A 113,364-nucleotide genomic window follows, 5' to 3' on the forward strand; every position below is an offset into this window, starting at 1 on the left:
CTGTCCGGCCCCGCCATCCTGGCGCTGGCGCGCACCCTCGTCGGAATGGGGGACTGAAGCCGTGTCCTTCCGCCCAACTGCCAGCCACGCGCTGCTCGCCGCCCTGCTTCTGCCCCTGGCCGCCTGCCGTTCGGACCCTTCCGGCTATGTGCGGCCGGACCCGGATTCGCTGGCACGCATGGCAGAGGCCGAAGCCGATCCGAAGCCGGATGACCGTGGAACCTACCTGGCCCTGATCGAGAAGATGCAGTCCCAGAAAGCCTGGTTCGCCTCGCTCGCGCACATCGACGCCTTCCGGCAAAGGTTCGGCAATTTCCCCGGACTGCAGTTGATGCAGGCCAGGGCGCTGCACGAGACCGGACAGCTGGACGCAGCCGAGCCCCTGTACCGCGGCCTGCTCAACGGCCCCCTGTCGGCGGCGGCGTGGCACGGCCTGGGCCTGATCGCCGCCCTGCACCAGGATCCGGACACGGCGATGGCCGACCTCTCCCGGGCCGTGCAACGCGATCCTCTCAACGCCACCTATCTCGGCGACCTGGGGTTTGCCTGCCTGCGCGCCGGAGACCTGGAACGGGCGCGCATGCCGCTGGCCAAGGCCGCCGAACTGGATCCGGCGGACGCACGCACGATCGCCAACCTCGCGTTGTGGACCCTGCTCAACGGCGAGCCCGGCAAGGCCGACGCCATCATGCACCGGGCCAACCTGCCGCAGGCCACGCGCGACAGCGTGTTCCGCATGTCGGCTGAGCTGCGTTCATCCTGGCCAAGGGCCCCTACGGGGCCGCTCCGGCCCGATAGCACGCAGAACCCCGCCGCAGATGGCAGGTCCGCCGCCGCCAGGGCAGCCCCATCGCATCCTCCCGTGGCGAGCGCGAAGGTTCAGCCCCCCGGGAACCTGTTGCAGCGCTTTTCCGAATCCCCGGATAACTCTTCAGAAAAGGCCGCCCGATGAAGACTTCTTGCCCGATCCCCCGCCTGGCCCTGGTGCTGTTGGCAGCCGTGCTTGCGGCCCCCGGCGCATATGCCCAGCAACGTCCCCTGACCGGGAACATGATGGGCAACGCGCTCGCGCCCCGGTCCGCCCCCGCTTCCGCGCAGCCGCCCTCTCCCGTGCAGGCGTTCCCCCTCGATGCGGAGGACGCGGCTTCCACAGCCCGCGTGTCCCCGCCGGAGACACTCCCACCGCCAGCCCGTGCCACCGGGGATGCGCGCATCGGGACGAGCACGCGCGAACTGTTCCAGCTACAGGCTTCCGGTACCCAGGCCGGCAAGCGCCTTCCCGTTCTCGGCGACGAGGCCAGCGCCAGCTACGCGCGCTACCTGAAGAGTTTCGAATATCCCATTCCGGAATTCTTCGAAACCAAGGTCAAGGGAAGCCGGAGCAACTGAGACCCCAGCAGATGAGACAGCCCCGGACTCCCTATGCATTCCAGCAGCGCCGCCACGCCGGCAAGCCGGGGTTGCGCGCCCAGCGCGGCAGCATGGCCGTCACCATCATGCTGGTCATGCTGGGGCTGGTAGCGATCCTGGGCCTGATCGAGGTGGGCTATCTCTACTGGGCCAAGCGCGACGCGCAAAAGGTGGCGGACCTGGCCGCGCTTGCGGGTGCCCAGCGGCTGGACCTGTGCGAAGCCTCCGACAACGCGGCGGCGCGAGGCAATGCCCTGCAGGACAACAGGTTCACCGGACAACTCGAGATCGCCTGCGGCAACTGGGACCCGGCCAATGCAGGCGAGCGGCATTTCGTCGCGGCAGGGAACCCCGTCAACGCGGTGCGCGTGGTCGCCCGGCGCACCGCGATCCCGTTCCTCGGCCAGGCGTTCGACGGGGCCCTGGCCGTCTCGGGCGAGGCCGTGGCGTCGCAAGGCCTGCCAACGGCCTCCTTCAGCATCGGCTCGCGCCTGCTGGGCATCAACGGCGAAGCGCCGCTTCAGTTGCTGCTCGAGACCGTCGGTCTGGATCTGAGCGACACGCAGGTGCTGGGCGTCCAGGGACTGGCCAAGGCCACCATCACCCCGAGCGGCTTGCTCGACTTCCTCGGCATTCCCATCGGGACCGACATCACGGTGGGGGGGCTGAAGGCACTGCTCGAGGGCAGGACCATCACCGTCACCGAGCTGCTGCAGCTTTACGACGTGGCCCTTGCCGACCAGGGCGGGCTGGTGGGATTGAACCTCGCCTTCCTGCCGGATTACGTCAGGAACGCAAAAATCGGAACCGGCGAGCCGCTAGGCGAGGTGTCCGTCAATCTTCTGGACATCCTGAACCTCGATCTTCCGGGCACCGAGAAGGACGCGGGACTGGACCTGGACGCCCAGATAAGCGCCCTGGACCTGCTGACGGCCGCCATCAGCGTTGCCGGCCAAGGTCATGCCGTTCTCGTCGACAATCTCGCGATCACGCCCGGCGTGGTGGTCAAGGCGAGCATCACCGAGCCCGCCTCGGTCGGCTTCGGTCCGGTCGGCGCCAAGGCCTACAACGCCCAGATCCGCCTGTCCGTGGACATCGACTCGGATGCGATCCCGGGACTGGGCGATTTGCTGAAGCTGACCAAGACCCGCCTCCACCTCCCGCTCTACGTGGACACCGTCAGCGCCGAAGCCACGCTCACCGACATCGACTGCGATGCCGCTCCCAAGACCGCGACCTTCAGTGTCGATTCGAAGATCGCCGGCATCTGCCTCGGCAAGGTCACGTCGCCCTGGCAATCCACCCAGCAGGACATCGCCGGCCTGTGCGAGGACGACCAGGTGCTGAGCCTGTTCGGTGGCCCCGGCCTGACCACCAGCCTGAAATTGCCCGCCCTGGAATACGTGCAGGCGACGCCCCCGATCGCCGAAGGCGAGACCTACACCACCCGTCCCAATCCCGTGCTCCTCGGGACGACGGTCTCGGCACTGACCAATGGCATATTCAAGATATTGGACGATCTCGTCAGCGGACTCCTTTCGCCCAATGCCCAGGGAGGAACCGAGCAGGCCAAGGCATTCGCCAAGCAATATCTCGATGCGACCGCCCTGCCGGGCGGGCTTTACGACATGAACAAGGCCATCGACGCGCTCAAGAACGGATATGGCGACCTGCCTGCGCTGGAAAAATCTGATTGGGACACCGATATCCCGAGTTGCGACTTCGTCCTTACCGGAATATGCATCGGCACCAAGAAGGGAAGCGTCTGGACCGGCATAAAGATCGATATTTGCGGGACCGGCCTGCTCGGCGGACTGGTCACCTGCGTGCTGGGCAACGCGGTCGAAGGCGTGGCGGGAAACATCAACGGGAAAGTGCTCGACGCATTCGGTAAATACCTGGCCACATACCCGGGTACCCTGGCTTCCAACCAGCCCTACAACCCCAGTGCGCCCGCCTGCACCAACCTGCTCTGCTATGTGCTCAAGCCGATTATCGATCTCGCGCTCAAGCCGCTGCTGGACTGGGTCGGCGAAGGATTGCTGACACCCATCCTGTCGAAGGTCCTCGGGTTGAACCTCGGCGAGAGCGATGTCTACGTCGAATCGATCCAATGCCACGCGGCACGCCTGGTCTATTGACCAGCCAAGCCACGGCAATCGCCGCAAGGCACATGCTAGACTTTCAAAGAGCAACGCCCATGACTTCCCTCTCCCCCAAGAATCGCAAGACCATGCGTATCGTGCAGAAAAGCCGCTCCGGCATACTTCGCTCATCGACACTTCTTGCGGTTTGCACGCTGGGCGTCATGTCGTATCTGCCGGAATACGCGAATGCGGCTCGCCGCGGCGTCGTGGCCCAGGACCAGGAGAATCAGGCCCCGGCACCCGCTTCCGCCGCCGTCGACAACAACGTCGACGAATTGCGCCGGCTGATGGGCAACAACCAGCTGACCGAGCTCCGTACCACCTACAACGGGACTTACGGCGCCAGCCTGCTCTTCAATCCCGACACGCTGACCTACTACGTGGCGCTGTTCCAGGAAAACGAATTCTGGCGTGTCATCAAGACGGACACGATCGATAACGCCGAAACGGTCTACAAGACCTTCGTCGATCAGACCCGTGATCTGGCACAGGTCTATATCGATACCGTCCGGCTGCAAGCGGGCAAGCGCTACACCGACAAGCTGGTCGCGATGAACGAACAACGCCTGCGCAGCCTCCAGCAGGAAGTCGAGCAGCAACGCCAGCAGTCGATGCAGGTCAGCACCAAGATCCAGCAGACCAGGCAGGAGGCCGCGTCGTTGAGCAGCGACCTGCGTGCCACCAATGGCCAGCTCGACGCCCTGACGGAACGCATCAAGGCGCTGAAGGCCATCCAGGACAACCCCGAACTTTCATTGCCGTCCCCGCAGGCGGCGGTTCCCCAGAGCGACACCGCCTCCGGGGAGGCGACGGGCACTCCCACCGCCGCCCATCCGTAAGGGCTGGGCGCATTCGACCCCGGCTTGTGGCGCCATCGCAGGACCGGCGGGTAGAGCAGCGAAGCGGGGTGGCTTGGCAGTTCGCAGGTTGCCAGGCGCTGGATATGGAACGCACCGCGACACATGCCGGAGGTCGCGCCGGATATGGCTTGCCCTGGTGAGATGCTTCGAGCTCTGGAGAGACGCCTCGGGGCCGGCCTTGTCGTCGTCCAACAGCCCAATGAGGCCTATTGGAGCTTGAAGCCGGGGAGGTTTCCTCGTATTACCGACGCGTTGCCGCGCTCGCCGCCGCGCAACACCAAGGTAGTGCGACCCGGTGGATCGACCGTTCGATGCTGTCCCGTGCAGGAGTGGTTGCCCTAGAACCTATATCTCGCCCGTCCTCTCCTAGCGCGGTACGCCGCGCTGGCCTGCTTCGAGCCCGCCACGATCGAGATCCTCGAGCAGCGCCGCCACGCCTTCGCCGAACGCCGCGACTGGCTGCTGCCGGCCCTGCGCGGGCTCGGCTTCGACATCCCGGTGCAGCCGCAGGGCGCGTTCTACCTGTACGCCGACATCGGTCGCTTCAGCGAGGACGCACAGGCCTTCTGCGCGCACTTCCTCGAGACCGAGCACGTCGCCTTCACCCCGGGCATCGACTTCGGCGACTACCGCAGCCGGCGCCACGTGCGCTTCGCCTACGCCAACAGCCTGGAACGCCTGCAGGAAGCGGTGCGCCGCATCGAGCGTGGGTTGAATACGCTGCCACGCTGAACCGACAGCGCTTCAACTGACGCCCCCTCCAGAAAGGTCGAAGAACGGGTGAGCGCGCCCATGCCGACCACGGCGCTTCGTCCAGGCCGGGCAACCCGCTGTGGACAGGCTGCCTGCCCTTGCGCCGGTACCTGCGCGAACCGCCAGTAAGGCGGCACCGGCGGCGATGTATTCGACGCCACCGCGCGGGCGGGCCTTGCTGTCGTCCGGCGCCGGCGGCCTCCGGCTGGGCGATGCGGCATCGCCGGTCGAAGCCCGATGCACGCAACCGCCATTCGGCCTGCCCTGCCGGGCAGGCGCTCGTGGCCACCGCCAACATCCTCCTCAATGACACGACGCCAGTGAGCTCTCCGTCCCTGCCTCCTCGTTGCGGCTCGCGCATGCCGGCATCGAGTGCAGCACCGCGGCAACAGGCGGTGCAACACCGGCCTGCAGCCGCGGCGGACGCGCTTGGAAGTTGCCTCAATTCTTCAGCCGCTCCCACAGGAAGCTGTAGGCCAGCGCCGCCATGTGCGCGGCCTGCGCGTTGTCGGCCGCGCCGCCGTGGCCGCCCTCGATGTTCTCGTAGTAGGTCACGTCCTTGCCGGCGTCGATCATCTTCGCCGCCATCTTGCGCGCGTGGCCCGGGTGCACGCGGTCGTCGCGGGTGGAGGTGAGGAAGATCACCGGCGGGTAGGTCTTGGCCGGATCGAACAGGTGGTACGGCGAGAAGGTCTGGATGAACGTCCAGTCGTCGGTATCCGGATCGCCGTACTCGGCCATCCACGAGGCGCCGGCCAGCAGGTGGCTGTAGCGCTTCATGTCCAGCAGCGGCACCTGCACCACCACCGCGCCGAACAGCTCCGGGTACTGGGTCAGCATGTTGCCGGCCATCAGCCCGCCGTTGCTGCCGCCCTGCACGCCCAGGTGCCTGGGCGAGGTGATCTTGCGCGCGAACAGGTCCCTGGCGACCGCCGCCATGTCCTGGTAGGCCTTGTTGCGGTTGGCCTTGAGCGCGGCCTGGTGCCAGCGCGGGCCGTACTCGCCGCCACCGCGGATGTTGGCCACCACGTACACGCCGCCCCTGTCCAGCCACGCCCGGCCCAGGGCGCCGGAGTAGCCCGGGGTCATCGAGATCTCGAAGCCGCCGTAGGCGTACAGCAGGGTCGGGTTGGCGCCGTCGAGCTTCAGGTCGCGGGCGTGGACGATGAAGTACGGCACGCGGGCGCCGTCGGCGCTGGTGACGAAGTGCTGCTCGATCACGTCCCTGGACGCATCGAAGAACGCCGGCATGGTCTTCAGCGTCTCGGGGGCCTGGCCGATCTGCGCCAGCGCCAGCGTGGTCGGGGTGAGATAGTCGGTGACGGTCATCCACACCGCATCGGACTCGTCGCTGTCCACCGCGCCGACCTGCACCGTGCCGAACGCCGGCGCGCCGACGAAGGCACTCTTCGTCCAGCCACCCCGGGACGCTCCTGCGCATGCTGCGCTCGCGTCACTCGCACATCCAGGTGCGTCGCCCGGGGTGAGCACGCTCAGGCGGTTCTTGACGTCCTCGAGCACGTTGAGCACCAGGTGGTGCCGGGTCCAGGTGAAGCTGGCCAGCGAGGAGGTGTCGGTCGGCTCGAACAGCACCTCGAACTCGCGCTTGCCGGCCATGAAATCGTCGAACTTCGCCGCCAGCAGCGCGCCGGCCGGGTAGGTGCGGCCACCGACGTCCCACGGCTCGCGCAGCTCCAGCGTCAGCCATTCGCGCTTGACGCCCTTGTTGGCCGAGTTCGGCGCATCGACCTTGAGCAGCGAGCCATCGGCCTTCCGCAGGTACAGCTCGTCGTTGTAGAAGGCCAGCGTGCGGCTGACGAAGTCGCGCTCGAAACCGGGGGTGTCGTCGTGCATCGCGGCGATGTACATGTCCGCGGGCCGGCCCTCGTACACCACCTCGGCCGCGCTCATCGGCGTGCCGCGCTTCCACCGCTTGACGATGCGCGGATAGCCGGAGCTGGTCAGCGAGCCGGGGCCGAAGTCGGTGTAGACGTAGACCGTGTCCTGGTCGATCCAGCCCAGCGCGCCCTTGGCCTCGGGCCGGAAGAAGCCGCCCTCGACCCAGCGGCGGCTGCCGATGTCGAACTCGCGGGTGACGTCGGCGTCGGCGCCGCCGCGCGAGAGCGCGATCAGGCAGCGCTCGTACTTCGGCCGCAGGCAATCGGCACCGTGCCAGACCCAGTTCTCGCCCTCGGCCTTGTTCAGCGCGTCCAGGTCGAGCACGGTCTCCCAGCGCGGCTGCGGCTTGCGGTACTCCTCCAGCGTGGTGCGCCGCCACAGGCCGCGCTCGTGCTGCTTGTCCTTCCAGAAGTTGTAGTAATACTCGCCGATCTTCTGCACGCCGGGAATCTTGGCGTCCGAGTCGAGCACCTCGCGGATGCCGGCCTCCATCGCGTGGAAATCTGGGCTGGCCGCGAGCCGCGCCTCGGTGCGGGCGTTCTGCTCCTTGACCCAGGCCAGCGGCCTGGCCCCGGTGACGTCTTCGAGCCAGAGGTAGGGATCGTGGGGCATGGCAGGCTCCTGGGCGAGGGCGGCACCGGCGGCGAGCAGGCCGGCCACGAGGCAGGCCGGGGCACGTCTTGGCATGAAGGGGACTCCGCAAGGGAAACGGCGGCCACGCTAGCACGCCCGCCGCGACGCCCTCCTCTGCCGAAGGTCAGGCCGTGCGCGCCGCGGGCACCCCTGCTGCGCGCGGGCGGAAACGCCGCGCCTGCGCGGCCGGACGCCGCCCGCGGCGCAGGCGCGGCGCATTCCCCTCCCGTGGCTGCCACGCCGGCAGGCGGAAGCGGTGCAGCGCCCACCAGGCGGCCAGCGGCATGCCCACCAGCCACAGCGGCCACCAGCCCAGCCACGGATTGCAGCCCCGCGCGGCCGGCACCAGCGCCACCAGCGCCAGGCCCAGGAGCGCCGCCCCGCGGGTCAGGCGCAGCAGGCGCGGATCGGGCAGGACGACGGGTGCGGACACGGCAGGACGGCGCGACGACGGGAACGACATGGCGGTAGCTCCTGAAAGGGATCGTGGGGCACACTCTGGCGGTCGCCCATCTCAGTGGCTGCGACGTGTTGACGTGTCCTTCCCGATCCGCCCGCTAGCGTGCCTCCCTCGCAACCAAGCCAGCTCCCGATGCGCCTGCTCGCCACCGCTTTCGTCCTGCTCTGCCTGTCCGCCCCGCCCGCCGTGGCCATCGCCCGGGATACCGCCGGCGAGGCCACCGGCCCCGCCATCGACCTGCCCCGCTACATGGGCACCTGGTACGTGATCGCGCGCATCCCCAACCCGGTCGAGCGCGGCGACGTGGCCGCCCGCAACGAGTACAGCCTCCAGGACCACGACAAGGTCGCGGTGCGCTACGTGGCCCGCCAGGGCTTCAAGGAGCCCGAGCGCGAGGTCAACGTCCGCGCCCGGGTGCTGGAGGACAGCGGCAATCGCCTGTGGCGGATGTGGTTCTACCGGGTCGTGCCCACGCGCTACCGCATCGTGGAGGTGGCGCCCGATTATTCCTGGGCGCTGGTGGACTACCCCGGCCGCGACCTGGCCTGGATCTTCGCCCGCAGCCCCGACATGGACCGCGGCCTGTACCGCGACCTGGTCGCGCGGCTGCGCGACCGGGGCATCAACACCGACAAGCTGCGGCGCGTGCCGCAGACGCCCGAACAGGCCGACCGGCTCGGCTTCGACGTGCCCGGCAAGCCCTGAGCGCAACCGCCGCCGGGCGATCCGGGCTCACTTCCCGGCCGGCTTCTCGTAGTTGGTCAGCGCCAGGTTGAGCAGCGAGCGCGCCATCTCGCGCAGGGCCACCGGCTCGACGATCTCCGCGTCCGAGCCGTAGTGGAGCACGTCCATGACCAGCTCGCGCGGCACGCTGTAGGGCACCTTCAACTCGTAGCGCCCGTCGGCCAGGAAACGGCCCTGCTGCTTGGAATGCCAGTGCTCGTCGGCCACCCAGCGGGCGGCCTTGGGGCTGAACACGATGGTGGCCCAGCCCTTGGGCGGGCCGGAGAAGATGCCGTAGCTGGCCGCCAGCTGCGCGTCCAGCTCCGTCTCGGGCAGGTCGCGCGCCGCGGTTTCCAGCAGCCGCGCGCCGCTGATGCGGTCCACGGCGAAACTGCGCAGGCCTTCGCGATCGTGGTCCCAGGCGTCCAGGTACCAGTTGTCGCGGTAGTGGGTGATGCGCTGCGGCGACACCGTGCGGCGGGTGGCCTCGTCGGTGGAACGGGCGCGGTACTCGAAGGCCAGCTGGCGGCGCTCGAGCACCGCCGAGGCCACGATGCGGAAACTGGCCTCGTCCAGGCGCCGGCCGCGGTGCGGGATCACCCGCACCCGCTCCACCGGCCAGCGCGAGGCGCCGGCCTGGGCCGCCAGCAGGCCCTCGATGCGCTGCTGCAGGGGCGCGAGCATGCTGGAAAGTACGCCGCCGCCGGTGCGTTCGAGCAGCTGCTGGGAGGCCAGCAGCGCGTGCAGCTCCTCGGAGCTGAGCCACAGCCCGGGCAGCTCGAAGCGGTCGCTCTCCCCGGACACGTAGCGGAACCCCGCCTCGCCATCGCCCTCGATCGGCGCCATCAGCCCGTCGCGCAGGAAGGCCAGGTCGCGGTAGACCGTGGCACGGGAGCAGCCGAGCTCGTCCTGCAGCCGCTTGACCGTGACCGGGTAGCGGGCGGACTTGAGGATGCGGTGCAGCGCGTTGATGCGTTCGTAGCGATCCATGGCACCGATTATGGCCCGGATGCGACCGTCCGGCGCCGTCCCGGCTCGCCCGGCGACCGGCGGCGGTGGCAGAATCGGCCGCGGGGGATCGCCGGCTGCATGGGGAGTGTGCGTTTGAACCAGTTTCCCGCTGTCCGCGGCAGGGCCAAGGCCTGCCGCCCGTCCCCGTCTGCGCCCAGGAAAAACCGCCCATGACCGCCGCCGAAGCCCGCGCCTGGGGACCGGCACTGCTGCGCGTGGCCGGTGCCATCGGCCTGGGCCTGCTGGTCTGGATGGCGCTGGGCACCGGCCTGCTCGTCGGCCGCGGCGTCATTTCGGCCCAGCTGCGGCCGATGCAGGCCGGCGGCCTGCTGCTGGCCGTGCTGCTGGCCCTGTGCTACTGGCCGGCAACCGGCCGCCACGCCTCGTCCTGGCGCCGGCCCGCCCGCTTCGCCCTGGCGGCGGCGGCGGCGCTGGCCGCTCTGCTGGTGGCCGTCCTGTACGGCTGGGCCGATCCGGGCAACATCGGCGCCGGCTCGATGCTCGCCAGCGCGGCCGGACTGCTGGCGATCCTCGCCTGCGCGGCGGCCGGCGATCCTCGCCAGCCATCGACCGGCAACCGGCTGGTCGCGCAGCTGGCGTTGACGCTCTACGTCGGTGCGGCCTGGTGTTTCGCCGTGCTCGCCTTCCACGCCGCTGCCACCGTCGGCCAGGGCCTGCTGCCCTCGCTCCTGCTGGCGCTGGTGGCGACGGTGGCGGTGCTCGTGCCCTGGCTGGAACAGGGCCGCGCCGCGCTCTGGCCCTGGCGCCCGCAGCGATGGCGCTGGGCGGTGCTGGCCCTGCTGGTGCTGGCGATGCTGCTGTCGTGGCTGGCCGGGCGGGGTTGGCCGCGGCTGTTCACCCTGGCCGCCGCGCTGGCGGCGAGCGCCGGCTTCGCCCTGTACGTCCGGCTGGACGAACGCGGCCACTGAGTGCCGCCGCCGGGGCGCGCTGGGCTATGATGAAAAGGTTTCCACTCCCCTAGCGAGATCGCCCGTCCATGCTCTCACGCGCATGCCTGACCACCCTTTCCCTGCTGTGCTCGCTGCCCGCGCTGGCGCAGACGGCCCCCGCTCCCGGCACCACCCCGGCCAATCCCGCCGACGTGGTCACGCCTTCGCCATGGTCCGGCAGCGGCGGCGAGCTGGGCTTTGCCTCGGCCCACGGCAACAGCTCCACCGAGAGCTTCAACGCCAAGCTGCGCGGCCGCTACACCGACGGCGACTGGATCCACAGCCTGGACTTCACCGGCCTGCGCTCCAGAGCGACCTACACCCGCACGCTCGATGACGGCGGCGTCCAGCATTACCAGCAGACCACCGCCAACCGCTACAGCGGCACCGCCGGCAGCGCCCTGCAGCTGGGCGAGCATCGCCAGCTGACCGCGACCCTGCGCTACGACCGCGACGATTTCGCCAGCTACGACCGCGTCGGCACCTTCGGCCTGGGCTACGGCACGCGCCTGATCGACCGGCCCAAGTTCTCCTTCGACGCGCAGATCGGCCCCGGCGTGCGGCGCGCCCACGATGCGGTGAAGGACGAGGAGGAGACCGGCCTGATCGGTCGCGGCCTGTTCGACATGCATTACTCGATCACCGCCAACACCGACCTGGTCAACACGCTGCTGGTCGAATCGGGCAGCTACAACACCTTCGCCCAGAACGACCTCGGCGTGTCGGTGTCGATGAACAACCACTTCGCGCTCAAGGCAGCCTGGCAGATGCGCCACAACAGCCAGGTCAGCGACGATTCGAAGAAGACCGACACGCTGACCACGGTCAACCTCGTGTACACCTTCAAGTAGTCGCGCAGGCAAGTAATCGCGCAAGCCCGCCTCGCCCCGGTCCGCCGGGGCGAGGCGTTTTCAGCCCGCCAGCAGCCGCGCCGCGCCCTGCGCCAGCAGCGCCTGCGCGGCACGCTGGCCCAGCGCCCGTGGATCGGCCGCCGGTCCTTCCACGCGCACCCGCAGCAGCCGGCCGCTGGCGACCTCGCCGACCAGGCCCTGCAGCACTAGCGCGTGCCCGTCCTGCTCGGCGAAGGCGGCCACCGGCACGTGGCAGCTGCCGTCCAGGGCGCGGTTCATCGCACGCTCGGCCGCCACGCGCCGGCGCGTGGGCGCATCGTCCAGCACCGCCAGCAGGCGTGCGGTGTCGGCATCGCCGGCGCGCGATTCCACCGCGATCGCCGCCTGCGCCGGCGCCGGCAGCCACTGCGGCGGCGCCAGCCGCGCGGTGATGCGCGCATCCAGGCCCAGCCGCTGCAGGCCGGCGCAGGCCAGCACGATGGCCTCGTACTGGCCTGCGTCCAGCTTGGCCAGGCGCGTGTTGACGTTGCCGCGCAGGTCCAGCAGCTGCAGGTCCGGGCGCAGTGCGCGCAACTGCGCCTGGCGGCGCAACGAGGAGGTGCCCACGCGCGCGCCCGGCGGCAGGGCCTGCAGCGATGCATGGTGGTTGGACACGAAGGCGTCGGCCGGATCGGCCCGCGCCAGGATCGCCGGCAGGGCGAAGCCCGCCTCCAGCTCCATCGGCACGTCCTTGAGCGAGTGCACGGCGCAATCGGCCTCGCCGCGCTGCATGGCCAGCTCCAGCTCCTTCAGGAACAGGCCCTTGCCGCCGATCGCCGCCAGCGAGCGGTCCAGCACCTCGTCGCCGCGGGTGCTCATCGGCACCAGCTCCACGGTCAGGCCGGGCCAGGCGCGGCGCAGCAGGTCGGCGACGTGCTCGCTCTGCCACAGGGCGAGCGGGCTCTTGCGGGTGGCGATGCGCAGGCTGTTCATGCGGCCATTATCGCCCGCGCGCGATCAGCCCTGGCGCAGCTGCTGGCGCAGCTGGCTCAGGCAGCGGCGCGAGACCTCCAGCTCGCTGCCGTCGTCGAGCACCGCATGCACCTGGCCGTCGCCGGCGCGGCGCAGTTCGCGCAGCCGCGTGCGCGCCACCAGGCAATTGCGGTGGATGCGCAGCAGGCGCGCACCGAACTCGTCCTCCAACGCCCGCAGCGACTCCTCGATCACGTCCTCGCCGTGGGCATGGTGCACGGTGACGTACTTCTCCCCGGCCTGCAGGTAGCGGATGTCATCGACCGGGATCAGCCGCGTGCGCCCCCCCAGGCGCGCGCACAGCTGGCGCCGGGCCTGGCCGCCGTCCCCGGCGACCGCCGGGGTCGCCACGCGGCCGGCCAGGAACGTGCGCGCGCGCTCCAGCGCCGCCCCCAGCCGCTCGGCCCGGACCGGCTTCATCAGGTAGTCGATGACCGAGGCCTCGAACGCGGACAGGGCGTGGTCGTCGTAGGCGGTGCAGAACACCACGGCCGGCCGCGGCGCCCGGGCGGCGAGGCGGCGCGCCGCCTCCAGCCCGTCCAGGCCGGGCATGGCGATGTCCAGCAGCACCACGTCCGGCGCCAGGCGCGCGGCCGATTCCAGAGCGGCCTCGCCGCTGCCGGCCTCGCCGACCACCTCCGCGTCGGCATGAGCCGCCAGCAGGTGGCGCAGGCGCACGCGCGCCAGCGGTTCGTCGTCGACGATCAGCACCTTCACCCGGCGTTCTCCCCGTCCACCCCGCCCGCCTGCGGCAGCGGCAGGCGGATCCCGCAGGCATAGTAGCCATCGCGCCAGCCGCCGGTCATGCGCGCGCGCGGTCCGAAGCGGAACGCCAGGCGGTGGGCGATGCTGCGCTGGGCATGGCCGGCGCCTTCCTGACCGGGACGCAGCGGCCCGGGCGCGCCCGGATCCGGCGCCGGGTTGACGATGTCGATCTCCAGCACGTCCCCGGCCACGCCCAGCGACAGACGCACGCAACCGCCCTCGGCCAGCCGGGAGATGCCGTGCAGCACCGCGTTCTCCACCAGCGGCTGCAGTACCAGGCGCGGCATCGACAACGCCCAGGGCAGCGGTTCGCGGCGCTGCCACTGCACCTGCAGGCGCGTGCCCAGGCGCAGCGATTCGATGGACAGGTAGCGCTCGGCCAGTTCGCATTCCTCGCGCAGGCTGGAATCGCCGCCGGCACCGAGCGCGGCGCGGAACAGGTCGGACAGGTCCAGCACGGCGCGCTCGGCCAGGGCCGGCTCGCCGGGCAGCAGGCCGGCGATCAGGTTCATGCTGTTGAACAGGAAGTGCGGGCGGATGCGCGCCTGCAGCGCATCGGCCTCGGCGCGGGCATTGGCCTGGGTCTGCGCGCTCCAGCGGTCACTGACGTAGAAGTAGCGCAGCGCCAGCGCCGTCATCAGCGCGGTGGTCGCCGCGCTGCCCAGGCTGAAGGACCAGAACCCGGCCAGCGGGCCGCCGGCCCGGGCCGCCGTGAACAGGGCATGCACCACCGCGGCACCGGTCCAGGCGACGGCGCCGGCCAGGGCGATCGCGGCCGCCGCGCCCAATCGCTGCGGCAGGCGCGAGAGCGGCTCGCGCAGCAGGCACAGCAGGGCGGTGACCACCAGCGCCAGCCACAGCGCCAGGCCGCTGGCCGAGAGCAGCCGCGCCGGCGTCCACGACGCGCCGCCGGCCGGCACCAGCACCACCACGACGACGACCAGCTCGGCCAGCCCCGCCATCGCCGCCACGCGCGGCCAGCGGCACAGATCGGGCAGCCACGGCCCCGGCAGATGCAGGTCGGCCATCGGCTCAGCCGGCGGCGAAGCGCCGTTCCAGCCAGTCGCCCAGGTCCGCCACTTCCTGCGCGCAGACCTGGTGGGCCATCGGGTAGGTGTGCCAGTCGACCGGGAAACCCAGCGCGCGCAACGCGGCCAGGCTGCGCTCGGCATGGGCCAGCGGCACCACCGGGTCGCCCAGGCCATGGGCCATGAACACCGGCTGCGCCTGTGCGCCGGGCGCCAGCCGCGCGGCGGCCTGGTCGATGCCCGGCAGGTAGGTGGACAGGGCCACCAGCCCGGCCAGCGGCGTGGGTCGCGCCAGGCCGCAGGCCAGGGCCACCGCCCCGCCCTGGGAGAAGCCGGCCAGGATCACCCGCCGTGCCGGCACCCCGCGCCCGGCCTCGTGCGCGATCAGCGCCTCGACCTCGGCCACCGAGGCCTGCACGCCGGCCAGGTCGGCGCGCGTGCCCAGGTCGGCCGCGGCGATGTCGTACCAGGCGCGCATCGGCACGCCGTTGTTGATCGTGACCGGGCGTACCGGCGCGTGCGGGAAGACGAAGCGCAGCGCCGGCCAGTGCGGGCGCACCAGTTCCGGCAGCAGCGGCACGAAATCGTGCCCGTCCGCGCCCAGGCCATGCAGCCACAGCACCGTCCATTGCGGATCGGCGCCGGTCAGGCGTTCGACTCCCTCCAGCATCGCAGGCTCCCCACTCGGCAGGCCCGCATTATGCCTGCCGCCGCGGCTCAGGCCAGCGGCAGCGGCTCGGCCAGCGCGGCGCGGCGCAGTGCGGTGGCCCGCGCCAGCACGCGCGGCGGATGGGTCTCCTCCGGGATGCTCAGCAAGCGGTGGCGCTGCAGCCACCGCCCCGGCCCGCGCGAGGAGGTGAAGGCGACCACCGGGATCGCCAGCACCATGCCGATCAGCACCGGCGACATCCACGCCGCCAGCGGCGGGGAGATGGTCCAGGCCACGACCGCGGCGGCCAGCCCGAACAGGGTGATGCCGCCGTAGCCACGCGCCAGCGCCCTCCACGACACGCCGCCGTCGTCGCGCTGCTGCGCGTCCCAGCCCGAATCCTTGCCCGCTAGTACCTCGGCCACGCCGCGCGACTGGCGGAACATCACCACCGGCGCCATCAGCGCGGCCAGCAGCGTTTCCAGGAGCATGCTGGCGAAGGCGCGCACCGCCCCGCCGCAGCCACGGCGCTCGCGGTCGTCGAGCAGCATGGCCAGGTATCCGAGCAGCTTGGGGGCGAGCAGGATCGCCATGCTCACCGCGAACAGCCAGGTGACGCGGGTCTCGTGCTGGTATTGCCAGTAGCGCGCCGGGGAGAACGGCAGGCTGGCCAGCAGGTCCGGCGCATCGTGCTGCAGCGGGATGGCGATGCCGATCAGCAGCATCATCGCCCACATCGGCGAGGTGAAGTAATTGCCGATGCCCACCAGCATGTGCACGCGGCTGACCCAGTGCAGCCCGTGGCTGGCCAGCACCCGGGCGTGCTGCAGGTTGCCCTGGCACCAGCGGCGGTCGCGGATCAGCAGGTCGGTCAGCGTCGGCGGGCCTTCCTCGTAGCTGCCGGGCAGGTACGGCACCATGTGGATGGCCCAGCCGCCGCGGCGCATCAGCGCCGCCTCGACGAAATCGTGGCTGAGCACATGGCCGCCGAACGGCTTGCGCCCCGGCAGCTCGGGCAGGCCGGCCTGCTCGGCGAAGGCACGGGTGCGGATCACCGCGTTGTGTCCCCAGTAATTGCTTTCCGAGCCCTGCCACCAGGCCACGCCGACGCCGATCACCGGGCCGTACACGCGCCCGCCGAACTGCTGCATGCGCGCGAACAGGGTGTTGCCGCCCACCACCTCGGGCAGGGTCTGGATCAGGCCCACGTCCGGGTGGTGCTCCATGCCCGACACCAGGCGCACGATGGCATCGCCGGTCATCAGGCTGTCGGCGTCCAGGATCAGCATCTGCTCGTAGGCCCCGCCGAAGCGGCGTACCCAGTCGGCGATGTTGCCGGCCTTGCGCCCGGTGTTGTCGGCGCGGCGCCGGTAGAAGATGCGCCCGGCCCCGCCGGTGCGCTCGACCAGCTGCGCGTAGACCGCCTCCTCGGCGCGCCCGATGGCCTCGCGGGTGGTGTCGCTGAGCACGAAGAAATCGAACCAAGGCAGCTGGCCGGTGGCTTCCACCGATTCGTAGATGGCCTGCAGCCCGGCCATCATCCGCCGCGGGTCCTCGTTGTAGGTGGGCATCAGCAGCGCGGTGCGCGTACGCACCACCGGCAGCGGCGCGCGCGGATCGATGCCGAGCTTGATGCCGGCCCCGAACAGCAGGCTCAGGAACCCGGCCAGCGAGCTGAGGAAGGAGAACACGATCCAGGCGAACAACGCCACGAACAGGGCCAGCAGGCAGGCTTCCAGCACGCTGGTGCCGCCCGGCTCCAGCACGCCCCACATGTACCAGGTGGCCACCAGCGTGGCGGCGGCCGTGCCGCCGAACAGGTAGAGCCGCCGCAACCATATGCCGCGCGGCTCGGTGGACTGGCGCCGGACCTGCAACCGGCCCTGGCGCAACGACTGCACCGGCATGGCCATCGGCGATTCGGCGGGCAGCACTGCGTGGCCGGCATCCGGCCCGGCCGGTGCCGCCCGCACCTCGGCGACGGGACTCATGCGCCGCCGGCTCCCGCCCGCGCGCGCGCCAAGGATGGCCCGCTCCCCTGTCGAACGCGGCTCGTCCCCGCCCGTGGACCCGTACAGCCTTGCACCATGGACATCTCTCGTCACAAAGCGTCCGAACGACGCACAAAGCGCAGTCTAGGGCCTAAGCCCGGCTGCCCCGTAAAAGCGGTGTTAGGCGGCGGTCATGGGCCCACCAGGATTCGAACCTGGAACCAAAGGATTATGAGTGTCGAATTAAATCAGTAAGTTACTGATTTACAGACGAAGTATAGCGGCGGATTCAACTCTCGATCGCAACACCCAAGGTTGTGAAGAGGCCCAGGCGACCTGACCTGAGCAGCTTCACCGCCAAGTGGAGTTGCCCATGGCCAATGGCCGCCTGAACCAGCACGAAGGATATCGCATCCACGCCTTGCATGAAGCCGGCTGTTCCCTTCGCGGGATCGCGTTTGCCCTGGATCGTGCGCCCAGCACGATCAGCCGCGAGTTGCGGCGCAACAGCCCTGGTCGGTGTTACGACCCTGCCCAGGCACAGCGGATCAGTGACCATCGCCGTTCACAGGCCAGCCGTCGCAAACGCATCGGCCCGGAGCACATCGCGCGGATCGAAGCGTGCCTTCGCGAAGACTGGAGCCCGGAGCAGGTGGCAGGCGCCACCGGACTGGCGAGCCACGAGTGGATCTATCAGCACATCTACGCAGAACAGCGGCGCGGGGGCACCCTGTTCAAGACCTTGCGCCGCCGTCGGCGCCAGCGCCGCAGGCGCGGGATGCGCGATGGCCGGGGCCAGCTTCGGCACCGCCGCAGTTGGCGTGAACGCCCTGCAGTGGTCGAACAGCGCTCCCGCCTGGGCGACTGGGAGATCGACTCGATGCACGCCTCGAGCGGCAAGACGGTTGTGGTGACCATGACCGAACGACGCTCCCGGCTCCACCTGCTGGCCAAGTCGGCCGATCGCACGGCCGAGAACGTGATGCGCGCCATCGTCGGCAGGTTGGGCCGCGTACGCGATGGCGTGCATACGCTGACCGCCGACAACGGCAAGGAGTTCGCCGAACACCAGACCATCGCTGCCTCCCTGCAGGCAGATGTCTACTTCGCCGATCCGTACTCGGCCTGGCAGCGTGGCAGCAACGAGAACGCCAACGGACTGACCCGACAGTACCTTCCACGAGGCATGGACTTCGCGACCATCACCGATGAACAATTGCGCTGGGTCGAGCAACGGCTCAACACGCGACCACGCAAGACACTAGGATTCAAGACGCCCCTCGACGTCTTCGTCAAGGAATTCAGCAATTGTGTTGCGAATCAAAGTTGAATTCGCCGGCGAAATCCAAAGAAGAAGAAAGTACTTATCGATCAGTAGTTTGGCGAAGTTTTCCTCAGACACCAAAAACTGACAGGTGTACCGCTGGTGTACCGAAATTCGAAGGTGTTCTGAGCACCTGATTAGCACGATCTTTCAGCGCAGTCGCAAGTGGTGAGAGCGTTACGCAGCATGTTGGGGTCATCGCTCTCGGGAGATCAGAAGATGGCCATGAACCGTGTGCAGTTCCAGCCGGGCCTGTCGTTGCCGGCGTTCCTCAAGCGCTATGGCAGCGAGCGCCAGTGCGAGCAGGCGCTGGAGGCCTCGCGCTGGCCGCATGGCTTCGTCTGTCCTCGTTGCGCCGGTACGGCGCACAGCCGGTTCCAGCGTCACGGTGCCACGTACTGGCAGTGCACGGCCTGCCACCGCCAGACCAGCCTGCGCTCGGGTACGGTGATGGACAACAGCAAGCTGCCGCTGCGGACCTGGCTGCTGGGCATGTACCTGCTGGGCCAGAGCAAGACCAACCTGTCGGCGCTGGAGCTGATGCGGCACCTGGGCGTGAGCTACCCGGCGGCGTGGCGGATCAAGCACAAGCTGATGCAGGCGATGGCCGAGCGCGAGGCGGGCCGCAAGCTGGGCGGGATCGTGCAACTGGACGATGCCTACCTGGGCGGGGAACGCAATGGCGGCAAGGCCGGCCGCGGGTCGGAGAACAAGCGCCCTTTCGTGATCGCCGTGGAGACCACTGACGACGGTCGTCCACGGCACGCAGTGATCGACCTGGTGCCGGGTTTCACCAAGGCGGCCCTGTCGGACTGGATCGGGCAGCGCTTGCATCCGGGATCGGATGTCTACAGCGACGGACTGGGCGCGTTTCGGGCACTGGAAGCCGAGCATGCGCACACCGTCATCGAAGGCCATGGCCGCGGCCGCTGCGAGGAAGAGAACGCCCGTTGGGTCAATGTCGTGCTGTCCAACCTCAAGCGCTCGCTGGACGGGGCGTATCACGCCTTCAAGTTCGCCAAGTACGCCCAGCGCTACCTGGCCGAGACGATGTGGCGGTTCAACCGGCGCTTCGATCTGACCCGGCTGGTGCCGAGTCTTTTGGCCACGGCGGCTACTGCAAAGCCTTGGCCGGAGAGAACGTTGCGCGATGTGCCGCTGTTCTCGACTGAAAGTGCGTGCTAATCAGGTGCCCGAATCAGCATGGCCGCTGGCGAGGTTCTGGCCGCGATAATCCAGCGTCCAGCCGCCATCGAGCAGGATCCAGTAGCCGGCGAGTTCGCTCGCCAGCGTGTCTGACACCATAAGCGTGCCGGGCTGCACTTCCCACTCGCGCGAATGCTGGATCACCCAGCGCAGCTGGTCTGTGTCCAGTTCGGTGAAGAACGGGGTGTGGTGCAACAGGTGCAGGTAGGTGGTCGACGCTTTCATCGGGGGTTTGGGCGCACGTTGTTTCAAGGCTACGGCGGCGCAGGCGGCCAGCGTCAGAGCCAAAACCGCATAGAGAAGGATCCGCACGGTCATCAGATGCGGCTGGCTGTTCACGCCCGGGCCGACTTAATTAGGTGTGTCGGGATCAAGTGCGACAGCAGGCCAGCGGCCGCGCCGATGGAGTTGGCGGTGAACAGGTGCACGAAGTTTTCCAGCGACGGCTCCAGATGAGCTGCGAACCATGCCACCAGGCCGAGGAAATAGCCCAACAAGTTGTTGAGGATCGGCAGCCCACGCAAGCTCACCACCACGATCGCCACGCCGAACACGACCATCGGCAGAGCAGTGTCCATGCCCATCATCGGCGCCAGACCGGCAATCACCGATGAAGCGATCACGCCAATGGTCAGGCCAAGGCCCACGCACACCAGGTTCTCGACGGTGCCAAGGATGTTCAGCCCGCGTGTGGAAAAGGCAATCCAGCCGATGAACATCGCCCAGATGGGCAGGGACAGCGCCAGGCTGGCCGCAGCGGCCAAGGCAGCAGCCAGCGCCGCAATCAGGGTGGTCAGGGAAAAGCCCGGGCGCGAGGAATTGGATGAGGACATGAGATCAGTTCCAGTGTCGGGTTGAAGGTATGTCGTGAACAGGCCGTTGATCGCCAGCGACTGGCGATCAACGCGTCCGAGGCAGGATCAGGAGGCCTGCACGGGCTTGAGCAGCTCGGACAGGCCCACGCGGTGCAGCATTTCCGCGCGCAGGAGGTCGAGCACCGCGAAGCCGACGTCAGCGCCGTCCTGCGAGGGGTCGTAATGAATACGGAATGGCCACTGGCCGAAGGGCATCGCCACCGCTTTGGCGATCATCTCGGCCACCGGCGCAAGGTCGGCGTCCTCGGGCACGATCTTGGCGAAGGCTTGCTGCACCTGCTCGCCAAAACCGGCATAAGGGCCCGCCTCGTATTCGGCCAAGCGCGACACGTCGGCAGGACGACCGGAATGGGCGAAGTGATTGGTGCCCTTGGTGAAAGCACCGGGCACCACGATGGTGGTCTCGATGCCCCAGCGCGCCAGCTCCCGCGCGTACGACACCGCCAGCGAGTCCATGCCGGCCTTGGCCGCGAAATACGGCGACAGGTAGGGCGGCGTGCCGCCGGCCGAACTGGAGCTGGAGATCCACACCAGCAGGCCTTCGCGGCGGGCACGCATGTGCGGCAGCGCGGCGCGGTTGACGCGCTGGGTGCCGAGCACGTTGACGTCGTATTGCTGGGCGAGCTGTTCGGGCGTGAAGGCTTCGGCCGGGCCGAACATCATGTGGCCGGCGTTGTGCACCAGCACGTCGATACGGCCGCTCTCGGCCATGATCTTCGCCACGGCCGCGTTGGCCGAATCGTCGGACTGCACGTCCAGTTCGATCGGGCGCAGGTCGCTGTCGGCGATGGCCGACAGTTCGGCGGCGTTGCTCGCATTGCGCCCGGCGAGGTCACGCATCGAGGCATAGACGATGTGGCCGGCGCGGCCCAGGGCTTCGGCGGTCAGGCGGCCAAAGCCGCTGGACGCGCCGGTGACAAGAATGACTTTCTGGTTCATGGCGGTATCTCGTAAAAGGCGGCTCGCCCGCAGGCGGGCCCGGATGCCGGGGCGCGGGCGCAGCGGCTCACGCCGTCATCGGTGGGCAATCGGGGATAACCTGGCCGCTCAGCCCACACCGCCATTGGCGCGCAGCACCTGGCCGTTGACCCAGGCGCCGTCGTTGCCGGCCAGGAAGGCCACCACCCCGGCGATGTCCTCCGGCTGGCCCAGGCGCTCCAGCGGCGGCATCTTGGCGAAGGTCTGGATCTGCTCGTCGGTCTTGCCGTTGAGGAACAGTTCGGTCGCCACCGGACCGGGGGCCACGGCGTTGACGGTGATGCGGCGGCCGCGCAGTTCCTTGGCGAACACGCGGGTGAAGGCTTCCACCGCCGCCTTGGTGCCGTTGTAGACCGCGTAGCCGGGCAGGTTCAGCGCCAGCGTGGTGCTGGAGAGGTTGATGATGCGGCCGCCGTCGTTGAGGCGCGCGCCGCCCTCGCGCAGGGTGTTGAACACGCCCTGGGTGTTGATGGCGAAGTGCTGGGAGAACAGCTCATCACTGGCCTGCATCAGCGGCATGGCCTTGAGCACGCCGGCGTTGTTGACCAGCACGTCCACCTTGCCCAGCGCCTGCTCGACCGTATCAAACAGGCTGCGCACCTGGTCGGCCTTCGAAACATCGGCCTTGACCTCGATGGCCTGGCCGCCCTGCTGCCGGATCTCGGCGACCAGCGCGTCGGCTTCGGCACTGTTGGAGGCGTAATTGATGGCGACCGCATATCCGTCGTGCGTCAGGCGGCGGGCGATGGCCGCGCCGATGCCGCGCGAGGCGCCGGTGACGAGCGCGATCTTGGAGGGGCTGTTCATGAGGGAACTCCGTGCCTGTGGAAAGTGCGGCAAGTGTGCTCGGCCATTACCGGAGGATAATCAGGCTGGTATTGCGATCACCATTCCATCTGCTTTAACAATTGACCGCCATGGATCGTTTCCAGGAAATGCAAGGTGTTCGGGCACATGGGCGCGACGCCGGCCTGGATTTCCGCGCCTGGACGGATATGGTCGGACGTCGGCTGTCCTCAAGGATCTTGGTCACCAACGCCGAGCTCTGCACCAGCACGGCCCTGGCCGGGCTGGGCATCTTGCAGGTACCGCGCTACCGCATCACGCAGAAACTCGAACAAGGGCGGGATCTACCCCGGAGACCGCCGGCGGCGGCAGGCCGCGTATGCGTCGCTGGCCAGCGAACCAAGCCATCCGCGCCTGGCCGAAGACATCGAGATCCGCCCCCATGCGTCAGCGCCACCACGCGTGCCGAGAAATCGGTCATGCCGGTGTGGTCAATGTCGGCAGCCAGCGCTGGCTGTCCAGCAGCAATTGGCACAGCAGCTTGACCGGACGGCCGCTGGCGCCTTTCTGGATGGCGGTCCCGGCCACGTCCAGGTGCGCCCACGGCGTGGTCTCGATGAACTTTTCCAGGAAGGCAGCAGCGGTGATAGCACCTCCGGCGCGGCCGCCGCCGAGATTGTTGATGTCGGCAACCTTGGAATCGAGTTCCTCGGCATAGTCCTTGCCCAGCGGCATGCGCCAGACCGTGTCGCCGCTGGCCTGGCCGGCCTGCTGGAGCGCGCCGCTCAAACCGTCATGATTGCTGAACAAACCACTGTGGACCGCGCCCAACGCCACCACGCAGGCACCGGTGAGGGTGGCAATGTCGACGATGGCGGCGGGCCTGAAGCGTTGCTGCACATAAGTGAGCGCATCGGCCAGGATCAGCCTGCCCTCCGCATCGGTATTGAGGATTTCCACCGTGGTACCCGACAGCGTTCGGATCACGTCACTGGGCTTGAAGGCGTGGCCATCGGGCATGTTCTCGCACGCGGCGACCACCCCGATCAGGTTGATCGGCAGCCGCATCCGCGCCGCGGCCAGCATTGCACCGAACACGCTCGCGCCACCACACATGTCGCATTTCATCTCGTCCATGGACTGCGCCGGCTTGATCGAGATACCGCCGGCATCGAAGGTGACGCCCTTGCCAACCAGCGCCAGTGGCGCGCTGTCATCGCCCGCGCCCCAATGCTGGAACACGATCAGGCAGGGTGGCTCGGGCGAGCCCTGGCCGACGGCGAGCAGTGCGTGCATGCCGATCTGGCGCAGTTGCGTCTGGTCCAGCACCTCGACGGCAAGGCCTTCGCGCTCTCCCAGTGCCATGGCCTGTTGACCCAGATAGGCAGGGGTGCAGACATTGGCCGGCTGATTGCCCAGGTCGCGGCACAGACCGATGCCATCGGCAATGGCAATGGCCCGTTGCAATTGCCCGGTCGCATCCTCCGGCGTGGCTTGGGCGAAAGAAAATTCCACGGCCGGCGGCTGCGGTGCTTCTGCCGGCGAGCGCTGCTGGCGCGGGACGACGTATTGCGCTTCTTGCAGCGCCAATACCGCGGCCTCCAGAGCACTAGGGTCAGGATCGAGCACCCAGCGGGCGCGTTTGGCGCGGGTCTTGGCCAATTGTGCAGCAGCCACGGCGTAGGCCTTGCGCAATGTGGCCGGCGTCAAAGCCGCCTGCGTGCCCAACCCGATCAGCAGCAGGCGATGGGCGCGCAAGCCGGCCGGCGCGTGCAGCAACAGGCTCTGCCCTGGCTCACAGCGCAGTTCGCCTTCGGCCTGCAAACGCGTCAGCAGGCCACCGCTGGCTTGATCAAGCGTGGAAAACGCCAGTGTTCGCGCATCATGCAGCCCAACCAGCAGGCAATCGGTTTCAATGAGCGGCAGTGCATCGGCATTGCCATCGGAGATCAGGGCATATTGCATCGGGGGTTCCTGTGGAGTGAATGAGCGATAGGTGGGGGCCAGGGCTGGCTCAGGCCGAGGGCGGTACCGCCGGTTCGGCAAGCCAGGCCTGGACCTCGATTTCCACATCGACATCCATGGCCAGTGCGCTGGTCACGATCGAGCGCACCGGGAACCCGTTTGGGAAATACGTCGCGTAGGCCTCGTTGAAGCCGGGAAAGTGCTCCATGGAGGAGAGCCACACCGTGGTCTTGACGACCTGATCGAGGCTGGCACCGCAGTCGGCCAGCGTCTGGGCGATGCGATCCATCGCGGCACGGGTCTGGGTTTGGATGTCGCCGCGCACCACCTGGCCGTGCGCGTCCATGGGGATCTGCCCGGACAGCAGCAGCTGGTGGCCGGCGCGCACGGCACGCGACAGCGGCAATGGCATCGGGCTCGGGTAGCGTTGAATCTGGTTCATGCAGGGGCCTGCGCAGGAAGTGAGGGAGTGAAACGGTCCGGTGACATCGACGCGGCGCGGACGCTGGCGCGGGCGAGGTGTTCGGGGATGCGCTGGGTCAACAGCAGGCTGGCGGCCAGGCGGGCGGCGGCATCGGCGCTCTGGATGCCGTAGCCGCCCTGCCCGGCCAGCCAGAACAGGCCGGCAACCTGTGGGTCCGGGCCGATGACCATCTCGCCATCGCGGGCGAACGAGCGCAGCCCGGCCCAACAATGGCGCGGGCGATGGATCGACAAGGTGGTGGCCCGCTCGATGTGGTCGATCGCGATGGCAATGTCCAGATCTTCGGGCATCACGTCGTGCGCACGCGTTGGCTCGGCGTTGGCCGGCGAGCCCAGCAGCAGGCCGGCGTCAGGCTTGAAGTAGAAGCTTTCGTCGATGCCCACCACCATCGGCCAGCCGCTGCAATCGATGCCGGGCGGTGTGTCGAAGGTGAAGGCACTGCGCCGTCGCGGCTGGATGTCCAGGGCGCGCGCGCCGAACAGCTCGGCCACTGGATCGGCCCAGGCGCCTGCAGCGTTGATCGCATACCGTGCCAGGAGCTGCTCACCATTGGACAGCGCGATGCACCAATGGTCAGCCTGGCGCCGGGCGGCGACCACCTGCGCCTCGCACCTGAGCCGGCCGCCGAGCGCACGCATGCCGCGCAGATACCCCTGGTGCAGGGCGGCCACGTCGAACTCGCGGGCATCGGGTTCTTCCAGCCCGCCGATCACGCCACCCGGATCAAGGCAGGGAACCCTTGCCAGCACCTGGTCCGCGCCCAGACGGCGTAGCCCGCGGCCGTCCGCCGCGGCCGCCTCGAGCAATGCGTCCTGTCCTTGCAAGGCGACATACAGGCAGCCGCGCGCCAGCAAGATGGGATGTTCGGAGAAGCCCGCTGGTGGGGTTTCGTAGAAGGCGCGGCTGGCGCGGGTCAAGGCACGGATTTGGGCGCTGCCGTAGCTTTCCATGAACATGGCCGCCGAGCGTCCGGTACTGTGGTAACCCGGCTGGATTTCGCGCTCAAGCACGACCACGGTGCCATGCCGGGCCAGGTAATAGCCCAACGAAGCGCCGGCCATGCCGGCACCGATGATGGCGAAATCGTACACCTCCACATTCATGGACATTCCAGCGACGAAGGAGAAGAAGCAGCGCCGGCGCGTTTGCCGCCGGTCGGTGCAAACGCGCCAGGCAGTACGTGGCGATGGCGAGCGCATAACAGGAATGCTGGCGGCGCGCATGCCGCCGTGCACAGCCCAACCAGAGCAAGCGCCAGATCGATCCGTCCCGCGCTTCCCAACTGGCCGGCCAGCGTACTGACCGCTAGCGGCGCCAGTCCGTAGCACAGCAAGGCGCCGAGCATCGACAACAGTCCGACACAGCTGCCGCGCAGTTCGTTGGGCAGGCCGACAGCGATCAGCGTCGAGGCGATCACCCCGACCATTGCGCCGCTGAGCAGCAGCAAGGCGAGCAGCGCGGCAAAGCCCGGTGCAGCATCGGCCAGCGGAAACAACGCGGCCGGTACCGATGCCAGGGCCGCCAGCGCCGCGCTCATGCACAGCCCGCGCACACCTGCACGGCGGTGCGCGACCTCGGCCAGCTTGCCGCCGAGGAATGCGCCGGCAAGCCCTGACACCAGGAACAGCATGCCCATCCAGCCAGCGAACTCCTGCGGATGCAGGTGGAAACGGCGGACGAGCACCGGCACGGCCCAGATCATCGCCGCGCTGTCGGCCATCGACACGCTGATCTGGCCCACGAACAAGGGCAGCACAAACGCGCGCCAACGCCACAGCAGCGCCAACGCCTCGGGCAATGGCGGCGGCTTTGCCGCGACACGTTCGCTGCGCACCGGTTCGCGCAGCCACCGCAAGGCCAACAGCGGCAACAGCAGGACCAAGGCGAAGACCAGATGGGCCAACCGCCATGGCGCCGGCGCCAATCCGCCCAGCTGTGCGGCCCAGCTCAGGAGATGTCCACCAAACCAGAAGGCCAGTGCGCCACCGGCAACCTGCGCGATGGTCAGCAGCATCATCGCCCGGCCCCGCTGCGCGGCCATGGTCAGATCGGCCGCCAGGGACAGTGCCACCGGGGCAGCCCCGACCACCCCGGCAGCCACCAGCATGCGTGCCAGGAACAGGGTCCAGAAGTTTGGCGCCAGCGCCGACAGCACCGTGCCCGCAAGCCAGCATGCCGCCAGCACCTTCAACAGTTGCAGGCGATTGCCCTTGTCTACCATCCGGCCCAGCGGAAGCGACAACAACAGCACTGGCAAGGCAAAGGACATGCCTTGCAGCAGCGAGATCTGGTTGTCCCCCAAATCCAGATCACGCTTGATCAGTTCCTGCATCGGGCTCAACAGCACCCTGGCGCCGTAGCCAGAGAGCGTCGCCAGCATGATCAGCAGGATCGGTGTCGGAAGCGCCTTGCTCGCCCGGGATTGTCCACTCATCGCGCGACCGTGAGTGCCACTTCGGGATCCAGCGGCCAGATCGGGCGTTTCAGACGCCGATAAGGCAGCGCCGCCAGGTCGGCATTGAGGCTGCCGGGCGTATCGCAGTACAGGATCTGCGCAGCGATCGGCTGGAAATATGCCTGGAAATGCTGGGTGGACTTGACCACCACCAGGCGCTTACTGGCAAGGTCGATGCCCAAATGGGTAAAGCACTCCGGAGAGAAGGTCTGTTGGCGGATGCTGTTGAGGACGATGTCCACGCCGTTGCCGGTGCGCACGGCCACGGTGTTGCCCAGCGGCTCGTTGCAGCCACCGTCCAGCCCTCGCTGCTTGCCTGCGGTGCCGATTGCCAGGACTTCCACGTCCAGATCCAGTGGCCGTCCGGACATCGGCCCGACCTTGCCGCCAATGCGCAACGGCAGCTGCGCGCCGACCCCGGCATCGGCGGCGATGTCCACCGCCAGCGGATCCCACAGCATGCCGATGGCCACCTCGCCAATGCCGGCATCGAGTATCGCTTGGAGCATGAACGTGCTGTCGCAGGCCGCACCGCCGCCCGGATTGTCCGAACAGTCGGCCACCACCACCGGGCCGTCCAGGTGCTGCATTGCCCGCACCTGCGCCAGGGTTTGTTCGATCGATGGTCGCGACTGTGCGGCACTGGTACCAATGCGCAGGAATTGTTCCGCCAATTGGCTCAGGGTCTGCTCGGCGGCCGCTTCACTGCCGCGACTGCAGATGGCCAGCGCTGCCGCGCGGCTGGCAGGAGTGTCCGACCAGGCGAAGCCATGCAGGAGCGACAGCGCGTGCACGCCATTGTGATGTTCCAAGCGCGACAGGCTGTCGACCAAGCCCCGCATCGGTGCTTGTTGGGTACCGAACACGCCGAGTATCGGGATCGAGTGCATGCACATGGTCAGGTCAAGTTCGCCGAGCGCCACGCCCTTGAGCAGCGCGTACAACTCCGGCACGCGCTGGGGATAATCGGTGTGGGGATACTCCTTGCAGGCCATCAGCAAGGCGCCGCTATCGAGCATCGCCTGGCCGATGTTGGTGTGCAGATCCAGCAGCGCTCCGACCGGCGTGGTCGGACCGACGATCTCGCGCACCCGGGTCAGCAGGTCGCCTTCGCAATCGTCGCACCCCTGGGCCACCATCGAGCCGTGCAGCACCAGGAACACCATGTCCACCGGGGCCGCCGCGCGCAGTCCGTCGAGCAGCCGGTCACGCAGCGCTTCGTACAACGGCCAGGGCAAAGGGCCGGCCGGCTGCGCCCAGGCCGCGGGCCCTTCGATCAACGTATCGCCCTGCGCCGACACCAGCCGCAGTACCTCGCCGTAACCGGGAAAGACATGGGCGCGCTCGCGTCCCTTGGCCTGCCCTGGCTGGTACAGCACACCGTCCTCGAAGCTACGTCGGCTGGTGGGAAGCGGCGAGAACGTGTTGGTCTCGTGGGCCAACAGCGCGGTATAAACCCGCATGCCGGCACCCTGCAGCGGCTTCACGCATCCACCTTGCGAAAGGACAGCGCCATGTTGCGCGCTGTGGTCAAAAAGAAGGTGTCCGCCTCGGAAACCATGCGCAGGCTGACTCCGGCCAGCGGCAGCAGGCTGTGCTGGGGCTGCAGTTCCCACAGGTGCGGCCCGAGGTTCTGCATCGTGTAGTACATCGGGTGCCGCCCGAACGGCGCATCGACACGCAGCTGCGGCGTGCCGTCCCGGGTTTCGAAACGCGCCACGGCACCGGACGCGGCATTGAGGAAACGTTCCGACGTGGGAGGAAGCGCGGAAGGCGTCGGCTGCAGCCGCGTCATGGCATGGTCGCGGCCGTACTCATGCAGCACCAGTTGCGGCGATTCGGGGGCGCCACCGACGATGCGGAAGGCGGTCGCGACCTGCGGCATGCCGCTTCTGAGCCATCCCTCGGCGCGCTGCAGCGGCAGCGGCATGCCCTCGACCACGGCGGCCTGTTGCTCGCCCAGCGGAAAGAACCTGACCACGGTGTCGAGGTCAGGACAATGGTAGTGGCCTTCGAATACCGCACCGGTCTGGGTGCCCGCCCGCGGCGCCAGCCCATCCACGCACAGGTCGATGATCTGATCGGCCAGCCCGACCACGTTGGCCTTGACCCCGTTCGAGATCACCACGATGTCCAGCGCCAGCTCGGGCACCTTGAGCATCTGGCATGAACCGCCGACCACGCCACCAGCATGATGCACCACCTCGATGCCGCGGTAGTCGTTGCGCATCAGTCCCAGCCCGTAGCCGGTGGAGACGCCGTTGTCCAAGTGCAACGGCGTGCTTAGCGCAGCCCAGCTGGCGGCCGTGCCTACCGTTGGATGCTGCATGTGCGCCAGCCAGCGCAACATGTCATCGACCGTCGATACGATGGCGCCCTCGCCGGCCACGCTCGGGCCGATGCTGCCGCGCACCCAGGTGCCATCGGCGCGCAGCATGTGCTGGGCGGCGCTGTTGGGGACGAAGTCATCGTCGCGCCGGCGCAACAAGGTGTCGAACATGCCCACTGGCTGAAAGATGCGTTGGGTCAGCACATCTTCCAGCGGCTGCCGGGTGATGCGCTCGATGGCCAATGACAACAGCAGATAGGCCCCGTTGTTGTAGGACCAGCGTTGTCCGGGCTGGAAATTGACATCATCCTGCCGAGCGAACAGTGCCAACTGCTCGGCGGTACTCAACGGGGTGTCGATGCCGGCCAGGTGTACGACCAGATCCATGCTGCAACGCAACCCGCTGATGTGTCCCATCAGTTGGCGCATGCTGATCCGGTCGGCCACCGCCGACAGTTCCGGCAGATGTTTGCGCACTGGATCGTCCAGACTGGCCAGACCTTGCTCGACCAGCAGCAGGTAGGCCAGCGAAGTGAAATGCTTGGTGGTGGAGCCGATGCGCATGCGGATCCCCGGCCCCAGTGCCACCGGAAGCTCCATGTTGGCCAGGCCGAAACCGGCCCGGTACAACGGCACGCCCTGGTGCGCGATCCCCACAGCCACACCGGGCTCGTGGCTGCTGTCATAGGGCTTGAACAGTGCTTCGATCGCTTCACGATCGAAGCTGAAGGTCTTTGCGCGAGTCATCGGGCGTTCCTATGTTGGAGATGAGCGTCAGAACTGCCAGCTGGCATTGAGCCCGATCGTGCGTGGCTGCAGCAGCGTGACCTGCGCCGGCCCCCCGGCGCTGGACAACAGCGTGCTGGCCGACAACTGTCCGCCTTGGTCGAACACGTTGCGGATGTACAACTGCAACGACAGCGATGAGAAATCCAGCGAGGCACGCAGGTCGGTGGTGAAGTAATGCGGGAGCCGGTATTGGGGAATGCTCAGATCATCGTCGAAGCTGGCGTAGCGACGCCCGGTGTAGTGCAAGGTCGTGCCGATGCTCGCGTACTGCTCACCGACGTTGAACCGGTAGTCGGTGGCGTAGTTGGCAGAGAATCTGGGCACGTTGGGCAGGGCCTCGCCATCGTGGCCACCGATGCCCGGCGCATCACCATTGAGCCGGGCCTGGCTGTAGACCACCGCAGCGGACATCTGCCAATCGCGCGTCGGCCTGAAGGTCAGGCTGTGTTCGCTGCCGCGGATGCGGGCCTTGCCGGCGTTGGCAATGCCACTGATGCCGTCGAATACGGCCGCGACCTGCATGTCTTTCCAGTCGATCTGGTAGAGGTTGCTGGCGAACGACCAACGGTGGTTGGCACTCTCGCCCTTCAGCCCGATTTCGTAGTTGACCAGTTTGTCCGGATCGAATTGGGCACGGTCAGCGGCTTGACCGACCAAGGTCACATTGGTGCCGCCCGGCCGGTAGCCGGAGGCGATGCGGCCATAGGCCGTCAGCGGTGCATTGATGCGATAGGTGGCGTCGAGCAGGAAGGTGAAGGCGTCATCATCCGAGCGGGCCAGCGGTGCTGACGCCGCCAGGCTGCCGCTGGCGTTCTGGATGATCTGCTGCCGGTTCCTGGCATAGCGCACACCTGCCCCCAGATCCAGGCGATCACTGGCATGGAAGCTAAGGTTGCCGTAGAGCGCATACTCGCGGTAGAGGCTTGGCAGCGCCACGCTCAACAGATCCAACCCCGAAGGATTGCCGTCCAGCAACCAGGTCAGCAGCGCCTGTTGGTTGTTACTGTCTTCCTTGGTGTAGAACAGGCCCGTGTTCCAGTCGATGCGTTGCTTGCCCGAGGAGGACAGGCGCAGCTCCTGGGTGGTTTTGTCCGTACTCCAGCGATTGCTGGCAGCCGCGGCGCCGAACACCGAACTGCCCAGCATCGGCACGTACAAGGCCGAGTAGTCGGTGGTCATCGTGCTGGTCACCTGCTGGTAGCTGGTGATCGAGGTCAGGGTCGCCGGCCCGAAGTCGTAGCTGAGCGTAGCGCTGTACAAGCGGAACTGCTGGGCAAAAGGTTCTTCCACCCGCCGGGATTGCGCTAACGGGCCCTCGATCGAGTGTCCGGTGATCAGATCCTTGTCCACGGCGGCAGTGCCATCGCGGCCGATATTCTGGGCAAAGGCGGTCAACCGGGCGGAGAAGGCATCGCTCGGGGTGTAAAGCAAATCCAGGCGCCCGCCATTGGTCCGCGAGCTGTTCACGTCATGCTCGCCACGGGCCACATTGTCGACAAAGCCAGCTGCGCGATCATGAAAGCCGCTCACTCGGGCGGCCAGCACATCGCTGATGGGCAGGTTGAGCGAAAAACTGCCGGTGTAGCCGGTCCCGCCATCGTGGGTAGTGGACACGCCGGCACGTACCGTCCCGCCAAAATAGCCGGTTTCCGGTTTGGGGGTCACGTACTTGAGCAGCCCCCCCATCGAACTGGAGCCGTAATAAGTCCCCTGTGGACCGCGCAACACTTCGATGCGATCCAGGTCGAAGAGCCCAACATCCAGCCCCAGCGAAGCGCCGCCGGCAAAGGCCGTGCTGGAGCCATAGGGGACGTCATCGACGTAAATGCCCACGGTGGGAGAAACATTAGCCCCGCTGGTGACCCCACGCAGGCTGATCTGGTTGTAGCCGGCGCCGGCACTGGTATAGCTCAGTCCGGGAATCGCGTTGGCGATGTCGCGGAACTGCGCGGCTCCGGTCTTGGCCATGTCCTCAGCGGCCACCACCGAGATCGCCATCGGCACGTCCTTGGCGTTTTGCTCGCGCTTTTGCGCGGTCACGGTCACGGCATCCAGATCCTGGGCGGTACTGCCCCCGGAGGCGGCCTGGGCGGAAGCGGATTGCGCGCAGGCCTGTTCGGCCATACAGACCGCAATGGCCAGAAGCGTCATCCTCATGCGGACGTTTGCACCATACATTCGGGAATTCCTCGTCAATCGGGCGGGCGTGGGGGTCCGGGCACTGACAGGCGTCCGGAGCCGGATCGAAGAAGCCACTTCAGTCGCTGGCTGACGCCAGAGGCGTCCTGAACATCGCGCGAGGTTCGTCGACATTTAAGGTCTATTAAACTGACATGTCAATAGACATATCAACTGCTTTGCCGCCGCAACCGAAGGAATCTCATGTCCTTTAATTTCAATGGGTTGAGCCATCGCCAATCGGAATCTGGCCAGTTGGCGCACGACATGGCGAGCACGACGGAAAAAAAGTAGGCAGATCCGGGCATTGCAGCCAGGATCGACTCCACTGAGGCGCGCTTGCAGGGGGATTCGCGCAGGAGTCAGCGCAAGCGCACGAATTCGAGCTGACGGGTGCGCCCGGTGGTGAGCCGGAATCGGCGCTGACTGGCGTCCAGTTCCAGATAACCACCCAGAATCGGGATGGCCATATCGATGGGCGTGATCCGCCAGATGAGCGGCGCGACGTTGTGCATATCGTAGAGCACGCCATTGCCGCCCAGATCGCTGTGTACCAACAACTGCGGCAGGCCGTCATCGACAAGGAAGCGGGCGCGGCTCCCAGTGGCCGCCGAGCCGAACACCCGGTCTGCGGCAGGCAGCGGCGAAGGCGCCGGTTCCAACCGTTGCAGCCGGTAGTGGTGGCCGAAGGCCTGCAGCTCGAGCTGGCGCGCGTCCTCGTCGTCGACGCGCAAGGACATGCGGAAGATCGAAAACAGCGGTTCCAGCACACCAGGCCGCGAGCGCCGCAATGGGAAGCGGATGCCGTCATGGACGACCATCTGTTGCCCGTTCGATTGGCACAGCTCGATGAAGCGGCCACTGGCCGGATCGTGGTAATGACCTTCGATCAGATCGCCCATGCATTCGCGCGGCACCGGGTCGAGGCCCAGCACGCAGGCATCGATTACCCGGTTGGCCAATTGCATCGGGTCGACATCGCCGGCATTGGTCATCACGATCACGTCCAGCCCCACGGCCGGTGCCTTGAGCATCTGGCAGGCGCCACCGAGCACACCGCCAGAGTGGTAAAGCATATCCAAGCCACGATAGCGGCCACTGGCCAGCCCCAAGCCATAGCTAGTGGTGCTGCCATTGTTCAGCAACTGCGGGCGCTTGAGTTCGGCCCAGGTCGCGGCCGACCCGATGACCGGATTGTCCATGTGCGCCATCCAGCGCAGCATGTCATCGACCGTGGAGACGATCCCGCCCTCACCGGCCAGGGTTGGCCCGATCACACCGCGGACGAAGGTCCCGTCAGCCGTCCTGAAATGCAGCGCGGCACTATTGGGGACAAAGTCATGATCCAGCCGGCGCAACAAGGTGTCATGCATGCCGGCCGGACGAAAGATGCGCTGTGCCAGGACTTCTTCCAGGGGCTGATGGGTGAGGCGCTCGATCACCAGCGAGAGCAAGGCATAGCCGCCATTGCTGTAGCACCAGTCCTGGCCGGGTTGAAAATTGACCCCGTCCTGCTGGGCCATCAACCGCAGTTGCTCGTCAGCAGGTACCACCCGGCCCAGGCCGCACACCTGGACAATCAGATCCAGCCCGCAGCGCAGGCCGCTGATGTGCCCCATCAACTGGCGCAAGGTGACGGTCCCGGCGATGCGCGCCATTTCCGGCAAGTGCTTGCTCAAGCGATCGTCCGGCGACAGGCGTCCCTCTTCGGCCAGCAGCATCAGCGCCAGACTGGTGAAATGCTTGCTGGCCGAACCGATGCGCATGCGCATGTTCGGCGACAAGGCCACCGGCAGTTCCAGGTTGGCAAGCCCGAAGCCCTTGCGGTATACCGGAACTCCATGCAAGGCCACGCCCACCGCCACGCCCGGACCGCTACTGGTGTCGAAGGGTGCAAAGACCGCATCAATGGCGGCATCATCAAGGATGGCGGACTGAGTAGTGTTCATGGCTGGTGGCTCGGGCGACATCGACTCATACCAGGCCGATGTTCATCAGGCGTGGGCTTTGCATGGCGGCCTGCATCACGTCGGTCAGATTGCGCTCGATCAGCTCCCGAACCAATTGCTCGGCGCGCTCGGGCGCCGGTTCCAGCAGCGCCGCGATCAGTTCCTCGTGCCCGCCCCATTGTCGCGAGCGTTCGTCGAAGCGGAAGCCAAGGTAGAGGATGCGGGTGGCTTCGTTGTGCAATTGCTCGATCCAGTGCGCCAGCCGCGGATTGCCGGCGGCCCGGGCAATGGCCAAGTAAAACTTCTGGGTGGCCTCGAGGAAGGCGATCTCGCTCTTTTCGTCGCCGGCGACATAACCAGCCCGACACGGTGCATCGAGTTGACGCAGCGTCTTTTCATCGATACGCCCGGCGGCCAAACGCGCGGCCAATGGCTCCAGTTGCGTGCGCAGGGTGAAGACATCACGGATGTCCTTCAGCGACAGCGTGGCCACGATGTGGCCGCGCCGGCTTTCCGCACGCACCAAGCCGTCCTGCGACAGGCGCGTGAGCGCGGTACGGACCGATGCCTTGGTGAGCTGGTAGGTGGTCTGCAGGAAGGATTCGGAGATGGCTTGGCCGGGCGCCAACCTGCAGAGCACGATTTCGCGCTTGATCAGCGCATAGGCCTCGCTGCCAAGCGAGGCCGGTGGCTCATTGGACACTTCGTTGTACCAAAGCATACGCGTGAGGTCCTTCAGGTCACGCCGCATTATGTTGACATTAGACAACGCGAGCAATGACATATCAGAAACATCCCGGTACTGCTCTATCCCAAAAGATTGGCCCGTTATCCGGGGGCAGCTGTGGACAGATGCGGCATGGGTACCCGGCATCCGTGGCAGACAATCAGGCTATTATTGAACCTACTATTCCATTTGCTTCAACAATCGACCGCCATGGATCGATTCCAGGAAATGCAGGTGTTCGTGCGCATCGCCGAGCGCCACAGCTTCTCGCTGGCCGCCGACGATCTGGAGATCCCGCGCGCCACCGTCACCAACCTGATCAAGCGGCTGGAACGGCGGCTGGGCGCGCGGCTGCTGGAACGCACCACCCGTCAGGTGCACCTGACTCATGACGGCGAAGCCTACTACCACCGCTGCGTGCGCCTGCTGGCCGACCTGGAAGAAGCCGACAACGCCTTCCGCGACGCCCGCCCCAAGGGCCTGCTGCGCGCCAACCTGCAAGGCACGCTGGCCAAGCACTTCATCGTCCCGGCGCTCGGCCAGTTCATGGACGAATACCCGAACATCACCCTGCACATCGAGGAAGACGATCGACTGGTGGACTTGGTGCGCGAAGGCGTGGACTGCGTGCTGCGTGCTGGGACGTTGGCTGATTCGTCGCTGATCGCCCGGCAAGTGGCCCTGCTGGAACAGGTCACGGTGGCCAGCCCGGCCTATCTGGCCCGGCACGGCACGCCACGCACGCTGGACGACCTGGCGCAGGGCCATCTGGCCGTCGCCTACATCGCCCGGCCACATGGCCGCGACGCCGGTCTGGAGTTTCGTGTCGATACGAACCTCGTCGAGCGCCAGCTGCCAGCCAGGATCTCGGTCACCGGCGCCGACCTCTACACCGGCGCGGCACTGGCTGGCTTGGGCATCGTGCAAGTGCCGCGCTACCGCATCGCACAGGAACTAGAACAAGGACTGCTGACCATCCTGTTACCCGATCATTCACCGCCGCCCATGCCGGTGTCGGTGCTGTACCCACACCACCGCCAGTTGTCCCCGCGGGTGCGGGTGTTCACGCAGTGGGTCGCCACGCGGCTGGCAACCAAGGAAACGGAGACCGCACGATGAACGAGGAACTGGCTGAATTGCGCGCCTTCGTGGCCGTGGCGCGCGCGGGCGGTTTCCGCGAAGCGGCGCGCGTGTTGCACGCCAGCACGTCCGGCCTGAGCGATGCGGTGCGCCGCCTGGAGGCACGATTGGGCGTGCGCCTGCTGCACCGGACCACGCGCAGCGTCCGCCCGACCGAACAGGGCCAACACTTGCTGGAACGCGCCGGCCCGGCCTTTGCCGAACTGGAGCAAGCCCTGCAGGCGGCCAGCAGCGCCCAGACCGGCGAACAACCGAACGGCAGCTTGCGGCTGAACGTGCCAGTCAACCTCGCGCGCCTGTACCTGCCCACCTTGTTGCCGCGTTTCATGCAGCGCTATCCGGGCATCGCGGTGGAAGTGATGGCCGACAGCCGTCCGGTGGACATCCTCGCTGCCGGCTGCGACGCCGGCATTCGCTACGAGGAACGACTGGCGCAGGACATGATCGCCGTACCCATCGGCCCGCGCCGGCAGCGCTTTGCCACCGCCGCCGCGCCGGCGTACCTGGATCGGCATGGACGTCCGCAGCATCCCCGCGATCTGCTGTCCCTGCGCGGCCTGCGCTGCCGTTTTGCGAATGGCAGTCTGGATACCTGGAGCTTCCAGCGCGGCGCAGACACTTGCGAGATCGAGCCGCCACCGGCCTTGATCTACAGTGCCGGCACTGCTGTCGATCTGGGCGTGGCCGCAGCTCTGGCCGGCGAAGGCGTCATCCATCTGTTCGAGGAATGGCTGCGCCCGCAGCTTGATCGCGGCACGCTGGAACCAGTGCTGGCGCCCTGGTGGCAATGGTTTCCAGGACCGTATCTCTATTATTCGGGGCGCCAGTTGCTGCCCGCGCCGCTGCGTGCGTTCATCGATTTCGTGAAAGCCGAAGTCGCCGACAGCTGACCCTTTCAGACTGTCCGCTGCAACGGACAGCCCGTCCGTCCATTGCCGGATTATCAGGCGTGCGGACGGACAGTAGCCTTGCGCTTGCTCCCTCTCACTGCAAGCAAAGGACATCCCATGTCTGCCATACACAAGATTGCCCTGGTCACCGGCGGCAGCCGCGGCCTGGGCCGCAATACCGCCGAACACCTGGCCCGGCGCGGCTTCGACGTCGTCATCACGTATCGCAGCAACCAGGAAGAAGCCGCGCGCGTGGTCGCACAGGTCGAAGCGGCGGGGCGACGCGCGGTCGCCCTGCCACTGGACACCGGCGACAGCGCGGCGTTTCCCAGCTTCGTCGCGTCCTTCCGCACCGTGCTGGCCGATTTTGGTGCCCAAGGCTTCGACGTGCTGGTCAACAATGCCGGCATCTCGCACCACGCCAACATCGCCGAAACGGCCGAAGCGGATCTGGATGCGCTCTACCGCGTCCACTTCAAGGGCGTGTTCCTGCTGACCCAGCACCTGCTGCCGCTGATCCAGGATGGCGGCCACATCGTCAACATTTCCTCTGGCCTAACCCGCATCATTTTCCCCGGCAGCGCCGCCTACGGCGCCATGAAGGGCGCGGTGGAAATCTTCACCAAGTACCTGGCCAAGGAGCTGGGGCCGCGCCGCATCCGCGCCAACGTGGTCGCCCCCGGCGCCGTCCAGACCGACTTCAGCGGCGGCATGGTCCGCGACAACCCGCAGGTCCACAAAGTGGTGTCGGACATGACCGCGCTGGGCCGCCCCGGCCTGCCCGAGGACATCGGCCCGATGATCGCGTCCCTGGTGTCGGAAGAGAATCGCTGGGTCAATGCACAGCGGATCGAGGTGTCCGGCGGCATGTCGATCTGAGGGCATGCCACACCACGCTCATGGCCGGCCGTCGCCGGGGTCTGACGACCACCGGGTGGCCGGCAGCACGTTGAGCAGCCGGTGCACCAACGCAACCCAGGCCAGCATCAGCGCCACCGCGACCAACACCGACACCGCCCGGTAAACGGCGTTGCCGGCCAGGTCCTGGCCAGGGGTGAGCTGGCCGAACAGGATCGCCACGCTGGTGACGGCGGCAAAGCCATGCGCTGGCCCGGCGCGTTCGCGCACGTGCTCGGCCGCGTACCACAGCAGCCCGACCAGCAAGGCACACGCGGCCAACGGCCACTGCTCGATCTGATTGAGCAACGCCAGTTGCGCCAACAAGGCGCAGGCCACGCCGGCTGCCGTCCCCATCATGCGCCGACGCCCGGCATGCCAGATCGCGTCGCGGCTCAACGCCAGCAGCACCAGCACCGTGGCGATCTGCGCACCATAGGAATCCTCCAGATCCAGCAGCTGGAACGCCACGAACGACGCTGTGGCCCCGGCCGCGCCGAGCAACACGACGTGCCGGCGCTGACGCGGCGGATGCGCCGGCGGCGCGGGCAAAACGCGCGCTTGCACATCCGGAAACACGGCATAGACGATCGCTGCGATCGGCACACACAGCGCCGTCGCCCTGCCCTGCGCCCAGAACAGGTCTTCCCAGGACACGTCCGGATAGCTGCCCAGGTGCAGCACACCACTGCCGATGACCAGCGCCATCGCCCCCATCAGGAACATCCGCGGCGCGGTCATGATCCGGAAGCAGGCGGCGGCATAGCCGAATACGCACACTGTCATCGCCACCGGCGACGCGGCCAACAGGCCGAGCATGGCGCCGGCCGCCGCCAGCGCCAGCGCGCCCGCGGCCAGGAACTGCAGCGCCACATGCCGGTTGAACACCGGCACCAGCCCCATCAGCACCAACGGATACACCGCGTAATAGGCGGCCGAGGGCCAGTCCAGCAGCGTCGCCAGCGACCAGCCGGCCAGGCTGCCGGCGACCATTCGGCAGCTCTGCCGCCAGCCGTTGCCGTCCAGCGCGTGGACCGGCTCAATAGACATAGGCCACCCAACTGGCTAGCCGGATCTGCACCCTTGCCAGCAGCGCAGCCAGGCCACCGGTAGGCACCAACTGCACCGTGGCGCGTGCTCCGCTGGGCAGGTGCGGTGCTTGATCCAGGCGCACGTTGACCCGCATGCGCTCGGCGCGACGGATCCAGCGGTCGGTCTCCACGGTTTCCACCAGCGCGCCGTCGGCGTCGAGCTGGCCCTGGGCAATGCCGGCATCGATCGATGCCACACGGCCGACGTACACCTGCCCCGGGCGGCCGTCGAAGACGACCAGCGCACGGTCACCCACGTGCACGCCGGCCAGGGTCTTCTCGCGGAAATCGGCGGCGACCACCGGGTTGCGCCCGACCAGTGCCAGCACCGACTGCCCGGCCTGCGCGTAGTCGCCCGGCCGCAGTTGCAGATTGGCGACCACGCCGTCCTGCGGCGCCCGCACCTGGGTACGGTCGAGGTCGCGCCGGGCGATGTCCAGGCTGTTGCCTGCGGTGCGCAGCGCCAGGTTGGCCTCGCCCGGCGCCCCGCGCTGCACCCGCGCGGCCTGCAGTTGGGCGCGTGCCGAGCGCAGCGCGGCCATGGCCGCATCACGCTCGGCCAGCGCCGTCTGCGCCTGACCGAGCGCAACGTAGCGCTGCCGCGCCAACGCCTGCAGGCGTTCGGCCTGGCGCGCGGCGTCATCGGCGGCGCTTTGCGCACTGGCCACCGCCGCCTGCGCCTGGGCCACCGCGGCATCGCGCTCGCCGTTGTCCTGGATGGCCTGCTGCACCGCCAGCTCGGCGGCGGCAACCGCCTGGCGGTAAGCCAGCGGATCAATCCGGAACAGCGGCTGGCCCGCACTGACCGGCTGGTTGTTGGCCACGCTGACCGCCAAGACACGGCCGGACACCTCCGGCGCAATCCGAGTGACACCGGACAGCGCGCGAGCCTCGGGCGTGATCGGCATGAACCGATCGGCCAGCGCGATGTAGCCCAGCAGCAACGCCCCGATCGCCAGCGCCATCCAGACGCTGCGGCGGAAACGTTGCTCCGGAGTCGGGCCAGCCGCAACCGGCGCGGGAGATGAAACCTGGGCCATGCTTCGCACGATGATTTTGCGGGCGCATAGTCAAACAGGGGGACGCTTGGGTGGAAATGCGATCCTGGAGAGTTATGCTTCCGAAAAACGGAAGATTTGCATGAATGATTCCATCAGCGATCTGCGCCTGCTGGTTGAACTGGTCTCCGCCGGATCGCTGACCCGCGCCGCGCAAGTGCTGGACAGCTCCCTGCCGGCAGTCAGCCGCCGGCTGGCGGCGATGGAGGCCCGGCTGGGTGTGCGCCTGATTGAGCGCCATGCGCGACGCTTCCAGTTGACCGAGGAAGGCGGCCGCCTGCACGAGCGCGCGCTGCGCATCCTGGCCGAGGTCGATGAGGCCGAAGCCGAGGCCAGCACCCGCGGCAGCGTGCGCGGCCGGCTGCGCGTCGGCACCCTGCAGGGGCTTGGGCGCCATCACATTGCCGCGTTGGTCGCCGAGTTCGCCGCCCGCCATCCACAGATGGAAGTGGAACTGCGGCTGTCGGACAAGCCGGACCTGATCGAGGACGACATCGACCTCGCCTTGCAAATCGACCCGCCGCAAAGTCCTCGTCTGGTGAGCCGGCGCTTGATGCGCAGCCGCCGGGCCATCATTGCGTCGCCAGACTACCTTCGCCATGCGTCACCGCTGCGGCGGCCGGACGAGCTGCAGCAGCATCGCTGCATCTGCCTGGTACGCGGGCATCGGGTGTTGGATCGCTGGACCTTCGTCGAGGACGGCCGCCCCCGCGAGATTCAGGTCCCGCATCACCTGCTCTGCGACAGCGGCGAAATCACCCGCGCCTGGGCGCTGGCCGGACACGGGGTCGCGCTGAAATTGCTGTGGGACATCGAGGAGGACTTGGCCTCCGGCCGCCTGCAGGAATGCCTGAGCGATACCGTCAGCGAGCCCATCGACCTGTTCGCGGTCTATCCGCAACAGCGCTACCTGCCGGCACGGCTGCGCACCTTCCTGGATTTCATCGGCGAACGCATGGGTGGCCAAACCGACTGACGCAAGGGATCAGACCTGTCTGCACCTCGCCGGCATCGACAGCACCTCCTGCAGGAAAAGCCGGATGGTTTCACTCTCGGCCGCCACGGCACCAGGCATGAACCCCATGCCATCGTCCGGTTCAGCGCTCCGCCGTCTCATTCACCCAACTGCGCCTTGAGATGGTCGATGAGCGCGCGCAACGACGGGGCCATCTGGCGGCTACGCGGGAAGTACAGGAACCACCCCGGAAACGGTTGGCACCAGTCGTCCAGCACCTGCACCAGCCGTCCCGCTTCGATATGCGGTGCCACGATGGCTTCGGTCATGCAGGCAAGGCCGGCGCCCGCCAATGCCGCCGCCAGCAGGGTGTCGGTGTCGTTGCTCACCAGCGGGCCGCTGGGCACCAGCGCATGCTCGACCCCGTCCCGCTCGAACTCCCATGCCAGCAGTGTCCCGCCCGTGGGCAGGCGGTAGTTGAGGCAGCGATGGGCCTCCAGATCAGTGGGCACCATGGGGATGGGATGGTCGGCGAAATAATCGGGCGAGCCGACGACCACGCCACGCAACTCGGGTGAGACGCGCACGGCGACCATGTCGCGCTGGACCCGTTCGCCCAGCCGAATACCGGCATCGAACCCGGCCGCCACGATGTCGACCAGGTGGTCATCGACCAGGATCTCCAGCCGCACGTCCGGATACGCCTGGGCGAAGCTGCCAAGCATCGGCGTGAGCACCATGTGGGCGGCAGTTCTGGGGGCACTCAAGCGCAAGGTTCCGGCCGGGCGGTCCGCGGCGGACACGGCTTCTTCGACGGCGCCTGCAATTTCGGCAAAGGCGGGCTCGATCCGGTGCAGCAGCCGCCTGCCGGATTCGGTCAGGGCCACGCTTCGGGTCGTGCGGTGCAGCAGCTTGACGCCCAGGCGCCGTTCCAGCACGCGCAGCGTATGGCTGATCGCCGACGGCGAGACGCCCAGCCGAATCGCCGCACGCCGAAAGTTCAGCTCCTGAGCGATCACGATGAACGTCGATAGCTCTGCGTACTCCGTGCTGCTCATTGTTCAACCAAGCTCATCATCCAATGCAAATTGTTGGCGATTATCAAGTTGTACAGATCAATCCACAATGATGCGCATCGTTTGTCGAGAAAGGTTTTCACAATGTCCAGCGAATCGAACTTCATACCCAACCCGGCGCGCTTTTTCGGCCGTGTGGCTTTGGTCACCGGTGCCGGCAGCGGCATCGGCCGCGCGGCGGCGCTCCGCTTTACCCAGGAGGGCGCTTCGGTCGTCCTGGTCGGTCGTCGGGAACAGCCACTGTCGTCGGTCGCGCAGGACATCGAGAAGGCCGGCGGGCAGGCTTGCGTGGTGCCGACCGATATCTCGGACGAGGCGGCGGTGGACGCGCTGATCAGGCGCGTGCTTGAACGATTCGGCCGGCTGGATTTTGCGTTCAACAATGCCGGTGTGCTGGGTGCGCTCAAGCCGATCGTCGAACTGAGCTGCGAGGACTTCGACACGACCATGGCCACCAATCTGCGCGGCGTCTGGTTGCTGCTGCGCGCGGAAATTCGGGCGATGCTCGACGGCGGCCGGCCAGGTGCCATCGTCAACACATCCTCCTTCGTGGCCGAAGCCGCCTCCGCCGGCACCTCGGTCTACGCCGCCAGCAAGGCCGCGCTCAACGCGATGATTCGCGCACTGGCGCTGGAAGTGGGGCCGGCTGGCATTCGCATCAACAACGTCGCGCCGGGCCTGATCCGCACGCCCATGAATGCCGACCTCGACGATAAATTGGTGGCCGCCTTCAGCGCGCACGCCGCCCTCAAGCGCGCCGGCGTTCCGGCCGACGTCGGCGATGTCGCGGTCTGGCTGTGCTCGGACGATGCGCGCTTCGTGACCGGACAGACCCTGCTGGTCGATGGCGGGGTGGCGATCCCGGGTCTGCGCTGACGCTCGGACGCAAACTGCTACGTCGATGGGGAGCATTCGGGCCGAGCTGGGGGAATTTTTTACGGGCCGAGTCTGGTGTCTACCTGACTACTGATCTTGCCCGAGGACCTGCGCCAGCCGGTCGATGAACAGCCGCACTCGCGCCGCCAAGTGCCGGCGGTGCGGATAGACCAGCTGGATTGGAATCTCGCCGCCGCCGACGCCGGGCAGCACCTGCACCAGCCGCCCCGCGCGCACGTCATGCTCGACCAGGAAGTCCGGCAGGAAGGCGATCCCCATGCCCGCCAGGGCCGCCTGGTGCAGCGCCTCACCGCTGTCGAAGCGCAGCCGGGCCGGGCCGTCGATGACGAACGCGCGGTCGCCGGCGGCATCGTGCGGCCGCAGCTGCCAGGCCGTCGATTCCGGCCGCAAGCCATAGATCAAGCGCTGGCAATGCGCCAGGTCCTTCACGTTTTGCGGCATGCCATGCGCCTGCAAGTGAGCCGGCGCCGCATACAGGCCGGGGCGTGTCCAGGTGAGCGGCCGCGCCACCAGTTGCGCATAGACCGGCAGCGCGCCCAGGCGGATGCCCAGGTCGAAGCCTTCCTCGACCAGGTCGACCAGACGATCGGAGAAATTGACCTCCACCGCCAGTTGCGGCCACTCATCCAGCACCTGCTTGAGAAAGGGCAGGATCACGATGCGGCCATAGGCTTCCGAGACCGTCAGGCGCAGCGTGCCCCGCGGCACCAGACGATCCTGCCGCACGCTGGCCTCGGCTTCGCCCAAGTCCTGGAGGATGCGCAGGCAGCGTTCGTGGAAGACCTGGCCATCGGCGGTCAGCGACAGGCTGCGGGTGGTGCGGTGCAACAGCCGCACGCCCAGGTGCGACTCCAGCCGCGCCACGGCCTTGCTTGCCGCCGACCGGGTCATCCCCAGCGCCTTGGCACCGGCGGCGAAACTGCCTGCCTCGACCACCAGGACGAAGGCCTGGATGGCCCCCAGATCGAAGCCTGCCGAGGGCAGGCGCGAGGACGTGCGCATGGGGACTCCCAATGGTGAATCAAAAGAACCAATAATGATTTTATGATCTTGACTGAATCTTTTTCATCACCAAAAGGACTCCCCCATGCTTCCTCCCCTCGCACAACAGGCCTTCGATGGCTGGCTGGCCGCGGCCGCGCCAGTCGTGGACAAGCTCGAAGGCCGCAGCGACCTGGACTGGCCGGCCACGCGCGCCGCCTACGACGATGGCCTGGCCCGCCTGTTTCCCGCGCCGCAAGGCGTCTCCTTCTCGACCGTGACGCTCGGCGGGGTGGCTTGCCTGCACGTCGTGCCCGAGCACGTGGCGGCCGGGCGCACGCTGTTCTACATCCACGGCGGCGGCTATGTGCATGGCGGCGTCAATGGCTACCGCGGCCTGGCCGGGCGCTACGCCCAGGCCCTGCAGGCCGAGGTGTACCTGCCCGACTATCGCCAGGCCCCCGACCATCCCTTCCCGGCCCCCATCGACGACACCTTCGGCGCCTATCGCGCCTTGCTCGACAGCGGCATCGACCCGCGTGCGCTGGTGATCTCCGGCGACTCGGCCGGCGGCGCGATGATCGTGACAGTGATGCGCAAGGCCCGCGACGCCGGACTGCCGCTGCCCGCGGCCGGCGTGGCGATTTCGCCCTGGGCCAACCTGACCCACAGCGGCGCATCGGCCACCGTGCGCGACGGGCTGGATCCCCTGTGCAGCACGGCCTTCCTGAGCACGCTGGCACGCACCTTCCTCGCCGGCGAACTGCCGACGCATCCGGACGCCTCGCCGGTCTTCGCACCGGTGCATGGCCTACCGCCGGTGCTGGTGCAGATCGGCGAGAACGAGGTGATGCTCAGCGACGCCATCCGCCTGGCGGCCCACCTGGGCGAGAGCCGCGTGCGCACCTCGCTGGAGGTCTGGCCCGGCATGTTCCATGTCTGGCACCAGTTCGCCGGCCTGCTGCCGGAAGCGGACCAGGCCTTGCGCAATGCGGTGCGTTTCCTGGACGACGCACTGCGGGTGCAAGCGCGGTAACAACTGCGTGCCGCGGTAGCCTAGTGGCCGATCACCGCCGCCGCTGGCCCGCAGCCAGAAAGACCTGCTCGCGGAACCATGCGCTAGCGGCATCGTCGCGGGTCCGGGGATGCCAATACGCGCTGATCGTGACCTCGGGCAGCTTCAACGGCGGGACGAACAGATCCAGGGCGGCGTCGAAGCGCTGCAACAAGCGCCTGGGCAAGGTGCACAGCAGATTGGTGTTGGCCACCAGCGCCGGTGCCAGCGCATAGCTCTCGGTGGACATGACGACCTGGCGGCGACGGCCAAGCTGCTCCAGCGCCGCGTCCACCAAGCCAGCGAACGGATCTCCGCTGGAAGACACCACCAGGTGCGCCGCCGCGCAGAAGGCCGGCAAGCCCAGTTTCCCGGTGCCGCGCGGATGCCCTTTGCGTTGGGCGGTGAGGAAATCATCGCTGAACAATCGCCGCCCGACCCAGCCTTGTTCGGCGCTCTCGCCCAGGCCAACGAACACATCGACCTCGCCTTGCTCCATTTGTCCGTGCAAGCGCGCCCGATCGGGAAGCACGAAACGGATGCGCACCTGCGGGGCCAGTGCGCGCACGCGGTTGAGCAAATCCGCCCCCAGCATCAATGCCGGATTTTCGTGCAGTGCCACCACGAACGTGCGCTGGCTGCTGCGCGGGTCGAAGCTCGTAGGCGTCAGCAGCGCCGCCAGGCCATCGAGCACCTCGCGCAATGCCGGCTGCAGTGCCAGCGCCCGCGGCGTGGGCAGCACCCCGCGTCCATGGGGCGCAGCCACGAACAAGCGCTCGCCAAACACCTTGCGCAGCCGCGCCAGCCGGGCCGACATCGCCGGCTGGCTCAGGCCCAGACGCTGCGCGGCATGGGTGATGTTGCGCTCGGCCAGCAGGGCCTGCAGGGTCAGCAGCAGGTCCATGTCCAGCCCGGGCGGCAAGGCGGGCAAATGCGCCATCGCGGCTATTTTTCCTGGCGATTGGTGTAGGTGACGGGGACCCAATCGTAACCGCCACCGGCGGGGCGCACATGGCCGATGCCGGGGAACGGCAGGTGCGGCGCGGCGATCAGCGTGCGATCGCGGGCGAAGGCGGCAAATTGCGTCTTGCGCACCTCGGCCGCGCGAGCCTGATCTTCGTCGAAGGCGATGGTCACGCCCGGCTCGGGGAACTGCACCGCCGCCGCGTGCGCAAGGTCGCCGACGAAGGTGATGCTCTCGCCGGCGCTATCCAGCCGGTAGAAGGCCGCCCCCGGCGTGTGCCCGGGATGGACGGTGGCGGTAATGCCCGGCAACACCTGCTCGGTGCCGGTGAAGGTCTTGAGCTTGCCGGCCTCCATGTAGGGTTTGAGGGTCAGCTGGGCGATGTCAAAGTAGTGCTGGTCGTAGCCGGTCTTCTTCTGGTTGCTTTCGTCGAAGAAGAAATCCACGTCCGGCTTGCCAACGTAGACCTCGGCATTGGGGAGTACGCGCTGGCCGTCCTTGACCAGGCCACCGGAGTGGTCGGAATGGGCGTGGGTGAGCAGTACGTCGGTCACGTCCTGCGGATGCAGCCCTTGCGCGGCCAAGCTGTCGAGCAAGCGACCTCCCTTGCCCGGCCCGAACAACTGGCCGACGCCGGTATCGACCAGCACCCAGTGCCCGGGCAGCTCGATCAGAAAGGCGTTGATCGAGACCTCGATCGGGCTGTGCTCGAAGTTGCGCGCCAGCAGGCGGTCGATGTCCTGCGGCGTCGCTCCTCGCAGCAGGGAACGCACGTCCACCGGCACCGTGCCGTCGGTCAGCGCCGTCACCTGCACGTTACCCACGCGCATACGGTAGCCGCCGGCTTGCTGCGGCATCACGTGGCCAGGAACGTCTGCCTGGGGCTGGACTGGGGACTGGGCCTGCGCCGAGGGAAGTTGGAACAGCACGGCGGCCAGCAGCGCCGCGGCAATGGGGGTCTTGTGCAAGGACATGGTGTGTGGACTCTTGGAAAGGGAAAACGCCATGCTAGGCAGCGCCCTGCCATCCAACCAGACAGCCACGATCGATAAGAGCTATCCACGCCATGGATAGCTTGGGTCATGCACGCGCCGGGCGCGATGGGCCCGGCTTGCGACGAAATGCGGGAATCAGGCGCCCTTCTGCCGCGAACGGAACGCGGCGACCTTCATGCGGTTGCCGCACAGTACCAGCCGCCGCTGCTGGCCGTCTGGGGCCGCAACGACCCCTTCTTCCTGCCCGCCGGGGCTAAGGCCTGGAAGCGCGACATCCCCCATGCCGACGTGCGCTTCTACGACACCTGCCATCTGGCGTTGGAAACCCACGGCGCCGAGATTGGCGCAGTCATCCGGGCGTTTTTGGATCGGAACGTGGGCGCAGCGTAAGCACACGCCGCCCTCACGCCAACCCCGCCTCGGCCATCCAAAGTTCGGCATCGGCACCGGCGGCGATGCGCAGCGGCGCGGCCGGGTCGGTGGCCGCGCGCCACACAGCCTGGGCGACATCGGCCGCGTGGGTGACCGGGCCCTGGTCCTCCAGCACGCTCTGCACGAAGCCCTGCAGCAACGGCGCGTAGTCCGGGTCGTCCATGCCGCGCAGATGCGGCATGGCATTGTCGCCAAAGCGGGTTTGCGGGGCGCGCCCCGGCAGCACCAGGTGCGCGCGCACGCCGAAAGGCTGCATCTCCAGCGCCAGCGAAGCGGTCAAGGCGTTCACCGCCGCCTTGCTGGCGCTGTACACCCCGACCAGAGGCAAGGTCTTGACCGTTACCGTGGAGCTGACGTTGACGATGACGCCAGCGCGGCTGCGACGCATCTGCGGGGCGACGGCACGCACCATGGCCAGCGTGCCGAGCACGTTGGTCTGGAACAGCGCCTGCGCCGTCTCCGGCGCGGTCAGTTCCACCGGCGCCACCGCGCCAAAGCCGGCGTTGTTGACCAGCACGTCGATAGGCCCGGCCGCCTCGACGGCGCGATCGACGCTGGCCGCATCGGTCACGTCCAGCGCCAGCACGCGCAGGCGCGGCGAGGCCGGCAGCAGATCTTCCCGGGGCACGCGCATCGTCGCGATCACCTCCCAGCCGGCATCGAGGAAGCGTTTTGCGGTTTCCAGGCCGAAGCCTGACGAGCAACCGGTAATCAAGACTGTGGACATCGTTTTCTCCGTTCAAGCAGCAATGGCGCCATGCTAGGTCCACAGTTCAAGACTAACTACAATTGAACGTCGATATTTCATTTGAATCAGTCCAGATGTCAGCCATCGATCCCCTGGCCGAGATCGTCACCCTGCTGCAACCCGCCGCCCGCTTCTCCAAACAGGTGACGTGCACCGCACCCTGGCGCATCCAACGCGATGGCACCGGCGAGCCGTTCTACTGCGCCATCCTCGAAGGCGCCTGCCGCATTGCCTTCGGCACCGAGCCACCGTTGGAGCTGCGGGCCGGCGATTTCGTGCTCGCCCCGGCGATGCGCGCACTGCGGATCGAAAGCGTCGATGCTCCGGCCGAGCTGCCCGAGACCGTGCCGGAACAACTCGGCGCCGGTCATTTCCATGTCGGCCCGCGCGGCGGCTCGGCCGAGCTGCGCATGCGCATCGGCCATTGCCGTTTCGGCGCCCCGGATTCGGCCCTGCTGGTCTCGCTGCTGCCCGATCGGGTCATCGTCCGCGACCAGCCCCGGCTGGCCACGCTGATGCAGCTGATCGACGAGGAAGCGCGCGCGCAGCGGGCCGCGCACGAACTGGTGCTGGAACGGTTGCTGGAGGTGCTGCTGATCGAGGCCATGCGCTCGGCATCGGCCACCACCACGGCCCCAGGTCTGGCCCGCGGCCTGGCCGACGAACGCCTGGCCGCGGCGTTGCGCGCGATGCATGCACACCCGGATCGGGCCTGGACCATGGCGATGCTGGCGCAGGAGGCGGCGCTGTCACGCTCGGCCTTCTTCGCGCGGTTCAGCCGCAGCGTCGGCCTGCCGCCAATGGAATACCTGCTGACCTGGCGCATGGCGCTGGCCAAGCAACTGCTGCGCCAGCCGGATCTCGGCCTCGAACAGGTGGCGCAACGCGTGGGCTATGGCTCGGCCAGCGCCTTCAGCGTGGCCTTTGCACGGCAGGTGGGGATGCCGCCTGCGCGCTATGCGCGCGCCGAGGCGGCAAGCCGGGCCGGGGCTGGCGCGCCTGCCCATGCGATGTAAGCCCTCGCATCGTGCTGGCGTGCCCGCGTGAGGCTCGCCCCAGAGTGGACGACCCGGTCAGGGATCACGCCTTCAACCGCTGCGCCAGGTAGTGCGCGACGTCGACCGTTTCAATCCCCTGCTGGGCATTGAACGTGTTGGCCTTGTCCCACCACATGCCGTCTCCGAGGGCGAAGGCCGCCCGGTAGCGGGTCATGACATCGCCAGGGGCCTGCGCCAGATCGGCGCGCAACTTGTCCAGCGTCCATAGCGTTTTCTCGAACCTCTGCCCGGTGACGCGCTCGACCACGGCCGCCAACTCGCCGTAGGAAAGCGTGTCGCCGGCCACGTACACCACCGCGTTGGCGATGCGTGGCTCGGCCAGCAGGATCTCGGTGGTGAGGCGGCCGATGTCCTCCGGCGTGGTCACCGTGACCCTGGTGTCCCACGTGCCCAGGCCATGCAGGGTTCTGGCCTGCAGGCTCACCACCTCGAACGCCGGCTCGAACAGGAAGCTGGTGAACATGCCGGTGGAGACGATCACCCACTCGGTGGACTGCTGGGCGCGCAGCAGTTGGCGCACCTGGTATTGCTCGTCGAACACCGGCTGCCCGCTGCCCTGCCCGACCACGTCATAGTCGACCCCGAACTGCCACGGGAAGTAGCGCTCGACCCGGGCATCCAATGCGGCGCGAGTGATCTTCAACTGGGTCCCGGGGCCGGCCACGAAGCCGGTGCAATTGATCACCGTGCGATAGCGCTCGAACAGGGCTTGCAACGCAGCGACATCGCCGGCCAGGTCGAAGCCGATCACCTCCACGCCCAGGGCCTTGAGAACCGCGAGCGTTTCGCTATCGCCGGGCCGGGTGCTGGAGACGGTCTGCGGCGAAACGACGACCGTGACCGATTGGCCGCGCGCGGCGGCGCGCGGGGCGAGCGCCCGCAGCACCGCCAGGCCCAGTTGACCAGCCCCCAGGACCAGCAGGTCGCGACGATCGGATGGCTTTCCAGACATGACCATAATTTTCTTCCTTCAAATAATGAGATAGATTTCGCGCTGGCCCTCCGGGATGAGCCACAACAGCTTCATGCCCATCCATCACCATAAAAATGACTTTTAACTTGTCAGCGCTGCCGCATCGTAGCTGCCAGAAAGCGGACGAAAAAGCGCACAGCACACCTTTCATAATTTGAATAAATCCAATAGTTCGGCACATTGAGCCTGATGCGGCAGGTGCCACCGGCACTTCCGCCTCCGCGCATTCCTTCCTCCTCTGGAGAGGCCCGCCATGGACAGACTGCAAGCGATGGAAACCTTCGTCCGCGTGATCGAGGCCGGCAGTTTCAAGCAGGCCGCCGACACCCTGGACGTGCTCCCTTCGACCGTCACCCGCAACATCAAGGAGCTGGAATCGCACCTGGGCACGCGGTTGCTCAACCGCACCACGCGCGCGGTCAGCGCCACCGATGCGGGCCTGCGCTTCTACGACCGCTGCAAGGCGATCCTGCGCGAACTGCAGGAGGCCGAGGCCCAGGCCGCGCAGCGGACTGGCGCCTTGCGCGGCACGATCAAGATCGGCACCACATCGTCGCTGGCCCGGCATTGCCTCATCTCAGCGTTGCCTGCGTTCACGCGCCGCCATCCCCATATCGAGCTGGAGTTGCACCTGTCCGATACATCGGTGGATGTGATCCAGCAAGGCCTGGACTGCGTCATCCGTACCGGCGCGCTGCGCAGCTCTCGGTTGGTGGCACGGCGCATCGGCCGTTTCCACTGGGTCGTCTGCGCGGCGCCGGACTACCTTGCGCAGCATGGAATGCCCACCAGCGTGCAGGCCTTGCAACAACACGTCGCGGTGGGCTACCTCGGCGGCCACGCCGGACGCCTGGCCCATTGGCAACTCCAGCACCGCACGCTGACCGCTGCCGTCGCCATGCAAGAGAGCGTGCGTGTCGACGACACCGACGCCTACGTGGAAGCCGGCATCGCCGGGCTGGGGCTGATCCGCGTGGCCAGCTATATGGTGCGCGAGCACTTGGCCGCGGGTCGGCTTGTTCGCGTGCTGGAGGCGGTGCACACCGAGCCGGAGCCGATTTCCCTGCTGTACCCACACAGCCGACACCTTGCCCCGGCGGTGCGGGCCTTCGTCGACTGGAGCAGCGAGGTGGTGGCCCAGGCGTCGAGCCAGTGGTGATATCTATCGCTGATCAATGAACGACTGCCGCGCCGGGCCCAGATTCTGTGCTCTTGCACCTTCTCGATCTGGCACGATGAAGGCGCCCAGCATGGGGAGACTACGCCTGCCCCAGTTCTCCGGCGGTTCTGGCCAGAATCTCGGCTAGGGAACACGGCGTGCGCCCGCTCAAACGCGCGATGTCACCGCTAACGATGTCGTAAGCGCCGCGCGCCTGCCGCGCCTTCATCGATACCACGGCATCGGCAACCCCCTCAGGCAGACCCGTTTTGAGCAGCCCGGCTCGCAGCACCTCGGCAGGCATCACGTTCAAGGCGAAGGGGCGCTGGATGTGCTGCGCGACCAGGCTGCAGACCGCCTCACCGCGCAGGGCTTCAGGGCCGGTCAGTTGATACATGGCGCCCTCGTGGCCCTCGCTGATCAATGCGGCGGCCGCGGCTGTGGCCACGTCACCGCGCGACACGAAGCTGACGCGGCTGTCCGCAAGCGCGGCAAGCCCGCCTGCCGGCAACGCCATCCGCAACTCATCGATCAGGGTCTCGGAAAAATAGCTTATGCGCAGCATCGTCCACGCCGGGATCGTGCTCTTGATCAGCGCCTGCTCGCTGTGCCAGTACGCCGCGCCCACGGCGGGCTCCTCCTCACGCTGCGTTCCCGTTGCCGACAACAGGAAGACGTGACCGACCTGGGCCCGTGCAGCGGCATCGATGGCGGCCAGCATCTGGCGCGCGCGAATCCCCGGGCGCAGATCAGGCCCGGGAATCAACAGCAGGCGATCCAGGCCCTGATAGGCCGCCACCAATGTCTCGGGTTGGTCGTAGTCGCCCAGGCGAGCTGCGAAGCTTGGATCGGTCTTGGGCGTGCGCGAAATCGCCACCAGATCTTCGGCTGCGACCGTTTCCAGCAGCGCCTGGACTACGGCGCTGCCGAGCTGACCACTGGCACCACTTACACCTATTTTCATCATCACATTCCATGGTTATTTATGGTTCCTTAGGATATATTTGTACCTGTTGGGCAACAAGAACGCACGAATTCATGCCTCAGGAACACCCAGGCTCCTGTCGTCCCGAGGAATAGCCATGGAAAATCTGGAAGCCGAATGCCGCGGCCTGGCCGAGGTGATTGCCCGCATTGGCGACAAGTGGACGGTCATGGTCTGTGGCCATCTCTCAGAAGGCACCCACCGTTTCAATGCCTTGAAGCACCGCATCCCCGGCATCTCGCACCGGATGCTGACCATCACCCTGCGCGGGCTCGAACGCGATGGACTGGTGGCGCGCAAAGCCTATGCCACCGTCCCGCCGAAGGTTGAGTATTGCCTGACCCCATTGGGACGAAGCCTGACAGGCCCGCTGGCTGCCCTGGCAAGTTGGGCGCGCGAAAACCGGCCCGCCCTTGAACAAGCCCGCGCCGCATTTGATCGTCGTGCCGTGCAGGAATGAGCTGGCGCTGTGGCCTGACGAAGCGCGCCGTCAAGCAGCGGCGCATGCGCGGCATCATTCCATCAGGTCGCGCCACTTGGTCATGCGCTCGCCCAGGTCGAGCGTGTCGCCATCAACGCTGAAGCGGCCATCGCCCTGATGGTGGATCAGCCGGGTTTCCTTGCGCGCGGCGTCGATCCAGATGCGCTGCACCTCCAGCACCCACAGGTTGTAGCGGCGTGCCCAACCGTCATCGACGACGCGGCACTCCAGGTTCGCCCAGCATTCGCGCACCAGCGGTGCATCCACCGTGTGCGCGGGTGCGGGCGTCAGGCCGAAATGCGCGAACTTGTCCAGCGCATCGCCCGAGCAGTTGCCGATGTCCACCACCGTCTCGGCCAGATCCACCGTCGGCACGGCCAGCACGCATTCGCCCGTGTCCGACAGCGCCTGGTGGCTGTGATCCCACGGCCCGATGATGGCGCCGACCAAGGGCGGGTCGTGCTGCATCATCATGTGGAACCCCATCGTCATCAGGTTGGCGCTGCCATCGGCCCCGCGCGTGGACACCAGCACGATAGGGCCGGATTCGAGGACGCGATAGGCCTTTTCCGGCGGCAATTCATTGAGCATGGCGTGATCTCCAGATGCACTTGAGAGGCACGCGGCATCGAGCCGCATGCCCGCACTCGTGCGAAATTACTCGACGAAATCCGTGGCATCCGATGCGCCGCGCCACGCATCCAGGTCCTTGCGCACCGCCTGCATCTTCTGCTCGGCCAGCGTGTTGGCGATCTTGCCCGCGAACAGATGCACGGGCGGCTCGGCCACGGCGGCGGCTTGCAGGATCAGCGTGGCCACCTTCTCCGGGTCGCCGGCCTGCTTGCCGTCCAGGCCGTTGAGGTGCAGGTCCAGCGAGGCCTGCGCCTCGGTGTAGTCGGAGATCGAACGCTTGGCCACCACCAGCGTGTCCTTGGACAGGAAGCCGGTGCGCACCGGGCCGGGATAGACAACGGTGGCCTTGATGTTCAGCTCGGCCAGTTCGGCGGCCAGCGTCTCGGTCAGGCCGGCGATGGCAAACTTGGAGGCCACATAGCTGCCCCAGCCCGCATAGCCGCCCTGGAAGCCGACGATGGAGGCCACGTTGAACACATGCCCGCTGCGCTGTGCGCGCAGCTGCGGCAGCGCGTGGCGCAGCACGTGCAGCGGCGCGAAGACGTTGACCTCGAAGTTGCGGTGCAGCTCGGCGTCGCTCAAGGCCTCGACGGTGCCCTGCTGGCCGTAGCCGGCGTTGTTGACCACGCGGTCGATGCGGCCGAAGGCGGCGACGGTCTTGCCGATGGCGGCCTGGACGCTGGCTTCATCGACCAGATCCACCTCCAGCGGCAGCAACCGTTCGTGCTGGTCGCCGAAGGCCTGCTGCAGGCTGGCCAGCGTGCGCGAGGTGGCGGCCACCGCATCGCCCTGGGCCAGTGCCTGCCGCGCCAGCGACAGGCCGATGCCGCGCGCGGCGCCGGTGATGAACCAGACTTTGGAAGAAGAGGATAGTGCTTGCATGGATGAAAACTCCTGTGAGGTTGAAAAGTGGGATGAATTACTGGATGGCCACGCTCATGCCGCCGTCGGCCATGACCACCGCGCCGACCACATAGCTGGCCTGGTCCGAAGCCAGGAAGGCGGCGACTTGCGCGATTTCCTCGGGACGCGCGGCGCGGCCGATGGGGGCCTTGCGGCCGTGTTCGGCCAGATAGGCCTGGCCGTCGGGCTGGATGGCGTTGGTGATGTTGGTGACGGCATCGCCCGAGCCGACCGCGTTGACGCGGATGCCGTGGCCGATGGCTTCCAGCGCCAGCGTGCGGGTCAATTGCGCCAGCGCGCCCTTGGACGCGGCATAGGCGGCGATGCCGGGAAAGCTCTGGTAGCAGGCGTAGGAGCCGATGTTGACGATGGCACCGGCGCCGGCGGCCATCATCGGGCCCATGGCGGCACGGGAGAACAGGAAGGCGCCAGTGGCATTCACCGACAGCACCTGGTTCCATTCGTCCAGACGCATTTCGGCGACCGGACGGTTGATGATGATGCCAGCGTTGTTGACCAGGATGTCGAGCCGGCCGAACTGTTCGATGGCTGTTTGCACGGCCAGTTCAGCGCTGGATTCCTGCGCCACGTCGGCCACCACGGGCACCACGCCCTCGCGCGCCAGGGCCTGGACGTTGTCACCACGGCCGACCGCGACGATGCGCGCGCCCTGGCGATGCAGCAGTTCGACGATCGCCAAGCCAATGCCGCTGGCGGCGCCAGTGACGATGGCCACGCGGCCGGCAAAAGGCTGGGCCTGGGAGGTGGTGTTTGCTTGCGGCATGAAAACTCCTTGTGAATGAATCAATGTCAGGATCAATACGGACTGGCCGTGGGGCGCACGATGAGTTCGCTCACGTCCACGCCGTCGGGCTGGGCGATGGCATAGGCGATCGCCTGCGCGACGGCCTGCGGCGGCAAGGCGATGCGGCGGAATTCGCGCATGGCCGCACGAGCGGTGTCATCGGTGATGTGGTCGGCCAGTTCGGACTCGACCACGCCGGGGCTGACGACGGTCACCCGGATGGCATCGGTCTCCTGGCGCAGCCCATCGGAGATGGCGCGCACCGCGAACTTGCTGGCGCAATAGACGGCAGCAGTCGGCGAGACCGCATGGGCCCCGATGGAGGCGATGTTGATGATGTGCCCATGGCCCTGCGTCTGCATGATCGGCAGAACGGCGGCAATGCCGTGCAGCACACCACGCACGTTGACGTCCAGCGTGCGATTCCACTCCTCGACCTTCAGCGCCGCCAGTGGCGATAGCGGCATGACGCCGGCGTTGTTGATCAGTACGTCGACGCGGCCATGCGCGGCCTGCGCGCGGGCAACGATGGCGTGCAGGTCTTCCAGGCGCGTGACATCCAGTGCCATCACTTCGACCTGGCCACCCTCAGCGCGCAGTTCGTCTTGCAAGGCAGTGAGCCGGTCCAGGCGCCGCGCACCGAGGTAGACGTGGTGGCCTTGCCGTGCCAAATGGCAGGCCGTGGCCGCGCCGATGCCGCTGCTGGCGCCGGTCAGCACGATGACCTTGGCAGCTTGGGGTGGGTTGGAAGGCATGATTTCTCCGTGTTCGGCCCGGCGGACAGAGGTGCCGCCGAGGGTCTGTTGAACAGGGTGAAATCGTAGAAAGCACGGCCTTTCCGGCCTAGGCCGAAGCCTCTTGCATTATTGCCTGATCCTATTTTTCATCGACATCAATCCAGTCGAATCTGGCAAAATCATCGCCATTTCATCATTCAAGTGCATCAAGCGCATGCCACGCGACAACACCCTCCAACCCCGCCAGGCCGAGATGGCCGCGCTGATCCGCCAGCTCGCCCCGCACGAAGGCCACACCCGCTCGCTGCTCGACGGGGTGCGCCTGATGCGCGCCGACCGGCCGCTGGGGCGCACGCCGGTGCTGTACGAGCCGAGCATCGTCATCGTCTGCCAAGGCCACAAGCGCGGCTATCTGGCCGACCGGGTCTATCACTACGACCCGCAGCACTATCTGGTGCTGTCGGTGCCGCTGCCGTTTTCGACCGAGACCGAGGCCAGCGCGGAGGAGCCCTTGCTGGCCGTGTCCGTGCGGCTGGACAAGACCGCCGTGGCCGACCTGATTGTGGAGGTCGACCAGCAGGCCGGCCGCACCTCGCCCGCGCCGACCGGCATCGTCTCCACCCCGCTGGACGAGGCCCTGGCCGACACCACCCTGCGCTTGCTGCGGGCCCTACGCTCGCCGTTGGAGGCACGGGTGCTGGGTCCGGGTATCGTGCGCGAGCTGTGCTTTCGCGTGCTGATCGGCGAGCAAGGCGGCGCGATCCGCGCGGCGCTGGCCAGCCAAGGTAACTTCGAGCGCATCGCCCGGGTACTGCGGCGCATTCACCACGACTACGCCCAGCCGCTGGACGTGGCGACCTTGGCCGACGAGGCGGGCTTGAGCGTGCCGGCCTTCCACGCGCAGTTCAAGGCGGTGGCCGCGACCTCGCCGATCCAGTACATCAAGTCGGTGCGGCTGCACCAAGCACGGCTGATGATGATCCGCGACCGCGTCACCGCCGCTGGCGCCGCTGCGCGGGTGGGCTACGAAAGCGCCTCGCAGTTCAACCGCGAATTCAAGCGCCTGTTCGGCCGCAGCCCCGGCGAAGAAGCGCGCGAAATGCGCTCGGCCTTCGCGCTGATGGAGCCGGCCCAGCTTGCGCAGGCTGCAGCAATGCATTGAGGCGCGCTGCCCCCCTGTGGCCACTGCGAACAAACAAGGTGGCTTCACTTTATTGCCACGGATGCATGAGGCCAATGAACTCTCCCGAACGCACACTGACGATCGACGGTGCCCGCATCGATGGCATCGCGGATTTTTACGCTGAAATCAATCGCGTCTTCATGGCACAGGAAGACTGGCAACTGGGCGCCAGTCTCGACGCCTTGGACGACATGCTCCACGGCGGCTATGGCGCAGCGCAAGGCAGCGCGCCGGTGAAGCTGCGCTGGCTGAATGCCGAGCACAGTCGCGCAAGACTCGATATCGCCGCCACACGTGCCCAGTGCCCACTACCTCGATAAATTGGCCCGCCCTGACACCTTCAACCACTCGCACTGGCAGGGTGTACTGGAGGCCTTGGAGGCTGGCCACGGCCCGAGCTACTTCGAGCAAATCTGTCAGGTCATCGCCGCCCATCCCCGCTTCACACTGGAACTGGCTTGAGCAGCCGTTGCCAAGCCAATCGTCGGCAATCGCTCTGGCGTCGCAAGGCTGGGTGTCACGCGGTTGGTCGTGCCGATTGTGATGCCGCTTGCGCCAAGCACGCCTCCAGCAAGCCTGTGGCGTAGGCGGTGTCCGGCGGAGTGGGCGTGAACAGAATGCGATAGATCACCGGCGCGACCACCTGATCGAGCACGCGCTGCGCGTCAGGTGGTGATGCCCCCTGCTCCACGCCTCGGGCGATGATGCTCTCCAGGGCGCTGAGGATGCATTGCGTGCACTGCCCCGCCCGCTCGGTATTGGCCAGCGCCAGCGCTTCGCGCAGCAAATCGCGGCCCGGCCCGGAGCCCATTTCATCGACGAATTGCTCAAGCCACAGCGTCAGATCGCGGCGCCAGTTGCCACTGTCGGGCGGCAATGTCTCGGCCTGGAACTGGCGAACTGCGACATCGGCCAGCAATGGCACCACGCCGCCCCAACGGCGGTAGATGGTCGAAGGCGTCACCTTCGCGCGGGCGGCAATCATGGGCACGGTGATGGCCGCCGTGGGCATCTCTTTCTTGAGTGCTTCCACCGCCTCCAGCACGCCCGACTGAATGCGTGCGGCACGCCCACCGGGGCGACTTCCACCCGATGCTGGCATCGCAACCGTCTGATTCTTCGAGGAAAACTCTGCATTGTTCATGGTGTGGCCCAAGCGCGATCACGGCGGCGCAATGCCACCACTAAAGCAAAGATTGCGCTTTAATGATAGATTGGCACCTTAAAAGCAAAATTTTAGCTTTATTAGAGATCCCCACACCATGACTGCTCTCCCGCACACGCCGCCGCCTCGGCGCAGCACCACCGCCGCTCTGGCCCTGCACGGCCTGACCATCATCCTGTTCTTTGCCGCATCGAGCATGGCGACCCCGCTGTTCCCGCTGTATCAAGCCAGTTGGGGAGTCTCGGCCTTCCTCATCAGCGTGATTTTTGCGGCCTACGTTGTCGCATTGTTGTTGTCCCTGCTGTTTCTGGGGGCGTTGTCCAACCATTTCGGGCGGCGTCCGGTGATCGTCGCGGCGCTGGTGATCCAGGCCATCGCCATGGTCATGTTCTTGCTGGCGGACAGCGGGCATTGGCTGCTGGCCGCGCGCATCGTGCAAGGGGTTGCCACGGGCATCGCCACCACCGCCGTGGCCGCAGCCCTGCTCGACGTGGACCCAAAACCGGGGTCGATGATCAATAGCCTCGCGCCCATGGTGGGCATGGCCGTTGGCGCGCTGGGGGCCGGCGTATTGGTGCAATTCGCGCCGCTGCCCTTGCGCCTGGTGTACGCGCTGGCCTTGGCCATCAGCCTGGTCCAGCTCTGGCGGACGCTGCGTTCGGCAGAAACTTTCCCGGATCGACACACCCGCGGCTGGTCTCTGCGCCCGCGCGTCGAGATTCCGCATCACCTGCGCTCGACCTTCGTTCGCATTCTGCCGTTGAACGTGGCGGTCTGGGGCCTGGGGGCCTTGTTTCTCTCCTTGCTGCCCGGCCTGCTGCATGCCATGGCTTCGGCCCAGTCCATGGCCTGGTTGAGTGGCGCGGCGGTTGGCGTCATGACGCTGGCCGGAGGCGCGGCGGTTCTGTGGTTTCGCAACAGTGCGCCAGAGCGCGCGCGTCGTTGGGCGGGTGTGACGATCATGGTGGGCACCGCCTGCATTTTGGTGGGCACCGCACTGCACAGCCCGGGCCTGATCCTGCTGGGATCGCTGCCCACCGGCATCGGGTTTGGCGCCGGATTCCTAGGCGTGCTGCGCAGCCTGGTCACCCAAGCGCGGGCCGAGGAACGCGCCGGGCTGGTCTCGGCCTTCTACATTGCCAGCTATTTGCCCAACGCAGTGTTGGCCATGGCCGCAGGCTATGCGGCGCAACACCTGGGTTTCCTGCCCGCCGCGCAAGGCTTTGGCGCCTTCATCATGCTGATGGCCGCTTGGTCGCTCACCATCAAAATCGGTGGCAACACTGAGCGCGTGCCGACACAGCCTGCACCGTGAAGCAGAAAGGGCGCACATGGCGCCCTTTCCTGTTTACGCTCAATATGGACTGCGTTGATCAGCGCTGGAGGCTTTGCTTCAGTTCCTCACTGGCCTGATGCAGCGCCGCGCGTACCGCCGGCACGTCGGCCAGGGCGTTGAGCAGGCCGTAGTCATGGATCATGCCGTTGTAGCGCACCGACACCACCGGCACACCGGCCTGGTCGAGATGGCGGGCGTAGGCTTCGCCTTCATCGCGCAGCACGTCGTTCTCGGCCGTCTGCACCAACGCGGGCGGCAGGCCTTGCAACTGCGCCGGGGTCGCCAGCAGTGGCGAGGCGTCGATCTCGGCGCGTTGCTTCGGGTCAACGGTGTAGGCGTCCCAGAACCACTTCATCATGCCCTTGGTCAGGAAGTAGCCGTTGGCGAACTGCTCATACGAGGCATCTTCGAAGTTGGCATTGGTCACCGGCCAGAACAGGATTTGCGAGCGCAGCTGCGGGCCGTTTTCGCGCTTGGCCTTCAGCGCCACCACGGCAGCGGCATTGCCGCCGACGCTGTTGCCGACCACGGCCAGCGGATGGGCGTCCAGGCCCAGCTCCTTGCGGTGCGCATCGGCCCATTGGGTGGCGGCGTAGTTCTGGTTGATCGCGGTCGGATAGTGCGCTTCCGGCGAGGGCGCGTAGTTGACGAAGATCGCCTCCTGCCCCGAATCGACCACCAGGTCGCGCACGAAGCGCTCATGGGTGGGGAAGTCGCCCAGAATCCAGCCGCCGCCGTGGAAAAACATGAAGCCCGGCAGCGGCCCCTTCGCGCCCTTCGGGCGCACGATGGTCAGCTTGATCGACTCGCCGTTTGCGGTGATGACTTTTTCACTGACCTCGGCAGGCGGCAGTTTGGCGCCTTGCTGCGCGCCGACCAGCACCTGGCGGGCATCGGCGGGCGACAAGGTTTCCAGCGGCTGGCCACCGCTTTTGGCCAGCGCATCGAGAAAGCCCTGCACATGGCTTTCGACCAGCGGCCCGCCGGCATTGGCGGCCATCGCCGTGGAAGCAGAAATCGCCAGCGACAAGGCGGTGGCCAGACGGAGTTTGGAGATATTCATGGATCAAATCCTGGTGAAGTTGTTTCGAAGGACGTGGTGTGCGCGTTACTCGACGACCGTCAGGCTGACGTCGATGTTGTTGCGCGTGGCGTTGGAATACGGGCAGACGATGTGCGCCTGCTCCACCAGCGCCTGCACCTGTGCGCTAGGCAGACCCGGCACGCGGATGCGCAGAGCGACTTCGATGCCGAAGCCGGTCGGGATCGGGCCGATGCCCACGCTGGCTTCCACCACGGTGTCAGCGGGCAGCACGCGCTTTTCCTTGGCGGCGACGAACTTCAGCGCGCCGAGAAAGCAGGCCGAATAGCCAGCGGCAAACAACTGTTCGGGATTGGTGCCTTCACCGCCAGCCCCACCCAGCTCGCGCGGGGTGGCGAGCTTGACGTCGAGGACGCTGTCCGAGGTGGTGGCGCGGCCGTCGCGGCCACCGGTGGCGGCGGCGTGGGCGGTGTAGAGGATTTTTTCGATGGACATAAAGCACTCCTGATGCGTGAAAGAGACGGTGCCACGTGGCAGGTGTCACTTTGCCCGGATCGGTCGTACGCTATGTTTCTTATCGTCCACAAAATTTGATTTAACGTACCGACATGGCTGATCGACTGGAAGCGCTGTTCGACCGGTTCAGCGCCACCGCCGAGGTTTTTCACACCGGCGCGCTGTGCGGCATCAACGACCTCACCGCCGAGAACACCGGCCAGTTGCACCTGGTGCGGCAAGGCGAGGTGGCGGTGTGGAACAACGGCACCTTTGACGTACAGGTGAGCGAGCCGAGCCTGCTGCTATATCCGCGCCCGCTGCCGCACCGCTTCGTCACCGAGGCCACGCGCGGGGCGGATCTGGCCTGCGCCAATCTGCGCTTCGAGGGCGGCGACCAGCATCCGGTGGCCGCGGCGCTGCCGGGCTTCGTGTGCCTGCCACTGCGCCAGATCGAAGGTGCCAAGGCCACGCTGGCGCTGCTGTTCGACGAGGCATTTTCTGAGCGCTGCGGACGCAAAGCCCTGCTCAACCGTTTGTTCGAGATCGTGTTGATCCAGGTGCTGCGCCACCTGATGGAGCACAACCACGTCAAGGTTGGCGTGCTCGCGGGCCTATCGCATCCGCGCCTGCGCCATGCACTGGTGGCGCTGCACGATCACCCGCAAACCCCGTGGACGCTGGAAGCCTTGGCCGCCGCCGCGGGCATGTCGCGGACGGTGTTCGCGACGCAATTCCACGCGGTCGTCGGCCTCACGCCCGGCCAGTACTTGCAAGGCTGGCGCATCAGCCTGGCGCAACTGGCGCTGCACCGTGGCCAGCCGTTGAAGTTCATCGCCGATGCGGTCGGCTATGGCAGCGAGGCGGCACTGTCGCGCGCCTTCAAGGCACAGACCGGCGCGTCACCGCGCGAGTGGAAGCGCGCGCAGGCTGAGCGCGACTGACGCAGGTGCGCTACGCGCTCGGCACGTACAAGTTGACCAGATCGGGCGGGGCTTCCAATTGATCGACATGCGTGCTCTTGCCGACCTCTGTTAAACAGAGCCGAGACGGGACTCAATCCGCCTCGAGAAACTTGGTTACCGCCGCATTGAGCGGCGCGGCGCATTCTTCCGGCAGCCAGTGGCCGCAGTCGGGCAGGACCACGCCGGTCACGTTGGTGGCGAAGCCTTTCATCATGTCGATCTGGTACTGGCCCATGCCGCCGTGCCCGCCGCCGCCAATCGCCAGCGCGGGGATGGTGATCTGGGTCTGCGACAGCCGCTTGTTGTCTTCCACGCCCTGGTTGAGCACGCGGTAGTACTCGAACGCGGCATTCAGGCTGTGCGGCTTGGCGTAGGAGGCTGCGTAGAGGTCGAGCAGCTCAGGAGTGAAGACGGCCTTGTGGGTGGCGTGTTCCTTGATGAAATGTTCGAAGAACACCCGCTCCTTACCGGTGATCAGCGTCTCGGCCAGGCGCTGGTCGGCGGCGAAGAAGCTGAAATGCCACACCAGTGATTCGCCCTGTGGGGTGAAGGCCGGGAAGGAGTAGATGGTGTCGTTCGGGATCGGCGCTTCCATGTAGACCACGCGGCCGATGGTGTCCTGATGCTGGACCAGCATCGGATAGGTGTTCCAGATGCCGATGTCGTGCGCCACCAGATCGAATTTCTGGCCGCCGCTGAACTGCTCGGCCAGCTTGTACAGCAGGGGTGCGACTTCGGTGGCGCGATAGGACGTCGGTACCGCCGACTGGCCCAGACCGGGCAGATCGGGCGCGACCACGGTGTAGTGCTTGGCCAGCTCGGGCATCAGCTGGTGCCACTCGTACCAGGTCTGGCCGAAGCCGTGGACCAGGTAGACCAGCGGCCCGGTGCCGCCCTTGACGTAGTGCAGTTTGACGCCGTCGATGGTCTGGTAGCCGCTGCTGAAGCCCGCGGGCAGCGGGAATTCGTCAGCGGTATCGGCGGCGAATGCAGGAGCGGCCAAGGTCAGCACGGCGCCGATCACCAGCCATTGCTTGAAACGGTTGAACATCACGATAAATCCTTCAAACAGGGAGGGAGAAAAAGAAATCGAAAGCCTTGGAGGGCGGACTCAGTGGCCGCTGGCCTGGGCGCGCGGCCCGGGCCGAAAACCATGCGTGCGGGCCGACCAGGCAATGCCGAACCCCAGCGCCAGCAAGGCCATCAGCGCCCACGGGAAGGTCTGCGCGCCCCAGTGCTGCAGCAGCACGCCGCCCAGCACGCCGCCACCGGCGATGACGCTGTTCCACGCCACCACGTTCATCGACAGCGCCACGTCGGCGCCCTCGCCCGCGCTGTCGGCCAGCGCGGTCTGCAGCAAGGTCGCCGCGCCACCGAAGGTCAGGCCCCAGACGGCCACGCTCACGTAGACCACGCCGGGCACGTGCCCGCCCCAGGCCAAGGCCAGCGCCACCAGGAAGAACGCCGCCAGGCTGGCCAGCACGGTGCGGCGCAGATGCCGATCGACCAGCCGGCCGGTGAGGCCGATACCGACCAGCGCCGCCAGGCCGAACACCAGCAGCACCACGTCGACGCGGTCGAGCAATCCGGCCTGGGCCACGAAGGGCGCGACATAGGTGTAGAGGATGTTGTGCGCCAGCATCCAGGCCATCACCGTGGCCAGCACCGGACGCACGCCGGGCGTGGTCAGCACCTTGCGCAAGGGCAGCCGTTCGTGCCCAGCTTGGCCGGGGTAGTCGGGCACCTTGGCCAGCACCCAGACGATCAGCAACAACGTCAATCCGGACATGACGCCGAAGGCGCTGCGCCAGCCCACCACCCCGCCCAGCCAGGTCCCCAGCGGCACACCCAGCGACAAGGCAATCGGCGTACCGACCATGGCAATGGCCATCGCCTTGCCCTGCTGGTGCGGCTGCACCATGCGCCGCGCATAGCCCGCCAGCAGGCTCCACGCCAGCCCGGCGGCCATGCCAGCGCCAAAGCGCGCCACCAAGGTCAGTGCGTAATGCGAGGACAGCGCGGTGATGGTGTTGAACACCAGAAAGCCGACGATGGTCAGCAGCAGCACGTTGCGCCGCCGCCAGCTCGCGGTGGCGATGGTCAGCGGAATGGCGGCCAGCACCGAGCCCAGCGCATAGGCCGTGACCGTCTGCCCGGCCAGCGCGGCGGACACACCCAGCCCGGCGGAAATCTGCGGCAGCAGGCCGGCTGGCAAGGTTTCGGTCACGATGCAGATGAAGCCGGTCATCGCCAATGCCAGCAGCGCAGCCATCGGCAGCCGCTCGGCGGCGGGGTGTGGAGGCAAAGTCTTGGGGGTGACCACGTGGAGTTCCTTGGGAAGCGGGCCCGTTTGATGGGGCGATATTTATAACGATTGGTACAAATATAGCCGAAGCGATAGCGCCCGTCTACAATTTATGTATCGACCAGTATTGATCTCACCACCAGGAGCACGCCATGGCCCAGATGGGAAGGCCTAGAACCTTTGACCGCGACGCCGCCGTGGAGCAGGCGCTGCACCTGTTCTGGGAGCACGGCTACGAGTCCACCTCACTGAGCCAACTCAAGGCCGCCATCGGCGGCGGCATCTCCGCGCCCAGCTTCTACGCCGCCTTCGGCTCCAAGGAGGCGCTCTACCAGGAATGCGTCGCGCGCTACCTGGCCACCTATGCGCAGGTCACCGAAGGCCTGTGGGACACCGACCTGCCGCCGCGGGAGGCGCTGGAACAGGCGTTGCGGCGTTCGGCGCGCATGCAGTGCGAGCGCGGCCATCCGCGGGGCTGCATGGTCGGGCTCGGGGTGATGAGCGCCACCTCGCCCGAACAGGCGTCAGTGACCGCGCCGCTCAAGCGCTCGCGCGCGCGCACCCGCGCCGGCATCAAGGCCTGCATCGAACGGGCGATCGCGCGCGGCGAGCTGGCTTCGGACGTGGACGCGGCCGCGCTCTGCACAACGTTTGATAGCTTCCTGCTCGGCCTGTCCACGCTGGCGCGCGATGGCGTCGGGCTCAAGGCCATGGAGGCCGCTATCACCCACGTCATGGGCCTGTGGGACCTGCACGCCGCGCCTGGCCGCAGCGCAACCTGAGCCCACCCGCACGCGCAAGCCCCCACGGCGCTCCGGGTCAACTTGACGCACGCGCGATTACGTAACATCATTGGTTACATGAAACGCGACAGCCGCCTCTCCTCCGTCCTGCATGCGCTGCTGCACATGGCCGAGCACGATGGTCCGATGACCTCCGAAGCGCTCGCGCAATGCCTGGGCACCAACCCGGTAGTCGTGCGGCGCACCCTGGGCTATTTACGCGAGGCCGGGCTGGTCAACTCCGATCGCGGCCACGCCGGTGGCTGGCGCATCCAGGCCGACCTGCACAGCGTCACCCTACGCCAGTTGCACGACGCGCTGGGCGAACCGGCGCTGTTCGCCATCGGCCATCGCAGCGATGCAACGGCCTGCCTGGTCGAGCAATCGGTGAACGCCGCCCTCGATGATGCATTCGCCGAGGCTGAGGCACTGCTGCTCGAGCGCTTCGCGCACATCACCCTGGCCGATCTGGCGGCCGACTTCGCACGCCGGCATTCCGCGGTGCGGCGCGAAAGGAGTTAACCATGTACGACGTCATCGTCATTGGCGGCAGCTATGCAGGAATGGCCGCCACACTGCAATTGCTGCGAGCCCGCAGATCCGTGTTGGTCATCGATGCAGGCGAACGCCGCAACCGCTTCGCCAGCCATTCGCACGGCTTCCTCGGCCAGGACGGCGTGCCGCCAAGCGAGATCGCGGCCACGGCGCGTCATCAGCTTGGCGCCTATCCGACGCTGCGCTGGATGGAGGATCGGGCCAAGTCCGTCAGCGGACAGGCGGACGCCTTCACGGTCACCACCGCCAGCGGCTCATCGCACTCAAGCCGCCGCATCCTGCTGGCCACCGGCGTGGTCGATTGGTTGCCAACAATCGATGGCCTCGCCGACCGCTGGGGTACGGCGGTATTCCACTGCCCCTATTGCCACGGCTACGAACTCAATCAAGGCCGCATCGGCATTGTCGGCACCGGCCCGATGTCGGCGCATCAGGCCGAGTTGCTGACCGATTGGGGCGAAGTGACATTGTTCGTCAACAATGCCTTGGAATTGGCCCCGGAAGCCCGCGCCACCTTGGCACGCAGAGGCATCGCCATCGAGGATGCGCCCATCAACAGGATCGAAGGCCATGCCGATGTGGTGCTGGAGGATGGGCGCGTGCAGGCATTCGCCGGCCTGTTCGTGGCCACCCGCACCGTGCCTTCCAATCTACTGGCGCAGACCATTGGCTGCGCCATGGAGGACGTACCCACCGGCGTACAGATACGCACCGACACCGAAGGCAAAACCACCGTCCCCGGCATCTTCGCCTGCGGCGACGTGGCGCACTTTCCGCATACGGTGTCGCTGGCGGTGGGCAATGGCGCGCTGACCGGTGCGCAAGTGCACCGCTCGCTGCTGTGGCCGGAGACGATTGCGCCACGGGCGTGATAAACGTGAGGATAAAAAGAGGCCGCACACGCGGCCGGCGTGAGTACGGCAATGACCTGGCTGTCGGTGAAACGGGACTTCTTCATGGAACCTCCTCGGGAAAGGGCACGAGAAGATTCCACTTCTGGCGGCAGCTAATCTGCGCGGGGATTACCGGGACTGCGGGAGGACGGGTTCAACGTCTCGATGATGAAGCTGTGCCACTGGTTCGGGGCGACGAGCCGCGAGCAGTACTGCGCAGGCGATAAAGCCGCGGTTCCGGTGTTTTGTAACAGCGCGGCAAGCATCGCCTCAGGGACACTGTAAAGGCCGCCCGCGCACGATACCGCAAAGCGACATATCTGATCGAAATTGACACCCGCAGACTCGCGGAGCCGTAGCACCGTGGAAGCGCCTGCGGGAAACATGCGACGCTGCGGGTTGGTCGTGAAAACACCGTCGCCTTCGGCATGAACGATCGTGTTATGCACGTATAACATCGCATGCGAGTAATCGCTCTGGGTCATCTTACGGATAAACTTGCTGGGCTTTTGCTCAGTTGTGGAAAGCAGGATGTCACCCGCTTGCAACGTCGGTATGTCGTAGGTGTAAAGCACGTCGTCCATGACTTCATCGTGTCCGTTCATTTGGATTTCTCGAGTACATGCGCATTGCCAATGGGACGACGGAACCAGATTTCTCGCTGGTGCGCCTAATACGCAACGATAGCATCGTGCATTGCGAGCCCGAGCAAATGATCGGTACAGGCCACGACACTCCGTCTGACTAAGTCTTGTGGATGACTGCGGTCGAGCTTAAGACTGCAGGCATACGGTTTCGCGCTAATGTCTTAGTGGCGAAGCCCACGTCAGGTTTCGGATGCCGGTGTCCGCTTTGGGTCTAAAGCAGCCCCTCAGAATCGTGCTAGCAGTCAACTGTTTGGAATCCGCGTTTTCTCTATCCTACGCTGCTGGCTACCACCGGAACCACGCTCACAGATCAGGCTTTAGTACCTTCTCGGTACTCGCAACCAACGTAGCGGCCGGAACCTTCAAGGCTCCCGCCAACAACAAGACTGTCGCCAATGCCGGCTGACAGACGCCGCGTTCGGCACGGGATACAAAGGTGCGATCAACACTGGCCAGATGGGCCAGCTCTTCTTGTGACATGCCTGCGCGCTCGCGCGACTGGCGCAATGCCTGCCCGAATGCCTTGGCCACGTTTTGACGGTCTGCGCGCACTTGCACAGCCTCTTCCGCCAGTGCGTACTTCACCACGGCGTACTTGCTACAAATGAGGCGTATTTGCTACATTAGGCGCACTCGGTTTAACCAGTGAACTTGGCCTCCAAGAGAAACTACCCGTGTTGCCTACCCCCCTCTCCATCAAGGGAATTCCCGTCCGTCTCGGAATCGCAGCCCTGCTGCTCATGTGCATGGCCCTGGCCGGCTGCCACAGCGCCGGCAGTGAGTACGTTGGCAAGTGGGTCAACGAAAAAAGCGACCAACGGACGATGGAGATTGAGCGCAACGGTGACAGCTTCATGCTCCGCAATACCGAACCCAGCTTCTTCACTGGCAAGGTCGAAACGAAGAACATCCCGGCCACGCTCAGGGACGGCACGCTGCAGGTTCAGCTAGGCATGGGCTCGGTCACGCTCAGTCTGGACAAGGGCACGGGCCATCTGACCGATGGACGGTCCGAATACAAGCGGATTACCGACAGTGAGTTCAAACAACTGATCGAGCAGCAAGCAGCCGAACAGGCACAGAGAGAAGCTGAGCGTGCCGCTCGGGCAAAAGAACCCGGCAAAAGTTTTCCTGATTAGCACGATCTTTCAGCGCAGTCGCAAGTGGTGAGAGCGTTACGCAGCATGTTGGGGTCATCGCTCTCGGGAGATCAGAAGATGGCCATGAACCGTGTGCAGTTCCAGCCGGGCCTGTCGTTGCCGGCGTTCCTCAAGCGCTATGGCAGCGAGCGCCAGTGCGAGCAGGCGCTGGAGGCCTCGCGCTGGCCGCATGGCTTCGTCTGTCCTCGTTGCGCCGGTACGGCGCACAGCCGGTTCCAGCGTCACGGTGCCACGTACTGGCAGTGCACGGCCTGCCACCGCCAGACCAGCCTGCGCTCGGGTACGGTGATGGACAACAGCAAGCTGCCGCTGCGGACCTGGCTGCTGGGCATGTACCTGCTGGGCCAGAGCAAGACCAACCTGTCGGCGCTGGAGCTGATGCGGCACCTGGGCGTGAGCTACCCGGCGGCGTGGCGGATGAAGCACAAGCTGATGCAGGCGATGGCCGAGCGCGAGGCGGGCCGCAAGCTGGGCGGGATCGTGCAACTGGACGATGCCTACCTGGGTGGGGAACGCAACGGCGGCAAGGCCGGCCGTGGCTCGGAGAACAAGCGCCCTTTCGTGATCGCCGTGGAGACCACTGACGACGGTCGCCCACGGCACGCAGCGATCGACCTGGTGCCGGGTTTCACCAAGGCGGCCCTGTCGGACTGGATCGGGCAGCGCTTGCATCCGGGATCGGATGTCTACAGCGACGGACTGGGCGCGTTTCGGGCGCTGGAAGCCGAGCATGCGCACACCGTCATCGAAGGCCATGGCCGCGGCCGCTGTAAGGAAGAGAACGCCCGTTGGGTCAATGTCGTGCTGTCCAACCTCAAGCGCTCGCTGGACGGGGCGTATCACGCCTTCAAGTTCGCCAAGTACGCCCAGCGCTACCTGGCCGAGACGATGTGGCGGTTCAACCGTCGCTTCGACCTGACTCGGCTGGTGCCGAGTCTTTTGGCCACGGCGGCTACTGCAAAGCCTTGGCCGGAGAGAACGTTGCGCGATGTGCCGCTGTTCTCGACTGAAAGTGCGTGCTAATCAGGAAGTTCCTTGGCTCAGGCACAAGGTCTTCGACTACTTCGCCGCCGACCTTTCGCACGAATTCACGCCACGTATTCTCTACTGGCAGTGGTTTGTGGGGCCCAATGTCCCAGAAGCCGGGGATGCTTGTCATGGTGGCTAACGCCTGAATTAAGCCGCGCCGCGGAGCGGCGTCGGCTTGAATGAATAGTTAGACGGTGGTGCCAGGAGGTGGCGAACGATGGGCCATGCTCCCCAGCACTGCCGCCGCCAGCCGAGCATGCCACAGATGGCGGCACTGGGGCTTGCCCAAGGCACCTGCAGCCAGTTGCGACCGAAGCTGAAGGCAATGAGCGCAGCGGAGTGATGAAGCGAAAGGGCGAAGCGGCGAGTGGTCCGATCGCGGCGAACGTGAGGACAGCGACCCGGAGCCGACCACTGACGCGCCAAGGCGCCTACCGAAGAAGAAAGCCGCGCCGCACGTACGACACTACCGCCTAACGCCTGAATTAAGCCGCGCCGCGAAGCGGCGTCGGCTTGAATGAATTGTTAGGGCTCAATCGTACCGCCACAGATCGGCCTCTGGAATGTCAATGCGAGAACCATCTGTGGCAACTACGAACCCTTGGAAGTGGTGCTTGGCAGAGCCCAGCGGCAACTTGCGCCAAGCACCAACGAAAATAGCGCAGATGCCTGCGGCATTGCCATCGACCGGCTCTGACCAAGTGTTGATGTCGTAAGGCTTGCCGCAAACAAGAGCTCGAAACGTCACGCCAGTATCGCCAAGCCCAGTCAGCTCATTGTCCGGCAAAAGCTTTACACGACTAATCTCCTCCGAGATTAGAGCTTTGAGTGCTTGATCTACTGCGGAACTTGCCATTGAGCCCTAACGCCTGAATTAAGCCGTGCCGCGAAGCGGCATCGGCTTGAATGAATTGTTAGGCCCCGACTACTGACCTTGCCTACGCCCAAAAACTATTGCCCCTTCGAAGCTTTCAGGTTGAGCCCGCTGAAGTGTGGCTCGGAAATCGTCAATGCTAGAGGGATCGCAGCGCAAGACTGCAGATAGCGTCTCCGTGCCCAAGGGTGGCCCAAAGAATGTCCCTACAAGCGTTACCTCCAAGAGGAGGTGACCGCTGCGATCAGAGCAACTCAAGTGAATGTCCAGCCTATCGGCCATTCCGAGGCTGAACCTAAACTCGTCATTGAGTTGCTTTGGGTAGCCGGCGAGAGCCGAACAGAGCTCTGCCAGCTTTGTGTGATCGTCGTAGATAACCAGCTCGCCGGAGAACGAGTCGCCAGTGACCGAGACTTTGAACTCTTGAGGATCATCCTCGCCATATCGGCTGCGAAGTAAAAACCCAAGGGATAGCTGAGGTTGTCTCATAGGGGCCTAACGCCTGAGTTAAGCCGCGCTGCGATAGCAGCGTCGGCTTGAATGAATTGTTAGGCCTCACCTGGACTACTCCTCTTTGGGTATAGCCGGCGCTTACGCTTAAGAGGCCTAGCTTTCTCCTCAAGGAACTCTACTACGCCCAAGCAGATTGCCTTATCAAGTATCGGATTGTCCGGCCCTGAGTAGTGCCTAGATGCAAGAACACCAATTGCGGCTATAGATTGCTCATCGAGCTGCAGAAGCGTCTCCGCTGCCTCCCGCTCTCCATACGCCTCCAACTCTCTGACTAGGTTACGAGGGTTGAAGTGAATCTTAGAGCGAGCGCCGGTGATAACTTCTGTCGGATCGAGCATGACTGTTGTGAGGCCTAACGCCTGAATTAAGCCGCGCCGCGAAGCGGCGTCGGCTTGAATGAATTGTTAGGCGGTGGTGCCAGGAGGTGATGAACCATGGATCGTGCTCCCCAGCAATGCCGCCGTGAGCCGAGCATGCCACAGGTGGCGGGCTTGGGGCTTGCCTGAGGCACTGACCGCTAGATGTAACCGAAGCCGAAGGCAGCGAGCGCAGCGGGGTGATGAAGCGAAAGGGCGAAGCAGTGACCGGTCCGATAGCGGTGAACGTGAGGACAGCGACCCGGAGCCGGCCGCCGACGGCGCCAGTGCGCTTGCCGAAGAAGGAAGCCGCACCGCACCTACGGCACTACCGCCTAACGCCTGAATTAAGCCGTGCCGCGAAGCGGCATCGGCTTGAATGAATTGTTAGGCGCTACCACGCCGAGTTGCCGCCAGGAAGTGGATCTGGCAGCTTGCTGGCGCCGTTGAGAGCCTCAGGGTGTTTGACTAGGTAGCGCCGCGCCCAAGGGTGAAGATTGTATGCAAAGCCATCATACAAGTCTCCGATTGAGGCCGACTGGTAGATGATGAGCTTTGCGACTAATCCTTGGGCAATACCATCATCAATGCGGAAGTACTGTGTGTTCTGCTGTTCCGTGATGTAGCGTAGAAGGTATGCCTTTTCGTCTGGCATTAGCTCGGCCATTAGCCGAGCCTGGCGCCGCATCCGCTGGATTGCGGTGAATGGCATAAGGGCGAAGTCCTTGGCCCACCACGCGAATTGAGAAGCGAGAACACAGATAGCTGCGATGAGGCCACCGCCAAGATATGCGCGGTTAGTGTCAACGAAATCGTGGAGACCAAGTGTTGTAACGAAAGACTGAGAAGAGAACAGCAGTACACCGCAGAAGACCGCCACGCCAATAAGAATCTGTGGCGTTGCGGCCTTCAGGGATGCAAACAGGGCAGAGATGCTTTCGATCACGTCGATCCCCAAGTAGCGCCTAACGTCTGAATTAAGCCGTGCCGCGAAGCGGCATCGGCTTGAATGAATTGTTAGGCACCACCGCCAGAAGCTGCGGCAGCCCCCTCTTTGTACTCTTCGGGATCGCCAAAGTAGACGTCCCACCAAATTGCCAAGCCAAGAGCCGAAAGGGAATTGAGATCAGAAACCTCCAAGGATGGCCCCCATTTCCCAGACGACACCCAGTAGCAACACACGTCAATATCGCAGCCGGCCTCCCTCAGCTGCTCAAGTTGCCCACCTTTGTCTCTCAAAATAGCTGTGATCGCTCGAATATGTTCCAAGCCGTCCTGTGAGTGAACCTGGCTGTCGCTAGACCATGACCAATAGTGACACTCCCGTCTTGGCCGGTACTTTGAGTCCGGCTCCTTCGGTCTTGGACGTGTAGCTGAAAGACCCCAAATGCTGCTGACCTCTTCGGGATGCAGCGACTCTGAGAAGACCCGCAAAGTGGCGTTTGTTTCGAGGCAGCTCATGTACAACTCCGGATGCGGATGACTCTCTTGTGGCGCCTAACGCCTATTCGATAAGAATTTGACATGTAATCGCGGAGCATAAACAGGGCTTTCTAGTGATCGGCCGCCCACCTGCCCTGTACAGAGTCACGCTTTCCCCAAGATCTGGTGCGTAATCCATGTGCCTAATCATGCCGCCGCGCTCCCCCCGTGGACTTGCGTGATGCGACGCTATCATTGCGATCGGTCGTGCTCAATCGCGGTGGCTAGCCCGTACCCTCCCACGCCTCTTAGCCCCCCCTTTATCTATTAAGGCGCGGCCGCTTCCCGCCAGAGGCTTTTCTACAACCCCTGCTTCACCGCCTGCTCGACCTGCGCCGGCGAGCGGAATCCCGGCAGGCGCGCCACCTCGGCGCCCTCCTTGAACACTGCCAGGGTCGGCGTCTGGCGCAGGCCGAGGCCGACGAAGAATGCCTCGCCGATGGTCTCCAGCTTGACCTTGAGCAGGGTGACGCCCTGGGCGGCGTCGCTGTCGGCGAACTTCTGCAGGGACATGTCGAGCATGCGACAGCCCGGGCAGTTGTCCTTGTAGAAGTCCACCAGCAGGCGCGGGTGGGTCTTGAGGGCGGCGTCGAATTCGTCAGGCGACGTGGCGGTGATGGTCTGCATCGGGTTTCTTGTGTCTGTGCGGGTACGGAGCGTCGTGGCAGGTGGCCAGCACGCCGGCGGTCCACGCGCCGATGGCGCGCGCGTCGCGCTCGCCGTGCGGCATCTGCTCGATCTCCAGGGTGGGATGGCGGCTGGCGAAGAAGCGGGCGATGCGCTTGACCGCGCCGCAGTAGTACTCCATGCCCCATTGCGTCTCGCCGGTGCCGAACACGGCCACGTCGAGGTTGCGGCCGGCAGCGGCCACCAACGATTCGACGTAGCGCTTCATTTCGGCCGGGGTGCGGCCGGCGTTGTCGGTCCAGCTGCCCAGCAGGTGCAGGTCGAAGTCCGCCGCGCGTGCGGCGTCGCCGAGCACGCCATCCAGGGTCTGGATGTCGGTGTGCACCTGCACCACCTGGTGCCCCGCCGACTCGCAGTGGCCGGCGATCTGCCGGGCCACTTCGCGTGTATTGCCGCTGAGCGAGGCGTAGGTGAGGAGGATGTGCATGGGCGTGTCAGATGCCGGCGTACTTCGGTACGTCGCCGCTGCGCAGGGATCGGGGACGGTAGCGAAGATGGGCAGGAAGGTCGCGGGAGCCTGAAAGCGCCCTGATCCATCCCTTCGGGGCACCTTCCTCTCTGAGGGTGCCCGGTCCCGCAAGCGGGAGAGGGGAAGAGAGGGTGCGCAGGCGAAACATCGGTGGCATCGGCGCGGACAGCGTGAAGTCGCCGGGTCCCCGCCTGCGCGGGGACGACGGTGCGAAGGTCGCTGGCGCGCGCCGGGTCACAGGTCGTCGAAGCCGTTGTCCGAGTTGGTCTTCTTGTAGCTGGCGTTGCGCATCTCGAAGAAGTCGGTCTTGGTCTCGGTGAAGTTGTCGGCGTAGGCCTTGATCCACGGCATCACGTTGTCGCTGGCGCCCTCGTAGAGCTTCTCGATGCCGAGCATGCCGGCCATCTTGTTGGCGCGGTACTTCACGTACTGCACCATCTCGTCCACGTCGATGCCGTCGATGCCGTCGAGCACCTCGCTGGTCCACTGCGTCTCCAGCTCGATGGCGTGCTGGAAGGCGCCGTGCACGTAGTCGGTCAGCTCGTTGGTCTGCAGCTCCTGGTTCTCGCCGACGATGGCGCGGATCACCTCGCTGATGAACTTGGAGTGGGCCAGTTCGTCGCGGTTGATGAAGCTGATGATCTTGCCGGTGCCGGTCATGCGGTTCTGCCGCACCAGGTTGTAGAAGTAGGCGAAGCCGGAATAGAAGTTGATGCCTTCCAGGATCGAGGACTGGATCAGCGCGCGCAGCAGCGTCTCGGCGGTCTTCTCGCGCATGAAGTCGTCGTAGGCGCCCATGATCGGCGCGTTGCGCTTGATGATCGTGGGATGGGTGCGGGCGATCTCGAACACGCGGTTCTGGTTCTGCAGGTCGGTGATCGAGGCCAGCACGTAGCTGTAGCTCTCGTTGTGGATCACTTCCTGCTGGCCGATGATCGCGGCGTTGGCGTGCGCGGCCGGGTCGGTGATGTATTCGGCGACGTTGTAGATGAAGCGCGTCTGCGGCGAGTCCAGCGTGGCCAGCAGGCCGATGATGGAGTCGTAGGCGTTCTTCTCGCGCGCGGACAGCTCGCCGTACTGCTTGGCGTCGCCCTTCATGTCCACCTCGTCCGGGATCCAGAAGTTGGTGGAGAGCTCCTTGTAGGCGCGGTAGAACGACGGGTACGGGATGTCGTTCCAGTTGAGGATGCCGGAAGTGGTGCCGTTGATGATCCCCGTGGAGCGGTTGGGATTGAGCGGCTCGAGGATCTTGATGCGTTCCAGCGGTGTTGCGGACATGGGTTTTTACTCGTGTTTCGGCCGTCGCTCGCGTGTGGAACGGGGGACGGCGGCAGCAGATCGATCTGGAGGAAAGCCCCCCTGAGTCAGGGGGGCGCGCCGAAGGCGCGGGGGTATGGGTGCTAATGAGCCGGGGCCCACGGTTCGCCACGCGAACCGTGGGGAGCGACAGCGCGAATGCGCTGTCAGCTCGAACACCACTCGCACTCGGCGATGTCGATGTCGTTGGAGCGCACGTAGTAGGTGGTCTTCAGGCCTTCCTTCCACGCGGTCATGTGCAGGTCCAGCAGGGTGCTGGCGCGGATGGTGCTGGGCACGTAGAAGTTGAAGCTGATCGACTGGTCGACGTGGCGCTGGCGCCGCGCGTTCTGGCGCACCGAGGCGAACTGGTCGACCTTGTAGCCGCCCTTCTCGTAGAAGGGGTAGGTGTCCATGGTCAGGTCCGGGGCCACCACCGGGCGACGGTAGTCCTTCTTCTCCTCGTAGTAGAACACGCTGTAGATCGGGTCGATCGAGGCGGTGGAGCCGGCGATCTGGGCGGTGGACATGTTCGGCGCCACCGCGATCAGCCAGCCGTTGCGCAGGCCGCTGGCGTGCACCTGCGCGGCCAGGTCCTGCCACTGCGGGTCGTCGTAGTGGCGGGCGCGGAAATAGGCGCCGTTGTCCCAGTCGCTGCCCTTGAACATCTTGTACGGGCCCTTCTCCCGGGCCAGTTCCATGGACGCCTGGATGGTCAGGTAGTTGATGCGCTCGTACAGCGCGTCGCTGTAGGCCTCCGCGTCCGGCGAGTTCCACTCGATGCCCTTCAGCGCCAGCAGGTGGTGCCAGCCGAAGGTACCCAGGCCGATGGCGCGGTACTTCTGGTTGGTGATGGTGGCCTGCGGCACCGGCAGGTCGTTGAGGTCGATGACGTTGTCGAGCATGCGCACCTGGATGCGGATCAGGCGCTCGAGCACGTCCTGGGTCAGCAGGTCCGGCGTGGCGGTGACCGCGCGGCCCAGGTTGATCGAGGACAGGTTGCAGACCACGAAGTCGCCGGCCTTCTTGGTGGTGACGATCTGGTCGCCGCTGATGACCTCCTGGATCATCCGCGTCGGGCTCATGTTCTGCAGGATCTCGGTGCACAGGTTGGACGAATAGACCATGCCCTGGTGCTTGTTCGGGTTCATCCGGTTGACCTCGTCCCGGTAGAACATGAACGGGTTGCCGGTCTCCAGCTGGCTGATCATGATCCGCTTGAAGATGTCGATGGCCTTGACCACCTTGCGGCCGATGCGCTCGTCGGCCACCACCTCCTCGTACTTCTCGCGGAAGCTGCCTTCGCCGCGCTTCTCGTCGTAGAAGTCCTGCAGGTACCAGCCCTTGACCTCCTTGACCTCGTGCGGGTCGAACAGGTACCAGTCGCCGCGGCGCTCGACTGCCTCCATGAACAGGTCCGGCAGGCACACCGAGGTGAACACGTCGTGCGCGCGCAGGCGCTGGTCGCCGTTGTTCAGGCGCAGGTCCAGGAACGATTCGATGTCCTTGTGCCACACGTCCAGGTACACGGCGATGGCGCCCTTGCGCTGGCCGAGCTGGTCCACCGACACGGCGGTGTTGTTGAGCTGCTTGATCCACGGCACCACGCCGCCGGAGGAGTTGGGCACGCCGCGGATGGAGGCGCCGGAGGAGCGCACGTAGCCCAGGTAGGCGCCGACGCCGCCGCCGCCCTTGGACACGCGCGCCACGTCGGTGTTGGAGTCGTAGATGCCCTGCAGGCTGTCGTCGACGGTGTCGATGAAGCAGCTCGACAGCTGGCCGCCGACCTTGCCGGCGTTCTGCAGCGTCGGCGTGGCCACGGTCATGTACAGGTTGGACAGCGCCCAGTAGGCCTCGCCGACCAGCTGCATGCGGCGCTCGCGCGGCTTCTCGTTCTGCATCAGGTACAGGGCGATGGTCAGCCAGCGCTCCTGCGGCAGCTCGTAGACGCGGCGCGAGTGGTCGGTGGCCAGGTAGCGCGTGGCCAGCAGGTACAGGCCGTTGTAGTTGAACAGCTTGTCGCGCTCGGGCTCGATCAGCCGCGCCGCCTCGGCCAGCTCGTCCTTGGAATAGTTCTTGAGGATGTCGATGGAGTACACGCCGCGGTCGGCCAGGCTCTCCTGCAGGCCGACGTAGGAGCCGTACCTGTCGGCCGCGTCGTAGAAGCGGTTCTTGCTGGCACGCTTGTACAGGCGCGCCAGGTACAGGCGCGCGGCGAAGAATTCCCACTCCGGCGTGGCCACGTCGACCCGCGACTCGGCCTCGCGGATCATGTAGTCGATCATGTCATCGGCCGACAGGCTTTCCTTGCGCTCGATGAAATGGAAGACCTTGGCCTGGTAGTCGGCGACGTCCAGGTGCGGGAACTCGGCATGGATGCTATCCAGCGAGCGCTGCAGGCGCGAGCGGTCGAACGGCATGCGACGGATGCCCTCCTTGACGATCCAGGTCACCGCGCGCTGGTCGTTGCTCGGCTCCGGATCGGGGGTGGCCGCAGCCGCGGCAGCGACGTCGGACGCCTCTTCCCAGCCCTCGGCGGCGGTGGACGGGTTGGCGGGCAGGCTGTGGGACTGGCTCATGCATTCCTCCATGGCGGTGTGCACGCTGCGTTCCTGCCCGCGCAGAAACGGACCGACGGCGACGGGCCGGCGGCGCCGCGCGGGGTGCGATCGCGCGCGGCCATCGGGTGGGAGTGGCGACTGGGGAATCGGAAGCCGGGAGCCAGCGCCTGCCGGAATACGGCGGTGCTGCCGGATGCGGATCCCTTCCCCATCGCCGCTGCACATGCAGTGCCGGCGCGGGCCTGAGGGGCCTTGACCGGCGGTCCTCCCGGGCCACCGGCCCCGGGGGGCCGGCGACACCGACACCCCCAAGATAGTGGGGTCGGATACCCGGGTCAACAACTACATCTAGTGAAATCCGTGGAACCGTTGCCGGGCGGAAGATCGCCCCGTGGAACCCGGTCCGCGCCCCTGCAGGGACGCTCAAACGCACTGCGCAGTCAAGCCCCCGCGACACCGCGGCACAGGTGCCGGACAGGCCGCCGCGGCCCCCGAGCCGGCCGCGAAACAGCGCGCATGAGCACATGCCCAGCGGCCATTTGGCGCGCCCGGCGCCGGGCGCGGACAGTGGCTGCGGGCGCGCGCCGGCGCCGCCCGTGCGGTGTTCTCTCTTCCGGCGACGCGCCCCCCTCTTCCCCCTCCCCCGGACCCGGTCGATCGCCACTGGGCCGACCTGCTGTCGCCGTCGCGCCGCCGCCTGCTGCGCGACGCCGGCCTGGCCGGTGCCGGGCTGGCGGCCGCGGCCGGTCCCGCCCTGGCCGCCACGCCCCCGGCCACGGCGGCGGACCGGACGCCGGCCCTGGCCGCCACCGACGCGCGCGGCGTGCTGCGCCCGATCCAGGGGCCGGGCACCAGTCCCTGGGGCACCGCCACCGCCGGCCAGCCGACCGTGCGCCCGCCCGGCTACCGCCCGGACGAGCGCCCGCTGCCGGCCACCCCGCGCCCCTACACCCAGGTGCGCAGCTACCACGCCCACATCTACTTCGACGAGGACACCCACGAGAAGGCGGCGCTGATCCGGCGCTGGTCGGCCGAGCGCTTCCCGGTGGAACTGGGCGACTGGAACCTGGAGCCGCGCGGCCCGCACGTCACGCCCTCGTTCTACTTCGGCTTCAACAACGAGCTGCTGCCGATCCTGGTGCCGTGGCTGCAGCTCAACAGCCTGGGCCTGACCATCCTGCTGCATCCCAACACCGGCGACCCGCGCTCGGACCACCTCTATTACGCGCTGTGGGTGAACCGCTCGCAGCCGGTCAACGCCTATGCCTGGCGCCGCTTCGTCGACGGCGGCGGCGCCGATACCGAGCAGATCAATCCCAACGTGGTGCCGACGGTGCCGCTGGAGACCTGAGCGGCCTGCGTCCCCGCATGGAGCCGGGAACCTGGCCAGCACGGGTCCCCGGGACCGGCCGGAAGGTCCCCATGATCGGGGCCGCGGGATGCGCCACCGTCAGGCGTCAGGCGTCAGGCGCCGACGTTCGGCGCCACCGGCAGGCTGACCAGCATCAGCGCCGAGTCCTCCGGGTCCGGGCGCATGCGGAAGCCCAGCGTCTCGCACATGGCCAGCATGCCGCGGTTCTCGCGCAGCACCTGGCCCTCCACCGTCTTCAGGCCGAGCCAGTGCGCGTACTCGATCATGATGCGCATCAGCTGCCAGCCGATGCCGTGGCCCTTCAGGTCCGAGCGCACCAGGATGCCGTACTCGCCGGCGGCATAGTCCGCGTCGGCGTGCAGGCGCACCGCGCCGAGCATGTCGCCGCTGCGCGGGTCGATGGCCACCAGCGCGATCGAGCGCGCGTAGTCGAGCTGGGTCAGGCGGGCGATGAACTCGTGGCTGAAGTGCTTGACCGACTGGAAGAAGCGCAGGCGCAGGTCGTCGTCGGTGACCCGGGCGAAGAACGCGCGGAACAGCGCGTCGTCCTCCGGCCGCACCGGGCGCACGAACGCGCGCGCGCCGTCGCCCAGGGCGATCCAGCGCTCCCACTGCTTGGGGTAGGGGAAGATGGCGAAGCGCGGGTGGCCGCGGCCCTTGTGCAGGCGCCGCGGCGGGCCGACCACCACGCGCGCGTCCAGCGCCACCACGCCGTCGCGGTCGGCCAGCAGCGGGTTGATGTCCAGCTGCAGGACCTCGGGGATGTCGGCGGCCAGCTGCGCCAGCTTGACCAGCACCAGCGCCACCGCCTCGGCGTTGGCCGCCGGCACGTCGCGGTAGGCCTTGAGGATGCGGCTGACGCGGGTACGCCCGATCAGCTCGTGGGCCAGGCGCAGGTCCAGCGGCGGCAGGCCGATGGCCTTGTCGTCGATCACCTCGACCGCGGTGCCGCCGCGGCCGAACACGATCACCGGGCCGAAGGTGGGATCGTCGGCGATGCCGGCGACGACCTCGCGCGCCTTGGGCCGCTGCAGGGTGGCCTGCACGATCACCCCGTCGATGCGCGCGTCCGGGCGCGCCTGCCGCGCCCGCGCCAGGATGCCGTCGGCGGCCTCGCGCACCGCCCGCGCGCTGGCCAGGTTCAGGCGCACGCCGTCCACGTCGGACTTGTGCACGATGTCCGGCGAAAGCACCTTCACCGCGACCGCCGCGCCGGCGGCCAGCAGCGGCTCGGCCGCCTGCGCGGCCTCGGCGCCGTCGTGGGCGAAGCGCACCGGCACGGTGGGGATGCCGTAGGCGGCCAGCAGCGCGTTGGTGGCGATCGGGTCGAGCCAGCGCCGGCCCTCGGCCAGCGCGCGCTCCACCAGGGTGCGCGCCGCCTGGGCGTCCACCACGAACTCCTCCGGCAGGCTCGGCGGCGTCTCCATCAGCGCGGCATGCACCTCGCGGTAGCGCACCAGGTGCATGAAGCCGCGCACCGCGTCGGACTCGGTGGCATAGGTCGGTACATGCGCGCCGTTGAGCGCGGCGGTGGCGTGGTCGTCGTTGCCCAGCCACACCGCGAACACCGGCTTCTCGCGGTAGTGGTGCGGGCGCCGCGCCAGGGTGCGGGTCAGCGCCTGGGCCACGTCCACCGACGAGGTGAAGGCGGTGGGCACGTTGACCACCAGCACCGCATCGTTCTCCGGGTCGTCCAGCAGGGCCTGCACGGTCTCGGCGTAGCGCTCGCCGTCGGCGTCGACCACGATGTCCACCGGGTTGGCGCGCGACCAGCCCTGCGGCAGGTGGCGGTCCAGCGCCTCCACGGTCGCCGGCGACAGCCCCGCCAGGGTGCCGCCGAGCGCGGCCAGCTGGTCCACCGCCAGCTTGCCCACGCCGCCGCCGTTGCTGAGCACGGCCAGGCGCCGGCCGGGGAAGGTGCCGAGCCGGCCCAGGGTCTCGGCCGCGGCGAACAGTTCGTCCAGCGCGTTCACGCGCAGCAGGCCGGCGCGGGCGAAGGCCGCGCCATACACCAGGTCCGAGGCGGCCAGCGCCTGCACGTGGGTCTCGGCATGCGGGTTGCCGGTACGGGCGCGGCCGGACTTGACCACCACCACCGGCTTGGCGCGTGCGGCCGCGCGCGCGGCCGACATGAACTTGCGCGCATCGCCGATCTGCTCGACGTACAGCAGGATGGCGCGGGTGCGGTAGTCGGTGGCGAAGTAGTCCAGCAGGTCGCCGAAGTCCACGTCCACGGTCTCGCCCAGCGACACCACCGCCGAGAACCCGACCGAGCGCGCCACGCCCCACTCCACCAGCGCGGCGGCGATCGCGCTGGACTCGGAGATCAGCGCCAGGTCGCCCGGCTGCGGGCTGTGCGCGGCGATGGAGGCGTTCAGGCGCGCATGCGGGGCGATCACGCCCAGGCAGTGCGGGCCGAGGATGCGCAGGCCGTGCGCGCGCGCGGTGCCTTCCACCTTCTCGGCGGCCGAGCCCGGGCCCTCGCCCAGTCCGGCGGTGAGGATGATCGCCGCGGCCACGCCGAGCTTGGCGGCGATGGTGACGATGCGCGGCACCATCCGTGCCGGCGCGGTGATCACCACCAGCTCGGGCACCCAGCCCAGCGCGCCGAGCTTGCGCACCGTGCGCACCCCGTCGATCTCCGGGTAGCGCGGGCTGATCCAGCCGATCCGGCCGGGGAATCCGGCCGCGCGCAGGTTGCGCACCACCGCGCGCCCGGCCGAGCGTTCGCGCGGGCTGCCGCCGACCACGGCGACCGAGGCGGGACGGAAGACCTGCTGCAGGTGGTAGGTGCTCATCGGGAAGGCGTCGGGTCGGGACCGGTCACGGACCGCCACGTTACACGCGCCCCCGCCCGCGGCACATGACGCGATGCGGCCAGGCAGGCGGCCGCCACGCCACGCCGCAACGCCGGTGTTGATAACGATTCTCGATAGGTTCAGAATCACGCCCCGCCAGCCCGCCGCACACGGCCTTCTCGCCAGCGATTCCTCCCCTCCTTTCTCCGGGAATCCGCATGAAGCCGCTGTCCCTGCCTGTCGGCGCCCTGCTCTGGGCGATGACCGCCTGCGCCGCCGCGCACACTCCCTACCTGGCGCCCAGCGATTTCGCCCCGCGCGCCGGCCAGACCATCGCCCTGGACGCGTCCTTCGCCGAGACCTTCTTCGTCCCCGAAGTCGCCTTCGACGACAGCCGCTTCACCGTGACCACGCCCGCCGGCCAGCCGGCCGCCGTCGATGCGGTGCAGGTGATGAAGACGCGCACGGTCGCCGAGTACACCCTGCCCGCGGACGCCCACGGCACCTACCGCCTGGGCACCGGCCCGCGCCTGGGCGCGCTGTTCCGGACGTGGGAGCGGGACGGCAAGCGTGAAAGCACGCGCGACCCGGCGGTGAAGATCCCGGCCGGGGCCAAGGTGATCTCCGACTTCCAGTCGCTGACCCGGGCCGAGACCTATGTCAGCGTCGGTGCCCCGGACCGCGGCGCGCTGGCCGCCCGCGGCAGCGGCCTGGAGTTCGTGCCCGTCACCCATCCCGACGACCTGTACGTGGGCGAGTCGTTCGAGTTCCTGGTGCAGTACGACGGCAAGCCGCTGGCCGGGCAGAAGGTGGAGATCACCGAGGCGGTATGGACCTCCGATCGCCCCCCGCAGGCCGCGACGGTGACCACCGACGCGCGCGGCCATGCCACGTTCGCGCTGCGCCAGGCCGGCACCTGGCTGGCCCTGGCCCGCTACCGCAGCCCGGCCCCGGCCGGCGCGCCGGTCCCCGAATACAGCAACAGCTACACGCTCGTGTTCCGCGTGCTCGCACCCTGATCCCGTTCCTCCCCTTCCCCGCAATCCTGGAGACTTCCCCATGAAAACCGGCATCCTCGCCGCCGCGCTGCTGTGCGCGCTCGCTCCGCTCGCCCAGGCCCAGAGCCAGGCCCAGGCCCCGGCGGCGCCGCGGCCGCTGGTCGGCGGCCACGGCAACAACGTGCAGGCATTCATCGCCGAGCACGACCTGGACAACGACGGCCGCGTGACCTGGGCCGAGTTCGAACGGTTCCGGCGCCAGCGCTTCGACGCGACCGACGCCAACCACGACGGCGTGGTGGACGAGACCGAGTACGTGCAGGAGTTCGCCGACCGCGTGCAACGCCAGGTCGAGCAGGAACGCGCCGGCCAGCTCGCCCAGACCCGCACCCGCTTCGCCGCCATCGATACCGACAAGGACGGCAGGATCTCGCGCGCCGAGTTCGACGCCACCGGCGAGAAGACCTGGCAGAGCGGCCAGCGCGCGCTGGCGCAGGCGGCAGGCGAGGCACGCCCGGGCAAGGCCGGCGGTACCGGCAAGGGCAACGGCAAGGGCAGCGCCGCCGGCTTCGACGACCGCCGCGGCCTGCTGGCGATGCCGACCAGCCATTCCGCCGAGGGCTTCCTGGCGCTGTACGACGGCAACGGCGATGGCAAGGTGGACCGCACCGAATACGAACGCGCCCGCGACGCGCAGTTCGCCCGCAGCGACCGCGACCACGACGGGAAGATCGACCAGGACGAATACCTGGCCGAGTACGAGGACCGCCTGGACCGCCGCATCGCCCTGCTCGAGGACGGTGAGGACAAGCAGGCGCACGTGCGCTTCGGCGTGCTCGATACCGACAAGGACGGCAAGATGACTTTCGCCGAGTACCAGGCGTCCGGCAAGCGCCTGTTCGACACCGCCGACCGCAACCACGACGGCACGGTCGATGCCGCCGACGCACAGCTGCCGCCGCCCAAGCGCGACCGCACCTAGCGCTGCGCCATCCCGTACCGGGCACCGCGGTGCGGTGCCGGCGTTCCCGTTGCCGCCCCGGCGGGAACGCCCGGGGAAACGACGGGGCGATGTCCGCCCGGCGATCGCGCCCGGGGCCTGTGCGATGCCCGGCCAGCCCGTGACGTATTCGCGTGCCGTTTCCCGCGGGGAAGCGTGGCGGCGCGTGCGTCTTTCCCTTCCCGATCCGGATGTGTCCATGAACCCGCATCTTCCCTTCGCCGTGCTGGCGCTGCTGGCCGTCGCGGCCACCGCCGCCGCCGACGCGCCGCAGCAGTTCCAGCGCGAGGACGTGCTCGGCACGTCCTTCGAGATGAGCCTGGAGGCACCGCCGGCCGAGGCGCAGCAGGCGCTGGACGCGGTGCTGGCCGAGATCGAACGCCTGGACGCACGGCTCAGCGGCTGGCGTGCGGACAGCGAACTGGCGCGCTTCAACGCCGGAACCGGTGCACAGCCGGTATCGCCGGAGCTGCGCGAGGTACTGGGCCTGTGCGAACAGTGGCGCACGCGCACCGACGGGCTGTTCAGTTGCCGCCTGGGCACCGTGCTGGAACGCTGGCGCGAGGCCGCGCGCAGCGGCCAGCTGCCCGCGCGCGGCGAACTGCGCGCGCTGGCCACGGCGGCCGCGCAGGCAGACTTCCAGGTGCCGGCACAGGGGCCGCTGACGCGCCCGGCCGCGGTGCGGTTCGACATCGACGGCCTGGCCAAGGGCTACATCCTCGACCATGCGCTGGCCGCGGCGCGCGCGGCCGCGCCCGACGCCACGGCGATCAAGCTCGACATCGGCGGCGATGCGCGCTACTGGCAGGCACCGGGGCACGCCGCGCCCTGGCAGGTGGCGGTGGCCGACGCGCGCCACCCGCGCGACAACGACACCACGGCGCTGGCGGTACTCGCCCTGCACAGCCGCGCCATCGCCGCCAGCGGCCATGCCAGCCGCGGATTCCTGGTCGGCGCGCGCCTGTACAGCCACATCGTCGATCCGCTGTCGGGCTGGCCGATGCAGTTCGCGCCGTCGGCGACGGTGACCGCCGACGATGCCGCCAGCGCCGATGCCCTGGCGACCGCGCTGTCGGTGATGCCGATCCGCGACGGCCTGCAGCTGGCCGCCTCGCTGCCCGGCGTGCAGGCCCTGGTGCTCAGCGACAGCGGCGTGCCGTTCGCCACGGAGGGCTGGCCGGCGCTGCTGGCACCCGGTGCCGGCGGCGCCGCGCTGCTGCACGATGGCGAACGGCTGGTGCTCGACTACGAGATCCCGACGCCGGCATTGCCCGCGGGCGGCCGCTACCACGCGCCCTACCTGGCACTGTGGATCGCCCGCCCCGACGGCGAACCGGTGCGCCAGCTGCTGGTGCTCGGCGACCGCTCGCACTACCTGGCGGAGCTGCCGCAATGGTGGCGCCGCTACGGCCGCGACGACCTGCCGGCGATCCAGGGCATCGCCCGCCCGACGCGCCTGCCCGGCCACTACTCGGTGGCCTGGGACGGCCGCGACGATCGCGGCCGGGCACTGCCGCCGGGCACCTACGTGGTCCATGTCGAGGCCGCGCGCCAGCGGGGCGGCCACGAACTACTCGAACTGCCGTTCCGGCTCGATGCCCACGGTACGCGCCCGGTGCAGCGCCACGGCCACACGGAGATCGGCCTGATCTCGCTGGCCGTCGCGCCATCCGGCACCTAGCCGGTCCCCGTTCCTTCCCCGGCAATTCCTTCCCAGCAACGCGTCCGCCGGCCCGCCGGCCCTCCGCAGCCAGGAACTCCCCGCCCCGCACGACGCGGCGGCGGTGTCCCTTTCCCCACCCTGCGGAGTCCACCATGAAAATCCGTCCCACCCTGATCGCCCTGGCGGTCGCGTCCTGCCTGTCCACGCCCCTGCCCGGCCACGCCGACGCCGGTACGGCCGCCGCCGAGGCGGAGGCCGACGTCGACACCACCTTCGACACCCTGCACGTCGTCGAGACGCGCAAGAAGTCCGACACCCAGAACGTCACCACGCTCTCGGCCAAGGACCTGCAGCAGCAGGGCGCGCAGAGCATGGAGGACGCGATCCGCTACGTGCCCGGCGTGGAGATGGTCGACCTCGGCCGCGCCGGCTTCAACGGCTTCAACATCCGCGGCCTGGAGGCCGACCGCGTGGCGATGACCCTGGACGGCATCAGCTTCCCGCAGAGCATGGACCCGGGCACCTACCAGCCCTACGAGTTCTTCCGCTCCGGCCGCGGCAGCGTCGACCTGGAAGCGGTCAAGAGCGTGGAGATCATCAAGGGTGCCGACGCGATCACCGCCGGCAGCGGCGCGCTCAGCGGCGCGGTGATGTTCACCACCAAGGACCCGGGCGACTTCCTCAAGGCCCACGGCAACGACAGCTACGGCGCGATCAAGTACGGCTACACCGGCTCCAGCGACGAGAACATGGGCACGCTGACCTTCGCCAACCGCAGCGGCAGGTTCGAATCGCTGCTGGTGTACACCCAGCGCAATGGCCACGAGACCGAGTCCTGGTACAAGACCACCGTCGACCGGCTCGGCCCGGGCCGGCGCACGCCCGACCCGATCGACCGCGACAGCGACAACCTGCTGGCCAAGCTCAACTTCCTGGCCACCGACACCCAGACCCTGGGCCTGGTCTACGAGCGCGCCCGCGCCACCAACGACGTCGACAACTGGACCCGCAGCGACGGCACTGGCTCGTACTACTTCCGCAGCGCGGTGGACCGCAACGACCGCGACCGCTACGGCCTGAAGTACACCTGGAAGGCCGGCATCGGCCTGTTCGACACCCTGGAGGCCACCGTCGACCACCAGAAGAACTACATCCAGGGCCAGACCAACGTGAAAGTGGCCAACGGCACCGCCAGCACCTACGGCACCAGCTGCTCGACCGCCGTGCCGTGCAGCCGCCAGGAGAACCGCTGGGACACGCAGAAGACCGACCGCGTGGCGATCGACCTGGACAAGGGCTTCGACACCGGCGGCGTGCACCACGCACTGGTCTACGGCGCCGCCTGGCAGCAGAGCAAGATCCACTGGAACTCGGTGGACTCGCGCTGGGGCAACGACGGCACCCTGTATTCGCGCGAGACCGACGACTCGCTGTGGCCGGACACCAAGGAGACCGACTGGACCGCCTACGTGCGCGACAAGGCGCGCCTGCTCGACGACCGCCTGACCCTGACCGGCGGGGTGCGCTACGACAGCTACAAGTACGTGCCGCACACCGGCACCAGCGCCGGCGGCGAGTCCGGCTACGTCGATGCCGCCGGCAGCGTCGGCACCGCCAAGTTCTCCTCGCCGACCTGGAACCTGGGCGCGGAGTTCAAGACCACCGACACCCAGTCGCTGTGGGCCCAGGTCGGCCGCGGCTTCCGTGCCCCGGGCGTCAACGACATGTACGGCAGCGCCTCGACCACGGACTACACCCGCGTCTCCGACGGCGCCACGGTGACCGTGCCCGACGGCCGCAGCAATCCGGACCTGGAAGCCGAGCGCAGCCTCAACCTCGAGGCCGGCTGGCGCTACCAGAGCGACCGGCTGCGCCTGGGCGTGTCGGTGTTCCGCGACAAGTACAGCAACTTCATCGACACCGCGCAGTACCTGGCCGACGCGGACGTGCAGTACCGCGACAGCCGCGGCACGGTCAGCAACGGCTACACCTACACCATGCCGATCAACCGCGGCGAGGTGACGGTCAAGGGCGTGGAAGCCGAGGGCATGTGGCTCATCAGCGACGACTGGCTGGGCCACCTGGCCTATTCCTACAACAAGGGCAAGGACAACGACGGCCAGCCGCTGGGCAGCATCAGCCCGGCCAAGACGGTGCTCGGGGTGAGCTACAACGCGCCGTCGCGACGCTGGAGCGCGACGGCCAACCTCACCCACCAGGACCGCAAGGACCCGTCCGACTACGGCACCAGCATCACCAACGCCAGCTACGGCGCGGAGGTGGTCCCGTACTACGCCTACAAGGCCCGCGCCTACACCCTGCTGGACGTGTTCGGCAGCTACGACATCACCCCGAAGCTGCACCTGACCGCCGGCGTCTACAACGTGTTCGACAAGGAGTACTACCTGTGGAACCGGGTGCGCACGGTCGGCAACGGCACCACGATCTTCCAGGGCAACACCAGCGCGGATGGCATCGGCCGCTGGTCGCAGCCCGGGCGCAACGTGCGCTTCACGATCAGCTACGACTTCCTCTGAGCGCGTCGCGGCGCCGGGACAGCCCCGGCGCCGCCTGCCAGGCGAGGCACCGTGCCCGGGCCACCCACGGCGGGTGCGGCGAGACCCCGCATTCGGCCTGGCTGGAGCCGGCGCCGATCGGCCGCGGCCGGCAGCCGGCGATGACCTCATCCAGGATGGAAAACCGCTTTTCCGCCGGGGCAGGCGCGACGACGGGAAGGCGCCATGCCGGCGCGGCGATCGGCTCAACCGCCGGCCGCCACGCCGTCCCCCTGCAGGACGAAGGCCAGCGCATCGGCGCAGTCCTGCTCCACCTTCAGCGCCAGCAGGTCGTCGGCGCGGGTATGGCCGCGGTTGAGTGCGGCCACCGGCAATCCCCGCTGCGCCGCCTCGCGCACGAAGCGGAAGCCGGACCACACCATCAGCGAGGACCCCACCACCAGCACCGCGTCGCTGCGCTGCAGGTGCGCCATGGCCGTGTCCACGCGCGGGCGCGGCACGTTCTCGCCGAAGAACACCACGTCGGGCTTGAGCAGCCCGCCGCAGGCCGGGCATGCCGGCACGCGGAACCCGGAGAAATCCACGCCGTCCAGGTCGGCATCGCCATCCGGGGCGAGGCCTGCCTGCAGGTCCGTCCAGTCCGGGTTGGATGCTTCCAGCGCGCGCTGGAACGCGGCGCGGTCGTAGCGCAGCGCGCAGGCCATGCAGCGCACCCGGTCCAGCCGCCCGTGCAGGTCGATCACCGCGCGGCTGCCGGCGGCCTGGTGCAGGCGGTCCACGTTCTGGGTCAGCAGCAGCTCGACGCGCCCGGCCGCCTCCAGCGCCGCCAGCGCGGCATGCACCGCGTTGGGCCTGGCCTGGCCGAAGCGGCGCCAGCCGACCAGGCTGCGCGCCCAGTAGCGCCGGCGCACCGCCTCATCGCCCATGAACGCCTGGAAGGCGATCGGCTGCGGCCGCTTCCACTGGCCGTGCAGGTCGCGGTAGTCGGGAATGCCCGAGGCGGTACTGCAGCCCGCGCCGGTGACCACGAACAGGCGCCGGTGGCGCTGCACGAAGGCCTGCAGGCTGGCGGGCGCACGATCGTCGGGACAGGGAGCGGGAGCGGACATGGCCGCAATGTAGCCCATGCGGCGGGTCCCTGGCCCGGCCCCGTGCGCCACGTCGAAGCGGATCCGGCGCATCCGCTTCGATGCCTCGCTCGCGCCGCACCGCGGCAGTCACCGCTGCGCACCCGGCTTCCTCCGACCCCGACTCCACTCCGGGAACCGGCGCACGGCCGGGAGCGCGGCCAGGCGCGCAGGGGAATACCCGAACCAACCGGACCAACGGGCGAAACCCCGGACGCCATCTCGCAAACGCATCCATTTCGCCAGCCGGCGTGGACGCATGTGGCCGGCCGGGCTTTCCGGCGCGACCTGCGTCGCTCCGGCCGACGGCGGCCGGGCCATGCGCCCGGCCCGGCTCCGCCGCTGCCGCGCGCTACCCGTCGTGCATGGCATGACACGCGGGGCGGGCAGGTCCCGGCTGCCACCCGCCGGGCCACGGATGCACGGGCCATCGCCGGCGGAACGCATTCGTCCCATCCAGCCAGCATGGACGCAGTCATGGCAGCCCGGGCTTTCCGGCGCGACCTGCGTCGCTCCAGCCGACGGCGTCGGGCCATACACCTGGCGCGGCTCCGCCGCTGCCGCGCGCTACCCGTCTGCACGGCAAGACACGCGGGGCGGGCAGGTCCCGGCTGCCACCCGCCGGGCCACGGATGCACGGGCCATCGCCGGCGGAACGCATTCGTCCCCGCCAGCATGGACGCAGTCATGGCAGCCCGGGCTTTCCGGCGCGGCCGGCATCGCTCCGGCCGACGGCGTCGCGTCATGCGCCTGGCCCGGCTCCGCGGCTGCCGCGCGCTACCCGTCGTGCACGGCTCGGCTCGGCGGCCGCCCGGCCCGGGGTACGGGCGGAACGGGGCCGCTACAGCAGCGTGCCGCCGAGGATCAGCGCGGCGATGCTGAAATAGATCACCAGCCCAGTCACGTCCACCAGCGTGGCCACGAACGGCGCCGAGGCGCTGGCCGGGTCGAAGCCCAGGCGCTGCAGGATGAACGGCAGCATCGAGCCGGACAGCGAGCCGAAGGTGACGATGCCCACCAGCGCACAGGCGATGGTGGCCGCCAGGATCGGCCAGTGCGGGCCGTAGTCGTAGAAGCCGGCCAGCTGCCAGACGGTGATGCGCGCCATCGCCAGCACGCCCAGGATCGCCCCGAGCGTGGCGCCGGTGGGGATCTCGCGCAGGGCCACCTTCCACCAGTCGCGCAGGCGCAGTTCGCGCAGGGCCAGCGAGCGGATCAGCAGCGAGGTCGCCTGCGAGCCGGAGTTGCCGCCCGAGCTCATCACCAGCGGGATGAACAGGGTCAGCACCACCGCCTTGGCCAGTTCGTCGGAGAAGTGCTGCATGGCGCTGGCGGTGAGCATCTCGCCCAGGAACAGCACGCTCAGCCAGCCGGCGCGCTTGCCGATCATCTCCAGGAAGCCCAGGCGCATGTACGGCTTGTCCAGCGCCTCCACACCGCCGAACTTGTGCACGTCCTCGGTGGACTCGGCGATCATCGCGTCGAGGATGTCGTCCACGGTGACGATGCCGAGCACGCGGTGCTGCGCGTCCACCACCGGGATCGCCAGCAGGTCGTGGCGGCGGATCAGGCGCGCGACCTCCTCCTGGTCGAGCAGCGGGCCAACGGTGACCGGCGGGTTGGTCTGCGCCACGTCCAGGATCGGGTCGTCCGGCATGCCGGTGATCAGCCGGCGCATGGTCACCACCTGGCGCAGCGCGCGGCTGTCCGGGTCGAGCACGTAGATGGCGTAGACGGTCTCGCGGCTGCGCTCGACTTCGCGCACGTACTGCAGGGTCTGGCCCACGGTCCAGTCGGCCGGCACGCTGGCGAACTCGGTGGTCATCAGGCTGCCCGCGGTGTTGGGCGGGTAGCGCATCAGCTTGCGGATCGACAGCCGCGCCTCGTGGCTCAGGCGCCAGATCAGGCGCTCGCGGGTGGCCTCGTCGAGCTCGTGGAAGATGTCGGCGGCGCGGTCGTCGGCCATCTGCCCGATCAGCGCGGCCGCGCGCGCCTCCGGCAGCCGCTCCACCAGCGCGCTGGCGTCGGCCAGCTCGGGCTGCTCGAGGATCTTCACCGCGCGCGGGTCGGACAGCGCGGCCAGCACGGCGGCGGCCTGGTCGGGCTCGAGGGTGTTGAGGCGCTCCACCGCGTCGGCGGTGTTGAGCGGCTGCAGGGCCTCGAGCAGGCGGGCGGTCTCGCCCGTGGGATGCAGGGTGTCGTTGCGGATCATGGGGTTCGCCTGGAAGGGGGCACGAGGGATCGCGCCGGCAGGCGAACCGCCCGGAATATCAGGCGGACGCCATGGCCGGCGACGGACGAGATCGGCCGTGACTGTCGCTGGGCATGGAAGGGACTCCGGAAAGGATCGTCCGGCGCCAGGAGGCGCCGTGGCGCGCAAGTCTGCGCCCGCCCGGCATGGCGGTCAATCCACCGCGGAACGGTGCATTCAGGCCCCGGCGCCAGCGGCCGTCATGCGCAGGCCGCATAATTGCCTGCCCCCAAGGAAAAGGCTCGGCATGCATACCGGCGGTCTCGAACTGGCACTGGTCCTGATGCTGGCGGCGATCGTCGCGGTGCCGGTGTTCAAGAAGTTCGGCCTCGGCGCGGTGCTGGCCTACCTGGTCGCCGGCGTGGTGCTGGGCCCGTACGGGCTGGCCTTCGTCACCGGCAGCGAGCGCATCCTCGACGCGGCCGAGATCGGCGTGGTCATGCTGATGTTCGTGATCGGCCTGGAGGTCTCGCCGTCGCGGCTGAAGGTGATGCGCCGGCCGGTGTTCGTCTCCGGCAGCCTGCAGGTGCTGGCCAGCGCGGTGCTGCTCGGCGCGCTGCTGATGCTCGACCACTTCCCCTGGCGCAGCGCGCTGGTGGTCGGCGTGGCGCTGGCGCTGTCCTCCACCGCGGTGTGCCTGCAGCTGCTGGCCGAGCGCAAGGCGCTCAACGGCGACTACGGTCGCCTGGCCTTCGCCATCCTGCTGTTCCAGGACCTGATCGCGATCCCGCTGCTGGTGGCGGTGCCGCTGCTGGGCAGCTCGCATGGCGACGCGCTGACCTGGCAGGACGCCGTGCGCGCGTTCGGTGCGCTGGCGCTGGTGGTGCTGTTCGGGCGCTGGCTGCTGCGCTACCTGTTCCGCGTCGTCGCCTACACGCGCATGCCCGAGGTGTTCACCGCCAGCGCGCTGCTGGTGGTGCTGGGCACGGCCTGGTTCATGGAGCAGGCCGGGCTGAGCCCCAGCCTGGGCGCGTTCCTGGCCGGCGTGCTGCTGGCCGACTCGGAGTTCCGCCACGAACTGGAGGCGCAGATCGAGCCGTTCCAGGGGTTGTTGCTGGGCCTGTTCTTCATCGCCGTGGGCATGGGCATCGACCTGCAGCGCGTGGCCGACGAGCCGGCGCTGATCGCCATCGGCGTGGTCGCGCTGATGACGGTCAAGTTCGCGGTGCTGTTCGGCATCGCCCGGCTGGCGCGGCTGCCGGTGCGCAGCGCGGTGCTGCTGGGCATCCTGCTCTCGCTCGGCGGCGAGTTCGCCTTCGTCGTGTTCAATGAGGCCCAGCGCGTGCACCTGCTCGGCCGCGCCAACCACGACCGGCTGGTGGCCATCGTCGGCATGTCCATGGCGCTGACCCCGCTGCTGCTGATCGCCGCCCAGCGCCTGATGGGCGCCTCCGAGACCGCCGAGCGCGAGCGTGCGCGCCGCCAGCGCGAGCGCGACGCGCGCTACGACACCGTCGAGGAACAGCAGCCGCAGGTGCTGATCGCCGGCATGGGGCGCTTCGGCCAGATCGTCGCGCGCCTGCTCACCGCCCAGCACATCCCGTTCGTGGCGCTGGAGCACAACCCGGAGACGGTGGAGGACTTGCGCCGCTTCGGCAACAAGCTCTACTACGGCGACCCCACCCGCGCGGACCTGCTGCGCGCGGCCGGCGCGGACCGTATCCGCGTGTTCGTGGTGGCCATGGACGATCCGGAGACCAACATCAAGGCGGTGCGGCTGATCCGGCGCATGTACCCGCAGGCGCGGGTGCTGGCACGCGCGCGCAACCGCCAGCACGCCTGGAAGCTGATGGACCTGGGGGCCGAGCCGTTCCGCGAGGTGTTCGGCTCCAGCCTGGAGCTGGGCGAGCGCGTGCTGGTGGAGCTGGGCGTGCCCACCGCCACCGCGCATGCCCATGCCGAGCGCTTCCGCGAGCACGACGAGGAGCTGCTGCGCCGCCAGTACCTGGTCTACGACGACGAGGCCGCGCTGATCCAGACCGCGCGCGAGGCCCGCGGCGACCTGACCAAACTGTTCGAGGCCGACGTCGGCGATCCGGCGCCACCGGAGGCGCCCGAACCGCCGCCGGGGCCGGCCAAGCCCTGAGCGGACGATGCGGTGCGGGGGCGGGCGGCGCTGGCCACCGGCCGTCCCGCGCCCGGCCGCCTACTCGCCTTCGAACAACGGCTGGCCGTTGGACGCGCTCAACCCGCCGTCCACCGGCAGGTTCACACCGGTGATGAAGCCGGCCGCATCGCTGGCCAGCAGCAACACCGCCCGGGCGATGTCATCCGGCTCGCCGACGCGGCCCAGCGGGATGCGCGCGACGAAGTTCTTCAGCGTCTGCGGATCCTGCTGCATCTTCTCGGTCATCCCGGTGCGGGTGAAGGTCGGGCACACCGCGTTCACCCGCACGCCGTCGCGGCCGCTGTCGATGGCCATGGCGCGGGTGAGGTTGGCGACCGCGCCCTTGACCGCGTCGTAGGCCGCCATGCCCTTGTCGCCGCCGATGCCGGACACCGAGGCGGTGTTGACGATGCAGCCCTTGTACTTCTTCAGGTGCGGCAGCGCGGCCTTGGACACGTGGAACACGCCGGCGACGTTGACCCGGAAGATCTTGTCCCAGTCGTCCTCGCTGGTCTGCTCCAGGGCGCCCTCGACCAGGATGCCGGCGTTGTTGAACACCACGTGCAGCTCGCCGAAGCGCTGCAGGGCCTCGTCGACGACGTGGCGTGCCTGCGCCGCGTCGCCGACGTCGGCGACCACGGCGTGGGTGCGCTCGCGCGGCAGTGCCTGCTCGACCTCGCGCAGCGCCCGCTCGTGCCAGTCGGCCAGCACCACGTTGGCGCCGGCCCTGGAGAACGCCTGTGCGGTGGCCTTGCCGATGCCGGAGGCGGCGCCGGTGACGATCACGGTCCTGCTGCTGAAATCCATGGGCCATCTCCTGGGCGAAAGGGTTGCCCCCACCCTAGACCCGGCGCGTTAAGACGGTGGCGAGCCGGCGTGAACGCCGCGACACCGCGACGCTGCGACGCCGCGCGATGCTGCTCTCAGGATGAGGTGGCGCGCTCGGAGCTGCGCTCGTGCGCCTGGATGTCGCCCTGGAACTCCCTGGAGCCCGTGCCCGGGGACACCGCCGCCTCGCCCTTGAGCTGCTTGAGCCGGTCCTTGCGCTCGGCCACCACCGCCTTGGCCAGCGCCACGCGGCGGCCGACCACCATCTCGGTGAGCCAGTCGATCAGGTAGCGGGTGTATTCGAGCTGGTGCACCTTGTCGGTAAGGGCGTGGTCGGCGCCCTTGATCAGCCGCGAGGTCAGCGAACGCGCATTGGAGAAGGCGCGGGCGTAGTTCTGCAGTACCGGGTGCGGCACGATCACGTCGTTCTCCGATTCGACCAGCAGCACGTCGCCCTCGAAGCCCTGGCACGCGGCCAGGGCGATGTTGTCCTGCGGTTCGATGCGGCGACGCCGGTAGGCCATCAGGTCCGGATCCTCGTTGAGCGAGACCTTGGGGTCGTTCCAGTGCGCGTCCTTGTACAGCGCCGGTGCGCGCAACGCCAGCCACTCCACCGGGCGCTCGAGCGTGAGCAGCGTGGCCAGGTAGCCGCCATAGCTCAGGCCGACCACCGCGATCGATTCCGGATCCACCTGCGGCGAGGCGGCCAGGCGGTCGTAGGCGGCCTTGAGGTCGTCCAGGTTCTGCGCCCGCGTCACCGTCTCGCGCATCGAGGCCAGGCCCTCGTGGCCGCGCAGGTCGAAGGTCAGGCACACGCAACCCAGGCCCACCGCCTCGCGTGCGCGCACCAGGTTGTGGTGCTGGTTGCCGCCCCAGCCGTGCACGAACAGCACGCCGGGCATGCCGTGGGTGGGGCTGATCAGGGTGCCGGCCAGTTCGTCGCCGTCGACCGGGATCTCGATGCTGGAGAGCTTGGTGTCCATGGGCAATGCGGATCTAGGCGGAGGGGGTCACCGTGCGGTACTTGGTGAGCGGGCCGACACGCGCGTCGTCGCCGGCGTAGTAGATCTGCGCGTCCGGCGGCGGCGCGGCGAGCGCGTACTGCTCGCGGGTGGAGGCGGCGACGCGGCCCAGCGCCGGATCGCGCGCGAACGCCTCGATCGCCGCCAGTTCGGCCGGCGTCGCGCCGCCGACGCGCCAGGACTGCTCGAGCACGCCGCTGCGACGGTGGCCGTCGCGATCGAACCCGGCGATGACGTCGTAGTTGCGGCGCGACGCATAAAAACCAGGATAGGCCTGGGCGATGAACCGGTCGTACACATGCGCCTTGGCCACCGCATCGCGCTGCTCCGGCGACAGCTCGCCGCCGAGCAGGTCCTCGAACGTGCCGCGCACCGCGAACAGGTCCGAACCGCCATAGGCCTGCTTGCCCTCGCGGTTCGCCGCCGTGGTCTGGGTGCCGCAGTAGGCGATGCAGACGCCGGCACAGCGCACCTGGCCGACGCTGAAGGTCACCGGCCGTTCGAGGTGGTGTTCCAGCACCACGCCGTGGCGGGCCAGGTACGCTGCGCCGATGTCCTGCAGCACGGCGCGCAGGTGCGCCCCGTCGGTCAGCAGCACCTGGCCCAGGCCGCCCACCCCGGTCGGCAGCTTCAACCGCACCGGCCCGCCTGGCGCCAGCAGCGCATGCGCACGGCAGGCGTCGTCGAAGGCGAAGGCGGCGAAGCCGGGCACGGTGGCCTCGCGCAGCTGCGCACCCAGCGAGCGGTTCCAGCCGCGCGGCGCGGCGGCGTGCGCGTCCACCAGCGGATGGGTCACCACCTTGGTGGCGACGAAGGCATGCGGCACCACGCCACCGAGCAGGTCGTGCTCGTCACGCAGGCCCAGGCGCCGCGCCTGGGCCGCGGTGAGCGTGTCGTCGGGCACGCAGTAACTGCCGCCGGCATCGCCGGGCACCGTACCGGCATCGGGCAGGCCCATCAGCCGCGCCACCTCGGCGACGATCCAGGCGTGGGTGGCCGCCTCGTGGCCGTGGTCGGGACGCTCGCGGACGACCACGCTCGCGACCTGGGTGTGGCGGGCCGGCTCGACCATGGCGACTCCAGCAGGAGACCGGCCGGCATCGCGGCCGGCGCGGCAGGGGGACGGGAGAGGAAATCGGACGTTACCGCGGCCGGCGCGGCCGGGTTCAGCAGGGCAACCAGCTGGCGGCGGTGTGCTCGACGATGCGGTGCTTGCCGGCCAGGGCATGCATGCCGCGCAGCGTCGCGGCGACCAGCCGCGCGTATTCGGCCCGCCACAGGGCCACGCGCACCTCGCGGGCAGCCACGTCGTCGATGCTGCCCCGTACCGCCGGCAGGCGGCGGTCGGCCAGAGCGGCCGGCGCCAGGAAGCGCGGCGACGAGGCATCGATGTCCACCGGCGCGCGCCAGCCGGCGGCGACCTGGTCGGCAATGCCCAGCAGCTGCGCCAGCTGGTGCATGCCGGTCAGGGTCTCGTGCAGCATCTCGCGGTAGGCCCAGCGCCACAGCGCCGCCTTGCCGGACAGCGCCTCGCTGCCCATCGCCCCGAGCGCCTCGTCGATCTTCTGCAACCGGGTATCGATCATTGCCGGGTCTCCGATGCCATCACGCACCCTCGATTCTGCGGCTGCCCGGTTAGCCCCGGGTGACGATATCGGCAAGATCGCGCAAGCGATGGCCACGCCCGGATGCCTCGTGCACGAACCGGGTGGATGTGACCTCCTCCCCGCATTAGGCCCGAGCAGAACTGGAAAATTCGGCCTTGGTGACCTCCTCCCCGCATTAGGCCCGAGCAGAACTGGAAAATTCGGCCTTGGGTTGGGAAGCGAACCGGGCGGCGAACTCGGCCGGCGGGACATCGCCGATCGAGGAGTGCGTCCGGAAATGATTGTAATCGACTCTCCAGTTTTCAATCTTCTCGCGGGCATCGTCGAGCGACAGGAACCAGTGGGTGTTGAGGCACTCGTCCCTGAAGCTGCCGTTGAACGATTCAATGAACGGATTGTCGGTGGGCTTGCCCGGGCGGGAGTAGTCCATGACCACGCCGTGGTCGTAGGCCCAGCGGTCCATCACGATCGATACGAACTCGCTGCCATTGTCGGTCTGGATCCGCTGCGGCACGCCACGCTGGTGGCGTAGCTGCTCCATCACCGTCACCACGTCCTCGCCCTTGAGCTGTTGGTCGACCTCGATGGCCAGGCTCTCCTTGGTGAAATTGTCCACGACCGTCAGCGCCCGGAAGCGACGCCCATCGAACAGGGCATCGGCGACGAAGTCCATGCTCCAGACCTGGTTGGGCGCCGTCAGCACAGTGCGCTCCAGGCGATGGGCCGCGGCCTTGCGCCGGCGTGGTCGCCTGCGCCGCAGGTTGAGCCCTGCCTGGCAGTACAGCCGATAGACCCGCTTGTGGTTGGCCTTCCAGCCCTCCCGACGCAGCAGCACGAAGATCCGGCGGAAGCCGTAGCGCACGCGCGTGGCGGCGATTGTAATGACCCAGTGATTTCCTGCTCAGGTGCTACCTTTTGAGGGAGAGCACGATGAGCCAAGTGATGGACGAAGAGATCAAGCGTTGGACGGCCCGACGGAAGTCGGCGCTGGTGCTGGAAATCATCCAGGGCAAGACGACGGTGGCTGCGGCGAGCCGGCAGTTCGACCTGACGCCGTCGGAGATCGAGAGCTGGGTCGACGAGGGCAAGCGCGGCATGGAGAACGCCCTTCGGGCCAAGCCCGAAGATGTCCGGGAGCAGTACGAGCGGCAGCTCAAGGACCTGCAGGAAGCCTACGGCGAGGCCATGCTGGAGCTTCGCGCACGAAAAAAATTGCAGTCCCTGTTGGGCAAGGACGAGACCTGATGGTCACGATCCAGCAGGGACTGCGGGAAGACGGCTTCGAGGTCTCGATGGTGAAGCTGTGCAGATGGTTCGGCGTGGCGCGGCGAACGCTCTATTACAAGCCGACCAAGGCAGCGCCGCAGGTCCGTCCGGAGCTCGCCGAGCCGATCAAGGCCTTGATCGAGGCCGAGCCGTCGTTCGGCTACCGGACGGTGGCGGGCCTCCTGGATATGAACAAGAACACGGTGCAGCGGATCTTCCAGCTGATGGGCTGGCAGGTTCGTAAGCGGGCGGTGGGCGCCCGCCCGCGGATCCAGGCGTTGCCATCGGTCGCGCAGGCCCCGGACGAGCGCTGGGCGACCGACCTGTGTCGGATCTGGGGTGGCCGTGATGGCTGGCGGACCCTGGCCCTGGTGATCGACTGCTACACCCGGCAGCTACTCGGCTGGCAGCTCTCGCGCAGCGGCAAGGCCAGCACCGCCGCCGCGGCGCTGGAGCAGGCGCTGATCGCCCGGTTCGGAACGTTGGGACGGGTGCAGAGCCCCTTCCTGCTGCGCTCGGACAATGGCCCGGTGTTCACCAGCCGCAACTACACCCGGCTGGTGCGCAGCTACGGGCTGCTGCAGGAATTCATCACCCCGCACTGCCCACAGCAGAACGGGATGGTGGAGCGGGTGATCCGTACGTTGAAGGAGCAGTGCGCGCACCGGCACCGCTTCGAAAGCCAGCAACACGCCAGCCGCGTGATCGGCGACTGGATCCAGTTCTACAACCACCGGCGCCCGCACCAGGCGCTGGGCATGAAGACACCCGCCGAGGCTTATGCTTTAGCGGCCTGACCTGTGCAGGAACCGCTGGGTCATTACATCCCCTTAATCGCTGACCCCTATTTTTCTATTTTTCCCTACTTTTCGATCCCGGCACGCCGATGCCGGAGAAGGTGCCGGATTGGAAGGAAGGGGTACAGCTAACAGCAGCAGCTAAGGAAAAAGGACAACGGCAACGAATAACAGCGCTAGAACGGACGCGATCAATCCGCATGCCGCCTTTCGTGCTGGCGCTATACGCCATGCGATTGCACCAGCCACGACAACAGCCAGTAATAGCACCGCCACGAACAATGATTTTTCGGCTACCGGGAACCAGCCTGCCGAACAACTTTGAATGGCTACCGCATAGTCTGGCTTCGATAACTCGGTTGTCCCTTCAATTAGTCTTTCCTGGCACGGGCAAAACTGCAATAACAAATATCGAAAGGGCCAGATTAAAAACAGCGCCGCCGCAAAGCCCGCGGCAACTGTTGGAATCAGTACAACCCATCGCATCTGTGGCTTCATGGCTATTTGCTTCATGGGTCACCAGCCGGGAAATTCCGCATAGTCCCGGGGGCGAGATAGTTCTTCGTATGGAAGTACGGCACCTTCCCCCAGATGCCTGTAATGCCAATACTGCTGTACCACATGTACTGCGTTGCACCTGAAGTCGGCGTGTTGTATTTCTTGGAAAATTGCTCCGCGATGGAGTTCTCTCCCTGTCCGGAACGACAGCCCTTGAATTCCACAGGCTCTCCCGGCTTCCAGCCAGCATCCTTGAGTGCCTGAGCAATTCCGTCCACATCAAGCTTGTTCGTCTGGCCCGAACTCTGGTCAAGAATTCTGTCTGGCCCCATGTGCCCATAAACAGACCATACGCCAGGAATATCTACGTCCACCGATGCGCCCTGATAGAACACGCTAGTGCCGGGCGCAAACAGAACTAATTTCTCTAATCCGAACGGATCAACGAAGCTAACCGGATTCCCCCCGACATAGGCATAACAATGCTGGCTATTTGAACTTGCAAACTGCGTCGGCATTGCCCCAGTTAACTTGCAAAGCGTATGAATTGGTTAGTTTCAGCGGCGTCACTTCTGCAACTAGATCACCTTTGCAGTAGCGATCAATGTCCCCGTAAGCCACCTTCGCTTTTCGCCATCCATGCGCTTCCATCTGCTTCTGGCCATCCGTGGTTGCGGATACACCACCTGTCGCTTTCATATGCACACGCGCAGAAATGTAGACGGATTTCTTGTCGAAGATTTCCACCTCGGACGACCTTGCACCAGGAAAAGCCAAAGCCACTTCATCCAACTCCCTGCTGATGGCCTCTCGGCTTGGTCTGGCGGATTTACTCAGATAACGCAGATGACCAACAACGAAGTAAAAACAGAAGGCGATGAAGGCCAAGCCGATTACATTTACGAAAATGGATCGCAGAGACATATTCACCACCCCGGCAACGACCACGGCGTTTGGGCACCGACAGAGCCAGGCGAGACCTCGACGCCAGCACCAACTCCATAGAGAACCGCGCCGCCGCTACCAGGGGAATATGCGGCACCGCCACCGATGATGTCGTGCGCTGTGGCGGAATAGCCGAGACCGGTAAGGAACTTGTCCGTCTTAGCGCCTCGTTCTTTCGCAACAGGGCAACTTGACATCAAGTTGCCAGCGTTCAACGAGGCCCCTAGACCACGCACTGGGTTTGGATATGCCCTTCCGATACCGCCGGATACAAAGACATTGCCACTGCGGCTCAATGTGACGCTGCCACCGAACACATATACAGACACCGACAACTGAAAAAAATCCGGTCCACGCGCTCCGTTCTGAGCTGCCATGTAGGCATCACGTTGTGGCCCTGGCGGGAATGTCCAAGGTCCAACGCCCTCCAATCCAGACGGATCAACGAGGCTTACGGGGTTTCCTGAAACATAGGCATATGTGTTTGCCCCTGCTTCCAACCCGATCGGATCACTCTCCAGGTACCGCCCGATCCCCGGGTCGTAGTCCCGGAATCCGTTGTACCAAAGCCCCGTCTCCGCATCCTGGTACTGGCCCGGGAACCCCAGCGGTAGCCCGCCCATGTCGTCCTGCTGCACCGTACGGCCGTAAGCGTAGTTGTACGCCTTCCACACCACCACCCGGTTCGCGTCGCTCGCCACTTCCGGACGGCCCAGGTGGTCGGTGTGTACCCAGTATGTCTGTCCGCCTCGCACCACTCCCACCAGCTCCCCGCCCAGCCACAGGTAGTCCGTCCAGCCGCCGTCCGGGGCGCGCTCGGACAGCAGCTGGTTCTGGCCCAGGTAGGTGTACTGCCGCGCTCCGGCGGCGTTCGACTTGCCCACCCGCTGACCCAGGGCGTTGACCACGTAGTCCGTGCGCGATCCGTTCACCACCACCCACGCCAGGCGGTTGAACGGGCTGTAGCCATAACTGCGCTCATCGCCGCTGGCCCTCTCGCTCGTCCGGTTGCCCAGCGCGTCGTAGCCGTACTGCCGGCCCATATCGCCAGGATCGGTGCTGGCATAGCCCAGCAACCGGTTGCTGTCCGCGTCGATGTCGTAGCTGCGCACCCCATTGCCTTCCTCGTACACGGTCCAGTTGCCGTTGGCGTCGTAGGCCATCCGGTGCGTGGCCCCGTTGCGCTGCAGTTCCGACAGACGGCCCAGCGGATCGTAGGCGATGTCCTGGGTCAGCGCCGTGTTCACGGCATCGGCGATGCGGGTGATCTCGTCGGCCGTGCTGTAGCCATAGTCCAGTTGCTGCACCACCGCGCTCCCGGCCTTGACCGCGAACCCGCTCATCCGCAGGTCCTGGTCGTAGTCGATCTCCTTCACCAGGCCGTTGCCGTAGGCCACTCGCGTGGGCGCCGCGCTCATCGCCGCATATTCCACCGCATCCACCACGTGGCCCACTGCCCCATCACGGCTCGTGCTCAGCGCCGACAACCGGCCGTCGCGATAGCCATACCCCACCGTCAACCCGCTGGGGTAGGCAATGCTGCTCAGCCGGCCCAGACCATCGTAGGCATAGGCGCTATCCAACTGCTCCATGGCCGCACCGAAGCGGATCCTGTCGGTACGCGTGGCGAGCGCACCCTGCGGGGTGTAGCCGAGCAAGACCGCATCCGACGGTCCATGCGCTTCGCACAGCCGCCCCTTGCCATTAGTGCAGGCATCGTAAACGAACAGTTGTTGCTGGTCGCCGGCCACGATGCCAGTCACCCGCCCCAGGCCGTCGTAGCTGTACTGCGTGACCACGCCGTCGGCCCGGATCATCGAGGTACGCTGGCCGGCACCGTCGTAGGCGAAGGCGGTGGCGCCGGTATCCGGGCTGACCTGCCGCCATAGCTGGCCGAAACCATCGTAGTCGTAGGCGGTGGCCTTGCCGCGCGGGTCCGTCACCTGGACGATGCGGTCCGCCTGGTCGTAGGCAAACCGGGTGACCTGGCCAGCCGAATCCGTGACCGCTACCAGACGACCGCGGGCATCGTAGGCCATGGCAGTGCGCCGTCCGGGGGCGTCCACCGAGGCGGTGCGACGCCCTTCCTGGTCGTATTCGTAGCGGTATTCCTGGCCGTTGTTGCCTCGCTGGGCGATCACCCTACCCAGTTCGTCGTATTCGGTGCTGGTACTGAACACGGTAGCCACGCCGGGATCGCCAGGAGCGGCCGGGCGCACGTCCACCGTCGCCGTGGCCGAAGCGGCCGAGGCACCCCGGGTATCGCGCACGATGGCCCGGACCGAATGACTGCCCACGCCCAGCCCCGAGACGATGTACTCGTACGGTGCCGCACCCACGGTGGCCACCGACTGGCCATCCACCTGGAACTCCACGCCGGCCACGCCATCGTCCGGATCGGAGGCGCTGGCCGCCAGATGCAGCGGCGCCAGGGTCGCCACGCTGGCGCCGTTACCCGGGGCAGTGAGCTGCACCGACGGCGGTCGGTTGGCCGGCACAGCGTATACACCGGACTGGGCAATGGCCGGGTTGGCTGCCCCCACGGGGGAGATGCCATGGACGTAGATCTTCTTGCCGGCATACTGCGCGACGAACGGGGCCAGATCGATCCAGAAACGATGGCCGCCCCCGGCGGCGCAAGACTGCGCCACGCCTGCCTCGTTGTCGCGGTCGGCACGGAAACTACCGACGAAGGTACCGCCTGCGCCGGCGGCCCCGCCCACGTACACGTGCACGTCGATCGGGCTTTCCAGATGGGTCGAGCAGGCCCAGCCGCTGAGATATCCATTGGTGATGTCGTCCACCCGCCCGGTCACCAGGGAGGCCAGTACGGTGACCTTGACGTTGGTCGTGATGGCACCGAACCAGGCCACGCCGTCCTGGACCATGCGCCACTGGAAATTGTAGGTACCCGCGGCCATCGGCGCATGTACGTCAAAATCGAAGTTGGCCGTCTGGCCGGATGCAATCTCGTCAGGCGGGTCCACCCGGTGGAATCCCCACGTGGTGTTGTCGCCGGGGTTCTGCGATCCCAGGCGGAAGCCGTCGGCCGCCTTCCAGATGGCGGTACCGGTGTTCTTCAGGCTGACCGTGACCGGATAGGTCTGGCCGACCACCATCTGGGTGGGTACCGACTGGGACAGGAATTGCGAATCCCTTGCGGCCGGTACCGGTTCCTCCGGTTCCAGCGGGCAGCGCGATGCCTGGACGGTTGCGCCCCTGGGAACACTCGCCTGGGGAATGCTCGGATCACTCGGACAGAACTCGACTGCCATCGCCTGTCCCGCTACGCCCATCCAGGCAGCCAATATCCATCCTGGAAACACACGCGCCGTCACGTTCCATATGCTGTGCATCGTCTCCCCACTCTCCTTCGATTTTCCGTTCGCCGGTGCTGCCTCTCCGGAACCGATATGTGTCCTACGGCGTCTGCATTACTTCCGTGCGAACAACCTGCGAGGCGGCGTTGTACTGGTAGCGTGTGCGCTCGTAGCCACCCGAGCTCCGGGGTTGCGCCTCCTCGACCAGCCTCAGCGCAGCGTCATAGGCGTAGTAGTGCATCACGCCGTCGGGCTGGCGGATCCAGGCCATCTGCCCGGTGCCGTCATAGGCATATTCGGTCACTTGCCAGGCACCGTTGACGTAGTCCCGGCGCTGCAGGACACGTCCCCTGGCGTCGTAGCTGTATTCGACGATCTCACCGTTGGGGCCGGTGACACGCCCGGGCAAGCCCAATGCGTTGTAGCCGGCATAAGTCGTCTGGTGCCCCAGACCGTTGCTCATGCTGAGCAGATCACCTTCCGGGGAATAAGCATAGGTGATCGCATCGGCACTGCCAGGCAAATGGCCGTCGACCACCATCTGCGAAATCAGGCCATTGCTCTGACGGACATACGCATACGTCGTCACCTGCGCGCGACCCTGGCCGTGTGCGGTCAGATCCACGACCGTGACTCTGGAAACCCGCCCATCGTCCACATATTCGTAGCGGGTTTCACGGTCACCAGCCACTGTCTCGCCGAGCAGGCGATTGTGTGCGGCATCCCAGGCATAGGTCGTCGTGCGCTCCGCCTCGGTACCCACGGCTTCGATCTTTTTCAGGAGGTGGCCCTGGGCGTCGTAATCGAGGTCGGTCATGTTGTCGGCGAAGTCGCTGACGATGTCCTCGTACCCGTTGGCGTCGTAGGTCTTCTCCTTGTAGCTGGCCGGACAACGGGCGGTAGCCTGGCCACTTACCTCCACCAGCTTGTCGTCGACGTAGACGTAGGTGGTGACCCGTCCCAATGGGCTGGTCTCGGTTACCGCGATGCGGCTCGGGATGGTGGTGGTGGCATCGGTCGATGCCGCGACCGCCATCCGCCCCCCGGATGCCACGGCGCGAGGCATATAGCAGATCATCAAAGCATTCGTGCAGAAGCCGCGTGGCTCATCCTCGGCGAAGCCACCGGGCGGGGACGGCTTGGGCGGCGGCGTCACGGTTTCGGTTGCCTGAACTGCATAGCTGAAACTGTATCGCTCGACGCCACCGGCATGTTCGGTAGAGGTTGCCCGGCCCTCGGCGTCGTAGCCGAATGTCGAGTAACGCACGCCATTGAAGGACTTCCCGGTCAATCCGCCTGCAAAGCGGCTATCCTCGTAGTGATACGCGATGGTGGTCCCGGGCGTTCCAGGCAATGTAGTGCTGGCCAACCGTCCGTATCCGGGGCCGCTACCGAAGACGTTGGAAGTGTATCCGTAGCGATAGACGCTTCCGGCAGGATCCGTGACCTCAGTGACCACCCCGTCATTCCAAGTGAGCTTGATGGTGCGCCCCGAGCTGTGGGTCACCTGCTGCAGATACTTGCCCGAATAAATGAAACTCCACGCCACGCCATGCTCATTGCGGCGTTCGATGATGTAGCCATCGGCGTTGTATTGCTCGATGCCGTTGTTCTCGTTGTACAAGGTGAAACCGCCGTCGCCGTTGCGGACCACGAAGGCGATTGGACTGGCCCTCTCCTCCAGGTAGTGGCCACTGCCGGCGTCATACAGGAACTTGATCCGGCGGCCATCGGGGCGCTGTGCCCACACGGTGTTGTCGGACAGCACCAAGCTGTAATCGAGATTGCTCAGCCAGTGTGTGCCGAACAGGCCGCGCCCGCTCCAGAACGCGTTGTAGGTGCGGCCCAGGTAGAGTCCCATTTCGCCGCCGGCAGCGAAATCGATTTCCGGTTCCACCTTGTTGCCGGTGGACAGTACGACCGGATTGCCGCTGACCTCGCCCTGGCCCGAACACCCCGCCTTGTTGGTCTTGTCCTCGGTGCGCTGTTCCTTGGCGGTTTCGGCAGGTTTGCTGATACCACCTCCGGAGGGCAGCCGATCTACGAACGGTGCCTCGTAGGGCGGCCAGTAGATGGGTTGCCAATCGATAGGAGGGTTCACCGTCATGCCCGGCAGATCGGTCGGTGCCTCGTCTGGTCGGACCTGGACGGTCGGAAGGGTGGGAGCCTGTACTGCGCCCATCCCCTGCATTGATCCAAGCACACCCAAGGCATACAGCATCGCTTTGGCCAGGCGGGCACGCCGCATACGCGACGGTGCAGATGATGTCCTTTTCATCCAAGCTCCTTTGGCAAGAATCACATACCGCGACCGGGGCCCTCAAGGGCAGCCGCTCGCCACTTCATGAACAAACCTTTAACCGAATATATCTTTAGCCTGAATGACAAAAAGTGAAATTCGTCGACATTTACGGCGCAACCTTGGCATGCCTCGTCAGCGCGAGCTGGCCGTGGTTGTCGAGTTCCTCAGATGGAGCTAACGCGGCGTTGTGGAATCGAGTAGCCGAAGCACTCGTCCAGATCACGAGCGAGGAAAACCGGGCCGGCAATTCCCAGAGGCGTGGCGGATGCCGCGTCTTCGCCATAGCCGCCGCGGCGGATTGCCCGACTGGCTGGGGAACGGTTCCGCCGCCGCTCAGCCGCTCGGGCGCAGGAACCGCGCCATCGAGGCGATGCCCGGTTGCGGCGGTTCGAACTGGGCGGCGATGTCGATGAAGCCGCGCATCACCGCGATCTCGCGCGGCGGGCGGTTGAGGGCGTCGCGCAGGTCCGGGTCGGCGCCGGCGCGCAGCAGGCGCTGCACCAGCAGCGGCAGGCCGTGCAGCGCGGCCAGGTGCAGCGGGCCGAAGCCGCGCGGGTCCTGCACGTCCAGGGCCACGTCCTCGTCGAGCAGGCGCTCGACGCCGGCCAGCACCACGTTCTCGTCGCAGGCGGTACCGGGTTCGGCGCGCGCGCCCAGCAGCAGCAGCAATGGGGTGACCGCGCCGGCGGCGATGCGGTCCGGCTCGGCACCGGCCAGCAGCAGCGTGTCCAGCAGCGCCAGCAGGCGGGCGCTGTCGCGCGCGGTGAAGCCGTACAGGGCGGCGCAGTGCAGCGGGCCCAGCTCCTGGGCATCGCCGGCATGGACGTCGGCGCCGGCAGCGAGCAGCCGCGTGGCGATGTCCGGCAGGCCCAGGGCCGAGGCCAGCATCAATACGGTGACGCCGCCGGGCAGGCGGTGCTCGATGTGCGCACCGGCCGCCAGCAATGCATCGACGATCGCGCCCTGGCGCATGCTCACCGCCGCCGACAGCGGGGTGGCGCCGCTGGCCGCGGCGTGCTGCGGATCGGCGCCGCGCGCCAGCAGCAGGCCCAGCACCTCGACATGGCCGCCGCCGGCGGCGCGCAGCAGGCCGGTGCAGCCCTGCGCGTCGGTGGCATCGACGGGCAGGCCGAGGTCGATCAGCCGGCGGACCGCGTCGGCATCGCCGGCCATCGCCGCGGCGGCCACGTCCTCCTCGCGCAGCGGCCGGCCCGGCAGGGTCCAGCCGTGCCAGTCCAGCCAGTCGGCCAGGTCGCGGCGGCCGGTGGCCAGGGCCACGCCCAGCGGGGTCTGGCCGTCGGCGGCGCGCGCGTCGGGGCGGGCGCCGTTGAGAATCAGCAGCTTGAGGGCGCTTTCCCGGCCCAGCGCGGCAGCCAGGTGCAGGGCGGTCATGCCGTGGCTGTCGCGGGCCTGGCCGTCCACGCCGTGCTCGAGCAGCCAGCGCTGCAGGCGCAGCCAGCCCAGGCGCACGGCCAGGGCCAGCGGCGGGTCGCCCAGCGGCGAGGCGCCGAACGGATCGGCGCCGTGTTCGGCCAGCTCCAGGGCGAATTGTTCCAGCCCGCGCGAGGCCTGGTCGTGCTGCAGGCAGGCGGCCAGGAAACGGCCCAGGCCGCCGCGCCCGGCCGGGCTGACGCCGTGGGCCAGCAGTGCCTGCAGCGCCGGCACCGCGTCCACGCCGCGGGCGAGCAGGGCGAACATCGGCACGTCGCCGGCCGCATCGACCACTTCGGCATCGGCGCCGTGCTCGAGCAGCCAGGCCACCCGGCGCGCATCCAGGGCGATGCCCGGCTCGTGCAGCAGCGAGCCCGTCTCGCGCGGGGTGCACAGCGCGGCCAGTGCCGCCAGGCCCGAATAGTTGTCCGCCTGCAAGGCGTCGCGCAGCAGCGCCAGCGGCGGGCGGTCCGGCAGGGCCGGGGTACCGCCCTCGCCTTCGGCACCGGCGGCCACCGCCTCGCCGACCGCGGCCGGCAGCGGGTAGTCCGGGTCGAGCGCGGCGACCACCGCCCACCGTCCGGCGGCGGCGGCCACGTCCACCGCGCGCCGGCCGCCGTTGTCCGGCACCGCCGGATCCACGCCCAGCTCGATCAGGCGGCGCACCAGCGCGGCACCGACGCGCGCGCTGGCGGCGGCCAGGTGCAGGGCATTGCGGCCGTTGCCGTCGACGGCGCGGATGTCCGGGGCGGCGCGCAGCAGGTGTTCCAGCGCCGCGCCCTGCGCCTGGGCGGCGGCGGCCAGCCACGGCGTGGTGCCGTCCAGGTCGCGCGCCTCGATGTTGCCGCCGGCGCCGAGCAGGGCATCGACGACCGCGACGTGGCCGGCGCGGGCCGCCTCGTGCAGGGCGCTGCGGCGGCGTGCGTCGCGCGCATCCGCCCGCGCCTTGTGCTTGAGCAGCAGCTGCACCCCGGCCGGGTCGTCCTCCTCGGTGGCGGCGGCGGCCAGCAGCACCGGGGTGCCGCCTTCCGGCTCGGGACGCGCGCCGCGCTCGAGCATGAAGCGCGCCAGCCGCCAGTTGCCGGCCTGGCAGGCGACCGCCAGCGGGGTCAGGCCGTCGTCGTTGAGCACGTCGATCTCGGCGGCGGCATCGCGCAGCAGCGCGGCCACGCCGGGATCGGAACTGCGCGCGGCATGGTGCAGCGGGGTGTTGCCCTCGGCGTCGCGGGCACGCGGGTCGGCGCCGTTGGCCAGCAGCGTCATCACCGCGTCGGGGCGGCCGTGCCAGCTGTCGCGGGTGGCGGCCAGCAGCGGGGTCATGCCGCGATGGGCATGGTTGACGTCCACGCCGCGGGCGATCAGCTCGCGCAGCAGGCGCAGGTCGGGCAGCACCGCGGCCAGGGTCGCCAGGCTGCGTTGCTCGCGCCAGTCCGGCTCGGGCAGGGCGAACGGGTCGGCACCGGCCTCCAGCAGTTGCAGGGCACGATCGACGCGGCCGTTGCGCGCGGCCTCGTACAGCGCCTCGGCCAGGTTGCCGTCGGGGACCGGCTCGGCCGGCAGCGCCTGCTCGGCCAGGCCGGCGAACAGATCCGCGGCGGTGGCCGCGCGCGGCGCCGCCGCCAGCACCGCGGCCGGGGTCAGGCGCTGCAGCAGCAGATGGCACCACGGCGACAACACCGTCAGGGCGAGGGCGCCGGGCCAGCGCGCGGCGGACGGCAGCAACCCGGGCCAGGCCAGGGCCACCGCGCCCGCCAGCACCGCCAGCACCAGCACCGCCGCCAGCAGGCCGCGCCAGCTCGACAGGTCGCGCCCGGGCAGGCCGCGCCAGGCCTCCGGCAACGGCACGCCGAGGCGCTCGCCGTCCTGCCACAGCGGCCAGGTCCGCCACAGCGCCAGCAATGCCGCCGCGACCGCCACGCTCAGCGCCAGCGTGGCCGCCAGGCTGCCGCTGTCGCGCAGCGCCACCAGCGGCCAGGCCACGAGCACGGCCAGGCCGGCCAGGCCGATGCCCCACAGCGCCAGCAACGGCCATGCCTCGCGCCGCAGCAACGCCGGCCAGGCCGGCAGCGGCGCCACGGCCGGCGTCACGCGGGTGCCGCGCCACCAGGAGATGCCCAGCGCCAGCGCCGGCTGCGCCAGCCAGGCCGTGATTGCGGCAATGCCGCCGCCGATGCCGCACAGCAGCGACAGCGCCACGCCGGCGGCGACCGCCAGCGGCGCCGGGCGCCGCCACGGCGGGACCGGGGAACGTCGGGACTCAGCCATGCCGCACGTCTTGTGCCAGGGCCTGCGTCGGCGGCAGTTGCAGGTAGTAGCCGCACCCGGCCAGCCGCTCGCGCACCTGGCTGGCATCGGCGCGGGCGAGCGTGCGCCCCGGCTCGAGCGCGACCTCCAGCACGAAGGCGAACGGCGCCAGCGCCGCGTTCAGGGCATCCGGAAGCGGGGAGAAGTCGTCGCGCGCGGCGAGATAAAGATAGGTGTCCGGTTTGCGCCGGCTCTTGTACACGTAGGCTTGCATGCCCGCGGGCGGCCTCCGCCCTGCGTTGATCCTGTCGACGATTGTGTCGGAAATGCCGCAGTGGCGAAAGCTTCGCCAACCCGTCCCGTTCAGGCCGGGCCGCACGCGCGGCGGCGGCACCCGCGCAGGCGACCGATATACTCGCGGACCGTCTTCCTGCCCGGTCCCGCGTGACTCCCGTCGCTTCCGCCATGGTGCCGCTGTCCATCCGCGCCTTCACCGCGACCACGGCCCTGGGCGCCGGCAATGTCGCGCAGCGCCAGGCGCTACAGGCACGCCGCAGCGGCCTGCGGCACAACGACTTCGGCGACCCGGCCACGCGCCTGGACTGCTGGATCGGCCGCGTGGACGGCTTGGAAGCGGCCCGCCTGCCGCCCGCACTGGCCGGTTACGACAGCCGCAACAACCGTCTGGCCTGGCTGGCGCTGCAGCACGACGGGCTGATGGACGCGGTCGCGGCCGCGGTCCGGCGCCACGGCGCGGAACGGCTGGCGGTGGTGATCGGCACCTCCACCGCGAGCATCGATGCCACCGAGGCCGCGTACGCGCAGCTGCAGGGCCCGGCCGAGGCACCGCGCTTCCCGCCCGCGCTGGCGCGCCCGGCGGTGCACGATCCGCATGCGCCGGGCCGGTTCGTGCAGCAGGCCACCGGCCTGCGCGGGCCGTGCGTGACCGTGGCCACGGCGTGCTCGTCCAGTGCCAAGGTGTTCGCGCAGGCGGCGCGGCTGATCGCCGCCGGCGTGGCCGACGCGGCCCTGGTCGGCGGCGTGGACACGCTGTGCGGCAGCGTGCTGTTCGGCTTCAATTCGCTGCAGCTGGTCTCTCCGCATCCCTGCCGGCCGTTCGACGTGCGCCGCGACGGCCTCAACCTGGGCGAGGCGGCCGGCTTCGCGCTGCTCGAGCGCGGCGACGACGCCGACCTGCAGCTGGCCGGCTTCGGCGAATCCAGCGACGCCCACCACATGTCCGCGCCGCACCCGCAGGGGCTGGGCGCACGGCTGGCGATGGCCCAGGCGCTGGAGCGCGCCGCCCTGGCGCCGGCGCAGCTGGACTACCTCAACCTGCACGGCACCTCCACCCCGGCCAACGACAGCGTGGAGGCCGCGGCGGTGGCCGCGCTGTTCCCGCCCGCCCTGCACGCCGCCTCCACCAAGGCCTGGACCGGCCACACTCTGGGCGCGGCCGGCATCGTCGAGTCGGTGTTCTGCCTGCTCGCGCTGCAGGACGGCCACCTGCCCGGCACCCTCAACAGCGCCGAGCCGGACCCCGCCTGCGGGCCGCAGATCCGCTTCGCGCCCGAGCATCGCCCGATCCGCCACGCGATGAACAATTCCTTCGGCTTCGGCGGCAACAACTGCGCGCTGGTGTTCTCCCGGCCATGACCCGCGTCCCGCTCCTCGCCCACGTACAAGGCATCGGCTTCTGGGCCAGCGGCCTGCCCGGCTGGGACGCGGCGCGTGCGTTCGTGCGCGACGGCACCCGCCCGGAGGCGGCCCCGGCGCGGCCGGCGCCGCAGCTGCTGGCGCCCAACGAGCGCCGCCGCGCGCCGGAGACGGTGGCCGTGGCGCTGGAGGCGGCGCTGGCCGCCTGCCACGACGCCGGCGCCGACCCGGCCACCCTGCCCTCGGTATTCGCCTCGGCCCACGGCGAGCAGGCGGTGACCGACTACCTGTGCCGCAGCCTCGCCAGCGAGCCGGCCGCGCTCTCGCCGATCCGCTTCCACAACTCGGTGCACAACGCCGCGGCCGGCTACTGGACGATCGGCGCCGACGCGCACGCCCCGGCCACCGCGCTGGCCGCCGGGCCGGCCAGCTTCGCCCAGGCGCTGCTGGAAGCGCTGGGACGGCTGGCCTGCGGCGACGCGGCGGTGCTGGTGGTCGGCTACGACGGCCCCGGGGTGGAACCGCTGGCGCAGGTCGCGCCCAGCACCGGCCTGCTCGGCGGCGCGCTGGTGCTGGCCGGCACGGGCAGCGGCCCGGCCCTACGCTTCGCGCTGGGCACGGCGACGGCGGCAGCGGCCGCGGGACCGCTGGCGCAGGCGCTGGCCGGCAACGCGATGGCGCCGATGCTGCCGCTGTTCGACCTGCTCGCCGGCGCGCCCGGCGCCTGCACGCTCGACGCCGGGCCCGGCCTGTGCCTGGCCGTGACCGCATGAGCCGGCCGATCCTGGCGGACCAGGCCGCGATCGTCATCCCGGCCCTGAACGAGTCGCTGCGTATCCGCGAGGTGGTCCAGGCCGCGCGCGCGCAGTGCCCGCACGTGATCGTGGTGGACGACGGTTCCGACGACGGCACGCTCGAGCGCATCGCCGACCTGGCGGTGGTGCGGCTGCGCCACCCGCGGCGCCTGGGCAAGGGCGCGGCGCTGCGCACCGGTTTCGCCGAGGCCGCGCGCCTGGGCCTGCGCGGAGTGATGACCATGGACGGCGACGGCCAGCACGACGCCGCCGACTTCCCGCGGCTGCTGGCCGCGGCCAACCGCCACCCCGGTGCGATCGTGATCGGCGCACGCCTGCGCCAGCGCGCCTGCCAGCCGTGGCTGCGCCGCCTGGGCAACGCCTTCGGCGACTGGGGCATCGCCTGGGGCTGCGGCTACCGGCTGGTGGACAGCCAGAGCGGCCAGCGCTTCTATCCGCGCGCCGTGTTCACCCTGCCCGGCGTGCCCGGCGAGGGCTTCGTCTACGAGGCCCAGTTGCTGATCGCCGCCGCGCGCCGGCTCGGCAGCGGCGTGGTCGCGGTGCCGATCGTCACCCGCTACCCCGGCGACGGCCACGGCGCGATGCGCCCGAGCCACTTCCGCCTGCTGCGCGACCTGTGGCGGATCACCTCGCAGGTCACCGCCGAGGTGCTTGCCCACGGCCACCTGGCGGCCACCTGGCGGTCGGTCCGTGCCAGCCGCGTGGTGGTGGACGGCGGCGCCGAGACCGCCTCGCGGCCGCCGGTGCCGGACGCTTCCGCCACGCCGTTGCACCCGGGCAAGGAAGCCTGAGCCGCTCGCGGGCGGCGAGCGCCCGTGACCGCACGATGCCGGCGCGGGCAGGCGGCTGTCGGCACGAGGCGAACGGGGCGACGCCGCGCGCCGCCATCGACCGTGGCTGCCGGCAGG

General features: G+C 67.7%; 102 protein-coding genes and 2 pseudogenes (1 of these 104 only partly in view). 41 read left to right on the forward strand and 63 right to left on the reverse strand.

Translation table 11 applies throughout. The features are described from left to right. The 6 genes and pseudogenes from BN3794_RS13675 to BN3794_RS13700 form a co-directional block, all read left to right on the forward strand. Positions 1-57: the 3' end of a type II secretion system F family protein gene (locus BN3794_RS13675; RefSeq protein WP_066098109.1), read on the forward strand. Its footprint begins 909 nt before the window's first position; the window shows 57 of its 966 coding nt (coding positions 910-966); its start codon lies off the left edge, out of view; the stop codon is at positions 55-57. A gap of 4 nt (positions 58-61) precedes the next feature. Beyond that, a complete protein-coding gene (locus tag BN3794_RS13680) occupies positions 62-952 on the forward strand; it encodes a tetratricopeptide repeat protein (protein WP_147675776.1) in 891 nt (296 codons plus the stop codon). Beyond that, positions 949-1,389: a DUF3613 domain-containing protein gene (locus tag BN3794_RS13685; protein WP_066098113.1), complete on the forward strand. Its 441-nt coding sequence runs from the start codon at positions 949-951 to the stop codon at positions 1,387-1,389. The genes BN3794_RS13680 and BN3794_RS13685 overlap by 4 nt, the downstream gene beginning before the upstream one ends. A gap of 11 nt (positions 1,390-1,400) precedes the next feature. Next, positions 1,401-3,551: a TadG family pilus assembly protein gene (locus BN3794_RS13690; protein WP_078059765.1), complete on the forward strand. Its 2,151-nt coding sequence runs from the start codon at positions 1,401-1,403 to the stop codon at positions 3,549-3,551. Between the two features lie 101 nt (positions 3,552-3,652). Beyond that, positions 3,653-4,396 carry a DUF2968 domain-containing protein gene (locus BN3794_RS13695; protein ID WP_425476729.1) on the forward strand — a complete coding sequence of 248 codons (744 nt, stop codon included), beginning with the start codon at positions 3,653-3,655 and terminating at the stop codon, positions 4,394-4,396. 363 nt (positions 4,397-4,759) lie between these two features. Next, positions 4,760-5,149: pseudogene (locus BN3794_RS13700) on the forward strand (aminotransferase class I/II-fold pyridoxal phosphate-dependent enzyme); the annotation flags it as partial. A 462-nt stretch (positions 5,150-5,611) separates the two neighbouring features. Here the strand turns inward: BN3794_RS13700 and BN3794_RS13705 are convergent. After that, complete coding sequence (locus BN3794_RS13705) at positions 5,612-7,756, reverse strand: prolyl oligopeptidase family serine peptidase (protein ID WP_066098120.1); 2,145 nt, start codon at positions 7,754-7,756, stop codon at positions 5,612-5,614. A 70-nt stretch (positions 7,757-7,826) separates the two neighbouring features. Continuing rightward, entirely contained in the window at positions 7,827-8,165 is a 339-nt protein-coding gene (locus BN3794_RS13710) for a hypothetical protein (protein ID WP_066098122.1), read from the reverse strand. A gap of 129 nt (positions 8,166-8,294) precedes the next feature. On the opposite strand from BN3794_RS13710, the gene BN3794_RS13715 reads away from it, so the two are divergent. Further along, positions 8,295-8,867, forward strand: coding sequence for a lipocalin family protein (locus BN3794_RS13715; protein WP_066098125.1), 573 nt, complete (start codon positions 8,295-8,297; stop codon positions 8,865-8,867). 27 nt (positions 8,868-8,894) lie between these two features. On the opposite strand, the gene BN3794_RS13720 is transcribed toward BN3794_RS13715, so the two are convergent. Then, positions 8,895-9,875, reverse strand: coding sequence for a helix-turn-helix transcriptional regulator (locus tag BN3794_RS13720; protein WP_066098127.1), 981 nt, complete (start codon positions 9,873-9,875; stop codon positions 8,895-8,897). A 191-nt stretch (positions 9,876-10,066) separates the two neighbouring features. Between BN3794_RS13720 and BN3794_RS13725 the strand changes: the two genes are divergently transcribed. Together BN3794_RS13725 and BN3794_RS13730 are read left to right on the forward strand one after the other, a co-directional pair. Then, positions 10,067-10,825: a hypothetical protein gene (locus BN3794_RS13725; protein WP_066098129.1), complete on the forward strand. Its 759-nt coding sequence runs from the start codon at positions 10,067-10,069 to the stop codon at positions 10,823-10,825. Positions 10,826-10,893: 68 nt separating this feature from the next. Next, the gene (locus BN3794_RS13730) at positions 10,894-11,697 is read left to right on the forward strand and encodes a DUF481 domain-containing protein (protein ID WP_066098131.1); all 804 of its coding nucleotides are present in this window, start codon (positions 10,894-10,896) and stop codon (positions 11,695-11,697) included. A gap of 60 nt (positions 11,698-11,757) precedes the next feature. Here BN3794_RS13730 and hemC read toward each other — a convergent pair whose 3' ends face one another. Genes hemC through mdoH form a run of 5 tightly spaced genes read right to left on the reverse strand, consistent with a single transcriptional unit; the run spans position 11,758 to position 17,141 of the window. Further along, positions 11,758-12,669: a hydroxymethylbilane synthase gene (gene hemC, locus BN3794_RS13735; protein ID WP_066098133.1), complete on the reverse strand. Its 912-nt coding sequence runs from the start codon at positions 12,667-12,669 to the stop codon at positions 11,758-11,760. 24 nt (positions 12,670-12,693) lie between these two features. Continuing rightward, complete coding sequence (locus tag BN3794_RS13740; protein ID WP_066098135.1) at positions 12,694-13,425, reverse strand: LytR/AlgR family response regulator transcription factor; 732 nt, start codon at positions 13,423-13,425, stop codon at positions 12,694-12,696. Further along, complete coding sequence (locus BN3794_RS13745; protein WP_066098137.1) at positions 13,422-14,501, reverse strand: sensor histidine kinase; 1,080 nt, start codon at positions 14,499-14,501, stop codon at positions 13,422-13,424. The genes BN3794_RS13740 and BN3794_RS13745 overlap by 4 nt, the downstream gene beginning before the upstream one ends. A 4-nt stretch (positions 14,502-14,505) precedes the next feature. After that, on the reverse strand, positions 14,506-15,171 hold the full coding sequence (locus BN3794_RS13750; RefSeq protein WP_066098138.1) for an alpha/beta hydrolase: 666 nt from the start codon (positions 15,169-15,171) through the stop codon (positions 14,506-14,508). 47 nt (positions 15,172-15,218) lie between these two features. Beyond that, on the reverse strand, positions 15,219-17,141 hold the full coding sequence (gene mdoH / locus BN3794_RS13755; RefSeq protein WP_066098141.1) for a glucans biosynthesis glucosyltransferase MdoH: 1,923 nt from the start codon (positions 17,139-17,141) through the stop codon (positions 15,219-15,221). A 373-nt stretch (positions 17,142-17,514) separates the two neighbouring features. Between mdoH and BN3794_RS13760 the strand changes: the two genes are divergently transcribed. Both BN3794_RS13760 and BN3794_RS13765 read left to right on the forward strand, forming a co-directional pair. Next, positions 17,515-18,471 carry an IS30 family transposase gene (locus BN3794_RS13760; protein WP_066098143.1) on the forward strand — a complete coding sequence of 319 codons (957 nt, stop codon included), beginning with the start codon at positions 17,515-17,517 and terminating at the stop codon, positions 18,469-18,471. A 213-nt stretch (positions 18,472-18,684) separates the two neighbouring features. After that, positions 18,685-19,650 carry an IS1595 family transposase gene (locus BN3794_RS13765; protein ID WP_147675778.1) on the forward strand — a complete coding sequence of 322 codons (966 nt, stop codon included), beginning with the start codon at positions 18,685-18,687 and terminating at the stop codon, positions 19,648-19,650. Here the strand turns inward: BN3794_RS13765 and BN3794_RS13770 are convergent, their stop codons facing one another. The 13 genes from BN3794_RS13770 to BN3794_RS13830 form a co-directional block, all read right to left on the reverse strand. Then, positions 19,651-20,010, reverse strand: coding sequence for a hypothetical protein (locus BN3794_RS13770; protein WP_147675779.1), 360 nt, complete (start codon positions 20,008-20,010; stop codon positions 19,651-19,653). Then, on the reverse strand, positions 20,007-20,504 hold the full coding sequence (locus BN3794_RS13775; RefSeq protein WP_066098148.1) for a DUF1097 domain-containing protein: 498 nt from the start codon (positions 20,502-20,504) through the stop codon (positions 20,007-20,009). The genes BN3794_RS13770 and BN3794_RS13775 overlap by 4 nt, the downstream gene beginning before the upstream one ends. Positions 20,505-20,591: 87 nt before the next feature. After that, positions 20,592-21,485 carry an SDR family oxidoreductase gene (locus tag BN3794_RS13780; protein ID WP_066098150.1) on the reverse strand — a complete coding sequence of 298 codons (894 nt, stop codon included), beginning with the start codon at positions 21,483-21,485 and terminating at the stop codon, positions 20,592-20,594. A 108-nt stretch (positions 21,486-21,593) separates the two neighbouring features. After that, entirely contained in the window at positions 21,594-22,331 is a 738-nt protein-coding gene (locus BN3794_RS13785) for an SDR family oxidoreductase (RefSeq protein WP_066098152.1), read from the reverse strand. Between the two features lie 456 nt (positions 22,332-22,787). Beyond that, positions 22,788-24,275, reverse strand: a complete 1,488-nt coding sequence (locus tag BN3794_RS13790) for a leucyl aminopeptidase (protein WP_066098154.1) — start codon at positions 24,273-24,275, stop codon at positions 22,788-22,790. A gap of 49 nt (positions 24,276-24,324) precedes the next feature. After that, positions 24,325-24,717 carry a RidA family protein gene (locus BN3794_RS13795; protein ID WP_066098156.1) on the reverse strand — a complete coding sequence of 131 codons (393 nt, stop codon included), beginning with the start codon at positions 24,715-24,717 and terminating at the stop codon, positions 24,325-24,327. Further along, positions 24,714-25,862, reverse strand: coding sequence for an NAD(P)/FAD-dependent oxidoreductase (locus BN3794_RS13800; protein ID WP_066098158.1), 1,149 nt, complete (start codon positions 25,860-25,862; stop codon positions 24,714-24,716). The genes BN3794_RS13795 and BN3794_RS13800 overlap by 4 nt, the downstream gene beginning before the upstream one ends. Next, the gene (locus tag BN3794_RS13805) at positions 25,859-27,193 is read right to left on the reverse strand and encodes an MFS transporter (protein ID WP_078059768.1); all 1,335 of its coding nucleotides are present in this window, start codon (positions 27,191-27,193) and stop codon (positions 25,859-25,861) included. Before BN3794_RS13805 ends, BN3794_RS13800 begins: the two co-directional genes overlap by 4 nt. Next, positions 27,190-28,701, reverse strand: a complete 1,512-nt coding sequence (locus tag BN3794_RS13810; RefSeq protein ID WP_066098162.1) for a M81 family metallopeptidase — start codon at positions 28,699-28,701, stop codon at positions 27,190-27,192. The genes BN3794_RS13805 and BN3794_RS13810 overlap by 4 nt, the downstream gene beginning before the upstream one ends. Next, positions 28,698-30,290, reverse strand: a complete 1,593-nt coding sequence (locus tag BN3794_RS13815; RefSeq protein WP_066098164.1) for a serine hydrolase domain-containing protein — start codon at positions 30,288-30,290, stop codon at positions 28,698-28,700. Before BN3794_RS13815 ends, BN3794_RS13810 begins: the two co-directional genes overlap by 4 nt. Positions 30,291-30,317: 27 nt before the next feature. Next, on the reverse strand, positions 30,318-32,483 hold the full coding sequence (locus BN3794_RS13820; RefSeq protein WP_160330926.1) for a TonB-dependent receptor: 2,166 nt from the start codon (positions 32,481-32,483) through the stop codon (positions 30,318-30,320). Positions 32,484-32,872: 389 nt separating this feature from the next. Further along, positions 32,873-34,459: a serine hydrolase domain-containing protein gene (locus tag BN3794_RS13825; RefSeq protein WP_160330927.1), complete on the reverse strand. Its 1,587-nt coding sequence runs from the start codon at positions 34,457-34,459 to the stop codon at positions 32,873-32,875. A 25-nt stretch (positions 34,460-34,484) separates the two neighbouring features. Then, positions 34,485-35,243, reverse strand: a complete 759-nt coding sequence (locus BN3794_RS13830; RefSeq protein ID WP_160330928.1) for a GntR family transcriptional regulator — start codon at positions 35,241-35,243, stop codon at positions 34,485-34,487. Positions 35,244-35,396: 153 nt separating this feature from the next. Between BN3794_RS13830 and BN3794_RS13835 the strand changes: the two genes are divergently transcribed. The 3 genes from BN3794_RS13835 to BN3794_RS13845 all read left to right on the forward strand — a co-directional run bounded on the left by BN3794_RS13835 (position 35,397) and on the right by BN3794_RS13845 (position 38,095). Further along, the gene (locus BN3794_RS13835; protein WP_066098170.1) at positions 35,397-36,305 is read left to right on the forward strand and encodes a LysR family transcriptional regulator; all 909 of its coding nucleotides are present in this window, start codon (positions 35,397-35,399) and stop codon (positions 36,303-36,305) included. A gap of 17 nt (positions 36,306-36,322) precedes the next feature. Then, positions 36,323-37,216, forward strand: coding sequence for a LysR family transcriptional regulator (locus BN3794_RS13840; RefSeq protein WP_201455293.1), 894 nt, complete (start codon positions 36,323-36,325; stop codon positions 37,214-37,216). Between the two features lie 117 nt (positions 37,217-37,333). Then, positions 37,334-38,095: an SDR family NAD(P)-dependent oxidoreductase gene (locus tag BN3794_RS13845; RefSeq protein WP_066098174.1), complete on the forward strand. Its 762-nt coding sequence runs from the start codon at positions 37,334-37,336 to the stop codon at positions 38,093-38,095. 18 nt (positions 38,096-38,113) lie between these two features. Here the strand turns inward: BN3794_RS13845 and BN3794_RS13850 are convergent, their stop codons facing one another. Then, positions 38,114-39,163 (reverse strand): DUF2955 domain-containing protein, encoded by a 1,050-nt coding sequence (locus tag BN3794_RS13850; protein ID WP_078059771.1) that lies wholly within the window; start codon positions 39,161-39,163, stop codon positions 38,114-38,116. Then, on the reverse strand, positions 39,153-40,169 hold the full coding sequence (locus BN3794_RS13855; protein ID WP_066098178.1) for an HlyD family secretion protein: 1,017 nt from the start codon (positions 40,167-40,169) through the stop codon (positions 39,153-39,155). The genes BN3794_RS13850 and BN3794_RS13855 overlap by 11 nt, the downstream gene beginning before the upstream one ends. A gap of 175 nt (positions 40,170-40,344) precedes the next feature. Between BN3794_RS13855 and BN3794_RS13860 the strand changes: the two genes are divergently transcribed. After that, positions 40,345-41,238 carry a LysR family transcriptional regulator gene (locus tag BN3794_RS13860; RefSeq protein WP_066098180.1) on the forward strand — a complete coding sequence of 298 codons (894 nt, stop codon included), beginning with the start codon at positions 40,345-40,347 and terminating at the stop codon, positions 41,236-41,238. 137 nt (positions 41,239-41,375) lie between these two features. On the opposite strand, the gene BN3794_RS13865 is transcribed toward BN3794_RS13860, so the two are convergent. Beyond that, the gene (locus BN3794_RS13865; RefSeq protein ID WP_066098181.1) at positions 41,376-42,275 is read right to left on the reverse strand and encodes a LysR family transcriptional regulator; all 900 of its coding nucleotides are present in this window, start codon (positions 42,273-42,275) and stop codon (positions 41,376-41,378) included. A gap of 102 nt (positions 42,276-42,377) precedes the next feature. On the opposite strand from BN3794_RS13865, the gene BN3794_RS13870 reads away from it, so the two are divergent. Continuing rightward, a complete protein-coding gene (locus tag BN3794_RS13870) occupies positions 42,378-43,169 on the forward strand; it encodes an SDR family NAD(P)-dependent oxidoreductase (RefSeq protein WP_066098183.1) in 792 nt (263 codons plus the stop codon). An 87-nt stretch (positions 43,170-43,256) separates the two neighbouring features. Here BN3794_RS13870 and BN3794_RS13875 read toward each other — a convergent pair whose 3' ends face one another. Next, positions 43,257-44,192 (reverse strand): LysR family transcriptional regulator, encoded by a 936-nt coding sequence (locus tag BN3794_RS13875; RefSeq protein WP_066098185.1) that lies wholly within the window; start codon positions 44,190-44,192, stop codon positions 43,257-43,259. Positions 44,193-44,277: 85 nt separating this feature from the next. Here BN3794_RS13875 and BN3794_RS13880 point away from each other — a divergent pair, with 85 nt between their 5' ends. Further along, positions 44,278-45,207: an alpha/beta hydrolase gene (locus BN3794_RS13880; protein WP_066098187.1), complete on the forward strand. Its 930-nt coding sequence runs from the start codon at positions 44,278-44,280 to the stop codon at positions 45,205-45,207. Positions 45,208-45,238: 31 nt separating this feature from the next. Here BN3794_RS13880 and BN3794_RS13885 read toward each other — a convergent pair whose 3' ends face one another. Both BN3794_RS13885 and BN3794_RS13890 read right to left on the reverse strand, forming a co-directional pair. After that, positions 45,239-46,165, reverse strand: coding sequence for a LysR family transcriptional regulator (locus BN3794_RS13885; protein ID WP_066098189.1), 927 nt, complete (start codon positions 46,163-46,165; stop codon positions 45,239-45,241). A gap of 5 nt (positions 46,166-46,170) precedes the next feature. Continuing rightward, positions 46,171-47,196: an MBL fold metallo-hydrolase gene (locus tag BN3794_RS13890; RefSeq protein ID WP_201455279.1), complete on the reverse strand. Its 1,026-nt coding sequence runs from the start codon at positions 47,194-47,196 to the stop codon at positions 46,171-46,173. Positions 47,197-47,271: 75 nt separating this feature from the next. On the opposite strand from BN3794_RS13890, the gene BN3794_RS16710 reads away from it, so the two are divergent. Beyond that, positions 47,272-47,574: an alpha/beta fold hydrolase gene (locus tag BN3794_RS16710; RefSeq protein ID WP_066098193.1), complete on the forward strand. Its 303-nt coding sequence runs from the start codon at positions 47,272-47,274 to the stop codon at positions 47,572-47,574. Positions 47,575-47,587: 13 nt separating this feature from the next. Here BN3794_RS16710 and BN3794_RS13900 read toward each other — a convergent pair whose 3' ends face one another. Then, positions 47,588-48,343 carry an SDR family oxidoreductase gene (locus BN3794_RS13900; RefSeq protein ID WP_066098195.1) on the reverse strand — a complete coding sequence of 252 codons (756 nt, stop codon included), beginning with the start codon at positions 48,341-48,343 and terminating at the stop codon, positions 47,588-47,590. Between the two features lie 95 nt (positions 48,344-48,438). Between BN3794_RS13900 and BN3794_RS13905 the strand changes: the two genes are divergently transcribed. Further along, positions 48,439-49,380, forward strand: a complete 942-nt coding sequence (locus tag BN3794_RS13905; RefSeq protein WP_066098198.1) for an AraC family transcriptional regulator — start codon at positions 48,439-48,441, stop codon at positions 49,378-49,380. A 64-nt stretch (positions 49,381-49,444) separates the two neighbouring features. On the opposite strand, the gene BN3794_RS13910 is transcribed toward BN3794_RS13905, so the two are convergent. Then, complete coding sequence (locus BN3794_RS13910; RefSeq protein WP_066098917.1) at positions 49,445-50,374, reverse strand: aromatic alcohol reductase; 930 nt, start codon at positions 50,372-50,374, stop codon at positions 49,445-49,447. A 274-nt stretch (positions 50,375-50,648) separates the two neighbouring features. Here BN3794_RS13910 and BN3794_RS13915 point away from each other — a divergent pair, with 274 nt between their 5' ends. Continuing rightward, a complete protein-coding gene (locus BN3794_RS13915) occupies positions 50,649-51,554 on the forward strand; it encodes a LysR substrate-binding domain-containing protein (RefSeq protein WP_066098201.1) in 906 nt (301 codons plus the stop codon). Between the two features lie 100 nt (positions 51,555-51,654). On the opposite strand, the gene BN3794_RS13920 is transcribed toward BN3794_RS13915, so the two are convergent. Next, positions 51,655-52,518: an NAD(P)H-binding protein gene (locus tag BN3794_RS13920; protein ID WP_201455281.1), complete on the reverse strand. Its 864-nt coding sequence runs from the start codon at positions 52,516-52,518 to the stop codon at positions 51,655-51,657. 118 nt (positions 52,519-52,636) lie between these two features. Between BN3794_RS13920 and BN3794_RS16050 the strand changes: the two genes are divergently transcribed. Next, the gene (locus tag BN3794_RS16050; protein ID WP_078059773.1) at positions 52,637-52,999 is read left to right on the forward strand and encodes a winged helix-turn-helix transcriptional regulator; all 363 of its coding nucleotides are present in this window, start codon (positions 52,637-52,639) and stop codon (positions 52,997-52,999) included. 54 nt (positions 53,000-53,053) lie between these two features. Here the strand turns inward: BN3794_RS16050 and BN3794_RS13925 are convergent, their stop codons facing one another. From BN3794_RS13925 to BN3794_RS13940, 4 genes are read right to left on the reverse strand one after another with little or no spacing between them, the layout of a single operon-like run. Then, on the reverse strand, positions 53,054-53,659 hold the full coding sequence (locus BN3794_RS13925) for a flavin reductase family protein (RefSeq protein ID WP_236493265.1): 606 nt from the start codon (positions 53,657-53,659) through the stop codon (positions 53,054-53,056). 18 nt (positions 53,660-53,677) lie between these two features. Then, positions 53,678-54,535 carry an SDR family oxidoreductase gene (locus tag BN3794_RS13930; protein ID WP_066098208.1) on the reverse strand — a complete coding sequence of 286 codons (858 nt, stop codon included), beginning with the start codon at positions 54,533-54,535 and terminating at the stop codon, positions 53,678-53,680. Positions 54,536-54,572: 37 nt separating this feature from the next. Further along, positions 54,573-55,340: an SDR family NAD(P)-dependent oxidoreductase gene (locus tag BN3794_RS13935; RefSeq protein WP_066098210.1), complete on the reverse strand. Its 768-nt coding sequence runs from the start codon at positions 55,338-55,340 to the stop codon at positions 54,573-54,575. Positions 55,341-55,372: 32 nt separating this feature from the next. Beyond that, on the reverse strand, positions 55,373-56,116 hold the full coding sequence (locus BN3794_RS13940; protein ID WP_066098212.1) for an SDR family oxidoreductase: 744 nt from the start codon (positions 56,114-56,116) through the stop codon (positions 55,373-55,375). A gap of 196 nt (positions 56,117-56,312) precedes the next feature. Between BN3794_RS13940 and BN3794_RS13945 the strand changes: the two genes are divergently transcribed. Next, entirely contained in the window at positions 56,313-57,260 is a 948-nt protein-coding gene (locus BN3794_RS13945) for an AraC family transcriptional regulator (protein WP_201455282.1), read from the forward strand. 74 nt (positions 57,261-57,334) lie between these two features. Next, the gene (locus tag BN3794_RS13950) at positions 57,335-57,601 is read left to right on the forward strand and encodes a barstar family protein (protein WP_236493267.1); all 267 of its coding nucleotides are present in this window, start codon (positions 57,335-57,337) and stop codon (positions 57,599-57,601) included. A gap of 197 nt (positions 57,602-57,798) precedes the next feature. Here BN3794_RS13950 and BN3794_RS13955 read toward each other — a convergent pair whose 3' ends face one another. After that, entirely contained in the window at positions 57,799-58,425 is a 627-nt protein-coding gene (locus tag BN3794_RS13955; protein ID WP_201455283.1) for a TetR-like C-terminal domain-containing protein, read from the reverse strand. Positions 58,426-58,543: 118 nt separating this feature from the next. On the opposite strand from BN3794_RS13955, the gene BN3794_RS13960 reads away from it, so the two are divergent. Next, entirely contained in the window at positions 58,544-59,761 is a 1,218-nt protein-coding gene (locus BN3794_RS13960; protein WP_066098215.1) for an MFS transporter, read from the forward strand. Between the two features lie 58 nt (positions 59,762-59,819). On the opposite strand, the gene BN3794_RS13965 is transcribed toward BN3794_RS13960, so the two are convergent. Further along, positions 59,820-60,845 carry an alpha/beta hydrolase gene (locus BN3794_RS13965; protein WP_066098217.1) on the reverse strand — a complete coding sequence of 342 codons (1,026 nt, stop codon included), beginning with the start codon at positions 60,843-60,845 and terminating at the stop codon, positions 59,820-59,822. Positions 60,846-60,890: 45 nt separating this feature from the next. Then, positions 60,891-61,319: an organic hydroperoxide resistance protein gene (locus BN3794_RS13970; RefSeq protein ID WP_066098219.1), complete on the reverse strand. Its 429-nt coding sequence runs from the start codon at positions 61,317-61,319 to the stop codon at positions 60,891-60,893. 113 nt (positions 61,320-61,432) lie between these two features. Between BN3794_RS13970 and BN3794_RS13975 the strand changes: the two genes are divergently transcribed. Further along, positions 61,433-62,263: a cupin domain-containing protein gene (locus BN3794_RS13975; RefSeq protein ID WP_066098220.1), complete on the forward strand. Its 831-nt coding sequence runs from the start codon at positions 61,433-61,435 to the stop codon at positions 62,261-62,263. A 112-nt stretch (positions 62,264-62,375) separates the two neighbouring features. On the opposite strand, the gene BN3794_RS13980 is transcribed toward BN3794_RS13975, so the two are convergent. Then, complete coding sequence (locus BN3794_RS13980; protein WP_147675780.1) at positions 62,376-63,335, reverse strand: alpha/beta fold hydrolase; 960 nt, start codon at positions 63,333-63,335, stop codon at positions 62,376-62,378. 60 nt (positions 63,336-63,395) lie between these two features. Beyond that, complete coding sequence (locus BN3794_RS13985; RefSeq protein WP_066098224.1) at positions 63,396-64,556, reverse strand: MFS transporter; 1,161 nt, start codon at positions 64,554-64,556, stop codon at positions 63,396-63,398. 185 nt (positions 64,557-64,741) lie between these two features. Between BN3794_RS13985 and BN3794_RS13990 the strand changes: the two genes are divergently transcribed. The 3 genes from BN3794_RS13990 to BN3794_RS14000 all read left to right on the forward strand — a co-directional run bounded on the left by BN3794_RS13990 (position 64,742) and on the right by BN3794_RS14000 (position 66,798). After that, entirely contained in the window at positions 64,742-65,371 is a 630-nt protein-coding gene (locus BN3794_RS13990; RefSeq protein WP_066098225.1) for a TetR/AcrR family transcriptional regulator, read from the forward strand. Between the two features lie 78 nt (positions 65,372-65,449). After that, positions 65,450-65,893 carry an RrF2 family transcriptional regulator gene (locus BN3794_RS13995; protein WP_066098227.1) on the forward strand — a complete coding sequence of 148 codons (444 nt, stop codon included), beginning with the start codon at positions 65,450-65,452 and terminating at the stop codon, positions 65,891-65,893. A 2-nt stretch (positions 65,894-65,895) separates the two neighbouring features. Further along, positions 65,896-66,798, forward strand: a complete 903-nt coding sequence (locus tag BN3794_RS14000) for an NAD(P)/FAD-dependent oxidoreductase (protein WP_066098229.1) — start codon at positions 65,896-65,898, stop codon at positions 66,796-66,798. 134 nt (positions 66,799-66,932) lie between these two features. On the opposite strand, the gene BN3794_RS14005 is transcribed toward BN3794_RS14000, so the two are convergent. Both BN3794_RS14005 and BN3794_RS16715 read right to left on the reverse strand, forming a co-directional pair. After that, positions 66,933-67,403 carry a C40 family peptidase gene (locus tag BN3794_RS14005; RefSeq protein WP_066098230.1) on the reverse strand — a complete coding sequence of 157 codons (471 nt, stop codon included), beginning with the start codon at positions 67,401-67,403 and terminating at the stop codon, positions 66,933-66,935. 366 nt (positions 67,404-67,769) lie between these two features. Next, complete coding sequence (locus BN3794_RS16715) at positions 67,770-68,051, reverse strand: helix-turn-helix domain-containing protein (protein WP_201455284.1); 282 nt, start codon at positions 68,049-68,051, stop codon at positions 67,770-67,772. Positions 68,052-68,140: 89 nt separating this feature from the next. On the opposite strand from BN3794_RS16715, the gene BN3794_RS16720 reads away from it, so the two are divergent. Next, complete coding sequence (locus tag BN3794_RS16720) at positions 68,141-68,605, forward strand: hypothetical protein (protein WP_187128068.1); 465 nt, start codon at positions 68,141-68,143, stop codon at positions 68,603-68,605. A gap of 78 nt (positions 68,606-68,683) precedes the next feature. Beyond that, entirely contained in the window at positions 68,684-69,649 is a 966-nt protein-coding gene (locus BN3794_RS14015) for an IS1595 family transposase (protein WP_147675608.1), read from the forward strand. A 538-nt stretch (positions 69,650-70,187) separates the two neighbouring features. On the opposite strand, the gene BN3794_RS16445 is transcribed toward BN3794_RS14015, so the two are convergent. From BN3794_RS16445 to BN3794_RS14035, 7 genes are all read right to left on the reverse strand, one after another. Next, on the reverse strand, positions 70,188-70,511 hold the full coding sequence (locus BN3794_RS16445; protein WP_147675782.1) for a hypothetical protein: 324 nt from the start codon (positions 70,509-70,511) through the stop codon (positions 70,188-70,190). A 1,281-nt stretch (positions 70,512-71,792) separates the two neighbouring features. Further along, a complete protein-coding gene (locus BN3794_RS16060) occupies positions 71,793-72,344 on the reverse strand; it encodes a superinfection exclusion B family protein (RefSeq protein ID WP_160330929.1) in 552 nt (183 codons plus the stop codon). 71 nt (positions 72,345-72,415) lie between these two features. Beyond that, complete coding sequence (locus tag BN3794_RS17095; RefSeq protein WP_078059776.1) at positions 72,416-72,859, reverse strand: DUF4279 domain-containing protein; 444 nt, start codon at positions 72,857-72,859, stop codon at positions 72,416-72,418. A gap of 321 nt (positions 72,860-73,180) precedes the next feature. Next, the gene (locus BN3794_RS16450; protein ID WP_066098232.1) at positions 73,181-73,507 is read right to left on the reverse strand and encodes a thioredoxin family protein; all 327 of its coding nucleotides are present in this window, start codon (positions 73,505-73,507) and stop codon (positions 73,181-73,183) included. Beyond that, positions 73,479-73,994, reverse strand: a complete 516-nt coding sequence (locus tag BN3794_RS16455) for a flavodoxin (protein WP_066098234.1) — start codon at positions 73,992-73,994, stop codon at positions 73,479-73,481. The genes BN3794_RS16450 and BN3794_RS16455 overlap by 29 nt, the downstream gene beginning before the upstream one ends. Before the next feature lie 276 nt (positions 73,995-74,270). Beyond that, positions 74,271-75,314 (reverse strand): ribonucleotide-diphosphate reductase subunit beta, encoded by a 1,044-nt coding sequence (locus tag BN3794_RS14030; RefSeq protein WP_066098236.1) that lies wholly within the window; start codon positions 75,312-75,314, stop codon positions 74,271-74,273. Positions 75,315-75,499: 185 nt separating this feature from the next. Next, positions 75,500-77,911, reverse strand: coding sequence for a ribonucleoside-diphosphate reductase subunit alpha (locus BN3794_RS14035; protein WP_066098923.1), 2,412 nt, complete (start codon positions 77,909-77,911; stop codon positions 75,500-75,502). Positions 77,912-78,494: 583 nt separating this feature from the next. On the opposite strand from BN3794_RS14035, the gene BN3794_RS14040 reads away from it, so the two are divergent. After that, positions 78,495-79,244 (forward strand): DOPA 4,5-dioxygenase family protein, encoded by a 750-nt coding sequence (locus BN3794_RS14040; RefSeq protein ID WP_066098238.1) that lies wholly within the window; start codon positions 78,495-78,497, stop codon positions 79,242-79,244. Between the two features lie 113 nt (positions 79,245-79,357). On the opposite strand, the gene BN3794_RS14045 is transcribed toward BN3794_RS14040, so the two are convergent. Continuing rightward, on the reverse strand, positions 79,358-82,063 hold the full coding sequence (locus BN3794_RS14045; RefSeq protein ID WP_066098240.1) for a bifunctional acetate--CoA ligase family protein/GNAT family N-acetyltransferase: 2,706 nt from the start codon (positions 82,061-82,063) through the stop codon (positions 79,358-79,360). 218 nt (positions 82,064-82,281) lie between these two features. Between BN3794_RS14045 and BN3794_RS14050 the strand changes: the two genes are divergently transcribed. The 4 genes from BN3794_RS14050 to BN3794_RS14065 all read left to right on the forward strand — a co-directional run bounded on the left by BN3794_RS14050 (position 82,282) and on the right by BN3794_RS14065 (position 88,261). Further along, positions 82,282-83,082 carry a DUF4198 domain-containing protein gene (locus BN3794_RS14050; protein WP_066098243.1) on the forward strand — a complete coding sequence of 267 codons (801 nt, stop codon included), beginning with the start codon at positions 82,282-82,284 and terminating at the stop codon, positions 83,080-83,082. A gap of 40 nt (positions 83,083-83,122) precedes the next feature. After that, positions 83,123-84,043: an EF-hand domain-containing protein gene (locus BN3794_RS14055; protein ID WP_066098245.1), complete on the forward strand. Its 921-nt coding sequence runs from the start codon at positions 83,123-83,125 to the stop codon at positions 84,041-84,043. 217 nt (positions 84,044-84,260) lie between these two features. Continuing rightward, positions 84,261-85,742, forward strand: coding sequence for a DUF2271 domain-containing protein (locus BN3794_RS14060; RefSeq protein WP_066098247.1), 1,482 nt, complete (start codon positions 84,261-84,263; stop codon positions 85,740-85,742). 134 nt (positions 85,743-85,876) lie between these two features. Continuing rightward, complete coding sequence (locus BN3794_RS14065; protein ID WP_066098249.1) at positions 85,877-88,261, forward strand: TonB-dependent hemoglobin/transferrin/lactoferrin family receptor; 2,385 nt, start codon at positions 85,877-85,879, stop codon at positions 88,259-88,261. A gap of 224 nt (positions 88,262-88,485) precedes the next feature. On the opposite strand, the gene BN3794_RS14070 is transcribed toward BN3794_RS14065, so the two are convergent. Then, positions 88,486-89,349 (reverse strand): NAD-dependent protein deacetylase, encoded by an 864-nt coding sequence (locus BN3794_RS14070; RefSeq protein ID WP_066098925.1) that lies wholly within the window; start codon positions 89,347-89,349, stop codon positions 88,486-88,488. Positions 89,350-90,208: 859 nt separating this feature from the next. After that, positions 90,209-91,579 (reverse strand): magnesium transporter, encoded by a 1,371-nt coding sequence (gene mgtE / locus BN3794_RS14075; RefSeq protein WP_066098251.1) that lies wholly within the window; start codon positions 91,577-91,579, stop codon positions 90,209-90,211. A gap of 286 nt (positions 91,580-91,865) precedes the next feature. Here mgtE and BN3794_RS14080 point away from each other — a divergent pair, with 286 nt between their 5' ends. Further along, the gene (locus BN3794_RS14080) at positions 91,866-93,704 is read left to right on the forward strand and encodes a monovalent cation:proton antiporter-2 (CPA2) family protein (RefSeq protein WP_066098253.1); all 1,839 of its coding nucleotides are present in this window, start codon (positions 91,866-91,868) and stop codon (positions 93,702-93,704) included. Positions 93,705-93,764: 60 nt separating this feature from the next. Here the strand turns inward: BN3794_RS14080 and budC are convergent, their stop codons facing one another. From budC to BN3794_RS14105, 5 genes and pseudogenes are all read right to left on the reverse strand, one after another. Then, positions 93,765-94,532, reverse strand: coding sequence for a meso-2,3-butanediol dehydrogenase (gene budC, locus BN3794_RS14085; protein WP_066098255.1), 768 nt, complete (start codon positions 94,530-94,532; stop codon positions 93,765-93,767). Positions 94,533-94,648: 116 nt separating this feature from the next. Further along, a complete protein-coding gene (locus BN3794_RS14090) occupies positions 94,649-95,536 on the reverse strand; it encodes an alpha/beta hydrolase family protein (protein ID WP_066098257.1) in 888 nt (295 codons plus the stop codon). A 13-nt stretch (positions 95,537-95,549) separates the two neighbouring features. Next, positions 95,550-96,647: a DUF3182 family protein gene (locus BN3794_RS14095; RefSeq protein WP_066098259.1), complete on the reverse strand. Its 1,098-nt coding sequence runs from the start codon at positions 96,645-96,647 to the stop codon at positions 95,550-95,552. Positions 96,648-96,741: 94 nt separating this feature from the next. After that, entirely contained in the window at positions 96,742-97,161 is a 420-nt protein-coding gene (locus BN3794_RS14100; RefSeq protein WP_066098261.1) for a hypothetical protein, read from the reverse strand. Between the two features lie 196 nt (positions 97,162-97,357). Then, a pseudogene (locus tag BN3794_RS14105) lies at positions 97,358-98,059 on the reverse strand (IS3 family transposase); the annotation flags it as partial. A gap of 53 nt (positions 98,060-98,112) precedes the next feature. Between BN3794_RS14105 and BN3794_RS14110 the strand changes: the two are divergent. Both BN3794_RS14110 and BN3794_RS14115 read left to right on the forward strand, forming a co-directional pair. Continuing rightward, positions 98,113-98,427, forward strand: a complete 315-nt coding sequence (locus BN3794_RS14110; protein WP_066097095.1) for a DUF1153 domain-containing protein — start codon at positions 98,113-98,115, stop codon at positions 98,425-98,427. Beyond that, complete coding sequence (locus BN3794_RS14115) at positions 98,427-99,245, forward strand: IS3 family transposase (RefSeq protein WP_236493268.1); 819 nt, start codon at positions 98,427-98,429, stop codon at positions 99,243-99,245. The genes BN3794_RS14110 and BN3794_RS14115 overlap by 1 nt, the downstream gene beginning before the upstream one ends. A gap of 141 nt (positions 99,246-99,386) precedes the next feature. Here BN3794_RS14115 and BN3794_RS16460 read toward each other — a convergent pair whose 3' ends face one another. The 7 genes from BN3794_RS16460 to BN3794_RS14135 all read right to left on the reverse strand — a co-directional run bounded on the left by BN3794_RS16460 (position 99,387) and on the right by BN3794_RS14135 (position 110,259). Further along, entirely contained in the window at positions 99,387-99,743 is a 357-nt protein-coding gene (locus tag BN3794_RS16460) for a hypothetical protein (RefSeq protein WP_160330930.1), read from the reverse strand. 11 nt (positions 99,744-99,754) lie between these two features. After that, on the reverse strand, positions 99,755-100,261 hold the full coding sequence (locus tag BN3794_RS16465) for an RHS repeat-associated core domain-containing protein (RefSeq protein WP_147675784.1): 507 nt from the start codon (positions 100,259-100,261) through the stop codon (positions 99,755-99,757). Next, positions 100,233-100,631: a hypothetical protein gene (locus tag BN3794_RS16470; protein WP_147675785.1), complete on the reverse strand. Its 399-nt coding sequence runs from the start codon at positions 100,629-100,631 to the stop codon at positions 100,233-100,235. The genes BN3794_RS16465 and BN3794_RS16470 overlap by 29 nt, the downstream gene beginning before the upstream one ends. Positions 100,632-100,669: 38 nt before the next feature. Further along, positions 100,670-103,996: an RHS repeat-associated core domain-containing protein gene (locus tag BN3794_RS14120; protein WP_222705351.1), complete on the reverse strand. Its 3,327-nt coding sequence runs from the start codon at positions 103,994-103,996 to the stop codon at positions 100,670-100,672. A 112-nt stretch (positions 103,997-104,108) separates the two neighbouring features. Continuing rightward, positions 104,109-106,286, reverse strand: coding sequence for a DUF6531 domain-containing protein (locus BN3794_RS14125; protein ID WP_078059779.1), 2,178 nt, complete (start codon positions 106,284-106,286; stop codon positions 104,109-104,111). 357 nt (positions 106,287-106,643) lie between these two features. Further along, positions 106,644-110,006 carry an ankyrin repeat domain-containing protein gene (locus BN3794_RS14130; RefSeq protein WP_066098269.1) on the reverse strand — a complete coding sequence of 1,121 codons (3,363 nt, stop codon included), beginning with the start codon at positions 110,004-110,006 and terminating at the stop codon, positions 106,644-106,646. Next, positions 109,999-110,259, reverse strand: coding sequence for a YcgL domain-containing protein (locus BN3794_RS14135; RefSeq protein ID WP_066098271.1), 261 nt, complete (start codon positions 110,257-110,259; stop codon positions 109,999-110,001). The genes BN3794_RS14130 and BN3794_RS14135 overlap by 8 nt, the downstream gene beginning before the upstream one ends. Before the next feature lie 191 nt (positions 110,260-110,450). Between BN3794_RS14135 and BN3794_RS14140 the strand changes: the two genes are divergently transcribed. The 3 genes from BN3794_RS14140 to BN3794_RS14150 are packed head-to-tail and all read left to right on the forward strand — an operon-like array spanning position 110,451 to position 113,247. After that, complete coding sequence (locus BN3794_RS14140) at positions 110,451-111,641, forward strand: beta-ketoacyl-[acyl-carrier-protein] synthase family protein (RefSeq protein ID WP_066098274.1); 1,191 nt, start codon at positions 110,451-110,453, stop codon at positions 111,639-111,641. After that, the gene (locus BN3794_RS14145) at positions 111,638-112,414 is read left to right on the forward strand and encodes a beta-ketoacyl synthase chain length factor (RefSeq protein WP_066098276.1); all 777 of its coding nucleotides are present in this window, start codon (positions 111,638-111,640) and stop codon (positions 112,412-112,414) included. Before BN3794_RS14140 ends, BN3794_RS14145 begins: the two co-directional genes overlap by 4 nt. Beyond that, the gene (locus BN3794_RS14150; RefSeq protein ID WP_066098278.1) at positions 112,411-113,247 is read left to right on the forward strand and encodes a glycosyltransferase family 2 protein; all 837 of its coding nucleotides are present in this window, start codon (positions 112,411-112,413) and stop codon (positions 113,245-113,247) included. Before BN3794_RS14145 ends, BN3794_RS14150 begins: the two co-directional genes overlap by 4 nt. Positions 113,248-113,364 lie beyond the last annotated feature (117 nt).

This window comes from Xanthomonas massiliensis (genome assembly GCF_900018785.1).
Taxonomy (GTDB): domain Bacteria; phylum Pseudomonadota; class Gammaproteobacteria; order Xanthomonadales; family Xanthomonadaceae; genus Xanthomonas_B; species Xanthomonas_B massiliensis.

Coding starts and splice junctions, on each gene's coding strand:
- BN3794_RS16465 (WP_147675784.1), bottom strand. CDS start 100,261: ATGCCGACGCAGTTTGCAAGTTCAAATAGCCAGCATTGTTATGCCTAT.
- BN3794_RS14080 (WP_066098253.1), top strand. CDS start 91,866: ATGCATACCGGCGGTCTCGAACTGGCACTGGTCCTGATGCTGGCGGCG.
- BN3794_RS13955 (WP_201455283.1), bottom strand. CDS start 58,425: ATGAACAATGCAGAGTTTTCCTCGAAGAATCAGACGGTTGCGATGCCA.
- BN3794_RS13785 (WP_066098152.1), bottom strand. CDS start 22,331: ATGAACAGCCCCTCCAAGATCGCGCTCGTCACCGGCGCCTCGCGCGGC.
- BN3794_RS13710 (WP_066098122.1), bottom strand. CDS start 8,165: ATGTCGTTCCCGTCGTCGCGCCGTCCTGCCGTGTCCGCACCCGTCGTC.
- BN3794_RS14030 (WP_066098236.1), bottom strand. CDS start 75,314: ATGTCCGCAACACCGCTGGAACGCATCAAGATCCTCGAGCCGCTCAAT.
- BN3794_RS13790 (WP_066098154.1), bottom strand. CDS start 24,275: ATGCAATATGCCCTGATCTCCGATGGCAATGCCGATGCACTGCCGCTC.
- BN3794_RS13960 (WP_066098215.1), top strand. CDS start 58,544: ATGACTGCTCTCCCGCACACGCCGCCGCCTCGGCGCAGCACCACCGCC.
- BN3794_RS13730 (WP_066098131.1), top strand. CDS start 10,894: ATGCTCTCACGCGCATGCCTGACCACCCTTTCCCTGCTGTGCTCGCTG.
- BN3794_RS14090 (WP_066098257.1), bottom strand. CDS start 95,536: ATGGACACCAAGCTCTCCAGCATCGAGATCCCGGTCGACGGCGACGAA.
- BN3794_RS13925 (WP_236493265.1), bottom strand. CDS start 53,659: ATGCGGCTCGATGCCGCGTGCCTCTCAAGTGCATCTGGAGATCACGCC.
- BN3794_RS14145 (WP_066098276.1), top strand. CDS start 111,638: ATGACCCGCGTCCCGCTCCTCGCCCACGTACAAGGCATCGGCTTCTGG.
- BN3794_RS13995 (WP_066098227.1), top strand. CDS start 65,450: ATGAAACGCGACAGCCGCCTCTCCTCCGTCCTGCATGCGCTGCTGCAC.
- BN3794_RS13875 (WP_066098185.1), bottom strand. CDS start 44,192: ATGCGCACGTCCTCGCGCCTGCCCTCGGCAGGCTTCGATCTGGGGGCC.
- BN3794_RS13765 (WP_147675778.1), top strand. CDS start 18,685: ATGGCCATGAACCGTGTGCAGTTCCAGCCGGGCCTGTCGTTGCCGGCG.
- BN3794_RS13745 (WP_066098137.1), bottom strand. CDS start 14,501: ATGGCCGACCTGCATCTGCCGGGGCCGTGGCTGCCCGATCTGTGCCGC.
- BN3794_RS13760 (WP_066098143.1), top strand. CDS start 17,515: ATGGCCAATGGCCGCCTGAACCAGCACGAAGGATATCGCATCCACGCC.
- BN3794_RS13750 (WP_066098138.1), bottom strand. CDS start 15,171: ATGCTGGAGGGAGTCGAACGCCTGACCGGCGCCGATCCGCAATGGACG.
- BN3794_RS13920 (WP_201455281.1), bottom strand. CDS start 52,518: ATGAAAATAGGTGTAAGTGGTGCCAGTGGTCAGCTCGGCAGCGCCGTA.
- BN3794_RS13800 (WP_066098158.1), bottom strand. CDS start 25,862: ATGAATGTGGAGGTGTACGATTTCGCCATCATCGGTGCCGGCATGGCC.
- BN3794_RS13685 (WP_066098113.1), top strand. CDS start 949: ATGAAGACTTCTTGCCCGATCCCCCGCCTGGCCCTGGTGCTGTTGGCA.
- BN3794_RS14070 (WP_066098925.1), bottom strand. CDS start 89,349: ATGTCCGCTCCCGCTCCCTGTCCCGACGATCGTGCGCCCGCCAGCCTG.
- BN3794_RS13825 (WP_160330927.1), bottom strand. CDS start 34,459: ATGAACACTACTCAGTCCGCCATCCTTGATGATGCCGCCATTGATGCG.
- BN3794_RS13795 (WP_066098156.1), bottom strand. CDS start 24,717: ATGAACCAGATTCAACGCTACCCGAGCCCGATGCCATTGCCGCTGTCG.
- BN3794_RS16455 (WP_066098234.1), bottom strand. CDS start 73,994: ATGCACATCCTCCTCACCTACGCCTCGCTCAGCGGCAATACACGCGAA.
- BN3794_RS14150 (WP_066098278.1), top strand. CDS start 112,411: ATGAGCCGGCCGATCCTGGCGGACCAGGCCGCGATCGTCATCCCGGCC.
- BN3794_RS14135 (WP_066098271.1), bottom strand. CDS start 110,259: ATGCAAGCCTACGTGTACAAGAGCCGGCGCAAACCGGACACCTATCTT.
- BN3794_RS13725 (WP_066098129.1), top strand. CDS start 10,067: ATGACCGCCGCCGAAGCCCGCGCCTGGGGACCGGCACTGCTGCGCGTG.
- BN3794_RS13885 (WP_066098189.1), bottom strand. CDS start 46,165: ATGGCGCATTTGCCCGCCTTGCCGCCCGGGCTGGACATGGACCTGCTG.
- BN3794_RS14045 (WP_066098240.1), bottom strand. CDS start 82,063: ATGAGCACCTACCACCTGCAGCAGGTCTTCCGTCCCGCCTCGGTCGCC.
- BN3794_RS13950 (WP_236493267.1), top strand. CDS start 57,335: ATGAACTCTCCCGAACGCACACTGACGATCGACGGTGCCCGCATCGAT.
- BN3794_RS13990 (WP_066098225.1), top strand. CDS start 64,742: ATGGCCCAGATGGGAAGGCCTAGAACCTTTGACCGCGACGCCGCCGTG.
- BN3794_RS13820 (WP_160330926.1), bottom strand. CDS start 32,483: ATGACGCTTCTGGCCATTGCGGTCTGTATGGCCGAACAGGCCTGCGCG.
- BN3794_RS16460 (WP_160330930.1), bottom strand. CDS start 99,743: ATGAAGCCACAGATGCGATGGGTTGTACTGATTCCAACAGTTGCCGCG.
- BN3794_RS13830 (WP_160330928.1), bottom strand. CDS start 35,243: ATGTCATTGCTCGCGTTGTCTAATGTCAACATAATGCGGCGTGACCTG.
- BN3794_RS13945 (WP_201455282.1), top strand. CDS start 56,313: ATGCCACGCGACAACACCCTCCAACCCCGCCAGGCCGAGATGGCCGCG.
- BN3794_RS13860 (WP_066098180.1), top strand. CDS start 40,345: ATGAATGATTCCATCAGCGATCTGCGCCTGCTGGTTGAACTGGTCTCC.
- BN3794_RS16445 (WP_147675782.1), bottom strand. CDS start 70,511: ATGGCAAGTTCCGCAGTAGATCAAGCACTCAAAGCTCTAATCTCGGAG.
- BN3794_RS13880 (WP_066098187.1), top strand. CDS start 44,278: ATGCTTCCTCCCCTCGCACAACAGGCCTTCGATGGCTGGCTGGCCGCG.
- BN3794_RS13865 (WP_066098181.1), bottom strand. CDS start 42,275: ATGAGCAGCACGGAGTACGCAGAGCTATCGACGTTCATCGTGATCGCT.
- BN3794_RS14110 (WP_066097095.1), top strand. CDS start 98,113: ATGAGCCAAGTGATGGACGAAGAGATCAAGCGTTGGACGGCCCGACGG.
- BN3794_RS13965 (WP_066098217.1), bottom strand. CDS start 60,845: ATGAATATCTCCAAACTCCGTCTGGCCACCGCCTTGTCGCTGGCGATT.
- BN3794_RS13815 (WP_066098164.1), bottom strand. CDS start 30,290: ATGACTCGCGCAAAGACCTTCAGCTTCGATCGTGAAGCGATCGAAGCA.
- BN3794_RS13890 (WP_201455279.1), bottom strand. CDS start 47,196: ATGGCGTTTTCCCTTTCCAAGAGTCCACACACCATGTCCTTGCACAAG.
- BN3794_RS13870 (WP_066098183.1), top strand. CDS start 42,378: ATGTCCAGCGAATCGAACTTCATACCCAACCCGGCGCGCTTTTTCGGC.
- BN3794_RS13835 (WP_066098170.1), top strand. CDS start 35,397: ATGGATCGATTCCAGGAAATGCAGGTGTTCGTGCGCATCGCCGAGCGC.
- mgtE (WP_066098251.1), bottom strand. CDS start 91,579: ATGATCCGCAACGACACCCTGCATCCCACGGGCGAGACCGCCCGCCTG.
- BN3794_RS13775 (WP_066098148.1), bottom strand. CDS start 20,504: ATGTCCTCATCCAATTCCTCGCGCCCGGGCTTTTCCCTGACCACCCTG.
- BN3794_RS13715 (WP_066098125.1), top strand. CDS start 8,295: ATGCGCCTGCTCGCCACCGCTTTCGTCCTGCTCTGCCTGTCCGCCCCG.
- BN3794_RS14000 (WP_066098229.1), top strand. CDS start 65,896: ATGTACGACGTCATCGTCATTGGCGGCAGCTATGCAGGAATGGCCGCC.
- BN3794_RS13985 (WP_066098224.1), bottom strand. CDS start 64,556: ATGGCTGCGCTGCTGGCATTGGCGATGACCGGCTTCATCTGCATCGTG.
- BN3794_RS13855 (WP_066098178.1), bottom strand. CDS start 40,169: ATGGCGCTGGCGATCGGGGCGTTGCTGCTGGGCTACATCGCGCTGGCC.
- budC (WP_066098255.1), bottom strand. CDS start 94,532: ATGGATTTCAGCAGCAGGACCGTGATCGTCACCGGCGCCGCCTCCGGC.
- BN3794_RS13780 (WP_066098150.1), bottom strand. CDS start 21,485: ATGAACCAGAAAGTCATTCTTGTCACCGGCGCGTCCAGCGGCTTTGGC.
- BN3794_RS13850 (WP_078059771.1), bottom strand. CDS start 39,163: ATGTCTATTGAGCCGGTCCACGCGCTGGACGGCAACGGCTGGCGGCAG.
- BN3794_RS14140 (WP_066098274.1), top strand. CDS start 110,451: ATGGTGCCGCTGTCCATCCGCGCCTTCACCGCGACCACGGCCCTGGGC.
- BN3794_RS13975 (WP_066098220.1), top strand. CDS start 61,433: ATGGCTGATCGACTGGAAGCGCTGTTCGACCGGTTCAGCGCCACCGCC.
- hemC (WP_066098133.1), bottom strand. CDS start 12,669: ATGAACAGCCTGCGCATCGCCACCCGCAAGAGCCCGCTCGCCCTGTGG.
- BN3794_RS13690 (WP_078059765.1), top strand. CDS start 1,401: ATGAGACAGCCCCGGACTCCCTATGCATTCCAGCAGCGCCGCCACGCC.
- BN3794_RS13705 (WP_066098120.1), bottom strand. CDS start 7,756: ATGCCAAGACGTGCCCCGGCCTGCCTCGTGGCCGGCCTGCTCGCCGCC.
- BN3794_RS14095 (WP_066098259.1), bottom strand. CDS start 96,647: ATGGTCGAGCCGGCCCGCCACACCCAGGTCGCGAGCGTGGTCGTCCGC.
- BN3794_RS13900 (WP_066098195.1), bottom strand. CDS start 48,343: ATGTCCACAGTCTTGATTACCGGTTGCTCGTCAGGCTTCGGCCTGGAA.
- BN3794_RS13970 (WP_066098219.1), bottom strand. CDS start 61,319: ATGTCCATCGAAAAAATCCTCTACACCGCCCACGCCGCCGCCACCGGT.
- BN3794_RS13845 (WP_066098174.1), top strand. CDS start 37,334: ATGTCTGCCATACACAAGATTGCCCTGGTCACCGGCGGCAGCCGCGGC.
- BN3794_RS13915 (WP_066098201.1), top strand. CDS start 50,649: ATGGACAGACTGCAAGCGATGGAAACCTTCGTCCGCGTGATCGAGGCC.
- BN3794_RS13940 (WP_066098212.1), bottom strand. CDS start 56,116: ATGCCTTCCAACCCACCCCAAGCTGCCAAGGTCATCGTGCTGACCGGC.
- BN3794_RS14015 (WP_147675608.1), top strand. CDS start 68,684: ATGGCCATGAACCGTGTGCAGTTCCAGCCGGGCCTGTCGTTGCCGGCG.
- BN3794_RS17095 (WP_078059776.1), bottom strand. CDS start 72,859: ATGAGCTGCCTCGAAACAAACGCCACTTTGCGGGTCTTCTCAGAGTCG.
- BN3794_RS14055 (WP_066098245.1), top strand. CDS start 83,123: ATGAAAACCGGCATCCTCGCCGCCGCGCTGCTGTGCGCGCTCGCTCCG.
- BN3794_RS14100 (WP_066098261.1), bottom strand. CDS start 97,161: ATGATCGATACCCGGTTGCAGAAGATCGACGAGGCGCTCGGGGCGATG.
- BN3794_RS14130 (WP_066098269.1), bottom strand. CDS start 110,006: ATGGCTGAGTCCCGACGTTCCCCGGTCCCGCCGTGGCGGCGCCCGGCG.
- BN3794_RS16450 (WP_066098232.1), bottom strand. CDS start 73,507: ATGCAGACCATCACCGCCACGTCGCCTGACGAATTCGACGCCGCCCTC.
- BN3794_RS13805 (WP_078059768.1), bottom strand. CDS start 27,193: ATGAGTGGACAATCCCGGGCGAGCAAGGCGCTTCCGACACCGATCCTG.
- BN3794_RS14115 (WP_236493268.1), top strand. CDS start 98,427: ATGGTCACGATCCAGCAGGGACTGCGGGAAGACGGCTTCGAGGTCTCG.
- BN3794_RS16050 (WP_078059773.1), top strand. CDS start 52,637: ATGGAAAATCTGGAAGCCGAATGCCGCGGCCTGGCCGAGGTGATTGCC.
- BN3794_RS14050 (WP_066098243.1), top strand. CDS start 82,282: ATGAAGCCGCTGTCCCTGCCTGTCGGCGCCCTGCTCTGGGCGATGACC.
- BN3794_RS14065 (WP_066098249.1), top strand. CDS start 85,877: ATGAAAATCCGTCCCACCCTGATCGCCCTGGCGGTCGCGTCCTGCCTG.
- BN3794_RS16710 (WP_066098193.1), top strand. CDS start 47,272: ATGCACGCGCCGGGCGCGATGGGCCCGGCTTGCGACGAAATGCGGGAA.
- BN3794_RS14125 (WP_078059779.1), bottom strand. CDS start 106,286: ATGAAAAGGACATCATCTGCACCGTCGCGTATGCGGCGTGCCCGCCTG.
- BN3794_RS14035 (WP_066098923.1), bottom strand. CDS start 77,911: ATGAGCCAGTCCCACAGCCTGCCCGCCAACCCGTCCACCGCCGCCGAG.
- mdoH (WP_066098141.1), bottom strand. CDS start 17,141: ATGAGTCCCGTCGCCGAGGTGCGGGCGGCACCGGCCGGGCCGGATGCC.
- BN3794_RS13720 (WP_066098127.1), bottom strand. CDS start 9,875: ATGGATCGCTACGAACGCATCAACGCGCTGCACCGCATCCTCAAGTCC.
- BN3794_RS13930 (WP_066098208.1), bottom strand. CDS start 54,535: ATGCAAGCACTATCCTCTTCTTCCAAAGTCTGGTTCATCACCGGCGCC.
- BN3794_RS14060 (WP_066098247.1), top strand. CDS start 84,261: ATGAACCCGCATCTTCCCTTCGCCGTGCTGGCGCTGCTGGCCGTCGCG.
- BN3794_RS13910 (WP_066098917.1), bottom strand. CDS start 50,374: ATGTCTGGAAAGCCATCCGATCGTCGCGACCTGCTGGTCCTGGGGGCT.
- BN3794_RS14005 (WP_066098230.1), bottom strand. CDS start 67,403: ATGGACGACGTGCTTTACACCTACGACATACCGACGTTGCAAGCGGGT.
- BN3794_RS13905 (WP_066098198.1), top strand. CDS start 48,439: ATGTCAGCCATCGATCCCCTGGCCGAGATCGTCACCCTGCTGCAACCC.
- BN3794_RS13935 (WP_066098210.1), bottom strand. CDS start 55,340: ATGCCGCAAGCAAACACCACCTCCCAGGCCCAGCCTTTTGCCGGCCGC.
- BN3794_RS13980 (WP_147675780.1), bottom strand. CDS start 63,335: ATGTTCAACCGTTTCAAGCAATGGCTGGTGATCGGCGCCGTGCTGACC.